The sequence below is a fragment of the Kitasatospora sp. NPDC127067 genome (assembly GCF_042724755.1).
In the GTDB taxonomy this organism is placed as follows: Bacteria; Actinomycetota; Actinomycetes; order Streptomycetales; family Streptomycetaceae; genus Kitasatospora; species Kitasatospora lactacystinica.
Genome location: NZ_JBHXEM010000018.1, coordinates 1 through 110,305 on the forward strand (window position 1 = coordinate 1; position 110,305 = coordinate 110,305).

A 110,305-nucleotide genomic window follows, 5' to 3' on the forward strand; every position below is an offset into this window, starting at 1 on the left:
GCGATGACGGCCCTTCAGAATGCTCGGGGGGGGGAATTCCCCGGCCGGGGCGACTACTTCGCGCCGAAGGCCTTCTCGATGTCCTCGACGACCTTCTCCGCCGCGATCGGGCCGGAGCTGCTGCTCCACACCTGGCCGTCGACGCCCATGAGCTGGTTGGTGCCGACGGCCTTGAGGCGGGTGAACGCCTCCTGCTTGCGGGCGGTCTCCAGGGCCTTCTCGCCCTCGGCGTTCAGGGTGGCGACGAACACCCGGTCGGCGTCGGCCTTGTTGAGGTTCTCCAGGGACAGCGGGTCCGAGTGGGGCTGGGCGCCCAGGCCGTCGGCGATCGGCATGGTGCCGGCGCCGGCCTTCTTCAGCAGGTCGCCGGGCATGTTGGTGGTGTTCATCACGATCGGCCCGTTGGGCATCCAGCGCATCACGACGGCGCTGCCGGCCTTGCCCTCGCCGGCCTTGGCGGCGCGCTTGTCCAGTGCGTCCAGCTTGGCGGTCAGGTCGTCCTTGTGGCCGAGGGCGTCGCCGTACACGGCGAGCACCGAGCGCCAGTCGCCGGCCTTGGGGACGATGGTCGGGGCCACCGCGGAGAGCTTCTCGTACTGGGACTTCTCGATGCCCGAGGAGGCCAGGATGAGGTCGGGGCCGGCCTTGAGGATGGCCTCGATGTTGGGCTCCTTGACCGTGGCGACCAGCGGGACGGCGTCGGCCTTCAGGTAGGCGGGGGCGGTGGTGCCGCCGCGGCTGGCGCTGGTGCCCACCGGGGTGACGCCGAGTGCGAGGGCGGTGTCCAGCGAGGTGTCGTTGAGGGCGACGACCTTCTTGGCCTCGGCCGGGACCTCCACGGCGCCGAAGGCGGTGTCGATGCTGCGCTTGCCGCCCTTGGCGGCGGTGGAGGAGGAGTCGGAGCCACCCGCGGAGCTGCCGGAACCCGAGGAGCCGCACGCGGTCAGGCCCAGGGCGAGGGCGCCGACGACGGCCGTTCCGAGCAGGGTCTTGGTAAAGCGGGTGCCAAGCATGGGTGTTCTCCGAGGAATGGTAGTTTACGGACGAACCGTTTTTCTGAGGTTAGCCTAACCATACGTAAGGCCCTGACGGGGAGGCCCGGTGTGACATTCCGATCACTCCTGCTGCGCGGACTGCTGCCCGCCGGCGCGATACTGCTGCTCGCCGTGCTGGCGAGCCTGCTGCTCGGCGCGGGAGACGTGGGGCCGTCACGGGCGTTCGCCACCCTGCTCGGTGACGGCGACTCCGACTCCCGGTTCACCGTCTTCCACCTGCGCGTCCCGCGGACCGCCGTGGCCCTCGCGGTCGGGCTCGCGCTCGGCGTGGCCGGCACCGTGCTGCAGGCCGCCGCCCGCAACCCGCTGGCCGAGCCCGGCCTGCTCGGCGTCAGCACCGGCGCCTCCTTCGCCGTGGTGATCGCGATCGTGCTCGGCGCCAGCGCCGCGAGCGTCGGCCCGTACGTCGCCGTGCTGGGCGCCGCCGCCGGCTGCCTGCTGGCGCTCGGCGCGGCCCGGCTGCGCGGCGCCGGCGACGACCCCGTCCGCCTGGTGCTCGCCGGCGCGGCGCTGAGCGGACTGATGAACGCCGGCTCCTCCGTCCTGCTGCTGTCCGACGCCCGGGCCGCCGACGAGATCCGGTTCTGGACCATCGGCTCGGTCGCCGGCCGCGGCACCGACCAACTGCTGGCCGTGCTGCCGGTGCTGCTGCTCGGTCTGGTCCTGGCCCTGCTCTCCGGCCCGGCACTGACCGCGCTCAGCCTCGGCGACGACGTCGCCACCGGCCTCGGCCACAAGCCCCGCCGGGCCCGCGCCCTCGCGGTGACCGCCGTCGCCCTGCTGGTCGGCGCCGCCACCGCGATCGCCGGACCGGTCTCCTTCGTCGGCCTGGTGGTGCCCTTCGCCGCCCGGGCCCTGGTCGGCCCGGACCTGCGCCGACTGCTCGTGGTCTCCGCCCTGCTGGGGCCCGCCGTCGTGCTGCTCGCCGACGTGGCCTCCCGGCTGGTGGCCCGCCCGTACGAGATGCCGCTCGGCGTGATGACCGCCCTGTGCGGCGCCCCCGTCCTGGTCGCCGTCGTCCGCTCGCACAGAATGCCCGCGCTGTGACCCCCACCGTGAAGACCGCGAAAGCCGCCGCCGCGAAGATCGCCGCGAGCCCCGACACGCCATCGGCCGCGACCCGGCTGCCGACCCCGCCCGGCACCCGGCTGCTCGCCCTCGGCGGCCGCTCGGTGCTCGTCCCGGTCCGGCCGCTGCTCGGCGGCGCCGCCCTGCTGCTCGTCGTGGTCGCGGTGACCGCCGTCTGCCTGGCCGTCGGTGAGACGAACCTCGACCCGGTGACCGCCCTGCGCGCCGCCTTCGGCGACGGCACCGCACGCGACGTGCTGCTGGTGGAGAAGCTGCGGCTGCCCCGCGCCGAGGCCGCACTGGCCGTCGGCGCCGCCCTCGGCGTCGCGGGCTGCCTGATGCAGACCCTCGCCCAGAACCGGCTGGCCACCCCGGACACCGTCGGCTTCAACGAGGGCGCCACCGCCTTCGCCGTCGCCTCCGTCACCGGCGTCGCCACCCAACTGCTGCCCTCCGCCGCCGCCCTGGTGGGCGCCGCCACCGCCGCCTCGCTCGCCTTCGCCCTCGGTGGCGGGGCCGGCCGCAACGGCTACCGCTTCCTGGTCGTCGGCCTCGGCATCGGCGCGGTCTTCGGCGCGGTGACCAACCTGATGCTCTCCCGCGCCGCCATCGACGCCGCCAACTCCGCGTACGCCTGGACGGTCGGCACCCTCAACAGCCGGGACGCCGAAGCCGTCGGCCTCCTCCAACTCGGCCTGCTGGTCTGCCTGCCCGCCGCGGTGCTGCTCGGCCGCCGGCTGTCGCTGCTGCGCTTCTCCGACGCCGTCGCCACCGGGCTGGGCGTCCGGGTGCGCGGCCTGCGGGTCGGCGTCCTGGTGGTCGCCGTGGTCTGCGCGGGCCTGGCGGTGGCCGTCGCCGGACCGCTCGGCATGATCGCGCTCGCCGCGCCCGAGGCCGCCCGCCGGATCGCCGGACCGCGCTGCGTGCCGGTGCTCACCTCGGCCGCCGCCGGAGCCGCCTTCACCCTGCTCGCCGACCTGCTCGGCCGCACCGTCCTGTCGCCGATCGAGGTCCCGGCCGGCCTGGTCACCGCCGTCGTGGGCGGCCCGTACCTGCTCTGGCTGCTGCTCACCACCCGCCCCCGGAGGACCGCATGACCGCCCGTACCGCGACCGCCGCGACCGCCGCGACCACCGTGCCCGACGGGACCACCGCACCCGACGGGACCGCCGCCGGAGCGCCCCGGCTGGCGACCAGCGCGCTCAGCCTCGGCCACGACCGCACCGTCGTGGTCCGCGAGCTCGACCTCGAACTGCCGCGGCAGCAGGTCACCGTCATCGTCGGCCCGAACGGCTGCGGCAAGTCCACCCTGCTCGGCGGCCTCGCCCGGACCATCGCCCCGCGCTCCGGCGCCGTGCTGCTCGACGGCAAGCCGCTGACCTCGCTGTCCACCCGCGCGATCGCCCGGATCATCGGCCTGCTGCCGCAGTCCGCCACCGCCCCGGACGGGCTGACCGTCCGTGACCTGGTCCGCTACGGCCGCCAGCCGCACCAGGGCCTGCTGCGGCAGTGGTCCGCCGCCGACGCCGAGGCGGTCGAGCACGCGCTCACCGCCGCCGACCTGCACGAGCTGGCCGACCGCCCGCTGGACACCCTCTCCGGCGGCCAGCGCCAGCGCGCCTGGATCGCCATGGCCGTCGCCCAGGACACCGACATCCTGATGCTCGACGAACCCACCTCGGCGCTGGACATGGGCCACGCCCTGGAGGTGCTGGAGATGGTGCGCGGCCTGACGACCGGGCGCGGCCGCACCGTCGTCCTCGTCCTGCACGACCTCAGCACCGCCTGCCGCTACGCCGACCACATGGTGGCCATGCGCGACGGCGAGGTGGCCGCCCAGGGCGCGCCGCGCGACATCGTCACCCCGGAGCTGGTGCGCGAGCTGTACGGGGTGGAGAGCGTGATCCTCACCGACCCGGTGCACGGCACCCCGGTGGTCTGCCCGGTCGGTCTCGCCCCCCGGGCCCGCTGACTCCGGCCCCGCCGGCTCCGGGCCCGGGCGCCGCCGGGCCGGTCAGCCGGCCAGACCCGGCAGCACCCGGGCGCCCGGCAGCTTCGCCAGCGCCCACCCGGGCAGGATGAGCTTGCCCCGCCGCCGCCCGCTGCCGACCAGGACGTACGGGGCCGCGGCCACCGCCTCGTCGATCAGCAGCGGCCAGTCGCCGGGCAGGCCGACGGGGGTGATCCCGCCGTACTCCATGCCGGTCAGCTCGACCGCGGTGTCCATCGGCGCGAAGGACGCCTTGCGCGCCCCCAGGTGGGTGCGCACCGCCCTGTTCACGTCCACCCGGGTGGTGGCCAGGGCCAGGCACGCGGCCAGGGTCACCTCCCCGGCGCGCTTGGCGGCCACCACCACACAGTTCGCCGAGAGCTCCGGCGGGGTGTCGTAGGCCGCGCAGAACACGGCGGTGTCCGCCATCCGCGGATCGCTGTCCACGTAGAGCACCGAGGCGGCCGCCTCCTGGTCGTCCCAGTTCTTCAGCGCGTCGGCGACGGGCGCGGCGAGCTCCGCGCCGGCGTCCAGCGCGGCCACGGCGGAGGCGAAGTTCCCGAAGGGCGGGCGTACGGACTCACTCATGGCACCGGACTGTAGCGCGCCCGGGCCGGCTCCCGGTCAGCCGTACGGGACGACCGCGACCGGGCAGTGCACGTGGTGGATCGCGGCGTGCGCCACCGGGCCGAGGTGGTGGTGGCGCAGCGGCATCCGCCGGACGCGGCGGCCGACGACCAGCAGCCGGGCCGTCGCGGCGGCGTCCACCAGGTCGACGGCGGGCTTGCCGCGGATCAGGTCGGTGGTCACCGTCACCTCGGGGTGCCGGGCCCGCCAGGGGTCCAGGGCCCCGTCGAGCCCGCTGCGCTCGACGGCGGAGACCTCGCCCTCCAGGCCGCCGATCGCCCCGTAGGACATGTACTCGCTGCCGGCCGGCGGGGACCAGACGTGGAGGACGCGCAGCGGCGCCGAGCGCAGGGCGGCGGCCTCGAAGGCGAAGGCCAGCACCTCGTCCGCCGGGTGCGCCAGGTCCAGGCCGACCGTCACCGCGCCGTCCGGTTCGTCCCCGCCCGCCCGGACCAGCACCACCGGGCAGTCCGCCCGGCGCAGCACCTCCTGGCTCACCGAGCCGACCAGGAAGCCGCGCAGGGTGCCCAGTCCGCGCGAGCCGAGCACCAGCAGGGCGGCCCCGTGCGCGGCCGCCTCCAGCGCCTCGACGGGATCGGCGGCCACGGAGGTGGCGGCGACCTCCACCGTCGGCGCGAGAGTGCGCAACTCGCTCTCCCGCTCGGCGAGTTGTGCCAGCGCGGGGTGGTCGCCGGGTCTGCTCCCGGGGGCGATCTGCTTCGGCCGGGGCCAGGCCTGGAGGACGTCCAGGCGCAGGCCGCGGCGCTGCGCCTCGCGGGCGGCCCAGGCGGCGGCGGCCAGGCTCTCGGGTGAGCCGTCGAATCCGACGACGACGGGTCCGGTCACGGCGTGCTCCTCGGTTCCGGTGCGGTCCCAGCCTCCGGAGGTTTCGGTGCGGCCAGTATCCGTGCCGACCCGGACCGGCGCCTCCCGGGAGCCCGGGGCCCGGTTCCGCCGTCCGGCTGGTCGCCCGGCCCGGCGGCCCGGCAGGCCGGGGCGGGCCGGGGGAGCCCGGCTAGGGTCGGCCGGACCGGTCCGTCCCAGCGCGGGAGAACGATGCCGAGGGTCCCCACGTTCCGCTCGCGGTGGGCGAGCGCCGCCGCCGGACTGGCCGTGCTCGCCTCCGCCCTGGTGGGCTGCGGGGGCGGCGGGAGCGGCGGCCCGGTCACCCTGAACTGGTACAACTTCCCGGACGACTCGGGCGCCCTCCAGCAGGCCGCCGACCGCTGCGGCCAGCAGTCCGGCGGCCGCTACACGATCCGCTACAACAAGCTGCCCCGCGGCGCCGACGGCCAGCGCCAGCAGCTGGTGCGCCGGATGGCGGCGCACGACACCGAGGTGGACGTCCTGGGCCTGGACGTCACCTGGCCCGCCGAGTTCGCCGAGGCCGGCTGGATCCGCGAGTGGACCGGGGAGATGCGCGCGCGGGCCACCGCCGACACCCTCGACGCGGCCGTGCGGACCGCGACCTGGCGGGACCGGCTGTACGCCGTGCCGTACAACTCCAACACCCAGCTGCTCTGGTACCGCGACGACCTGGTGCCGACCCCGCCCGGGACGTGGGCGGAGATGCTCTTCCGGGCGCAGCAGCTGGCAGCCGAGGGCAAGCCGCACTTCGTGGAGATCCAGGGCGCCCAGTACGAGGGGCTGACGGTCTGGTTCAACACGCTGGTCACCAGCGCGGGCGGCACGATCCTCACCCCCGACGCGCAGGCGCCCTCGCTCGGGGCGCCCGCCGTCACGGCCGCCGGGGTGATGCACGACCTGGCGACGTCGGTGGCCGCCGACCCCTCGCTGCCGAACCAGATGGAGGACCAGAACCGGCTCGCGATGGAGTCCGGGACGGCCGCCTTCGAACTCAACTACCCCTTCGTCTACCCCTCGATGAAGGCCAACCGGCCGGAGCTGTTCCCGCACTTCCGCTGGGCCCCGTACCCCGCGGTGAGCGCCGACCGTCCCGCCAGCGTGACCATCGGCGGGATCGACCTCGCGGTGGGCGCGTACAGCCGGCACCCCGACCTCGCCGCCGAGGCCACCCTCTGCCTGCGCGACCGGGACAACCAGCTCACCAACGCGCTGAAGGGCGGGCTGCCGCCCTCGCTGCGCAGCCTGTACGAGACGGCCGAGCTCACCGCCAGCTACCCGTTCGCCGCCGACGTGCTGGCCGCCCTCGACTCCGCCAGCGTGCGCCCGCAGACCCCGGCCTACCAGAACGTCTCCATCGCCATCTCGCACACCCTCTCCCCGCCCGCCGGCATCCACCCGGAGAAGGACGTGGCCGACCTCCGCGGGCAGATCCAGGACGCCCTCGGCTCGAAGGGGCTGATCCCGTGACACCGTCCACCGAGACCGCCGCCGCGGCCGCACCGCAACCGGCCGGGCCCTCGCGCGGGGCCCGCCAGGAACGCCGGCTGGGCCTGCTGCTGTGCGCCCCCGCGGTGATCGTGATGCTCGGCGTCACCGCCTACCCGATCGGCTACGCCGTCTACCTGTCCCTGCAGCGCTACGACCTGCGCTTCCCCGAGCAGGCGCACTGGATCGGGCTCGCCAACTACGGCGCGGTGCTGACCTCGCCGTTCTGGTGGCAGGCGCTCGGCGTCACGGTGCTGATCACCGTGGTGTCGGTGGCGGTCGAGCTGGTGCTCGGCCTGGCGCTCGCGCTGGTGATGCACCGGACGCTCTTCGGGCGCGGCACGGTGCGCACCGCGGTGCTGGTGCCGTACGGGATCGTCACCGTGGTGGCGGCCTACTCCTGGCAGTACGCCTGGACCCCGGGCACCGGCTACCTGGCCGCCCTGCTGCCGGAGGGCAGCGCCCCGCTGACGGAGCAGTGGCCGGCCGTGGGTCTGATCATCCTCGCGGAGGTGTGGAAGACCACCCCGTTCATGGCGCTGCTGCTGCTCGCCGGCCTGGCCCTCGTCCCGGACGAGACGGTCCGGGCGGCGATGGTCGACGGCGCGAGCTTCGGGCAGCGGCTGCGACTGGTGATCCTGCCGCTGATGAAGCCGGCGATCCTGGTCGCCCTGCTCTTCCGCACCCTGGACGCCTTCCGGATCTTCGACAACATCTACGTGCTGACCGGCGGCTCCAACGGCACCGGCTCGGTGTCGATCCTCGGCTACGACAACCTCTTCACCGCGCTCAACCTGGGCATCGGCTCGGCGATCTCGGTGCTGATCTTCGTCTGCGTGGCCCTCATCGCGCTGGTCTTCGTCAAACTGTTCGGCGCGGCCGCGCCCGGCGCGGAACCGGAGCACCGATGAGCGGCCGGCACGCCCGGACCCTGACCGGCTGGGGCATCGCCAACCTGGTGGTCGTGCTCTACGCGCTCTTCCCGGTGTGGTGGATCGTGGCGCTCTCCTTCAAGGAGCCGAGCACCCTCTCCGACGGCGCCTTCGTGCCCCGCCAGTGGACCCTGACCAACTACCGCGGCATCTTCCAGACCTCCGAGTTCACCCGCGCCCTGATCAACTCGATCGGCATCGCGGTGATCGCCACCACCATCGCCGTCGTGCTCGGCACCATGGCCGCGTACGCGGTGGCCCGGCTGCGCTTCCCCGGCAAGCGGCTGCTCATCGGGGTGTCGCTGCTGATCGCGATGTTCCCGCCGATCTCGCTGGTGTCGCCGCTGTTCGACATCGAGCGGGCGCTCGGGCTGTTCGACACCTGGGCCGGGCTGATCATCCCGTACATGACCTTCTCGCTGCCGCTGGCGATCTACACGCTCTCGGCGTTCTTCCGGGAGATCCCCTGGGACCTGGAGAAGGCGGCCAAGGTGGACGGCGCCACGCCGTGGCAGGCGTTCCGGCTGGTCATCGCGCCGCTGGCGGCACCCGGCGTGTTCACCACCGGCATCCTGGTCTTCATCTTCTGCTGGAACGACTTCCTGTTCGCGATCTCGCTGACCTCCACCACCTCGGCCCGGACGGTTCCGGCGGCGATCGCCTTCTTCACCGGGAGCTCCCAGTTCGAGCAGCCGACCGGCTCGATCGCGGCCGCCGCCGTGATCATCACGATCCCGATCGTGGTCTTCGTGCTGCTGTTCCAGCGCCGCATCGTCGCCGGGCTCACCGCCGGCGCGGTCAAGGGCTGAGACTCCCATCGAGTTCCCGCATCGAGTCCCTGCATCGAGTCCCTTTGTCGAGTTCCCGAGGTTGAGCCCGCCCCACCCGGCGGACCAGGAAGGCGGATCGTGGCCGAGATCGTCCTCGACGGCATCACCAAGCGCTACCCGGACGGCGCCCTCGCCGTCCGCGACGTCGACCTCACCATCGCCGACGGCGAGTTCGTGATCCTGGTCGGCCCTTCCGGCTGCGGCAAGTCCACCACGCTCAACATGATCGCCGGGCTGGAGGACATCACCGAGGGCACCCTGAGGATCGCCGGGGAGGTGGTCAACGACCGCGCGCCCAAGGACCGGGACATCGCGATGGTCTTCCAGAGCTACGCCCTCTACCCGCACATGAGCGTGCGCGACAACATGGGCTTCGCGCTGCGCCTGGCCAAGGTCGACAAGCCGACCATCGCCGCCAAGGTCGAGGAGGCCGCCCGCATCCTGGACCTCACCCGGCACCTCGACCGCAAGCCCGCCAACCTCTCCGGCGGGCAGCGCCAGCGGGTCGCGATGGGCCGGGCGATCGTCCGCGACCCCAAGGTCTTCCTGATGGACGAGCCGCTGTCCAACCTGGACGCCAAGCTCCGGGTACAGATGCGCACCCAGATCGCCGCCCTCCAGCGCCGGCTGGGCACCACCACCGTCTACGTCACCCACGACCAGGTCGAGGCGATGACGCTCGGCGACCGGGTGGTGGTGATGCGCTCCGGGGTCGTCCAGCAGGTCGGCTCGCCGCAGCAGCTGTACGACGAGCCGGTGAACCTCTTCGTCGCCGGGTTCATCGGCTCGCCCGGGATGAACTTCCTCGGCGCCGCGCTGGAGCAGGGCGTCCTGCGCACCTCGCTGGGCGACCTGCCGCTGGACGACCGCACCCGGCGGGCCCTGGAGCGTGCGGACGCGCCGCGTGAACTGATCGTCGGCATCCGCCCCGAGGACTTCGAGGACGCCGCCCTGGCCGAGGGGCACACCGGCGGGGTCACCGTCACCGTGACCGTCGAGGTCCGGGAGTCGGTCGGCTCGGACGTCTACGTCCACTTCGCGGAGGCGGGCGGACCGGCGGCGACCGAGGGCCTCGCCGGCCTCGGTGGACTGGCCGAACTCGCCGAACTCGCCGCCGACTCGGGCCGGGCCGACACCGGTATGCAGGAGCACCGCGTGGTGGCCCGGCTGAACCCGGCCACCCGCGCCGCCGAGGGCGGCCCGCTGGAGCTGTGGGTGGACACGTCGCGCATCCATGTCTTCGACCCCCGCAACGGGGCCAACCTGACCCATCCGGAACGTTCGTAGCGTGGCACGGAAGGCCCAACCCCCGGCAGGCACGCGGTGTGCCTGACCGGGGGCCCGCGGAAGTCGACCTAGATTGCCCGGCTATGAGAGAAATTGTCGGAATCAGTCGACGATCGGTACTCAAGGCCGTTCCCGCAGTCGCCGTCCTCGTGGCGGGCTCCGACGGGATCCTCGTCGGGCCCGCGACGGCCGCTACGGCCGCGACCCCCTTCCCGCAGCCGGCCGTCCGCAGCTCCCGGTCCGCCTCCGACGGGTCGAGGGCGGTGCTCGACCAGGCGCTCGACGTCCGGTTCACGGACACCCCCGTCCCGGGCTACGGGACGGTCACCACGCGCACCTACAACGGCACCATCCCGGGGCCCACCCTGCGGGTCCGCGCCGGGGACACGCTCTGGCTGACCCAGGTCAACGGCCTGCCGCCGAACCCGCCGAACCCGCCGAACCCGCAGCACCACGGCGGGCACAACCGGCCGCACCGCGCGAACAGCTTCAACCTGCACACCCACGGCCTGCACGTCTCGCCCTCCGGGAACGCCGACAACGTCCTGCGCGAATTCCCGCCGCGCAGCGCCGACGAGGCCGCGGCCGGCGCCCCCGAGCCGCGGTACCTGACCACCGTCGAGATCCCGCCCGGCCACCCGGCGGGGACCTACTGGTACCACCCCCACGCGCACGGCGCCACCGCCGAACAGATCGCCGGAGGGATGGCCGGGGTCATCATCGTCGAGGGCGACGTCGACGAGGTGCCGCAGATCAAGGCCGCCGCCGACCTGGTCGTCTGCGTCAACGAACTCCGGCTCAAGGACGGCAAGGTCCCCGAGTTCACCTCCGGCGACGCCCTGGCCGCCGTCCCGCCCACCTTCACCGTCAACGGCGCGGTCAACCCCACCCTCGCGCTGCGCCCCGGCGAGGTCCAGCGCTGGCGCCTGGTCGCGGCGACCGCCTTCACCACCCTCTCGCTCCAGGTCACCTCCGGGGAGCAGAAACTGACGATGCATCAGATCGCGATGGACGGTGTGACCTTCCCCGCGCCGGTCGCCGCCGAGACGGTGTCCCTGGCCGTGGGCAACCGCGCCGACGTGCTGGTCCGGGGCGGCGAGGCCGGGACGTACGAACTGCGGGCCAAGGGCGTGCCCGTGCCGCTGATGACGATCGAGGTGGCGGGCGAGGCCGTCCGGCCGCCGATGGAACTGCCGACCACGCTGCCGCAGGGCAAACCCTTCCTCGACGAGAAGGACCTCGCCGACCCGGGCAGCGGCCGCGAGGTGGTCTTCCACGTCGACGCGAAGGTCTTCGACCCGCCGTTCCCCAACGCCTACCGCGTCCTCGGCAGCCACCCCACCCCCGCGGCCGACCCCGGCGGCGACCTCACCCGCGACCCCGCCTACGGCCTGTTCGACCCCGAGTTCGTCAACCACACCCTGGAACTCGGCACCGTCGAACGCTGGACCCTGCACACCGACGACTCCATGCCGGCCTTCCACCACCCCTTCCACCTGCACACCAACCACGTCCTCGTCACCCACCGCAACGGCCGACGGCTCGACCCGCCGGTCTGGCAGGACACCGTCGACCTGGTCGGCGGCAAGCCGGGCGACACCGTCACCCTCCTGGTCAAGTACGAGGACTTCACCGGCCGCACCGTCCTGCACTGCCACCAGCTCCAGCACGAGGACCTCGGCATGATGCAGCTGGTCGACTACGTCCAGCCGCGGCGGCCCCGGGAGCCGGGCCGGCCCGCCTGGCCGGGACGGCCCCGCCCGCTCGACCACTGAGCGTGCCGCCTCCCGGCCGGGCGGACGGGTGCCGCCTCCCGGCCGGGCGGACGGCGGTCGGGAGGTGTGCCCGACCGCCCGCGCGGGCCGTGCCGTTGCGCGACCGCCCGGAAGACGGGCAGGAGAACACCCGGAACGTGAGTTCGGAAACGCCTCCCCGGGGTAGGAACACTCATGCAGCGGCCGTGACCGTTCCGGCCGCTCGGCACCGTGGACGGTGCCACCGGGACCGCGCTCGAAGAGACCGGGCACGGGTCCTGGGGGAAGAGGTCCGCGACGCACGAGGTGCGGATCCGCACGCGTCGTCGGGCGTTCACCCCGATGCCCAGGAGTGATCACGTGTCCATCCACCTGGAAACGACCGACCGGGAGGCCCCGCCCGAGGGCCTGCCCCCCGACCTGCCGCGAAGACCGACGGCGGCCGAACTGCGCCGGATGGGCAAGTCCGAGGCCCGCGAACTGAGCGACGCGCTGTTCGGACGGCTGGCCGGGCTGGCCCGCGAGACCCACGCCTACAGCTACGTGCGCGGCACGATCATCGAGCTCAACATGCCACTGGTGCGCTTCATCGCGGCCCGCTTCCGCCACCGCGCCGAGGACATGGACGACATCCTCCAGGTCGGCACGATCGGCCTGATCAAGGCCGTCGACGGCTACGACCCGCAGCGCGGCGTCGAATTCCTCACCTACGCGATCCCCACCATCACCGGCGAGATCAAACGGTTCTTCCGCGACACCTCCTGGCCGGTACGGGTCCCGCGCGGCACGCAGGAGCTCTACCTCTGCGTCGCCCGCGGCTCGGACCGCCTCGAACAGGAACTCGGCCGACTGCCCCGCCCCGAGGAGATCGCCGAGGACCTGGACCTCACCGTCGAACAGGCCACCGAGGGACTGATGGCGGGCCGCGTCTACCGCCCCAACTCCCTGGACGCCCTGCGCGACCAGGACACCGACGAGATCGGCAGCGCCCTGCTCGACCACCTCGGCGGCTGCGACCCCGGCATCGAACTCGCCGACTTCCGCATCGCGGTGCGCCCCCTGCTGGCCCGGCTGCCCGTACGCGAGCAGACCGTCCTCGAACTCCGCTTCTGGAACGGCTGGACCCAGTCCCGGATCGCGGAGCGGATCGGCGTCTCCCAGATGCACGTCTCCCGACTGCTCAGCGCCACCCTGGCCCGGCTGCGCGAGGAACTGGAGGACCGCGACGCCCCCGGCTGGGCCGACGGAACCGACGCAACCGGCGGAGCGGTCGAGAGCGCCGGCTGAGACGGCAGGTGGCCTCTGCGGGGCCGCCTCGGGTCTGTCGTCGGGCCGTGGGGCTGTGGCCGGAGTTGGGGCCGGGCGTCAGCGATCGCGCATCCGGGGTACCGGGTGCGGGACCACGGGGGACGGCGCGGCGAGGAGGCGGACACCATGGGCGGACACGAGCGGGCGCGAACGCGCGGAACCGGAAGGCCGCCGCGCCGCGGCCGCGCCCCGGAACCGTGGCTGCGCGCCGTCCGGCTCGGCCTGCGCGGCCGGGCCTGGGACCTGGTGCGAGGCCTGCGGCCGCGGACCGTCCTCGGACTCGCCCTGCTGTCGCTGGGACTCCTGGCCGCCGGACTGGGGGCGTCGAAGACCCCCTTCCTCTGGGGCCTCGCGGGCTGCTGGGCCCTGACACCGGCGACCGCCTTCGCGGTGCTCCGCGCCTGCGCCGACGGCCGGACGCCCTCGACGGCCCCCGACGTCCGCTGACGGCCTCCGGCGGGTGTCAGCGGCCGTCGGCGGGCCGACCGCCGGGGTGGGGCGACCGACGGCGCGGTTTCGCTGCGTGATCGGCGCATACTTTCCGTAAACACACGGAGGTGCTCATGCCCATGGTGGATGTCGCTGCGCTCGGCCGGCTGGTCGCGGAGTACGAGGCCCTGTCCCCGTCGAGCTCGCCGGAAGCCGGGCAGCGGCTGCGCGACGTCTGCTACACGATCGGCATCTACACCGGGGAGGCCGACGCGGTCCGCGCGGTCGCCAGGGCCCGCCTGCTGCTGGCACGCCAAGGCCCGGCCGACGTCGCCACGGCGGCGGCCGGGGCGCCGGCGAACGACCGGGCCCGCGCGGCGCTCCTGGCCGAACTCGGCGAACTCGCCGCCCACGAACGGGTCCGGTCCGGGCCCCTCCAGAGCCTGCAGGACGTGGTGCAGCTGACCCGGGTCACGGTCCCGGACTGCGTGGGCGCCGCCGTCAGCACCTGGCACGACGACGGCTCGGTCGAGACCTTCGCGGCGACCCCCTCGTACCTGCTCGCCCTCGAACGCGCGCAGGGCGGCTCGGAAGCGGGCCCGCTGCCCCGGCTCCGCCGCCAGGGCGAAGGACAGGTCGTGGTCCGGCTGGACCCCGGCCGGTCGGACCGGTTCGCCGACCGGGCCCGGCGCTGCGGCGTACGGGCCGTGGCCGGCGCCCACCTGCGCACCCACCCGCACGGCTGCACCGTGTTCAGCGCCTACCTGCGCACCCCGGTCGAGCCGGGCACCCCGGCCCTCGGCCTGGTGGAGGTGCTCGCCCTCCAGGCATCGGCCGCCCTCGACCGCTTCGCGCTGTCCAGGGCGGTCGCCGACCTGCTGGACCGCCGGCACGCCACCGGCCTCGCCATCGGCATCACCGCCGAACGGTTCGACGTGACCCCGCACACCGCGCTGAGCCTGCTCGTCGGCGCCGCCCAGCGGCTGGGCACGGACCTCGACACCGTGACCCGGCACCTGGCCGAGGGCGACGGGCCGCGCTCCGCGCACTGAGCCGGGTCGGGCCGGGCGGGTCCGGGTCCGGGTCGGGTCGGACCGGCTGGGCGGTGGCGGGATGCGGGATGGTTGCGCCGGTGCCGGACGGGCAGGTGCACAGACGGGCGGGAAGGCCCCGGTCGCAGCCTACGAGGAGGTCCTCATGAGCACGGTGAAGGAATCCGTGGACGTGGCCGTGCCCCTGCACACCGCCTACAACCAGTGGACGCAGTACGAGGAGTTCCCGCGCTTCATGGAGGGCGTCGACTCGGTGACCCGGCTGGACGACCGCCACATCCACTGGCGCACCAGCATCGACGGCGTCACCCGCGAATACGACACCGAGATCGTCGACCAGGAGCCCGAGGAACTGATCGCCTGGCGGGCCGTGGACGGCGAGGCGGACCGGAAGGAGAAGGTGACCTTCCGGCGGCTCGACCCGGGCCACACCCGGGTCACCTTCGCCGTCGACATCCGGCCCGAGCGGCCGGGGGAGAAGGCCGGCGAGGCCAGGGCCGCGGTCGACCACCGGGTGAAGGGGGACCTGAGGCGGTTCAAGGAGTACGCCGAAGCACGCGGACGGGGGCAGAGCGGCCCGGGCTGAGCCGACCGCGGCTCGCTGCGCGTGACCGTCCGGACGGTGCCGCCGGCCGTGCGGAAGCCCCGGGGCGGCCCCCGTCACCCCGCGGCGGCCCGGCGGGCACCGCTCCGGTACTCGGAGACGGCCACCGCCCCCAGCAACAGCAGCACCGGCGCCGCGAAGATCGCGAACAGGTAGTTGCCCGACAACGCCGCATACCCCAGCAGCAGCACCTGCACCCCGGCCATCGCCACGACGAGGACCCTGCCGTCACCGGGCCGCAGACGCCAGAGCTCGCGCACCGCCAACCCGTTGATCCCGGCCATCGTGTACCCCCCGAGCGCCAGCAGGTGCGGCACCACCCTCGACCTCGGCGCCACCTCGTCCTCGAACCCGATGCCGTTGTAGAGCAGCGGCACCGCGATGCCGAAGTACAGCACCACCGCCACCGACTCCAGGACGAGCAGCACGGTCGCCGCAGCCCGCGACAGCCAGGAGAGACGGGTCATGGTGTTGAGCCTTCCAGGGGGTTGACGCGGCGACATCCAGTGCGGCGGGCCGAAGCGGAGGTCCGCGGCTGCCCCTCGCCACCGGACGCGTGGCACGACGGGCACGACGGGAACGACGGGCATGACGGGAACGACGGGAACGACGGGTGCGATGGCCACGATGGGCACGCCTCATGGCACCGTCCGACCCGGCAGCCTCGGCACCGCAGCATAGTCAAGAAATGGCAAAGGCTGTACGGCGCCGCAGGTCGGAGAGCGCCCTTGCCCGCACGCGCGGGAGGTCGGGGCGGCGGGGGTTCGGCCGTCGTCTGCCGGGATTCGGTCAACTCGGCCGTCCGGCCACCGGAGTTCGCCCGGATCGCGGGCGTACCGGCACGGCTGCTTCTACGCTCGTCCGCATACCGTGGCGTGAGGGGGAGTGCCGTGGCCCGTAGTCCTGTTCGGCGACGTCGGTCGATGACCGCCCGCCGGGTGCGGTGGATGAAGCGGAACGCGCCGCTGCTGGGGGCGGTCGCGCTGGTCGCGGTCGTTCTGGCCTCGCTGGTGGTCCGCTGGCTTGCCCAGCACCTCGTGCTGGTCGCCGTGCTGCTGGCGGCCGGCGCGGGCGCGGGTGCCGCCGTGCTGCGCTCGCGGGTGCGGGCCCGGCGGCGGGAGTTGGATGCGCGGACCGCCCAACTGCGGCACATCGGGCCGTTCCTGGCGATGACCCCGAAGGCCTTCGAGCACGCGCTGGCGGACCTGTGCCGCCGGGACGGCTGCACGAAGGTGAAGGTGGTCGGCGGGGCCGGCGACCTCGCGGCGGACGTCCTGGCCACCACCCCGGCCGGGCAGCGGATCCTCATCCAGGCCAAGCGGTACGGGCCGCGGACCTCCGTCGGCTCCCAGGACGTCCAGAAGGTCAACGGTACCTACCGCGACGTCCACCACTGCGACCTGGCCGCCGTGGTGACGACCAGCTCGTTCACCAAGGCCGCCGCCGCGTTCTGCACCCAGGTCGGCATCCGCGCCGTCGACCAGCGGGCGCTCGCCCTGTGGGCGGACGGGCGGGGCAGGCCGCCGTGGGCCTGAGCCACGGCTTCCGTGGCCGGCGCATGTAGGCCCGGGCTCCCGGGCGGCGCCCGGTCGTCCACGACGGTGGCTGTCGGAGGGCCCGCCTAACCTGGCGCAGAGAACAGGAAAAGGGGCGGGGCATGAGCGTGGACTTCTTCTGGCGGCGGGTGGACGGAGCGGTTCTGGACGAACTGTCACCGAGGGAGCTCCATGCCCTGGTGCCCGGCTGGTTCGACGACGACTTCGGGCCGCTGGACGAGGCCGGTGCGGTGCTGGGCGTGGAGCGCAACGGGTACCTGATGGACGTCGCGCTGACGAAGGCGGCCGGCGGCTCGGGCCCGGACTCGCGGACAGCCCGACTGCCGGTGTTCGGTGGTGAGGAACGGGTGGTCGTCGAGGGGGATCCCGACTGTGACGACGAGTTCACCGAGACCAAGGTGTGGGTGCTCCGGCCCGATGAGGTCCGGACGGCATCGGGCTTCCTGGACGCGGTGGGCGTCGACGGGTTGGTGAGGACCGTGGACACCGCGGTGGCGGCCGAGGTCGTGTCCCTCGGGTTCGCCACCCCGTGGTCCGAGGCGTGGGCCGGTGCTCTGACCGCCGACCTCCGCAGGCTGAGGGACTTCTTCGCCGCGGCCGCCGCGGCCGGCGACGCGATGGTCAAGTTCGAGGCCGCGTAACACCTGGTGCGCGGCCCGGGCTACCGCGGCGGGTCGGCGGGCGGGGTCGGGGTCGGGCCGTCCGGGGGTGGCTCGCCGAGCCTGCCGGTTCCCTTGCCCGACGGCCGCTGCTCGGATTCCTCCGGCGCCGCGATCCCGTCCGGCAACGGCAACGGCAATGGCAACGGCAACGGCAACGGCGGGTGGGTGGGCACCCTGGTGGGCCCTCGGGAGCCGAGGCCTCGCTGCCTGCGCCACTGGCCCTGCCGGTCGCGCGGGATCCGGTCGCTCACGACGTCCTCCTGGTGGTGCTGGGGCTCACCATTGTGGCCCGGGGGGAAGGAGTGCGTGGTGGGAAACCCGTCACTGTGCCACCCTCCGTGCGTCCCGGGCGCGCCCCCGCCTGCGGAGAAGGCATCGGGGCGGGGTGGGTCCAGCCCCACCCCCGGCGGGGGTGCAGGTGGATTCTGCCGTCGTCCCGCCGTCCCTAGCGTTGATCGCGTGCCGCCCGATGCCGCGGGCGGCCGTGACGACGCGGGGAGGACGAGGTGCGCGAAGCGGTGGGTGCGGGGCAGGGAGCCCCGGCACTGCGGTTGTCGGGGCTGCGCAAGCGGTTCGGCTCGGTGGTGGCCGTCGACGGGGGCGAGCTGCCCCTGCCGCGCGGGTCGTTCCACCGGCTGACCCGCGGTCAGCAGCGGTCGGCACCAGAGCGGCTGCGGAGCCGGATGGGGGCCGGGTGCGGGCGCGGCTGCCCGGGCGGACGACTGCGATCATGAACGACCCGCACCACCGAACCCGACCGGAGGACTCGTGAGCAGCCCGCAGACCCCAGCCGCCCGCGAGCCGGGCAGCGACGCCCGTCGGCCCGGCGGCGAAGCCCGCGAACGGGCCGACGCCGTCCGCGCATGGGCCGACGCCGTCCGCGAGCCGGGCGCCGCGGCCCGCGAGCTGCGCGCCGCCGCCCGGGCACTCGGGCGGCTCGCCGTCCTGACGCTGCTGATACCCGTCGGCGTGGTGCTGATGACGGTCTTCCTGCTGTCCTTCCTGCTCTGGGGCTGCCTCGGGATCTTCCCGCTCTTCCCGGCCGCCACCCGGATGGTCCGCTCCGCCGCCGAGGCCGCCCGATGGGCGGCCGGCCACTGGTCAGGGGTGCCCGTGCCGCCGCCGTACCGGCCGCGCCCGGCCCTGGAACGCACGCTCCACGGCTGGTACTGGACCGGCCACGACTACCACAGGAACCGCTGGCTCGCGGGCCTGGCCCTGCGCGTCCGCTGGCTCTGGACCGACCCGGCGACCTGGCGCGACGCCCTGTGGCTGATCGCCGACCCGCTGGTCGGCGGCGCCGTCGCGGCCGCACCCGTGCTGCTGGTCGGCGCCGGCCTGTACGGGATCGTCCAGGCGCCACTGCCGTACGACCTGCCGTTCGGCGGCCTGCCCGCACTGCTCCTCGGCCTCCTCGGGCCCGTACCGATCGTCGCCGGGCTCGCCCTCGCCCGCCCCGCGCTGCGACTGCACGGCCGGTGGACCGGCACCCTGCTCGGGCCCACCGAACGCTCCCGGCTCGCCCGGCGGGTCGAGCAGCTCACCGAGATCCGGCTGGACGCCACCGAGGCCCAGGCCGCCGAACTGCGCCGGATCGAACGGGATCTGCACGACGGCGCGCAGGCCCGGCTGGTCGCGGTGAGCCTGCGCCTGGGCGCGGCGGCGGCACTGATCGACCGTGATCCGGAGCAGGCCAAACGGGTGGTGACCGACGCCCAGGAGAACGTCACCCAGGCGCTCCAGGAACTGCGCGACCTGGTGCGCGGCATCCACCCGCCGGTCCTCGCCGAACGCGGACTCGCCGAAGGCGTGCGGGCGTTGGCCCTGGACGTCCCGCTGAAGGTCGAGGTGCGGACCGAACTGCCCGGACGGGCCGAGGCGCCGGTGGAGTCGGCCGTCTACTTCGCGGTCAGCGAGGCGCTCACCAACGCCGTCAAGCACGGCGACGCCCGGCACGCCGCCGTGCACCTCACCCACGCCGCCGGACTGCTCCGCGCCGAGGTCACCGACGACGGCCGCGGCGGCGCCGACCCGGACGGCGGCAGCGGCCTGAAGGGCATCCGGCGCAGGCTCGCCCCGTTCGACGGTACGCTCACGCTGACCAGCCCCCCGGGGGGTCCGACCAGGCTGATCATGGAGCTACCGTGCGTGTTGTCCTCGCCGAGGACCTCGTCCTGCTGAGGGACGGCCTCTCCCTGCTGCTCGGTGCCCACGGGCACGAGATCGTCGCCGCGGTGGAGAGCGGACCCGAACTGGCCGCCGCGATCGCCGACCACCGCCCCGACATCGCGGTGGTCGACGTCCGCCTGCCCCCCACCTACACCGACGAGGGCCTCCAGGTCGCGCTCGCCGCCCGCCGCGAACGGCCCGGCCTGCCGGTCCTCGTCCTCTCCCAGCACGTCGAACAGCTCTACGCCCGGGAACTGATCGCCGACGGCACCGGCGGCGTCGGCTACCTCCTCAAGGACCGGGTCTCCAAGGCCGACCAGTTCGTCGACGCCGTCCACACCGTCGCCGCCGGCGGCACCGTCATGGACCCCCAGGTCATCTCCCGCCTCCTCGCCCGCAACGCCTACGACCAGCCCCTCGCCCTCCTCACCCCGCGCGAACGCGACGTCCTCGCGATGATGGCCGAGGGCCGCTCCAACGCCGCCATCGCCCAACGGCTGCACTTCAGCGAGGGCGCGGTCAGCAAGCACACCTCCAACATCTTCGCGAAGCTCGACCTCGGCGCCTCCGACGACGACAACCGCCGCGTCCTCGCCGTCCTCGCCTACCTCAACGGAACACGCACCCCCTGAGGCCACGCCGCTGCGCCGCGACGCCGACCGTGCAGGGGCGCACGGCGAGTGCGGAACACATCGCTGACTCCACGTCAGGTATAGGATGCGGGCGCGCGAGGCGCCGTACCGGGAGAAGTGCCAATGGGGGCAGTCGTGGACCGCGCGAGGTGGAGCGCTTCCTCCCACCCGCATAGGAACGGAGCGCAGTGGCAGAGCAGCACGGCGGGAGCATCGACGGTCCGGGAAGCACGCGTTCCACCGTGTCCGGGTCCTCGGCCCAGGATGTCGTCCAGGCCAGGGACGTCAGCGGAGGCATCCACTTCCACGGCCGGCCCGACCGGTCGAGTGCCGCCCCGACTCCCCGCCAACTGCCTGCGGACGTACGCGGTTTCGTGAACCGTACGGACGAGCTTCACCAGCTGGACGCCGCCCTGACCGGCGAGGACCGGAACCCGCCCGATGCCGCCGCGTCCGCCGCGGTCGTCGTGATCGCCGGAACCGCCGGTGCCGGGAAGACCGCACTCGCCCTGCACTGGGCCCACCAGGCCCGGCATCGGTTCCCCGACGGCCAGTTGTACGTCAACCTCCGCGGCTACGATCCGGGTCGGCCCGTCACCGCCCAGGAGGCGCTCCACCGTTTCCTGGCCTCCCTCGGTGTCGCTGCCCAGTCCGTTCCGCCCGACCCCGACGCGGCCGCCGCCCTCTACCGCTCGCTCCTCGCCGAGCGCCGTCTCCTGGTCGTCCTCGACAACGCGGCCAGCGCGCACCAGGTCCGGCCGCTCCTGCCCGGCAGCGCCGGAAGCCTCGTGCTGGTCACCAGCCGCAGCCGTCTGTCCGGCCTCGCCGTACGCGACGGTGCCCGTCGGCTCACCCTGGGGACCCTGCCCGAGACGGAGGCCGTCGCCCTGCTGCGTGCCGTCACCGCCGGGCACCGGCCCGAGGACGACCCCGCGAAGCTCGCCGAACTGGCCCGCCTCTGCGCCCAACTGCCGTTGGCCCTGCGGATCGCGGCCGAACGCGCGGCCAGCCTGCCCCACATGGGTCTGGACGACCTGATCGACGACCTCCGCGACGAATCCGCGCTCTGGGACGCCCTCAGCGTGGGCGACGACGAGGACGTCGACGCCGTCCGTACGGTCTTCGCCTGGTCCTACCGCGCGCTGCCCGACCAGGTCGCCCGGCTGTTCCGGCTCCTCGGGCTCCATCCGGGCCCCGACTTCGGGCTCCACGCCGCGGCCGCCCTCGCCCACCTCACCCCCAACCGCACCCGACAGCTCCTCGACTCCCTCGTCGGCGCCCACCTTGTGGAACAGGGCGCACCCGACCGCTACCAGTTCCACGACCTCCTGCGCGCCTACGCCACCGACCAGGCCCAGCAGGAGGAAGCCCCCGCACAGCGCCGGGCCGCACTGCGGCGGGTACTCGACTGGTACCTGCACACCGCCGACGCCGCCCAGCAGTGGCTGCGGCCGGCCGAAGCCCGGCTGCCGCTCGACCAGGCGGCCGACGGAGTCCGGCCGACGGTCTTCGCCGACTACAACGCCGCCGTGGACTGGGCCGAACGCGAACGCGCCAACCTCCTCCAGGCCGTCCACACCGCCTCCGCGGCAGGCGAGGACCGGCGGACCTGGCAGCTGGCCGCGGTCCTCTGGAACGCCCAGGCCCCCTCGGCCCCTGGCACGGACTGGCCGGTGGCGGGCCGGCTCGGGCTGGCAGCCGCCGAACGCCTATCCGACGACACGGCCCGCGCCCTGCTGCTCACCGACCTCGGCATGGCGTGCACCCGGGTCAACTCCCTCGCCGACAGCCTGGAGTGCCACCGCAGTGCCCTGGCGCTCTGGCGTGAACTCGGCGACCGGCTCAACGAGGCACACTCGCTCAACCTGCTGGGACTGGTCCACCTGCACGGCCGGCAACTGGACGACGCCGCCCGGCACTTCGAGCAGGCGCTCGCCGCCTTCCGGCAGTTGGGCGAGGCCCACTGGGAGGCCACCGCACTCTCCAACCTCGCCAGCACCCACTGTCGCGCCGGACGCCTCCCCGAGGCCGCAGCCGCCGTCGGCCAGGCACTGACCGCCCACCGCGCACTGAAGAACCAGCGCGGCGAGGGAAACGCCCTGCGCCTGCTGAGCGACATCCGACGCGAGGACGGCGACCCGGCCGGTGCACTCGCCTCGGCACACGCGGCACTGGACATCGCCCTGAACCTCCGTGACCACCGCCTGGAAGGCTTCTGGCTCCTCACCCTCGGCGACGCCCAACGGGCCGACGGCCGGCCCGCCGACGCCCTCGACTCCTACCAACGCGCCGCCGTCCTCCACCGCCGCCTCGGTGACCGCAGCCGCGAAGCCCTCGCCTGGCACGGCACGGGCGAGACCTACCGTCACCTCGACCGTCGCACCGAGGCCGCCGCCTTCCTCCGCCGGGCCGCCACCACCCACCACGAACTCGGCGATCCCTGGCACGAGGCACTGGCCCTCGACGCTCTGGCGGCGACCGTGCTCGCCGACGACGGGGAGGCGGCGCGGCGCCACCGGACGCAGGCGCTCGCGCTGCTGGACGGGTACGAGGACGCGCGGGCGGTCGCGGCGCGGGAGCGGATCGCGCGGTCGGTGGAAGCGGACTGACGGCGACTGCGGTGGGCGGCGGGGGATCGGCGGCAGTGGCCGCTGCCGTGGCTGCTGCATCGGCGGGTGATCCGGGAGCAGGAGCGCGGGCTGCCTGTGCCGGTGCTTGGTGGGGCGCGGCGGGGCGGGCTTGGCCGGGGTGGGTGTTGTGCCGCGGTCGCCCGGCGGCTGGGGGCGAGGGCGTGGCCCGGTCGCTCACGAACTGCGTGCGGGGTAGCGTCACTCCTGGTCACCAGGGCGCTGCGGTGCGTACCCGGCGGCGGATGCCGGTCGGGGCCTGGGGGCCGATCCGCCGTTCCGTCCGACGACCCGACAGGAGTGCCCCCCATGGCCGTACCCACCGACTTCGACCAGCAGGCCACCGGCTACAGCCTCCCGCACGCCTACTGGCTGGCGAAGGCCGCGGAACTCGCCTACAAGGACGAGGCCGTGATCGAGGAGCACGCCCATGCCTGGGGCTTCGATGCCGTGCGTCACCACCGGACGCGCTTCACCCCGCCGTTCCCGCTCCAGGACACCCAGGCCTGCACCATGGCCGGCGACGACATGATCGTCACCGCGTTCCGCGGTACCGAGCCCGCGCGGATCCGTGACTGGCTCACCGACGCCACCACCCCGCCCTGGCCCGGCCCCGCCGGGACGGGCTATGTCCACTACGGCTTCGCCGAGGCCCTCGAATCGATCTACCCGGACGTCGCCAAGGCCGTCTCCGATCTGCGGACCGACAATCAGACGGTCTGGTTCACCGGGCACAGCCTCGGCGGCGCCCTGGCCATGCTCGTCGCCGCCAGGCTCGACCTGGAGGACCCGAGCCTGGCGGCCGACGGCGTCTACACCTTCGGCCAGCCCCGGACCTGCGACCGGCTGCTCGCCGCCGCGTACGACAAGGGCCTGCGGGGCCGCACCTACCGTTTCGTGCACGGCAACGACATCGTCCCCGAGCTGCCCCCGGAGCCCGCCTTCACCCATGTCCAGGCGCTGCGCCACATCGACTCCTCGGGCCGCGTCACGGAGAAGGTCGGGCTGGTCCCCGGGCTGACCGACCGGGCCAAGGGCCTGGGCGCGGCGGCGTTCTCGCCGGACGGCGAGGGCATCCGCGACCACATGATGCGCAGCTACCTCGCCGCGCTGGAGAAGGCCCTGGCCTGATCCGCGGGGCGCCGGAGGGTCCGGCGGGGCGGAGCGGGTGGGGGCCGCCCGGCCGGATCGGGGGGAAGGAAGGGGAGGAGCGGGCCGGGGGCGAGGGGCGGGGTCGGTGATCTTGGACGGATAGGCTGCCGTGACGTCAGGTCCTCGCGGTGAGGGCCGAGCTGATGAGGATCGGTGGTGTACGGACATGATGGGACCGGCGCATTCGCTGTCGGGTGCGGCCGCATGGCTGGGGGTGGGCGCGGTGGCGGCCGGGATGGGGGAGCCGATGCCCTGGCCGGTCCTGCTCGCGGGGGCGCTGATCTGCGCGGGGGCGGCGCTGGCGCCGGACCTGGACCACAAGGCGGCGACGATATCCCGGGCGTTCGGGCCGGTGTCCCGGGCGCTGTGCGAGGTGATCGACAACCTCTCGTACGCGGTGTACAAGGCCACCCGGGGCAAGGGCGACCCGAGGCGCTCGGGCGGGCACCGGACGCTGACGCACACCTGGCTCTGGGCGGTGCTGTGCGGGGCGGGCGCCGCGGCGGTGGCCGTGTTCGGCGGCCGCTGGGGTGTGCTGGTGGTGCTGTTCGTGCACATGGTGCTGGCGATCGAGGGTCTGCTGTGGCGGCAGGCCCGGGTCTCCAGCGACGTCCTGGTGTGGCTGCTGGGGGCGGCCAGCGCGTGGATGCTCGCGGAGGTCCTCGACAAGCCCGGCAACGGCTCGCAGTGGCTGTTCGAGGAGCCTGGGCAGCAGTACCTGTGGATCGGGCTGCCGATCGCGCTCGGCGCGCTGGTGCACTGCCTGGGTGACGCGCTGACCGTCTCGGGCTGTCCGGTGCTGTGGCCGATCCCGATCGGGCGGCGGCGCTGGTACCCGATCGGGCCGCCGAAGGGCATGCGGTTCCGGGCCGGAAGCTGGGTGGAGCTGAAGGTGCTGACCCCGGTGTTCATGGGGGCCGGCGGGGTCTGCGCGGCGGGGGCGCTCGGCTTCTTCGGGAGTTGACGGGATCAACGGCCCCGGAAATGGGCGGAGTCGGGGTTCCGTCCGCAGGGTGGGCGCCGGTCGGTGGGGGATCCCCGCCGGCCGGCGCCCTTTGCGTGGCGCTCCGTCGGCCGGCGCGCCGCGCGGCTGTCTCCGGTGGGGGCGTCCGCCCGTTCAGCGGGCCGCGAGCAGGCCGTCCACCAGGGCGTCGAGGCCGTCCCGGTAGGTGTCCTGGGCGGTGAGCGGTGCCCAGCGGTCCGCGAGTCCGGCCAGGCGGGGGAGTCGCTCCGGGTCGAGGTCGGCGAAGACCTGCTGGCGGTGGGTGGGGCGGTCGTCGGCGGGCCGGCGGCGGGTGGCCGTGGCGCGGACCATGATCTCGCCGGCGGTGTAGTACCAGATCGCGCGGTAGCCCTGGACGGCCCGTTCCGGTGAGAGGCCGCAGGTGACCAGGCCGTCGACGATCTGCTCGACGAACCACAGGGAGTGGGCGGACATCAGGCTGTCCCCGGTCAGGACCTCGACGATCCACGGGCAGGCGGCGAGCGCCTCGTGGATGGCGGCCGCCGCGGTGACGACCCGTTCGCGCGGGTCGGCCGGCGGTTCGGTCGGTCGCAGTGTCCGCGCGGCGTAGTCGTCCAGCAGCAGGACGAGCAGCTCCTCCTTGTCGCGGACGTGGTGGTAGAGCGCCATCGGCGTGCTGCCGATGTCGGTGGCCAGGCGGCGCATGGTCAGCCGCTCGACGCCCTCCTCGTCCACGATCCGGCGCGCCGTGGTGACGACCTCCTCCCGGGTGATCCGGGGCGGCCGGCCGGTGGCCTTGCGCCGCGTGCCGGGCCGCGGGGCGGCGGGCGCCCCGGCGGGCTGCGGTCCGGTCGGCTGCGATCCGGCGGGCTGCGGGGCGGCGGGCGGCTGGGCGGAGGGCTGCTGCATGCCCCCATCATCACCCGGGGCTCGACAGTGGGGGTCGCCCGGGACTACTTTCTATACATGTACAAAAACTTACGAGGGCGCCCCGGCCGGGTGCTGGCGGCGGTGACGGTCGCCCAGTTCGTCTTCGCCCTGGACATGTCGGTGGTCAACGTCGCCCTGCCCGCGATCCGGGCCGACCTGGGATTCGCGCCGCTGGACCTCTCCTGGGTCGTGCACGTCTACGCGCTCACCTTCGGCGGGCTCCTGCTGCTCGGCGGCCGCGCCTGCGACCTGTACGGCCGGCGGCGACTGCTCCTGCTGGGCCTGGCCGTGTTCGGCCTCTGCTCGCTGGCGGGCGGACTGGCCCAGTCGCCCTGGCAGCTGGTCGCCGCCCGCGCCGGACAGGGCGCGGGCGCCGCGGCGGCGGCCCCGGCCGCGCTCGCGATGCTCACCACCACGTTCACCGAAGGCCCCCGCCGGGTGCGCGCGCTCGGCGTGTGGAGCGCGGCCAACGCCGCGGGCGGGGCACTGGGCGTGCTGGCGGGCGGACTGCTGACCGAGTACGCGAGCTGGCGCTGGGTCATGCTGGTCAACCTGCCGATCGTGGCGACGGCGCTCGCGCTGCTGCCGGCCGGTGGTCCCGCCGAGGAGGCGGGAGCGGCCCAGGCGCCGCCCGTACGGCGGGAGCGGCCGGACGTGCTCGGCGCCGTCCTCGCGACCGCCGGGGTCGGGCTGCTGGTGTTCGGTGTCGTCCGCACCGACGTCCGGGGGTGGGGCTCCCCGGCCACCCTGGGGACGCTCGCCGCCGCGCTCGCCCTGCTGACCGCCTTCGCCGTCACCGAGGCCAGGACCTCCGCACCGCTGCTCCGCCCGGGCCTGCTGCGCAGCCGCTGGGTGGCCGGTGCCAACGTCCTGGTGTTCCTGGCCGCCGCCGGGCAGTTCGCGGCCTTCTACTTCGTCTCGCTCTACCTCCAGCAGGTGCTGGGCCTGGGCGCCGCCGCCACCGGCCTCGCCTTCCTGCCCTTCTCGGCCGGACTGGTCGCGGGCACCGTGCTCGCCACGCGCGTCGTCGCGCGCCGCACTCCCCGGGCCGCCCTGGTGCCCGGGGCGGTGCTGGCCACCGCGGGCCTGGCCTGGTTCGCGCTGATCAGCCCGGACGGCGGCTTCCTCACCGACGTCCTCGGCCCGTCCCTGGTCACCAGCATCGGCACCGGGCTGGTCCTGGCCCCGGTCGCCGCCGCCGGGACCACCGGCGTGGCCGCCCACGAGGCCGGGACGGCCTCCGGCCTGCTCAACAGCTCCCGCCAGCTCGGCGGCTGCGTCGGCCTGGCCGCCCTGGCCACCGTCGCCGCCCACCGCTCCGGCGGCGCCACCGACCCGGCGGCCCTCAACTCCGGCTACGCCACCGGACTGGCCGTCACCGCCGGGCTCTTCGCCCTCGCCGCGCTGGTGGCGATCGGTGTGCTGCCCCGGCGGCGGCCGCAGGCGTCAGGGAGCCCCGCCCCGCTCACCCCCGCAGAGAACCGACTGGAAGGAACCCGCTCATGACGACCACCCCGCTCGCGGCCGTGGACCTGTTCGCCTCGGCCCTGCACATCCACCCCGACGGCGACGTCCGGGCGGCCGGGCGCCGGATGGCCGCCGGCGACGCCGGGGTCTGGCAGATCGCGACCTTCCACGTGGAGAGCGACGCCGACGTCCACGCCGATCACTGGGAGATGCACCCCGAGGCGGAGGAGGCGGTCTGCTGCCTGGCCGGCGCCGTGCGCCTCCACCTCCGCCCCGTCGAGCCCGGCGACGCCGAGTCCGTGGTGCGGCTGGCGGCGGGCACCGCCGCGATCGTGCCCCGGGGCCGCTGGCACCGGTTGGAGCTCGACGCCCCCAGCGACCTGATGTCGATCACCCTTCGCAGCGGCACCCGGCTGGAGCCGCGCACGGAAGCCGGCTGACCCGCGCCGAAGACCGTGGGGCGGGGCGGGCGGGGCGGGCAGGGCGGCCCGGAGCCGGTCGGGCCGCCCGCCCGCCGTCAACGCCCCTCGTCACTCCGGACGTCGGCACCCTGCGGAGCGGCCGATCCGGCGATCCGCCCCAGCAGGGTGGCGAGCTCCCCGGGCATGGACAGGAACGGGGCGTGGCTGCTGGGCAGCCGGTGGACGGTGTCGGCGCGGGCGGCGAGCTCGCGCTGCCGTGACGGTTCGAGGGCCCGGTCGTGCTCGCACACGATGTAGCTGGACGGCACGGTGCGCCAGCCCGCCGTGGTCACCGGCTGGGTGAAGGACCGGACGCTCTGCGGGGTCAGCCGGGCCAGGGCGCGGTCGGCCTCGGCGGCGGGCACGTCGGTGTAGTGCAGGCGGCGGGCGTCGGCGTTCGGCGGGGTGCGGCCCGTGTCGTCCTCCGGAACGGGAGCCCCGAGGAAGGAGAACACGCTTTCGCCGACGTCCAGTTGGAAGGCGGCGAGGTAGACCGCCCGCACCACGTTGGCGGCGCCCGCGATGGCTTCGGTGGTGGGGGCGCCGCCGTAGGAGTGGGCGACCGTCACCACCGGGCCGTCGATCCGCCGCAGGCGGTCGCGGATCGCGTCGGCGTCCTCCAGCAGGCCCGCCGGGCGGGCGGCGTCGGGGTGGGAGCCGTCGCGGTGGGCGGCATCGGGGTGGGCGGAGCTGGGCAGGTCCACGGTGTGGGTGCGCCACCCGTCGGCGGCGAGGGCGGTGCGCACCGCGTCCCAGCACCAGGCGCCGTGCCAGGCGCCGTGGACCAGGAGGAAGGCGGGGCGGTCGGGGCCGGCGGTCATCTGCGGTGGTCCTCCGTCGTACGGGGCGCGGGCAGTGGGCCTTCCGAGTATCCAGCGGGAACGTGACGGCCGTGTGACGCCGGGCGTGTCGCCCGCCGGCCCGGGGTCGTCGCGGACCGCGGCCGGCCGCCCGCCACCCGTCGTCGTCAATTCGGCTTCCGGAGTGTCACCTTGACGGGTGAGACGCTGCTGCCGGGTGACGGGGGCGGGGGACAGGGCCCGTCCCACCGCCGCCGTGCCGCCCCGGTCCGCCCGGGACGGCACTCGCGCACCGTCACCCGAGGGCGCCCCCGGCCGGATCCGGCGGATCCCGTCCGATCGGTCGCCTACCCTACGAACCGACCGGCCGTCCCGGCCGTGGCCGTTCCAGAAGGAGTCCTGTGTCGTCCTGCGACCCCCAACACGCTCCCGTCGGCGATGTGAGCGCAGCGCTCATGGTGATCGACTCCCGGCTCAGGTCCGTCTACGAAGGCAAGTCCGGGACGGGCCCCGAGCACCAGCGGATGGTCGAGCAGCTCACCGCGTCCTTCGGCCCCGACGAGGCCGAGGCGCTGGTGGAAGGCGCCTGCACGCTCGTCTACATGTACATGAACTGGCTGCGCTCGGCCTTCGAGAAGCACGAGGAGGACGTGCTCGAACACGCGATCCCCAGCCTGGTGGCCACCATGCGCATGATGCCGAGGACCTTCAGCCCGGAGGTGATCCCCACCATGGCCGGCCTGCTGATCGCCGCCGGCACCGGGCTGAGCCCCAACCTGTGGCGCGCCCAGTACGGACCGTGGACCAAGGAGGAGATGAACCCCCTGGAGGCGACGGCCGTCCTGCTCGCGGAGTACATCAACCGGATCTCCGGCAACGGCGACGACTTCGCCACCAAGCTGGTCACCGACGCGCTGTCCCAACTGGATTAGGGCCGCCGGGCCCGCTCCCGAACGCGCCAGTGGCGCCGCCCTCGACGGGGCGGCGCCACTGGCGTTCAGCGGGGTCCGGGTGGGCGTCAGCCGTGCCGGCCCGGTCGGCGGTAGGCGACGAAGCAGAGGGTGCCGCCGCCGAGGAGGGCGATGGCGCCGAGTGCTGCGACGAGGGTGTCGGGGGAGGAGCCGCCGGTGTGCGGCAGTTCGCCGCTCTCCGACGGGCTCGGGACGTGGGTGTGGGTGTGCGTGTGGGTGGCGGTGGCCGTCGGGCTCGGCGAGTGGGACGGCGAGTGGGACGGCGACGAACTCGGGCTCGGGCTCGGCGACGGCGTGGGCGAGGAGGTCGGCGAGGGCGAGGAGGTCGGCGAGGAGGTCGGCGAGGGCGAGGAGGTCGGCGAGGGCGACGGCGAGGGGGAGGTGGTCTGGAGGATCACGCCCATGTCGAGGTCGAGGTCGCGCTGTCCGCCGCTGAGGGTGACGGTCTGGGTGAGGCCGGTGGCCGGGTCGGCGTCCGAGTCCTTGGCCGGGTCGGTGCCGGCGTGCTGCTTGGTGACGGTGGCGCCCTTGGGCAGGGTGGCCAGGTCGAACCGGACCGCGTAGCTGCCGTCCGGCAGGTTGTCGAACAGGTAGTGGCCGGTGGCGTCGGTCACCGCGGTGACCGGCTTGCCGTCCTTGTCCCGCACCGGCTGGCCGTTGCCGTCCAGCAGGTGCACGGTGACCCCGGCGATCCCGGTGTCACCGGGCTTCTGGACGCCGGAGCCGTCCTTGTCCTGCCAGACGAAGTCGCCCAGCGCGTTGTTGGAGGGTGTGACCCGCTTGACCGCGACGCCGACCTTGGCGGGCTCGGCCGGCAGCAGCTGGCGGCCGGCCGCGTCGGTGGCGGTGTACGCGAAGCTGTTCCAGGCGTACTCGCCCTCCGGCGCGTCGTAGGAGGCGACCATCGGCCAGGTCAGGGTGAAGGACTCGCCGGAGGCCATGGTGCCGGGGCGGTGGATGCGGAACCAGGTGGCCGTCCCGGGGCCGGGGAAGGTGGTGCTCCAGACCGCCGCGCTGTTGCAGCCGGTGCGGTTGACGACGACGGGCTCCACGCAGGGGTTGGGGTCGGTGGTGTACTCGATCAGCACGGTCGGGTCGCTGCTGGTGATCGGCTGGCTGAGCGACGGGGTCCAGGCGCTGCCGCGCGGGGCGTCCTGGGTGAGCACGTAGTTGTCGCCCGGGGTGGGGAGCCTGTCGTAGGCGATGAAGTCGGTGACCGGGTCGGGGGAGTCGTTGCGCACGGTCATCCGGTAGGAGATCTGGCCGCCGGGGGTGGCGGTGCCGATGCTCACGTAGTCGGAGTCCAGGTCGCCCTTGACCTCCTTGTACGAGCGCAGCACCGACGGCGCGTCCACCCGGATCTGCGAGGAGGCGTGGCAGAGCAGTTCGGTGGTGTTGCCGTTGCCGTTGAGGTCGAGCACGTCCGGGGTGCTGCCGCTGTCGGAGCCGGAGAACATGCAGGCGACGGGGGCGGTGGGCTGGTCCACGGTGACGTAGACGTCGTTGGTGAGGTCACCGGAGCGGATGCTGTTGGCGACCTGGACGTCGAAGAGCATCCGGTAGGCCAGCTGGTCGTGCAGGTACGTCATGTCCGGCGCGCCGGCCGGCCACTCCATCCGCAGGATCTGCCGGCCGTCCGGGCCGGGGGTCACGGTGATCGACGAAGGGGCCTTGGCGTCCGGGTAGTTGGGGTCGGGCCGGGCCGAGCTGTCGATGTAGACGACGCCGGCCGGCAGCACGTCGTAGAGCACCAGCGGCCGGTCCAGGTCGCGGGCGCTGCGGTTGTACGGGATGACCTGGAAGGTCGCCCGGCCGCCGGGGGCGGACAGCTCGCCGGCGACGGTGGTCTTGGCCGCGCCGAGGTTGGTGGCCTGGGTGATGGTGGTCTGCGCGCAGGCGTTGGCCGAGGCGTTGTTGGTGCCGTCGGTGGCGGTGGTGTCCACGCAGTTGGTCAGCGGCTCGGGGGCCTGGCGTCCGTCGTGGCCGGGGGTGGCGACCTGGGTGACCAGCTGCACCGCGTTGCCCGGGCTCCAGCCGGTGGGGATCGGGCCGTTCCAGGTGAACCGGAGGCCGTCCAGCCAGCGCCCGGCCGGGATGCCGAGCACGTCGTTGGCCGGGTCGCCCGCGCCCGGTTCGAAGGTGATCCGGCGGGTGTCGGAGCCGTTGAACGGGGTGCCCGGGGTGAAGGTCTGCCAGGTGGGGTCGCCGTTGAGGCGGTACTGCAGGGTCAGCAGGATGCTGGTGGGGTTCCACGGCTCCAGCTGGAGGGACTGCGGGAAGATCCAGTTGTAGATGCCGTCGGTGCTGCCGGCCCCGGGGTCGGTGACGGTGAGGCTGGTGGCCGGTCCGGCGGTGTTGGTGGCCGACAGGCTGAAGGAGTTGAGGTCGCCGTTGACGGTGGTGTCGCGCCAGACCTTGCTGGCGGTCACCACCACGCCGGTGGCCGGCGGCTGGAACGGGCTGGTGGTGGCGTTCGCGGTGTCGAGCTGGCGCTCCGGGTCCGGCCCGATCGGGTCGCCGTGCAGGGCCACGAGGTTCTCGGAGGTCGTTCCGTCCGGGAAGGAGGCCTCCGGGTAGTTGACGACCAGGACGCCGGGGATGCGGCAGCCGCCGCGCCCGTTGCCGGAGACGAACGGGCCGATGTCGTAGCCCCAGGTGTTCGGGCCGGGTGACACCGGCGACCAGCCCGGCGAGCGGCCGGTGTCCACCACCGCGCCGGGCGGCAGGGTGTCCAGCAGCCGGCTGGTGTCCAGGTCGACGTTGGGCACGTTGTCGGTGGCGCAGGCGCTGAACTGGTAGGTGACGGTGCGTCCGTCACTGCTGGAGGTCTGGACGCCCTTGGTCACCGTGTACTGCGGCTGCACCTGGACGGCGGTGTCGGCGGTGGCGGTCTGCGAGGGCTCGCCGTTGGCCGACATGGTGGCCGAGTTGGTGGAGGTGGCGCCGTTCGGGGTGGTGAAGTTCGGGTACTTCATCGTCACCGTGACGGTGGCGGTGGTGCCCGGACTCAGGTCCTTCAGCCGGATGTCCATCGTGCCGCCCATCGCGCCCGCGGCGGGCACGGTGGAGGCGGCGACGTCCACCGAGGACGGGTCCGGCGTCCAGCCGAGGAACTGCATGTTCGAGGGCAGGGTGTCGAGGATGTTCCCGCCCGTGCACTCGGTGATGGAGCAGGTGTAGCGCAGGGTGTAGGTGACGTTCTCCCCCGGGGAGACGGTCGCCTTGTCGACGCTCTTGGTGAAGGAGATCGCGGCCTGGGCCGGTGGGGCCAGCACGCTGCTGCTCAGCAGTGAGCCCGCCACCAGCGCCAGGACCGAGACGATCCGTCCGGTCCGGTGTGGAATACGCATAGCGCGCAGTCCAGCCGATCGCCGTGCCGGGCCGGTCGGCGACACGAGGGGCGGTCGCGGCGATTCACCTGCTCGGCGGTCGCCCGCCCGGCCGCACCGCGGTCGCCGGAACGGGCGGCGGGGCCGATCATGGGGCGGGCCGCGGGCGGCCGGCCCGACGGGGAGCCGTCCGGGGAGTGCCCGGACCGGCCGGCCCGACGGAGCGCCCGCCCGACGGAGCGCGCGGCGGGCGGGGCCGGTCAGCCGAACATCACGCCGGTCTCCCGGGCCAGGGTGTCCAGGCCGTAGCGGGTCACGTGCTCGGCGTTGTCCGGGTCGATGGTGCGGACGCCCTCGGCGGCGAGCCGCTCGTTGATCTCGTCCAGGTGCTGCTGGACGACCTGCTTCTCCGCGTCGGTGGTGCGGCCCTTGTGCGGCCGCCCGGCGTGTTCCAGGCTGGCGTAGTTGACCCGCTCCTTGCTGCCGGTGAGGGCCGTCGCGGAGGCGGCGGCCCGGGCGGCCGGCCTGGCGCCGCGCAGCACCTCGGCCATCGGCGCGGCCGAGGCCAGCCGGTTGAAGGTCTCGGCCTCCATCACCACCGTCTGCGGCTCCGCCCGGTCCGGGTGGTGCAGCTCGATCGTGACCAGGTCGAGCGTCAGCTCCCGCACCTCGCCCAACTCCCCGGCGAGCGCGTCGATCTCTACCGGACCGTCCGTCAGGTCGGGGTGCTGGAGCACCACCACCCGCACCAGGTCGCGGTCGTTCTCCGCGTGCCGGCCGGTCAGGTCCGAGAACCGGATGATCTTCTGGCCCATTGTCTCCCTCTCTGCCCCTGTGATCAGCCGAGAGCCTACGCCGGGATGATCATCGATGTGCACAAGCGGCCGGGCCCGGGGGATCACCCCCGGGCCCGGCCTTACCTGTCCTGCATCAGTGGATCGTCGGAGAGTCCTCCTCCCGGTTCAGTACCGCGGGTTCACGCGGTAGATCGGACGGTCCGGCACCCCCCACCAGCTGGAGTCCCAGATCCCGAAGGTGAAGATCACGCCGTGGCTGCCGCGCTTGTTGGCGGCCTTGATGAACTTCTTGCCGATGCTCTTCATCAGGTAGGACAGCGCCCACAGGACGTAGCCGGCGGCCCGGGCGACGATGTGCGGGAGCCTGCGCAGGATCTTCGAGATGCCCTGGGCGATCTTGCCGGAGACGTAGAGCAGGGTGCCGATGGTGTTGCCCTCGGCCCGGCTGAAGTAGGCGGTCCACTTCTTGCGCCAGTTCAGACCGGTCAGGTCGTCCATGGTGATCGGGTCGACCGGGTAGCCGTAGGCGTTCGGCGAGCCCTCCAGGACCGGGTCGGTCTGCAGGAAGCGGCCGGTGGTCGAGTCGTACAGGCGCACGCCCATCAGGGTGAGGCCGGAGAGGCTGTCCGCCTCTCGCTGCGCCCCGCCGAGCCAGCCGTACGCGGTCGAGCCGGTGGCGTCGACGGTGTTGCCGTACTCGTCGTAGTGGTAGACCGCGAGGTCCTCCTGGCCGTCCGGGGACATCTGGACGGAGACGTCGCCGTGCAGGTTGGTCAGCAGCAGGACCGCGCCGCCGTCGGTGCCGGTGGCGGCCGTGAGCCGGCCGGTCAGGTCCAGGACGTTGCGGGTCAGCCTGCCGGCCGCGTCCTTGGACCAGGTCGGGCTGTCGTTGCCGCCGTCGAAGTGCTTGGTGTCCTGGGCGGTGACGGTCCAGGTGCCGTCGGTGCCCTTGGTTTCCGTGGTGCCGACCGCGAGGCGGCCGGAGGCGTCCAGGTCCCAGGTCCTGCGGGTGTCGCCGAGGGTCTCGGTGCGGACCAGGTCGTTGGTGTAGTAGCCGACCTGGGTGCCCTTCGGCAGGGCGGTGGTGCGGCCGAAGGCGTCGTACACGTAGCCGGTGTCGGTGAGGCGGTCGGCGGTGTCGTAGCCGTGGTTCTCGGCCTGGGTGACGGCGTCGGCGGTGGCCGGGTCGCAGTCGTCGGTGACGCTGGTGCGGTTGGTCCGGTTGCTGCTCCTGTCGAACGCGTAGGTCCGGGTGGAGCAGGCCAGGCCGGTGCTGTCGGCGGCCTTGGTGAGGCGGCCGGTGGCGTCGTAGGTGTAGCCGCTGGTGGTGCTGTTGCCGTCGGACTGGGTGCGGCCGGCCTGCTGTCCGTGGACGGTGTAGTCGGCGGTGTCGGCCAGCAGGACGGTGCCGGCCTGGTTGGTGTAGGTCTTGCCGGTCTGGATGCCCCGGCTGTCGTAGCTGCTGGTGAGGGTGTTGCCGCCGGGCATGGTCTGCGAGACCAGCCGGCCCTCGACGTCGTAGCCGGCGGTGAAGGTACCGGCCACCGAGTCGGTGAGCGAGGTGGGCAGGCCGCGCGGGTCCTTGGCGGTGTCGTAGCCGTAGGTCACGGTGGACGGCACCGAGTCGGACTTCTTCACCGGGCGGTCGAGCCTGTCGTACTCGGTGGTGGTGACGTTGCCGGCGCCGTCGTCGTAGGAGACCTGGCGGCCGAGCCTGTCGTAGCCCTGGGTGATGGTGGCCCTGCCGTTGTTGAGGGAGGTCAGCTCGCCGTTGGCGGGGTCGTAGCCGAGCACGGTGTCGGCGACCGCGGTGCCGGTGCCGCCGGTGACCGAGATCTTCACCCGGCGGCCGGCCGCGTCGTAGCTGCGGGTGGTGGTGCGGGTGACGCCGTTGGCGTCGACGGCCCGGGTGGGGCGTTGACCGGATCATGCCCTTGCGAGGGCGTTCCGGCCGAAGGAATGATCAGCCCCGGGCCGACCGGGCATACGGAACCGTCCACGGGGATCAGGGGTCGATAAGTGCTGGAACTGCTGGGGCTGGATGCCACTGCGGAAGCCGTCTACCGGGAAATGCTCGCCGACCCCGAGGGCGGGGTCGCGGAACTCTGCGAGCGGCTCGGCCTCCCCGAGGCCGCCGTGCGCGCGGCCCTCGACCGGCTCGCCGACCTCACCCTGCTGCGCGCCTCCCGGGAACGGCCCGGCACCCTGCGGCCGGTCAGCCCGGAGCGCGGACTGGAGATCCTGCTGCGCCGTCAGGAGGAGGAACTCGCGCGCCGGCAGCAGGAGGTCGCCGCCTCCAAGGCCGCCGTCGCGCGCGCCCTGGGGGAGTACGCGAAGGTACGGGCCGACAACCCGGTGGGCGACCGCGAGCGGCTGCTCGGCCTGGACGCCATCCAGGACAATCTGGAGGTGCTGACCTCCCGGCTGACCAGCGAGGTCCTGGCGGTGATGCCCGGCGGCGCCCAGTCCGCGGCCAGCCTGGCCGCGTCCCGGCCGCTGGACGAGGACGCCCTGCGGCGCGGGGTCAGCCTGCGCACCATCTACCAGGACAGCATCCACGACGCCCCGGAGACCCTCGACTACGTCCGCTGGATGGCCGGCCTCGGCGGCGAGGTGCGGACCGCGCCGGTGCTGCCGCCGCGGATGCTGGTCTTCGACCGGAGCACGGCCGTGGTGCCGATCGACCCGGAGAACACCCGGGCCGGCGCGCTGTGCACCAGCGAGCCGGGGATCGTCGCGTCCCTGGTCGCCCTGTTCGAACAGACCTGGGAGACCGCCGTCCCGATCGCCGACGACCGGGACGGGGTGGCCCCGCTGAGCCTGACCGCCGGGGAGCGCGAACTGCTGCGGCTGCTGTCCACCGGGCTCACGGACGACGCGGCGGCCAAGCGGCTCGGCGTCTCGGTGCGGACCGTCCGGCGGCAGATGGCCGCCCTGATGGAGCGCCTCGACGCGGCGAGCCGCTTCGAGGCCGGGCTGAAGACCGCCCGGCGCGGCTGGTTGTAGCCGCCGTCCGGTCGGGCGGGACCGCCGCGGGCCGGTCACGGGGGCGTCGGCGCCGTGGTGGCGCGCCGGTCCGGTACGGGCGCGGGCGTGGGCTCGGGCGCGGGCGGCTCCGGTGCCGGCCAACCCCTGGAACTGACCGGACGGACACCGCCGGTGCGCCCGCCCTCCCGGCGGGCGCGTCGCGGCGGCCGGTTCCGGGATTCGCCGACGGGCCGTCCGGGTACGCCGTACGCTCGGGGCGCCGGCGGTCGGCCGCCGCCCGGGGCCCGGAGGAGGACGGCGTGGACACGGCTGCGGAACGCACGTCCCCGGGCGGGCACCGGACCGACCCGGTGCTCGCCGACCGCGTCACCGAGGCGCTCCTGCTGGCCGGCCTGCCCGTCGGGTACGGCGGACACGGGCCCGGCGTCCACCTGCGTCCGGCCCGGCCGCACGACGACTCCGACGACTGCGCCGGACTGATCGCCCTGCACTGGGAGCCCGGCCCCCGGCTGGCGGCCGCCGCGGCCATGGAACAGCCCCAGCAGCCGGCGTTCGCCGCCCGACGGGTCGTCGGCAGCACCATGCGGAACGCGCTCGCCGAGTTCCTGCCGGCCTTCGGCATCGAGGTCGTGGCCGGCCGGCTCGACGGGGAGACCAGGGTCGGCCGGGCCGACGGACCCGCTCCGGCCACCGGCCAGGACGCCGCCGCCCCGGCCCCGGCCGGCTCCCGCCCGCAGGACCTCGGCATCGGCGCGGACGTCGTCGCCGCGGTGCGCCGCACCGCCGGGCTCGCCGGCCTGCCGGTCGCCGACCACCTCCACGCGCCCGGCATCACCCTCACGCCGTGCCCGGCCGTCGAGGACGGGGACGACACCACCGGCGTCGCCGACCTCCGCTGGAACCCCTCCCGCCGGCTGTCCGCCGCCGCCGACGGCGACACCCCCGCCGCGGAGCGGGCCGCCCGGGCCCGCACCGCCGTCCAGGACGCGATGCGGCACGCCTTCGGCGCCGTCCTCGGCGCCTGCGGCCTCGACCTCCAGTGGCGCCGCCCGGCCGCGTTCCCGTACCAGCTGCGCGCATACGGGCTCGTCGACGAACTGCCGGTACGGCGCTGACACCTGCCGGGCCCCGGAGGGTCGGCCTGCTGGTGCGGATCCCCGGGCGGTGTAGGGGAGTCGGCGTGCGGAGACACCGACCGATCGCTGCGGCAGGATGGTTGAAGGGGTGGGCGCCGCTCTACGGGACTTCGGCCCCCTCCCGCAGATCGCTTGCGGCGTGCGGGAGTTGCACCGCGGGGCGGCGCAGTGGGGTGCGGAGGCGGTGGGCCAGGGCGGCGGCGGCCACGCAGAGGGCCAGTGCGGTCCAGAGCAGCGGGGGATTCTGCAGGCCCAGGCCGATGACGGCCGGCCCGACCGCGTAGGACACCGTCCAGGTCAGCTGGAACAGGGACATGTACGGGCCTTCGTCGCCCTTGGGGGCCATGGCGACCGCCGCCGCGGCCGCGGTGGGCTTCGAGGCCAGTTCGGCCAGGGCCAGGACCGCCGCCACCAGGACGGCGAGCGGGCCCTGGAGGGCGTGCGGGGCGGTGGAGACGGCCGCGGTCAGGGCGATGGCGACGGCCACCGCGCCGATCGACAGGCGCAGGACCCGCGAGCGGCTCCAGCCGGAGAGCCGGCGGCTGATCCGCATCTGCAGGGTGGTGGCGGTGGCGTAGCGGACGGCGACCACGACGGTCGGCCACCAGGCGGCCTGGTGGAGGCTCTCCACCAGGTAGACGGGGAAGGCGACCGTCGGGATCAGCCAGGCCGCCGACAGCAGTGTCTGGGACGCGACCAGGGACATGAAGGGCCGGTCGCGCAGCGCCGCCCGGGTGTTCGACCTGGCTGCCCTGCGCGCGGGCCGCCCGGCGGCCGGCACGGCGACCCCGAGCAGGAGGACGGCCGCGAGCAGGGAGCTCGCGCTGTTCAGGGCGAGCGCGACCTGCAGGCCGTGTCCGCCGGCGAGCGCCATCAGGGCGGTCGCCCCCAGCGTGCCGACCCCCAGCGAGGTGGTCTTGAGCACGGTGACCGCGGAGAACCACTCGGTGAGCTCCGCCGGCTTCGCGAACCGCGCCACCAGCGTGGGCCAGGCGGCCCCGTAGAGGCGGTCGGCAGCCGTCACGAGGAAACTCACGGCGGCCACGGCGGGCAGGTTCCCGGCGGCGAAGAACAGGCCGTACCCGAGCGCGGTCAGGACGTTGCTGACGAGCAGACAGGACTTGGGCCCCGCCGCCTGGACGAGCCGCCCGCAGAGCGGCACGACGGCGAAGGACGCGATCGACCCGACCGTCACGGCGGTGCCCGCCGCGGCCGCCGGGAAGTGCTGGACGGTGACGAAGAACAGCAGCGACAGCGGCAGGAAGACGCCGGAGCCGAACGTGTCGATCGCCACCGAGAGGAACAGCCGCCGCTGCCGACGGAACCGCCCGGCCCCTGTCACGCCACCCCCACCCTCGAACCCCCGGTCACCCCTGCCCCGATCGGATCCCCCGATCGCGGTCGCGACTACCGCGTGTCGCGCAGCTTGAGAATGTACGTCGCGGTCAGCGCGACCGCACGGTCCTCGTCCCGGGTCAGCTCCGCGAGGGCGCGCGACGTCGTGCTCCCCGGGACGTCCGCGAGCGCCTGGGCCAGCCTCCGGCGGGCGTCCGGTCCGACGCCGTCGAGGGCGAGCCGGTCGACCAGCCCGGTGGCGATCCGGTCCGCCAGCGCGGGGTCGTCCGCCAGCGCGCCCAGGGTGTCGGCCGCGTCGGCGTCGTTCGCCGCCTCGACGATCATGTCGATGAGCGTCGGGACCGCGTCGGCGACGCCACGGGCGCCGAGCGCCAGCGCCGCGTACCTGCGGACCACGACGTCGGGGCCGCCGAGGGCGTCCCGCAGCAGCGCGGTCGCGGTGCCGTCCGGCAGCTCGGCGAGGGACCGCACGGCACGTTCGCGCACCTCGGCCGCGGGCGAGCCCAGACCCTGCGCGAGCAGGGCCGCCCCGGCGCCGCCGGCCTGCGCCAGCGCCCAGCGGAGGGCCCCGGCGACGTTCGGGTCCGACTCGCCGAGCACGGCCTCGACCAGCGCCTCCACCGGCACCGCGACGTCCTCGCCCGCGGACAGCGCGGCGCGCTGCCGCGCCCCCGGGCTCTTCGACTCCAGGGCCTGGAGCAGCGCGACGACCTGGAGCACCTCCTCCCAGCCGGCCGGTTCCGCGGCGTCGATCCGCCGCAGCCGGGTGAGCAACTCGGTCTCCGCCGCGATGCGTTCGCGCGTGCGGCGGATGAGGTCGTCGACGAGTTCGGCGGGCGCGAAACCGGGGTCGTCGAGGGCCCGCCCGACGTCGCGCAGCGACAGGCCCAGCGACCGCAGGCTCTCGATGTGGAAGATCCGCCGGATGTCCTCGTCGGCGTACCGGCGGTAGCCGGAGCCGGTACGGTCCGTCGGCCGCACCAGCCCGAGCGCCTCGTAGTGCCTGAGCATGCGGGCGCTGACCCCGGAGCGCCGTGCGACGTCGCCGATCAACACTGCCTACCGTCCCTCCCGGCGGCCCTCGCCGAGGACCGCCGTGCGCTTCGCCTCCTCGATCGCGAACTCGAATCCGGCGTCCGGGTCGCGCCACAGCCGCTCCGTGGCGAGCGCGTGGGCCCGCACCCGGGGGTCGGGGTCCGCCGTCGCGGCGTCCAGTGCCGGCAGCATCGCCTCCCCGAGCGCGATCAGCGCCCGGCTGAGGCTCAACCGCGTCTCGCGTCCGCCGCGTCCGAGCTGAGCGGCCAAGACTACGGCCAACTCGCGTTCCCCACCCTCGGGCACGAGCACGACCGCGGCCCGCCAGGCGCTGCGGGCCACCTCCTCGTCGGTGTCGGCCAGCAGCGCCGGCGTGATCGCCGGCCAGGCCCGCCGGTCCCCGATCTTGGAGAGGGTGTGCAGGGCCTGGCTCCGCGCCTGGGCACCGTCCGCGCGCACCTCGTCGAGCAGCAGCGGGACCGTCACCGCGGCCTCGTGCCGGGTGAGCGCCCAGGTGAGCATCTCGCGCACGGTGAACTCGGGCTCGACCGCGCACCGTTCGACGAGCCCGCCGACGAACCGCGGGTGCGGGTCGCTGCCGACGGCCATCGCCGCCCGCAGCCGGACCGACGAGTCGTCGTGCGCCAGACCCCGCAGGGCCCGCAGGGTGTTCGTGTCCTCTTCCGCCCCGACCATCAGGACCACCTCCTCGGCAGCAGTGAAGACCTTGTCACCGTGTCAAGGTCAAACGGCCGGGAGGCGGGACGCGCCGCGGGTTCGTCCCCGATCACCCGGGCCGGGTGATCCGGCCCCGGGGCAGCCGCCCACCGGCGGGGTTATTCTGCGGCTGATGGGCGGATCGGAGAGTGCGCGGCGACGACGGCCCGGCGTGGTGGGACGACTGCTGAGGACGGTCAGGGCGGATCCCTCCCACATGCCCGAGCGGCTGGCGGCCTTCGTGGTCGACTACCTGGGCCCCCAGGCGGCCGAGACGGCCGCGGCGCTGCGCGGACCCGGGCAGGAGGGGACGGCCCGGCAGGATCCCACCGAGCAGATCATCGATCGGGGCGTGCGCCGGACCGTGGTGGAGGGCTCGTTCCTCGGGGGCCCGTTCCTGCTCCTGCTCCCGGTCGCGTTCGTCGCCGCGCTGCTCGCCCAGCTGCGCATGGTGCTGGAGCTCGCGGCCCTGGCCGGCCACGACCCCTGCGGTGACGATGCGGCGGCACAGATCCTGGTGGTGCAGGGGGTCCATCCGACGGTGGAGCAGGCGCAGGAGGCCCTGCGGAAGGCGGCGCGGGCCGGAACCGGGGGGCGGGACAAGGCCTCCTGGCCGTCCGTCGTCCGCCGCCAGGCCTATCTGATCGGCCTGTTGACCCCCGAGGACCCGGCGCGCTCGGCCGTGCGCAAGTGGCTCGGCTGGGCCGGCCTGGGCGTGCTGCTCCTGGTCGGAACCGTGGTGCCGTTCGTGTGGGTGCCCGCCTGCGGACAGATGTACTGCCGCGCCACCGGCGAGCTCGCCGACCGGGCCCTCCTCCGGTTCGGGCTGACGGCGTCCACGGCGGCCCAGGCGAGGAGGACCTCGTCGATCCTGCGCCCGGGCATGCTCCTGGTGGCGCTGCGGACCGTGCTGGCGTGCCTGGCGACCGCGGGCGCGGTGCTGTTCGTGCTGCTCACCGGGGCCCGGGTCGCCGGCCACGCGTGGCTCGCGGTGTTCCTTCTGCTGCTCGGGGCGAGTGCGGTGGCCGTCGGCTGGCGCTGGTTCCGTGCCCGGAGGCACCGGCGCACCAGGGCGGGGTAGGCGCGGTCCGGCCGCCGCGGGTGCGGCACGAGGTCAGAGCAGGTCCAGTTCGCGCGCCCGGCGTACGGCCCGGTTGCGCCCGGTGACGGAGAGCTTCCGGTTGATGCTCTTGAGGTGCGTCTTGACGGTGTTCACCGAGAGGAACAGCCCGGCGGCGATCTCCTCCGTGGACAGCATCTGTGCCGCCAGTCTCAGGACGTCCAGTTCGCGGTCGCTCAGCGGTTCGACCAGGGCGTCGGTCGCGGCGGCGTCCCCGGACGCCCCGGCCGGGAGGCCGGGCAGGAGGTCGGCGGGCAGCCAGCCGTGGGAGTCCGCCAGCTCGGGCCGGGTGTGCAGCAGGTGCCGCAGCCACGGCCCGGCGTCCCGGAACGGCCGGCGCAGCCGCTCCGGCCGGGCGACCGCGAGGGCGCGGGCGAGCAGGCGCTGGGCCGCGGCCTCGTCGCCGAGGGCGAAGGCCGCCTGGGACCGGGCCAGCAGGACCCGTACGGTGATCGCGGGCCCGTGGCCGTCGCGCTCCGGGACCGCCTCCAGGATCCGCAGGGCGCCTCGGTTCTCCCCGGCGGCGAGGTGCGCCCGGGCGGTGGCGACGGCGTGTTCCGGGCCGTCCGCGCCACTGCGCTCCAGCGCCTCCAGCGCGGCGGCCGGGTCCCCTTCGGCGAGGTGCCCGGCCGAGACGGCCACGGCCACGGCCTCCCGCACCCAGGGCGGCGGGGGGTCGGTGGCGGGACCGCTGTCCGCGAGCCCGCCGAGGAGGTCGAGGGCCGCGCGGGGGCGGCCCTCGGCCAGCAGCGTCCTCGCCCGGACGATGGCGATTCCCGCGGTGACGGCCGGGTCGTGGTCGGCCGCGGCCGACCGGGCGGCCCGGTCGATCGCCGCCCGCGCGGTGGGCAGGTCGTCGCGGTCGACGGCGAGCGCGGCCAGCACGAGCTGGCCGGCCCCCGTGCGGGATTCCGGGGACAGCCCGGAGCGTTCGGCCTCGGCCCCCGCCTTCCGCAGGTGGGCCTCCGCCGGCCCCGGCCTGCCCCGCAGCACGTCGATCAGGGCGAGTCGGGTGAGCGATTCGTGGCGCGGACAGGCCGTGGTGGGGTCGTCGGCCGCCGCGGCGGCGGCGGACAGGGCCGCGACGGCGGCGTCGAGGCTGCCCTTCCAGAGCAGCGCGGATCCGAGGTCGGTCAGCCGGAGCGCGGGAAGTTCCGGGTGCTCGCCGAGCAGCCCCGGCGGGACGTCCTCCTCCAGGCGCGCGGCCTGGACGGCGGCGGCCCGGGCCATGTCGGCCGAGCCGAGCAGTCGGCCCGCCAGCACCCGGAGGTGGGCCGCGCTGAGCAGGGCCGTCGGAACGTCCTCGGCGCCGCGTTCGGACAGCAGCGTCTCGGCGCGCCGGAGGTGGTCGAGTCCGCGGTCCACGTCGTGGCGGGCGAGGTCGCGGGCCGCCCGGACCAGTTCCGGGGCGGGCCCCCGGGCGTCGGGCGCCATGTCGGCGAACAGGCGGTCGAGCCGGTCCGCGTCGCGGCCGGTGAACAGCCGTCCGATGGCCAGCCGGTCGACGACCTGCGTCGCGGCGAACTCCCAGTCACCGGCCGCGGCGGCGTGCACCAGCCCGTCGGTCAGGTGCCCGGCCGCGGTGAGCCAGCGGGCCGCCCTGCGGTGGAGCGCCCGGTCCAGCCCCGGGCTGCGTGCCGCCAGCTGGACGCGCAGGATCTCGGCGAACAACGGGTGGCAGCGGTACCAGGAGTGGCCGACGGGTTCGACGAAGGTGTCGGCGCGCGCGAGGTCGGCGAGGATCCGCGCGCCGTCCGGCCGGCCGGTCAGGGCGTCGGCCAGCTCGGGGTGGATCTGCTCCAGGACGCTCGTGCGCAGGAGGAGGTCCTGGGTCTCGGCGGGCTGGGTGTCGAGGACCTCGGCGAGCAGGAAGTCCGCGACCGTGCTGCGGCAGGCCTCGAACTCCCTCAGGTACGCCTCGGGGTCGGCGGCGCCCTGGGCGGCGAGGGCGGACAGTCGCAGACCGGCGGCCCAGCCACCGGTCCGCTCGGTCAGCGTCCGGACGGTTCCGGCGGAGAGGGCGAGGCCGTGCCGCCGCATCAGCGCGGCGGTCTCCCGCGGGCGGAAGGCCAGGTCGGCGGCCCGGATCTCGGTGGCGCAGCCGGAGGCGCGGTAGCGGTGGAGCGGCAGGCGCGGCTCCGTGCGGCCGATCAGGACCAGCCGCAGCCCCTGGCCCGCGTGGCCGAGCAGGAAGTGGAGTCCGGACGCCACCTCGGCGGACGACACGTGTTCGAACTCGTCGAGGACGAGGACCACGGGAGCCTCGCGGCGGCTCAGGTGGGCGGCCAGCCGGGCCAGCAGCGCGTGATCGACCTCGTCGGCCCGGGCGGGAGAGCCGATGTCGTCCGGCAGGGCGACGCCGTGGTGCCGGAAGGCTTCCAGCAGGTAGGCCCAGAAGACGCCCGGCGCGTTGTCCTCCCGCTCCGCGGTGAGCCAGACCGCGGAACCGCGCAGCCGCGTCGTGGCCAGCCAGTCGGCGACGAGCAGGGTCTTTCCGGCCCCCGCCGGGGCGTTCACCAGCAGGAGGGACGTCCGGAGACCGTCGCCGAGGCGCTCGGCCAGCCGCGGCCGGTGCACGAAGGTCCCCGGAACCGGGGGGACGGCGAAGCGGGCCGCGAGCACGGGGTTGCCGCCGGGTATCCGGGTCGGCCGGGCGGAGCGGTGTCGACGTGCGTCCGCCGGACGGACGGGGGAGTCGACGGCTGGGCTGAGGGGCATGGTGCTCACCTCAGGGTGGGGTACGGCGCATGGTGAGCGCGGATCACTGACAGATCCCATCCTGGCCGACGCCGTCCGACCTGGCAAAGGGGCCTCCCGGCCCGCGGGCGGGGGCCTGCCGCCGCTTCGGGTCCCGTCCGGCGGCCGCTCATTCCTCGTCCGCCGGGGCCGGCTCCGGAGTCCCCAGGAGCCGGGCCAGCCGTCCCTGGCTCGCCACCACGTACCCGATGCCGATGCCGAGGGTGATGGCCGTGAACACCACGATGAGCCAGCTGAGCAGGGTGAAGACCAGGCCGAGCGGGCCGAACTGGGTCACGCTGCGATTCAGCGAGCGGGGGACGTAGAGCCGCGACGCCCACGCGAGCGTGGTCAGCGCGGCCCCGGTCAGCACCGCCCCGGGCAGCAGCGGGAGCCAGGGGATCCGGCCGCCGAGCAGCAGGTGCTGGGTCCACCACCAGAGCAGCGTGGCGGTGACCAGGTAGAGCAGGACCCCGAGGCCGGTGCCCGCCCCGAACCCGGAGCGCACCTGGCCCTGGAGGATCAGGGCGGTCATCCAGACCAGGAGCCAGGCGAGCCACCGCCAGGCCGCCAGGCGCCCGGCGAGGTGGGGCAGGTACCAGCTCCGCTCGCACAGGCGTTGCAGGATGCGGCTGCAGCTGGTGGCCGAGAGCAGGGTCACCACGATCCCGATGACGCCGAAGGTGTCGGTGGTGGCCTCCTGGCCGCTGGGGTGGAGCGCGCCCTTGATCTCGTCGAGCGATGCCCCCTGGAGCCCCAGCACGGTGCGCAGGGACTCGGAGACGGTGTTGCGCACGTCCTGGGGCATGAAGGCGGCCAGCACGAACAGCACCGGGATGGCGGTGAGGAAGGTCTGGGCCGCGAGGCGGGTGGCCATGTCCAGGACCCGGAGGTGGAGCAGCTGGGCCGCGAGCCGGCGCAGGAACGGGACGTCGCGCAGGGTGGCCGTGTGCCCCCTCAGCCAGGCGGTCCTGGCGCGGAACCATGCGGCGCGGCCGGGCTCACCACGCTGTGCCGCCACCCCGGGCTCCCTCCGGTCGATGCCTGCCCCCGGTCCGTCGCGGCCCGTCGTCGGCCGAGCGCCGAGGACTCCAAGACTGGGCGACGGGACGGCGGGCGGCACCTCGGGCGGTCCGCCGTTCGGCGCAACCCGCGGGCACCGGCGCCCACCTGCCCCGCCGTACCCGGCGATCCGGTGGGACAGGGCCGCACGTCGGCGCGCCGCGGGGGATCACCGGCCGCGGCGGCCGCCCTCGACGGGCGACCCGGTCACGAGGGGGCGAGGGTACGAGGCAGGCGCGTACGGACCGCGTGGGCCGGTGAGCGGGAGGAGTCACGGTGAAACGCTGGAGGGCGCTGATCGTCCTGGGCCTGGCGCAGTTCCTGATGGTGCTCGACGCGTCGGTGATGAACGTGTCCATCAGCCAGCTGGTCGAGGACTTCGACACCGAGGTCACGGCGATCCAGGCGGTGATCACGCTCTACACGCTGGTGATGGCGGCGTTCATGATCACCGGCGGCAAGCTCGGCGACATGTTCGGGCGCCGCCGGATGTTCATGGTGGGGCTGGTGGTCTACGCCGTGGGATCGGCGATCACGGCGGTGGCGCCCACCCTGTGGCTGCTGGCACTCGGCTGGTCGGTGATCGAGGGGCTGGGCGCGGCGCTGGTCCTTCCGGCACTCGCGGCGCTGGTGGCCGGCGCCTACCGGGGACGGGACCGCGCGACCGCCTACGGTGTCATCGGCGGCCTGGCCGGGGCGGGCATCGCCGTGGGGCCGCTGCTCGGCGGATATCTGACCACCTACCTGACGTGGCGGCTGGTCTTCGCCGGCGAGGTCGTCCTGGTGGTGGTCATCCTCTTCCTGATGCGCTGGATCGAGCGGCAACCGGTACCGGAGCACCACGAGCGGATCGACCTGGTCGGTGTGCTGCTGTCGGTGTCCGGGCTGGGGCTGGTGGTGCTGGCCGTGCTGCAGAGCAGCACCTGGGGCTGGCTCCAGCCGCGCAATCCGCCGTTCACCGTCCTCGGGTTCTCGCCGACGCTCTTCGCCGTCGCGCTCGGCGGGGTGCTCCTGGTGCTGTTCCGGTCGTGGGAGCTGCGCCGGGAGCATCCGCTGGTCAGGTTCGCGCTGTTCCGCATCCCACCGCTGAGGTCCGGCCTGCTGATGCTCTTCAGCCAGAACCTGATCCTCCTCGGGCTGTTCTTCGTCATCCCGCTCTACCTCCAGGCCGTCCAGGGCCAGAACGCCTTCCAGACCGGTCTGCGGCTGCTGCCGGTGTCGATCACGATGCTCGCCGCCTCCATGTCCGGCCCGCTGCTCACCCGCTTCGCCTCGCCGAGGACGGTGGTGCGGATCGGGCTGCTGGTGCTGTTCGCCTCGTCACTGTGGCTGGTGGGCACCGTGCAGCCGGAGCTCGACGACCTGTCGTTCGCGCTGGCGATGGCCGCCCTGGGGACCGGCATGGGGCTGCTCGCCTCGCAACTGGGCAACGTGGTGCAGTCGAGCGTCGGGGAGGAGGACCGCAGCGAGGTCGGCGGGCTGCAGTACACCGCGCAGAACCTCGGCTCGTCCCTGGGCACCGCGCTGATCGGCGCCATCCTGATCGGCGCCCTGACGGTGGCGTTCGGCAACGCCGTGGCCGGGCACCCGGAGATCTCCGACGCCGTGAAGCAGCAGGCGGGCATCAGGATCGAGGCGGGCGTCACCTTCGTGCCCGCGGACCAGCTCGCCACCGCGCTCGCGCAGACCGCCGTCCCGCCGCAGGAGGCGGCCGCCATCGTCGACTCCTACAGTGCGGCCCAGCTCGACGGCCTCAAGGTGTCGCTGCTGGCGGCCGCCGCGATCACGCTCGCCGCCTTCGCCTTCACCGGTCACCTGCCCGCCCGGCGGGCGTCGCGCGGGAGCGGGCCGGAGCGCGGGGGGACGGCCGGGGCCTAGGGGGCGCACCGGTTCCCGCTCGGGGGCTCGCCGGGGACGCCGGCACCGGCCGGCCGCCCCGCCCTCCGGGGCGGATCACACCCCGGACCGGGCGGTGATCCGGCCGCTGTCGATCGCGGCGGTGAGCGCGGCGTGGTCGGCGCCGGTCAGGTCGGCGTAGGTGAGGGCGAAGTCGGCGATGGCACGGTCGAAGACGTCGCCGGAACCGAGGTACGCCGCGATGGCGACGCGGTCCCCGGTGCGGGCGTGTCCGCGGGCGAGGGTGCGGCCGCACAGCTCGGCGTACCCGTCCAGCAGGTCCTTGGGCATGCCCTCGATGACGGCGGAGCCCTTCATGTCGCGCAGCTGGCGCCAGTAGAAGTGGCGGCCGGCGGGGCCGGTGGCCCAGCCGAGGAAGATGTCGCTGACGGCCTGGAGACGGCGTTGGCCGGCGACCACCCGCCGGCCCTGATGCCGGTGGGCGCTGGGCGCGAGGTGCGGTTCCAGCACGGACCGTTCGGCCTCCTTCACCTGGAGGAACAGCGGTTCGCCGGTGGCGCGGGCGCGGAACAGGCCGATGTGGCAGCGGGTGCCCACGCTGCCCACGCCGACCACCTTGCGGGCCGCGTCGATCAGCTCGAAGCGGTCGAGCAGCGCCGCCCGCTCCTCCGGCAGGGTGTCCCGGTAGTCCAGGAGGATCTGCTGCAGGCGGGGCAGGTCGTCGCGGTCTATCGGCTCCAGCAGCGGCGGGTCGTGGATGATCCGGGGTTCGCCGTCCGGGCCGGGCTCGGTGAGTTTGGCCAGGGCCTGCAGGCTGGTGCGCGAGCGTGCCTTGGCGATCGTGGTCCGCACCCGCTTGCGGTACTTCGACGCCTGGATCAGCGGCAGGAGTTCGGCGGTGTCCACCCGTTCGTACCAGACGTCGAGTTCACCGAGGCCGGCGAGCCGTCGCATGGCGAGCCGGTACGCCCGGGCGGACGAGAGCGCCACGGCGCGGGCGGACCCGTCGGACTCCCCGTTCTCGCGCGCGGCCACGGCGATGCTGGCGGCCAGGCGTTTGACGTCCCACTCGAAGGGGCCGGGCAGGGTCTCGTCGAAGTCGTTGAGGTCGAAGAGCAGGGCGCGCTCCGGCGAGGCGAAGAGCCCGAAGTTGCACAGGTGGGCGTCCCCGCAGAGCTGGACGGTGAGGCCGGTGTTCGGGGCGGCGGCGAGGTCCGCGGCCATGATGGCGGGCGCGCCGCGCAGGAAGGCGAAACGGGAGGCCGCCATCCGGCCGTAGCGGATCGGTACGAGCTCCGGGACGCGGGTGGCGGCCTGGGCCTCCAGGACGTCGACGGGGTCCGCGCGGTCCGGCCCGGGGGTCCAGGTCCCGTGGGCCGAGCGCGGCACGGTCCGGCGGGCCCGCCGTCCCGCCGAGACCGGGTCGGAGGCCGGCGGGTCCACCCGCTCGCCGTCGTCGGCTCCCGGGGGCCGGCCGGGTGCCCCGGTCGGTGCCGACGTCATGCCCGCACCTGCCCGTGTGTCGCGTGGGTGGCCTGTCTGATGGTCTCGACGACGTGCGCGACGGCGTGGGCCATCGTGCCGGTCAGGAGGAACAGGAGGGTGATGAGGATCCAGCCGTTCTTCTCCTTGACGTCGAGGTCGGCGGGGTGCACGGGGCGGGCGGGCGTGGGCGCGCGTTGCGGCGCGGGGCGCAGGAGTTCCCTGGAGATCGCGACGATGCCGCACAGCGCGTGGCCGATCGCGCCGGCCATGAGCATCGAGGCGCCGAGCACGATCCATCCGACGCGTCCGATCTCGTCGGGTGAGGTCGTGGTGGTGGGACGTGACGCCTGCTGGTGGGTACCGAGCACCGGGCTCGCCTCCTTGCGGGGGGAGGGAAACATCCTGCCCCCACGCTACGGGCGGTGGCCGGAGCCCGGGTCACCCGGCGTGGGTGACCGCGGCCGTGCCGGAACCCGCGGTGCGGGTGATGATGGCCGCGACGGACCCCATCGGCCGTCTCCGCGGCGATGACGGGAGCAGGCTTCGTGACAACGTCCCGCGGTCGTACCCCCGCCCCGCGCGACCCGGCCCGGGGCGGAATCCGGAAGCGGACCGACTATGCCGGAGCGGTGTACGGCTCGATGCTCGCCGCCTCCGTGATCGCGGCCTCCAGCCTCACCGAACCGCACCCCCGGCTGTCGCTCATCCTGCTGCTGGTGATCACCGGGATCGTGTTCTGGATCGCGCACGTCTACGCGCTGGTGGCCGGGGAGCGCGAGGCCGGCCGCCAGGTCGCCTGGAGCCAGGTGCGCGAGGTCGGCCGGCACGAGTGGCCGCTGGTGGAGGCGTCGGCGCTGCCCGCCCTGGCGGTGCTGGTCAGCCCGTGGCTGGGGGCGGGGGAGAACGCCTGGCTCGCCCTCGGTGTCGCCGTGGCGCAGCAGGTGGCCTGGGCGACGCTGGGCGCCCGCCGGGCGGGCGCCTCGCCGGGCCAGATCGCCGCCGAGGGGGTGGTCAACCTGCTCCTGGGCCTGGTCATCGTGGCGGCCAAGGTCGCCGTCGGGCACTGAGCCACCCGCGGCGGGTGAGGCCGCCGGCGTGCCGACCGTGCTCAGCGCCGTGCCGGCGGTGCTCAGTGCCGTGCCGGCGGTGTCAGCCGGCCAGGAGCCGCTGCTTCTGCGTGGCGAACTCCTCCTCGGTGAGGACTCCCTGGTCCTTCAGCTGCGCCAGCTGCTGCAGCTGGGAGATCTTCGCGTCCATCCCCGTCGGGGCGGGCGCGGCGGGTGCGGCGGGAGCCGGCGGCGGGGGCGGCGGCGCGGGCTCGGCCACCTCCTCCTGGTGCGCCCAACGGCCCGCCTGGCGGCGGGACACCCGGTTGGACACGGCGGTCGCCGTTCCGGCGACGACGGCGGTGCGCGCGACACCGCGCAGCAGTCCAGGCATGACGCGTACTCCTCTCGGTGGCTTCAGGTCACAGTGGCTTCGTGTCTCGGCGACTTCACGTCCCGGAGGCGGGGCCGCCCGGCGCGTCCGTCAGGTCGTTCCCGCCGGCACCGTCCAGCTCGTCCAGGGAGTGCAGCAGCTCCGGCATCGGTACCCGGCCACTGGCGACCACCCGGGCACCGCCCCGGCGCAGGGCCGTGGCGAACGGGGCGGCCCAGGTGTTCTCGTAGATGAGCACACCGGCCGAGTTGCCGGGCTCGATGACCCCGGCGGCCTCGCTCAGGTCGCCGGCGTCGAGCAGTCCCGACCCGGCGCCCTCGAAGACGGCCAGGTCCAGTCGGCCGTCGCCGTCGAAATCGGCGATCTCCATGCCCGTGACGGTGCCGTCGGCGTCCTTGCGCACGAACGCGAAGTCCAGGATGCGGATCACATTCCGGTCCACCAGGTCGACCAGCAGCGGGAGCGCTTCCCCGGTCATCCGGTTGCCGGGGAACTCGACCACCACGTAGTCGATGGGCCCGGTCTCGGCGAGGACGTCCTCGGCCATGGCGGTGCTCCTTTCGGGGGAGTCCCTCGCCCGTCCCGGCGGGCCGGGCGCTGGTACCGACCGTACGGGCCGCCGACGCGCCGGCGGATCACCTGCCCGGGGTGAGGCGGCGACCCGGTGCCGGGCACGCCCCGGACCGGGCGGCGGGTGGGCGGCCGCGTCGCGCTCCTCGTCCGGGTGGCCCAGCCCGGGGTGCCGGGCGGGGGCCCCTGCGGCGTGAATGGTGTCCAGCGGCGCCGTGGCCGCGCAGCGAATGCCGGGAGGGCCGTTGAACGGGCCGAGTGAACCCCAGCCGTCCGAGCCCCCGACGGGCGGGACGGTGAACGGAGGCGCCACCGCGGGGCCCCGGCACCCCTCCCGGGCGGGCCGGATCGTCAGGAGCACCGTCTCGGCCGTGCTGATCACGCTGACCTGCATCCTGGTGCCGGTCTCGCTGCTCACCGTCTGGGTGCACGACATCGCGCTGGACACCGACCGGTACGTCAGCACGGTCGCGCCGCTGGCCACGAACCCCGCGATCCAGGACGCCGCGGTCAACCGGATCACCCAGGCGGTGGACGTGAAGGTGGACGGCCCGCAGGTCGCGTCCGACCTGGCCTCCTGGCTGCAGTCGCAGGGCCTGCCGCCCCGGGCCGCGTCCGCCGTCAAGTCGCTGGGGCCCAAGATCGACGACGCGGTGGACCAGGTGGTCTCCAAGGCGGCGACCAAGGTCGTGCGGAGCGACGCCTTCGACACCGTCTGGACGCAGGCGAACCGCGCCGCCCACACGGCCGTGGTCCAGGCCCTGACCGGACACGGCCGCGGCGCGGTCGGAGTCAGCGACGGCACGGTCACCCTCGACGTCGGGAAGGCCGTGGACCAGCTGAAGGACCAGCTGGTGGCCGCGGGTCTGACACCGGCCGAGAAGATCCCGGACGTGAACAAGCAGCTGGTGCTGTTCCAGTCCGACAAGCTGGCCAAGGTCCGTGGCGCCGCGCACGCGCTGGACGTGATGGGCAACTGGCTGCCGGTGATCACCGTGGTGATCGGTCTGGTCGGCGTCCTGCTGGCCCGGCGCCGGCGCCGGGCCCTGGTGTCCACGGCGCTCGGCGCGGCGGGGGCCGGCCTGGTGGTGGCGATCGCCCTGGTGATCGCCCGGCACTACTACCTCGACCACCTGCCGCCCGCCGTGCAGTCCCGGGATGCCGCGGCCGCGGTCTTCGACACGCTGCTGAGGTTCCTGAAGGTCAGCCTGCGCACCCTCATCGTCCTGGGCGTGGTGGTCGCGCTCGGCGCCTACCTCTCCGGGGCGGGACGGCTGCCGCGGGCCGTGCGCGGCGGGGCCGACCACGCCGCGGACTCGGTCGCCGGCTGGAGCGGCGCGCACGGCGTGCACACCGGACGGGCCGGAACCTGGACCGACGCCCACCGCCGCTGGCTCGCCCTCGCGGCGCTGCTGATCGTGGCCCTGGTGTTCGCCCTCTGGAACCACCCGACGGTGCTGACCGTGCTGCTGCTCGTCCTGGTGCTCCTGGTGGTCCTCGCCGTCCTGGCACTGCTCGCCGCCTCCGGACGGGTCGCCGGCCCAGGACGGGGCGGTGCGCCCGGAGGCGGCGGGGCGCCCGGAGGGGGTGGCGCTTCCGGCGGCGGCGGCGCCGAGAACCCCCGGGAGGAGGGCTGACGGGGCTCCACCAGGGACGTCCGGGCCACGGCCGCGGCCGGTCCGCGCCACGACAGGACGGGGATCCGGTTCTACCGTGAACGTAGGACTTCTGTTCCACCCTCCCGCCTACCGCGGTCCGCGAGGCGGTTGCCATCGAAGGAGTCACCGTCATGACGAGCAGCGTCAGTGGAGTCGGCAGCAGCCAGATCCCCCAGCCCCAGCACCACCCATACGCGTCCGGGTGGACCATCTTCGCGGGGGTCATGCTGATCACCGGCGGTCTCATGGCGGTCTTCGAGGGGATCTCCGCCATCGCCAAGGACGACCTGGTCGTCGTCACCCGCAACTACGCGTACTCGCTGAACAGCGCGGGCTGGGGGTGGATCCACCTCATCATCGGCGTCCTGATCGTCGTGGCGGGCGTGGCGGTCTTCAGCGGCGCCCTCTGGGCCCGGATCTTCGGTGTCGCCCTCGCCGGCCTGGGAATGATCGCCAACTTCCTGTGGCTGCCCTACTACCCGGCGTGGGCGATCGTCCTGATCGCGATCGACGCCCTCGTCATCTGGGGGCTGTGCCACGGCGGCCTCAAGGCGGCGGCCGAGTGACCTCCGGGGAGGCCCGTCCCTGACCGCGCCACCGGCCCGGATCCCGGCATCCGCCGAGGTCCGGGCCTTTGCGTGTCCACCGGGAAGGCCGGCGCCGCCCCGCCGCGGCCGTCCCGGCGACGGGTCCCCGTCCGGCCCGGACGGGCGGCGGGACGGCCTGTGAGGCCCGGGTGAAGGTCGTGGGTGGGGCCGGTGATCGGCCGTTGATCGGGCGTAGACGGCGAGCCAGGAGCATCGGGAACCGGAGGGAGCCGGTCGGAGGCCACAGCCTGATCGCCGGGTCCCGTACGGCCGGACCACGGGCCGTGCGGGCGCCCGGAGCTGAGGCCGCCACCGGTCCCGACGCCAGGAGGAGTCCGGACCACGAAGGGCAGACGAGGCATGGACGGCGGGCAGTCGGTGCAAGCGGTGAGAACGGCGGCGGGCTTCGGCGAGCTGCTGCGGCTACGGCGCGAGCGGGTCGGGCTGACCCAGCAGTGCCTGGCCGATCACGCGACCCTGAGCGTGCGGGCGATCCGGGACATGGAGAGCGGCCGGGTGCGCCGGCCCCGCAACGAGACCGTCCGGCTGCTGGCGGACGCGCTGCGGCTGGAGGGCCGCAGCCGGACGGACTTCGAGGAGACCGCCCGCCGGCACCCGCTCGCGGACGAGCCGGTGGCCGAGCCGGCCGCCCCGCCGGTGGCCCGCGGGGCGATCGTCGGCCGGGACATGGAGGCCGAGGTGCTGGCCGACGCCTTCGCCGTGCACGGGGACCGGCTGGTCTCGCTGGTGGGCCTGGGCGGGGTCGGCAAGACCCGGCTCGCCCTGGAGGTGGCCCGCCGGCTGCACCTGGCCGTCCGCTGGTCGGTGCGCTGGGTGGACTGCGGCGGCGGCCCGCACCCCTGGCGCGCGCCGCTGGACGACCTCGCCCGGGACATCGGCGAGCGGCCCGCCCTGCTGGTGCTGGACGGCGCCGACGGCGGGGTGGACGCCGGGCAGCTGGACGGGCTGTTCCACCGCTGCCCCGGGCTGCGGGTGCTGATCACCGCCCGGGAGGCCCGGCCGCTGCCCGGGGGACAGGTCATCCCGCTCGCGCCGCTGCCCGTCCCGGCCCCCGAACTCGACGCCGAACCGGAGGCGCTGGCGCAGGTCGGGGCCGTCCGGCTGCTGCTCTCGCACCTGTGCCGGCTGCGCCCCGGCTACACCCTGGAGCGCTCCGAGGCGCCCGCCGTCGCGGAGCTCTGCCGCCGCCTGGACGGCCTGCCGGGCGCGCTGGAGCGCGCGGCGGGGTGGGCGCTGGTGCAGTCCACCTCCCAGCTGGTGGCCGGGCTGGCGGTCGTCCCGTTCACGCTGGCGGCGCCGCCCGTGGTGTTCGGTGCGCGCGGTGACCTGCGGGACGAGGTGGAGCCGGCGATCCGGCGCCTCACGGAGCGCCAGCGCGCCCTGCTGGAGGTGCTCGTGGACGAGCCGGGGGACTGGTCGGGGGAGGACGCGGTGGTCCGCAGCGGCTGGACGCTGCAGGCCTGCCTGGCCACGGTGCACGAACTGCTGTCGCGCGGGCTGATCCGCAGCGTGCCCGCCCGGGACGGCGTGCGCTTCACGGTGCTCAACCTGTGCCGGCGCCTCGTCCGGGAGGAGCCCGGGATCCGGCTGGGGCCGGCGGGGGACGGCCCGCTGCTGGCCGTCGCGGGCTGACCGTGAGGCCTCGAACGGCTGCCGATTCTGCCGATTCTGCCGCTTAATGCCGCAGGAGCTGCCGCTTGCCGGGCCCGATCGTTCCTAGCGTTCTCCGTGGGGCCGGACCGCCGCGGGAACGCGCCGGAACGCCATCGAGGATCTCTACCGATGAGGGCTGAGTCGTGGAGCACGGAAACGCCGAACAGAACGGTCTGGACGTCGTCGTGACGACGACGGCCTCGGATTCGCACACCTGGAACCTGGTCTTCCTCCAGTTCCTGCTGGAGGAGACGGGCCACCGGGTGACGAATCTGGGCGCGTGCGTCCCGGACGCGCTGCTGATCTCCGAATGCCGCCGGATCGAACCGGACCTGATCGTGATCAGCAGCGTCAACGGGCACGGCTTCCAGGAGGGCCTGCGGGTGATCGAGGCCCTCCGCGCCTGCCCGGAACTGCGGCGCACCCCGACCGTCATCGGCGGCAAGCTCGGCATCGCCGGGGCCGACGACCCCGACCGCGAGCGGACGCTGCTGGCGGCCGGCTTCGACGCGGTCTTCGAGGAGGGCGCCGCGGTGGCCGGGTTCCGCGAGTTCGTCGGCGGACTGCGTTCCGGGGTCCTGCTGTGACGGATCCTGTGGTGACGGGCTCCGCAGTGACGGGCCCCGCAGTGACGGGTCCCGCCCGGGCGGGCTTCGGCGCGTTCGTGGCACAGGCCGCCGAGGCCGGCGCCCTGGTGGTCCAGCCCCGGATGGGCATGGCGCGGGCGGCCGTGATGCGGGAGGGCCTGCTCGCCACCCGGGGGGCGGCCGCCGTCACCGTCGGCACCATCACCCTGGACAGCTACACCCGCACCGGCGACCTCGACGCCGCGCGGCGCGCCCTGGCCGCCGGGGCGGGCCTCAACGGCTACCCGATCGTCACCCACCCGGTCGAGGTCACCCGGGAGGTGCTGCGCGGGGTGGCGGACGCGGGCTTCCCGGTACAGGTCCGGCACGGCTCGGCCGCGCCGGAGCGGATCGTCGAGGCGCTGCTGGCGGCCGGCCTGGACGCCACCGAGGGCGGACCGGTCTCCTACTGCCTGCCGTACGGCCGTACCCCGCTGCACGAGGCGGTGGCGCGCTGGCGGCGCAGCTGTGAAATCCTCGCCTCCGCCCGGGAGTCCGGCGCCGAGCCGCACCTGGAGACGTTCGGCGGCTGCATGATGGGACAGCTCTGCCCGCCCTCGCTGCTGATCGCCATCAGTGTGCTGGAGGCGCTGTTCTTCCGTCAGAACGGGCTGCGCAGCATCTCGCTCAGCTACGCCCAGCAGGCCAACGCCCGCCAGGACGAGGAGGCGCTGGCCGCGCTCGGCCGGATCGCGGGGGAGCTGCTCGCGGACGTCGACCGGCACCTCGTGGTGTACGCGTACATGGGCGTGTACCCGCTCTCGCCCGGCGGCGCGCGGCTGCTGCTGGAGGACGCGGCGCGGCTCGCGGTGCGCGGCGGCGCGGCCCGGCTGATCGTCAAGACCACGGCCGAGGCGCACCGCATCCCCACCGTCGCCGAGAACGTCCGGGCGCTGGAGACCGCGGCCGCGGCCGCCGCGGCGGAGCGGGGCCGGCCACGACCCGCCGCCGCGCCGGACACCGGGATCGAGGCCGAGGCCAGGGCGCTGATCGGCGCGGTGCTCGACCTGGACGCCGACGTCGGGCGGGCCCTGGTGCGGGCGTTCGCGGCCGGCTACCTGGACGTGCCGTACTGCCTGCACCCCGACAACGCCGGGCGGACCGGCAGTTCGCTGGGCCCGGACGGCCGGCTGCACTGGTCCGGCGTCGGCTCGATGCCGATCGCGGGGCTCGTCGAGCGCGGCCGGGCGCCGATCCTCGGCTCGGCCGGGCTGCTGGCCGCCCTCTCCCACGTCCGGCGCGGCTACGACGGCCGGGCCGAGTACGCGGCCGCCTCCGTGGCGGCGTCCGCCGCCCGGGGCCTGCCCGTGGCGCGCTGAGCCGCCCGCCGGGCCGCGAAGCCCTGCCCGCCCGCCGCTCCAGCACCCCCGCCCGCCCGTCGTTCAAGCACCTCCGCCCGCCCGCCGCTCCAGCACCCCCGCCCGCCCGCCGCTCCACCACCGACGACCGCCCGCGCCTCCGACGGCGGGCCACGGACCACCCGAGAGAACAGGACCCCGACCATGCCCGACACCACGCCCCGGCCCCCGGTCGATCCGGGCCGGCACCTGACCGCCCCGACCACCCGCAGCGCCCTGCGGATCCAGCAGCAGCTGCTCGCCGCCGCCCGCGAGTTCCTGCGCGGCCGGGGCTTCACCGAGCTGCTGCCGCCGATCATCGGCCCGGTCACCGACCCCGGTGCGCGCGGCTCCAAGCAGGTGGACATCGACTTCTACGGCCACCGCTACAAGCTGATGACCAGCGCCATCCTGTACAAGCAGGCCTCGCTGCTCGCCTTCGACAAGATCTTCTGCATCGCCCCGAACGTCCGGCTGGAGCCGCTGGAGACCGCCGGGACGAGTCGGCACCTGGCCGAGTTCCACCAGCTGGACGTGGAGGTCGCCGGCGCGAGCCGGGACGACGCCGTCCAGTTGGCCGAGGAACTGGTGGTGCACATGGTCGACAGCACGGTGCGCGAGCTGCCCAAGGAGTTCGCCGAACTCGGCCGGGACCCGCAGGCCTTCGCCGAGCTCCTGAAGGGCTCGTTCGGCCGCGTCCGGCACGCCGAGGCGGTGGCCGAACTGCGAGGCATCGGCCACCCGCAGAGCCTGGACGCCGAACTCGACTGGGAGGGCGAGGCATTGCTGTCGGCCCGGCGCGACCGGCCGTTCTTCGTCACCGACTACCCGAAGGGCTCGCGCGGCTTCTACGACCGCGAGCACCCGGAGGACCCGGGCCTGCTGCGGAACTTCGACCTGCTCGCGCCCGAGGGCTACGGCGAGCTGTGCAGCGGCAGCCAGCGCACCAACGACTACGCGGAGATCGTCACCCGGATGCGGGAGACCGGCGAGAACCCGCAGAAGTACCGCTGGTACCTGGACCTGGTGCGCGAGGGCGTGCCGGCCAGCGCGGGCTTCGGCATCGGCGTCGAGCGGCTCACCCGGTACGTCGCCGGGCTGGACGCCGTCTGGCAGGCCAGCGCGTTCCCCAAGGTCGCCGGGGTGGTGTCACCGTGAGGGAGCACAGCGAGCTCGCCGTCGAGCGGAGCGGGGCGGACGCCGACGCCGTGAAGGACCTGACCGCGCCCGGCTTTCCGGAGGAGGAGGTCCGGCGGCGGGCCCGCGTCGGGGCGGCCGCGGCGTTCCCGCCCGCCGAGGAGTACGGGCGGGTGCTGTTCGGCGCCGGCCGGCCCGGGGAGGCCGCGCCGAACGACGCGCTCGACGCCCTGCGGATCGTCCCGCCGCTGTTCCTGCCGCAGCGGCTCGCCAAGCTGATCGACCTCGGCCGCGAACCCGACTACCGGGACGTCGAACTCGCCACCGCCATCGGCGGGTTCGCCTCGGCGCTGCCGGTCTACGTGTCGGCGACCGGCTCCACCCGGGCGGCCGGCGGCGACCTCGGGCTGGCCCTGAGCCGGCAGGCCGGGGCGCTCGGGATCCCGATGGTGATCGGCGAGAACGTGGTGCCGGTCAACGGCTACGGCCGGCTCGGCGAGGCGGCCGACCGCACCCTGCTCGGCCGGCTGCGCGCCTACGGCGAGCAACTCCCGGACGGGCTCGGCGGCGTGGCCGTGCAGCAGAGCACCGAGGACGCCGACGCCGAGGTGTGGAACCTCGTCCACAGCGATCCGGCCGCCCTGCCGCTGCTCGAATCCGGGCGGCTGGCCTTCGAGTTGAAGGTCGGGCAGGGGGCCAAGCCGGGCCTGGGCGGGATGACCGTGCTGGACGCGGAAGCCGCCGCCGCGCTCGGCGACCGCTTCGGGCTGGACCCGCTGTTCGGCGACGGCCGGGTGCTGCGCGCCGCCACCCCGGGCACCTTCACCGCGGAGATCCTGCGCCAGCAGATCCGGCTGATGCGCAACAACTACCCGCGGGTGCGGATCTGGGTGAAGCTCTACCCCGGCCGGGACGTGGCCGAGGCCGCCCGGGTGGCGCACGAGGCCGGAGCGGACGCCGTCGTGGTGGACGGCGCCGAGGGCGGCACCGGCTGGGCGCCGGGGGTGTTCCTGCCGCACGTCGGCCTGCCGCTCGCGGAGTGCCTGCGCCGGCTGGCGGCCGCGCCGCCGCCCTCCCTGCTGGTCTCCGGGCGGATCTGGGAAGGCGCCCGGGCGGTCAAGAGCCTGGCGCTGGGGGCCCGTGCGGTGGGCCTCGGACGGGCGGCGCTGCTCGCCGTCGCGGAGGACCGGGAATCCGGTCTGCGCCGTTTCGCGGAATGCCTTGCGCTGGAACTCCGACTGCTGATCAGTTCGCTCGGGAAATACGCCCCCGAGGCCCTGGACGGGGCGGACGTCTGGTCCCCCGAGAATTCCTGAAGCACCCTCGGCCGGTAGCCCTGGCCTGCCTGGAAAGCGGCATGATGAAACTGCCGATTTCCTTCCGCTCATTCTGCCGATAGGGCCGTCGAATTCCCCCTATCGTCGCTTTCGTCGCCGATTTCTCTCACGATCTGGGGTTGGATGATGTCCTCGCGCGGTTTCCCCACCGAATTCACGGCGCCCGGTTTCGCGCCGTTCGCCTCCGCCGTCGCCCGCTTCCCGGAGCGGCCGGCCGTCCGGGCCGGCGGCCGGACGGTCGACTACCGGGAGCTGGACGGCCTGACCGCCGCCCTCGCCGCCCGGCTCGCCCCCGGCCGGACGGTCGCCGTGACCGGCCGCGACCGGCTGGACCACGTGGTCGCACTGCTCGCGGCGCTGCGGGCCGGCGCCACCTACCTGCCGCTGGACGGGGAGGCCCCCGAGGAGCGCAACCGCTGGATCGCCGAGGACGCCGGGGCCCACCTCGCCCTGAACGGCGAGGAGCTCACCGAAATCGGCGGAGGGGCGGGCGGGAACGCCGGCGCCGGCTACGTCATCTACACCTCCGGCACCACCGGCCGCCCCAAGGGCGTGCACGTTCCGCTCGCCGCCCTGGCCGGCCACCTGGCCGGTGTCGTCGAGACCTTCGGCCTGACCGAGCGGGACGTGGTGCTGCAGTTCGCCCGTCCGACCGTGGACGTGGCCGTCGAGCAGGTGCTCGGCGCGCTGTCCGCCGGGGCCTGCCTGGTCCTGCCGGAGCAGCGGCTGCTGGCCCCGGCCGCGCTGCTGGACCTGCTGGACGCCGAGGGCGTCACCGTCGCCAACCTGGCCGCGGGCTACTTCCAGGACGTGGTGGCGGCCCTGGGCGGCCGGGTGCCGCGCACCCTGCGGCTGATGATCTCCGGCAGCGACAAGCTGGAGCCCGCCACCGCCGCCGCCTGGTGGTCGGCGACCGGGGTGCCGCTGCTGAACGCCTACGGCCCGACCGAGACCGTGGTCACCGCCACCACCCACCGGCTCGACGGCACGCCGGAGCAGCCCGCCGCCCGGGTGCCGATCGGCACCGGGGTCGGCGCGCGCCGCCTCCACGTGCTGGACGGGCGGCTGCGGCCGGTGCCGCCCGGCGAGGCGGGCGAACTGTACGTCGGCGGGCCGCTGTTGGCCTCCGGCTACCTCGGCCGTCCCGGCCTCACCGCCGGCCGCTTCGTCGCCGACCCGTTCGCGGAGGCCGACGGGGCCCGGGGGGCCCGGATGTACCGCACCGGCGACCTGGTGCGCCGCGCCGCCGAGGACGGCCCGCTGGAGTTCCTCGGCCGCGGCGACCACCAGGTGAAGATCCGCGGCTTCCGGGTCGAGCCGGGCGAGATCGAGCAGGTGCTGGCCGGTCACCCCGGCGTCACCGGCTGCGTCGTGGTGGCGCACGAGGGCCGGCTGGCCGCGTACGTCACCGGCGCCGCGCCGGGGTACGCCGAGGCCCGGGCCTGGCTGGCCGAGCGGCTGCCCGAGCACATGGTCCCGGCGACGCTCACCGCGCTGGAAGCCTTCCCGCTGACGGCCGGCGGCAAGGTGGACCGCGGGGCGCTGCCCGAGCCGCGGACCGTGCCGCAGGGCAGGCCGGCCGGCCGCCCGCCGCGCACCCCCGCCGAGCAGCTGATCGCGGCGGTCTGGGCGGACGTGCTCGGGGTGCCGGAGGTCGGCGCCGACGACAACTTCTTCCACCTGGGCGGCGATTCGCTGACGGCCGTGCGGGTGGTGGGCCGGGTCTTCGACGTCTTCGGCATGGTGTCGCCGTACACCATCTTCGACGCGCCGACGCTGGCCGAGTTCGCCGCCGCGGTGACCTCCGCGTCCGGCGGCGCGCGCCCGGCCCCGGTCCGCTCCGGCGCCGCCGAGGCCCCGCTGTCCAAGTTCCAGCGCGGGCTGTGGTTCCTCGACCAGTGGAACCCGGACGCGCCGACCTACGTGGTGCCCTGGGTGTTCCGCTTCTCCGGGCCGGTCGACCCCGAGCTGCTGCGGCGGGCGCTGGCCGGGGTGGTCGAGCGGCACGAGAGCCTGCGGACGACCTTCGAGCTCGCCGAGGACGGTCCGCGGCAGGTCGTCCACCCCTGGGTGGAACTGCCGTTCACGCTCACCGAGACCACCGCCGAGCAGGTGGACGCCCTGGTCGCCGAGGCCGCGCTGGTCCCCTTCGACCTGGAGCGGGGGCCGCTGGTCCGGGCCCGGGTCTTCCGGGCCGACGGGGCGACCACGCTGCTGCTGCTCCTGCACCACATCGTCTGGGACGAGGGCTCGCTGGCCGTGCTGGAGGCCGAACTCCAGGAGCTGTACGCCGCCTCGGCCGAGGGCCGGCCCGCCGAGCTGCCGGAGCTCGCCGTCCAGTACGGCGACTACGCCGCCTGGCAGTACCAGGACGACACCGCCGAGCGACAACTGGACTACTGGCGCGAGCAGTTGCGCGACGCGCCGACCGCCGACGCGCTGGTGCCGGACCGGCCCCGGCCCGAGGAGCAGGCCTTCCGCGGCGCCTTCCGCCGCTTCGCCATGCCCGACCCGGTGGCCGAGGCCGTCCGGGCGCTCGCCCGCAGCGAGGACGCCACCCCGTTCATGGTGCTGCTGGCCGGGCTGGCCCTCACCCTGCACCGCCGGTCCGGGCAGCGCGACCTGGTGCTCGGCTCGCCGGTGAACGCCCGCGGCCGGGCCGAACTCGACGGCCTGATCGGCTACTTCGTCAACCTGCTGCCGCTGCGGCTGAAGCTGGAGGAGGGCGCCTCCTTCCGCGAACTGGTCCGGCACGTGCGCGAGGTGTCGATCGGCGGCTACCGCCACCAGGAGGTGCCCTTCGACGACATCGCGGGCGCCGTGCTCGACGAGCGCCCCGAGGACCGCAACCCGCTCTGCCAGGTGCTGCTGGAGCTGCACCCGCTGGACCCCCGGCCGTTCACGGTCGGCGGGCACGAGGTCACCCGGGCCCTGCACTCCAACCCGGTCTCCCGCTTCGACCTGTCCGTCTCGGTGGACGACCTGGGCACCGGCTTCACCGGCCGCTTCGAGTACGACAGCGACCTCTTCGCCCCGGACACCATGGCCGGCCTGTGCGAGGAGTGGCTGGGCACCCTGGCCGCCGCCGTCGAGGTGCCGGTGCACGCCCTGTTCGAGGCGCGGGCCGCCCGCGACCCGCGGGCCGTCGCCCTGATCTCCGGCGAACGGACCGTCGGCTACGGCGAGTTGAACACCGCCGCGAACCGGCTCGCCCGCCACCTGACGGGCCTCGGCATCGGTCGCGGCGACACCGTCGCCGTACTGGCCGAGCGCGGGCCGGAACTGGTCGTCGCCCTGCTGGCGGCTCTCAAGGCCGGCGCCGCCTACACCCTGCTCGACCCGGACTTCCCGGCCGAGCGGCTGGCCGGCGCGGTCGCCGACGCCGGCGCCGCCACGGTGGTCACCCACCGGCACGCCGTCGTGCCCTTCCCGGTCGGGCGGCAGGTGGACCTGGACGCCTCGGCCGCCGAACTCGCCCGGTACGCGGGGCACGACCTCGGCCTGCCGGTCGGGGGCGCCGACCTCGCCTGCGTGATGTTCACCTCCGGCTCCACCGGCCGCCCCAAGGGCGTCGCCGTCCCGCACCGCGCGCTCACCACCACCTACCTCGGCCAGGACTACGCCCGCTTCGGCCCCGAGGAGGTCTGGCTGCAGTGCTCGCCGGTCTCCTGGGACGCCTTCGCCCTGGAGCTGTACGGCGCGCTCTGCTTCGGCGGTGCCTGCGTCCTCCAGCCCGGCCGGCGCCCGGACCCGCAGACCATCGCCGAGCTGACCCGCCGCCACGGCGTCACCCAGCTCCAGCTCTCCGCCAGCCTGTTCAACTTCCTGCTGGAGGAGTTCCCGGAGACCTACGACGGCCTCAAGCTCGCCTTCACCGCCGGCGAGCGGGCCTCCGTCACCCATGTGGCCAAGGCCCTGGAGGCCTACCCGGGCCTGGCGGTGGCCAACGGCTACGGCCCGGTGGAGAGCCTCGGCCTGACCACCTGCCACCGGGTCGGCCCCGCCGACACCGCCGGTGCCTCCGTCCCGATCGGCGTCCCGCTGAACGGCAAGGGCGTCCTCGTCCTGGACGAGCGGCTGCGCCCCGTCGAGCCCGGCACGACCGGCGAGCTGTACGCCACCGGCGGCGGTCTCGCCCACGGCTACCTCGGCCGGCCCGGCCTCACCGCCGAACGCTTCGTCGCCTCCCCGTACGGCGCCCCCGGCGAGCGCCTCTACCGCACCGGGGACCTCGGCCACCTCAACGCCGAGGGCCTGCTGGAGGTCACCGGCCGGATCGACGACCAGGTGAAGATCCGCGGCTTCCGGGTCGAGCCCGGCGAGATCGAGGACGCGCTCACCCGCCACCCGGCCGTCCGGGAGGCCGCCGTCGCCGTCCACGAGCCCGCCCCGGGCGACCGCCGGCTCGCCGCCTACGTGACCGTCGCCGCCGGCGCCCCCGCCCCGGACGCGCTGCTCGACCACCTGGCCGCCCTGCTGCCCGAGCACATGGTGCCCGCGACCCTCGACGTCCTGGACGCCCTGCCGCTCAACCACAACGGCAAGGTGGACCGCAAGGCGCTGCCCGCCCCGGCCGGCCGCCGGGCCGCCGACGCGGCCGGGGCCGCCGACGGCTCCGGGGCCGCCGACCCGCTGACCGAGGCCGAACGCCTGGTCGCCGAGGCGATGCGCGAGGTGCTCGACCTCGCCGAGGTCGGCCGCGAGGACAACTTCTTCCGGATCGGCGGCAACTCGCTGGCCGCCGTCCGGGTCGCGATGCGGCTGTCCCGGGAGACCGGCAGCCGCGTCCCCCCGCAACTGGTGTTCCGGGCCCGGACCGTGAGCGCCATCGCCGAACGGCTGGCCGCCCGATGACGGGCCGCACCGCACACGAAGGGAACGAGGCCGTGAGCCCGTCCGAACGCCCGGCGCGCACCGCGCCCGTCTCGGGGCTGCAGCGCGGCCTCTGGTTCCTCGACCGCCTCGACCCGCGGGCCGTCACCTACTGCACCCCCTGGACCCTCGACGTCACCGGCCCGCTCGACCTCGCCCTGCTCCAGCGCGCGCTGGACGCCGTCACGGCCCGGCACGAGACGCTGCGCACCACCTTCGCGCTGCACCCCGACGGCCCCCGCCAGCAGGTGCACCACCGCCTCGCCGTGCCGCTCGCGGTGACCGACCTGCGCCCGCTGAGCGGCCCCGGGCAGGAGGAGCGCCTGGAGGACCTGCTCACCGCCCGCTGCGCCGAGCCCTTCGACCTGGCCGCCGGCCCGCTGCTGCGCGCCGAGGCCTTCCGGCTCGCCGACGAGCGCACCACGGTGCTGTTCACCGTCCACCACATCGTCTGGGACGGCTGGTCCGCCGAGGTCTTCGAGCGCGAGCTCGCCGAGCTGTACGGCGCGGCGGTGCGGGGCGGGCAGGCCCGGCTGCCGGAGCTGACCGTGCAGTACGCCGACTGCGCCGAGGAGGAGCTCGGCACCTCCTACGAGGAGCCCCTGACCTACTGGAAGCAGCAGTTGGACGGCGCCCCCGCCCTGCTGGAGCTGCCCACCGACCGGCCCCGGCCCGCCGAGCGCGGAGCGGCCGGCCGGACCGAGGAGTTCGGCCTCGCCCCCGGGACGGCTGCGCGGGTCCGCGCGCTGGCCGAGGCGGAGGGCGTCACCCCGTTCACCGTCCAGCTGGCCGCCTTCGCCCTGCTGCTGAACCGCTGGACCGGCGCCGACGACCTGGTGGTCGGAACCCCCGTCACCACCCGCGACCGCCCCGAACTGGAGCACCTGCTCGGCTACTTCGTGAACCTGCTGCCGCTGCGCCTGCGGCTCGCGCCGGCGCTGGGCTTCCGGGACCTGCTGGAGCACGTCCAGGACGTCGCCTTCGAGGCGTACGGCTACCTCGACCTGCCCTTCGACCAGATCGTCGACCGGCTCGGCGCCGCCCGCAGCGCCCAGCACCCGCCGCTGGTCCAGGTGGTGTTCGGCGCCCACGGCGAGGACCGCAGCCCGCTGGCGCTCGGCCCGGCGGCCACCGCCCGCAGCCGGGTGCGCTCCAACGGCACCAGCAAGTTCGACCTCACCTGGTCCGTGTTCGACGGCGGGGACGCCGGGGGCGAGCTGCGCGGCGAGGCCGAGTACCGCAGCGAGCTGTTCGACCCGCAGACCGTCCGCCGGCTGGCCGCCGAGTACGACGCCCTGCTCACTGCGGCCCTGGACGACCCCGACGCCACCGTGCTGCGGCTGACCACCCGCCCCGTGGACGCGGGCACGGCCACCGACACCCCCGGCCACTGCCTGCACCAGCTGTTCGAGCGGGCCGCCGACGCCCACCCCGAGCGGCCCGCCGTCAGCGACCCCGACCGCACCCTGAGCTACGCCGAACTGGACCGCCGGGCCAACCGCCTCGCGCACGCCCTGCGCGCCCGCGGCGCCGGCCCCGGCGACCGGATCGGCATGCTGCTGGAGCGCACCGCCGACGTCCTGGTCACCGTCCTCGGCGTGCTCAAGACCGGCGCCGCCTACGTGCCCGTCGACCTGGCCGCCCCCGCCGACCGGGCCGCCCTGGTCTTCGGCGACACCGGCGTCGCCCTGGTCGTCACCGACCGCCCGGACCTGGTGCCCGACGGCCCCTGGCAGGCCTACGACCTGAGCGCCGAGGCCGCCGACCTGGCCGCCCGGCCGGACACCCGCCCGCCGGCCGCCGGCCGCCCCGGCGACGTCGCCTACGTCATCTTCACCTCCGGCTCCACCGGCCGCCCCAAGGGCGTCGCCGTCGCCCACGAGCACGTCAGCCGGCTGATGGCGGACGGCGAGCGGCACTTCGGCTTCGGCCCGCAGGAGACCTGGACGCTCTTCCACAGCTACGCCTTCGACTGGACGGTGTGGGAGATGTGGGGCGCCCTGCTGCACGGCGCCCGCCTGGTCGTCGTCCCGTACGTGACCAGCCGCTCGCCCGAGGAGTTCGCCCAGCTGCTGGAGGAGGAGGGCGTCACCCGTCTCTGCCTCACCCCCTCGGCGCTGCGCCAGCTGGAGCCGGTGCTGCGCCGCAGCCCGCGCGCCCTGCCCGCGCTGAAGTGGATCATGCTCGGTGGGGAGGCGCTGGACCCGGCCGTCGTTCAGCGCTGGTTCGAACTCGACCCGCCGCCCCCGGCCCGGCTCTGCAACCTGTACGGCATCACCGAGACCACCGTCCACGTCACCACCCACGACCTGGCCGGCAGCGCGGGCTTCGAACGCAGCCTGATCGGCACGCCCATGCCGCACCTGAGCGCCCAGGTCCTGGACGACTGGCTGCGGCCGGTGCCGCCCGGCGCGGCCGGCGAGCTGTACATCGGCGGCGGCAGCCTCGCCCACGGCTACTGGGGCCGCCCCGGCCTCACCGCCGGGCGCTTCGTCGCCGACCCGTACGGCCCGCCCGGGGCCCGGCTCTACCGCACCGGCGACGTCGCCCGGCGGCTGCCCGGCGGCGGACTGGAGTACATCGGGCGCGCCGACTTCCAGGTCAAGCTGCGCGGCTTCCGGATCGAGCTCGGCGAGATCGAGAACGCCCTCGCCGCCCACCCGGACGTCGACGCCTGCGTCGTCACCGTGCACGAGGACCGCCTCGCCGCGTACGTCACCGGACGCGAGCCCGCCGACGTCCGCGCCTTCCTCGGCCGCTCGCTGCCCCCGTACATGGTCCCGGCGACCTTCACCGTGCTGGAGTCGCTGCCGCTCACCGTCAACGGCAAGGTGGACCGCGCCGCCCTGCCCGCCCCCGGACAGCGCAGCGCCGCCGCCGCGGGCCGCCACGTCGAGCCGCGCACCCCGGAGGAGGAGGCCTTCGCCGCCGTCTGGACGGAGGTCCTCGGGGTGGACGGCATCGGCGTCCACGACGACTTCTTCCACCTCGGCGGCGACTCCATCCGGGCCGTCCAGCTGGCCGGCGCGCTGCACGAGCGCGGCTGGGGGCTGAGCCTGCGCGACGTCTTCAACGCCCCCACCGTCGCCGCCCTGCTGCCGCTGGCGAAGCCCGTCACCGAGGACCCGGACGCCCACGAGCCGTTCGCCCTGATCACCCCGGAGGACCGCGCCGACCTGCCGCCCGGCGTCGTCGACGCCTACCCGATGGTGTCCATGCAGCTCTCCATGGTCTTCCACATGGAGATCGCCGGCGGCACCGACAGCTACCACAACGTCAACTCCTACCGGATCTCCGGCGACCTCGACGAACAGGCCTTCCGCCGCTCCGTCGCCGAGGCCCTGGACCGCCACGCCGTGCTGCGCACCGGCCTGGACCTGTCCGGCTACGGCGAACCGCTGCAGCTCGTCCACGGCCGGCTGCCCGCCCCCGTCGAGTTCGCCGACCTGCGCGGCGCGGCCGAAGCGGACCAGGACGCCGCGATCCGCGAGGTGTTCGACACCCACCGGTGGACGCCCTTCGACCTCACCGCCCCGCCGCTGTTCCGGATCACCGTGCAGCGCCTGGCCGAGGACGCCTTCCAGCTCACCGTCTCCGAGCACCACGCGATCCTCGACGGCTGGAGCTTCACCTCGCTGCTCACCGAGATCCTGGAGCGCCACGGCGCCCTCGCCGCCGATCCGCTCGGCGCGCCCACCCCGCCGCCGCGCACCGCCTTCCGCGACTTCGTGGCCGTCGAACGGCAGGCCGCCCGGGACGAGCGCTCGCTCGGCTACTGGCGCGAGCGGCTGTCCGGCGTCAGCGGCCAGCTGTTCCCCGGCAGCGAGTCCGTGCACGAGGCGCCGCGCACCGTCGAACGGGTGCTGCCCGAGGCGCCCGACCAGCTGCGGACGGTCGCCGACGCGCTCGGCGTGCCGGTCAAGTCGGTCGCGCTCGCCGCCCACCTGCACGCCCTCGCCGCAGTCACCGGGAAGCCGCGCGTCACCACCGGCCTGGCCGTCAACGGCCGGCTGGAACGGCTCGGCGGCACCGAGGTGTACGGGCTGTTCCTCAACACCGTCCCGCTGAGCTGCGAGCCCACCGGCGACCTGCTCGCCCTGGTCCGCGAGGTCCACCGGGAGGAGCTGGACATGATGCCGCACCGCCGGGTGCCCTTCGCCCGGCTCGCCCGGCTGATGACCGACACCGCGCTGGACAGCCAGTTCGGCTACCTGCGCTTCCACGCCCTCGGCCGGCTCAGCTCGGCCCGCATCGTGGACGGCCGGATCGGCACCGAGCCGACCCTGCGCCACGAACCCAACAGCTTCGCCTTCGGCGCCTCGGTGATCCAGGACCCGGTCACCCAGCGGGTGCTGCTCGCGGTGGACCACCAGCGCTCGCTGGTCACCGACAGCACCGCCGAGCAGTTCATCGACACCTACGCCACCGCCCTGCACACCATGGCCGCCGCCGCCCGAGACCTCTGAGGACCCGTCATGACCGATCTGCTGGACCGCCTGCGCGCCACCGTCGCCGCCCACCCCGAGCGCACCGCCGTGCTGGCCGGCGCCGACCGCCTGGACTTCGCCGAACTCGACCGCCGCACCGCCGCCCTGGCCCGCGCCCTGCGCGCCCTCGGCGTCGGCCGCGGCGACCGGGTCGGCGTCCACCTCGGCCGCACCGCCGACCTGCCGGTCGCCCTGCTCGCCGTCTGGCGGGCCGGCGCCGCCTACGTCCCGCTCGACCCGGCCTACCCCGCCGAGCGGCTCGCCTTCATGGCCACCGACGCCGGGCTCGCCGCCCTGATCAGCGCCGACGGCCTCCCGGCCGCCGAGGGCGTGCCGGTGCTGCGCCCGGACGCCGCCGCCGACGGGCCCGACCTGCCGACCGGGGCGCACCCGCTCGACCCGGCCTACGTCATCCACACCTCCGGCTCCACCGGCCGCCCCAAGGGCGTCGAGGTGCCGCGCGGCGCCGTCGCCGCCCTGGTCGAGGCCCTGGAGGCCACCGGCGCCTACCGCGCCGGGCCCGGCGTGGTCGGCTGGAACGCCAGCGTCTCCTTCGACGCCTCCGTCCAGCAGTGGGCCCGGATCTGCCGCGGCGACACCGTCCTGGTCATCGGCGAGGAGCACCGCGCCGACCCGGCCCGGGTCGCCGCCCTGCTGGCCCAGCACGCCGTCACCGACCTCGACCTGACCCCCTCGCACTGGGAGCTGCTGCGCGAGCCGCTCGCCGGCGCCCGGGTGCCGCGGCTGTTCATGGGCGGCGAGCCCGTCCCCGAGCGCACCTGGCGGGAGCTGGCCGACGGCGGCATCGACGCGCTCAACCTGTACGGGCCCACCGAGTGCACCGTCGACGCCGTCACCGCGCCGATCAGCGGCCCCGGGCCGCACCTGGGCGAACCGCTGCCCGGGGTGCGCCTGCACCTGCTGGACGAGAAGCTCGCCGCCGTCCCCGACGGCGTCGTCGGCGAGCTGTACCTGGCCGGGCCCGGACTCGCCCACGGCTACGTCGGCCGGCCCGCACTGACCGCCGAGCGCTTCGTCGCCGACCCGTCCGGCGGGCCGGGAGCCCGGATGTACCGCACCGGCGACCAGGCCCGGCGCGGCGAGGGCGGCCGGCTGGAGTACGTCGGCCGGGTGGACCGCCAGGTCAAGCTGCGCGGCTACCGGATCGAGCTCGGCGAGGTCGAGCACGCCCTGGCCCGGCTGACGGGCGTCCAGGCCGCCGCCGTCACCGTCCACGAACCCGCCCCCGGCGACCGGCGCCTGGCCGGCTACGTCACCGGCGCCGTCACCGCCGCCGAGCTGACCGAGCGGCTGCGGGCCACCGTGCCCGCCCACCTGGTGCCCTCGGTGATCACCGTGCTGGACGCCCTGCCGCTCACCCCCAACGGCAAGGTCGACCTGGCGGCGCTGCCCGTCCCCGCCGCCCCCGCCGCCCCCGCGCAGGAGGCGGCGGCCGGCACCGGCGGACTGGCGGAGCGGGTCGCCGAGGTCTGGAGCACCGTGCTCGGCGTCACCGGCGTCCGGCCCACCGACGACTTCTTCTCGCTCGGCGGCCACTCGATCGCCGCGCTGCGGGTCGTCCACCTGCTGCGCCGCCGGCTCGGCATCGAACTCCAGCTGCGCCACCTGCTCGACTCGGCCGACCTGGCCGCCTTCACCGCCACCGTCGGGCAGGCCGCCGCGGCCGGCACCGCCGCCCCCCGGCCCGCCCTGACCGCCCGCGCCCGGGCGGCCGGCGCATGACCACCGCGCTGCGGGTGCGGCCCCGCGTCGAGGGGGACTGGCTGTTCGTCCCCGCGCCCCAACCCCACCGCCCCTACCGGCTGTTCTGCTTCCCGCACGCCGGGGGCGACGCCACCGCCTACACCCCGCTCGCCCGCGCCCTCGCCCCGGCCGCCGAGGTCTGGGCGCTGCGACCGCCGGCCCGCGGCGGCCGGCTCGGCCACCCGATGCCCGCGAGCTTCGACCTGCTGGTCGACGCCGTCCTGGAGGCCCTCACCCCGCACCTGACCGGCCGGTTCGGCTTCTACGGGCAGAGCTTCGGCGCCCTCCTCGGCTACGAGGTCGCCCGGGCGCTGCCCGCCGAGCGGCGCCCCGAGCTGGTCGTCGTCGCCGCCGCCTCGCCGCCCGCCGCCTGGGCCGGGGCGGACCGCCCCCGGTACACCGCCGACGAACTGCTGCGGCTGGCCGGGATGGGCGAACTCGTCGAGGGCGACGCCGACCTGAAGGAGAACGCGCTGCGCGGCATCCGCACCGACCTGGCCGTGGTCGACACCTACCGGCCCCGGCCCCACCCGCCGATCGGCTCCGCCCTGCACACCGTCGTCGGCGTCGAGGACCCCCTCCTCGCCGTGGGCGGCCTCGAAGGCTGGGCCGCCCACACCCGCGGCGGCTCCGGCCACCACGTCGTCCCCGGCGGCCACCTGCTCGCCACCGTCGACGGGCCCGGCCCGGTCGACCTGCTCTCCTCCCTCATCGCGCGGCCCGGCGCCGCCCACCAGTCCACGACGGAGCACTGATGCCAACCACCACCGCGGTCGACCTCACCGACCCCGACCTGTGGGCCCGCCCCGACACCCCCGCGCTGGTCGCGGAGCTGCGCCGGGAGTCCGCCGTCCACCGCACCGACACCGTCGACGACGGGCAGGTCTGGTCGGTGCTCTCCTACCGGCACTCCGCCGAGGTGCTGCGCAACGCCGCCCTCTACAGCTCCGAACAGGGCTCGCTGCTCGGCGCCGGCGAGGGCAACGTCCCGGTCGGCTCCGGCCGGATGATGGCCCTCACCGACCCGCCCCGGCACCGCGAACTGCGCGCCCCCGCCAACCCGTTCTTCGCCCCCGGCCCGGTGCGCGGCGCCGCCCGCGGCATCACCGACCTCGCCGCCTCGATCGTCGAGAAGGCCGTCGAACTGGGCGAGGTCGACCTCGTCGACGCCGTCTCCGCCCTCCCGCTGTCCGTCATGTGCGACCTCCTGGACGTCCCCGAGCAGGACCGCGAGATGGTCGAACGGGTCTGCGACGTCGCGTTCCTCGGCAACACCCCCGAGGAGCGCCGGGCCGGCCACCAGCAGCTCATCCCGTACCTGCTGCACCAGGTGATGCTGCGCCGGACGAACCCGAAGGACGACCTGATCAGCAAGATGGCGACCTACCGGGTCGGCGGCAAGCTGCTGCCGGTCGAGGACGTCGTGCTCAACCTGGACAACATCGTGGTCGGCGGCGTCCAGACGGTCCGTCACACCGCCGCCATGGGCCTCCACACCCTCACCCGGAACCCGGAACTGTGGCGGAAGCTGCAGCGCGGCGAGGTCGGCATGGACTCGGCCCTGGACGAACTCCTGCGCTGGACCTCGGTCGGGCTGCACACCCTGCGCACCGCGAGCCGGGACACCGAACTCGACGGCCACGCCATCCGGCGCGGCGACCGGGTCGCCGTCTGGGTGTGGTCCGCCAACCGGGACCCGGAGGCCTTCGACCGGCCCGAGGAGATCCTGCTCGACCGCAGCCCCAACAAGCACCTCGCCCTCGGCCTCGGCGCCCACTACTGCATCGGCGCACCGCTGGCCAAGGCCGAACTCGGCGCCCTGTTCACGGCGATGCTGGAACGCGTCGCCGTCATCGAGCCGACCGGGCCGGTCACCCACAACCGCTCGATCATCAACTTCGGCCTGGACCGCTTCCCGGTCCGCCTCCTCCCGCGCTGACGCCCGACGGCGGCAGCCACCCGCACCGAACTGCCGCGTACCTGCCTCGCCTCCTGCCGTTGCGGGCCCCGGGCCGCCCGTACCTTCGAATCAACCCAAGGAGGACACCATGAGCAACCCGTTCGAGGACGACAACGCCGGCTACCTGGTCCTGGCCAACGACGAGAACCAGCACTCCCTCTGGCCGGTCTGGATCGACGTGCCCGCCGGCTGGACCACCGTCCACGGCGAGGACACCCGCCAGGGCTGCCTGGACTACATCGAGGCCAACTGGACCGACATCAGGCCCGCCAGCCTGGTCGCCTCCCTCGCCCACCAGTGAGCGCCACCATGCCGACCTGGGAACTGAACCCCGGCCGCCCGGCCCTCGCCCACGCCCCGCGCACCGCCGACCTCGGAGAGGCCTGCGACTGGCTGCGGGAGAACGAGACCGAGCTCACCGACGCCCTGCACCGCCACGGCACGATCTTCCTGCGCGGCCTGCCGGTCGCGAGCACCGAGGACGTCGCGGCCGTGCGCGACGTGCTCATCCCCGAGCGCACCCCCTACCGCGAGAAGGCCACCCCGCGCAGCGACTACGGCAACGGGGTCTTCTCCTCGACCGACCTGCCGCCGGCCCAGCCGATCCGGATGCACAACGAGAACAGCTACACCCTCACGTTCCCCGGCCGGCTGCTCTTCGCCTGCCTGATCGCCCCCGAGGAGGGCGGGGCCACCCCGACCGCCGACTGCCGCAAGGTGCTCGACCACCTGCCGGCACACCTGGTCGAGCGGGGGCGGACCTCCGGCTGGACGCTCACCCGCGCCTACTCGGACTACGTCTCCCTCGGCTGGCGCACCGCCTTCGCCACCGAGGACCCCGCCGAGGTCGAGGCCTACTGCCGGGAGAACGGCATCACCTGCGAGTGGCGCCCGGACGGCAACCTGCGCACCAGCCAGCTGCGCCCCGCCACCATCCACCACCCGCGCACGGGTGAGGAGGTCTGGTTCAACCACCTCGCGTTCTGGAACGAGTGGTCGCTCGACCCGGACATCCACGAGGCGATGACCGAGGAGTTCGGCCCGGACGGCCTGCCGTTCAACACCGGATTCGGTGACGCCGAACCGCTCGGAAGCGCCGACGTCGACGCCCTCAACGAGGCGTACCACGCCGCGACCGTTCGCGAGCGGTGGCAGGTCGGCGACGTGATGCTGGTCGACAACGTGCTCTGCGCACACGGCCGGGACCCGTACCGCGGCGACCGCAGGATCGCCGTCTCGATGGGACAGCCGGTCGACGTCCTGGACTGCCGGCCCAGCGTCCGCCCGGACCTGGCCGCCGTCTGACCGCCGACCGACCGTCCCCATCCCGAACACCCCGTGCCGTGCCGTGACGTGAGTAGAGGAAGCACCGTGATCCCGGTTTCGTACGCCCAACAGCGTCTCTGGCTGATCGACCAGATCGAGGGGCCGACCGCGCTGTACAACCTGCCGTTCGCCCTGCGCCTGTGCGGCGAGCTCGACACCGCCGCGCTGCGCGCCGCGACGGCGGACGTGGTCGCCCGGCACGAGGCCCTCCGCACGGTGTTCCCGGTGGTCGGGGGAGTCCCGGTGCAGCGGATCCTGCCCGCCGAGGAGGCGCGGCCGCGCTTCCTGGTGCTGGACCGCGCACCGGCCGACTACCCCGCCCACCGGGACGCGGCCGCCGCCGAGACCTTCGACCTGAGCCGCGAACTGCCCATCCGGGTCACGGTGTTCACCCTCTCCCCGACCGAGCACGTGCTGCTCGTCGTGCTCCACCACATCGCCGGCGACGGCTGGTCGCTCGGCCCCCTGCTGCGCGACCTCGCCGAGGCCTACCGGGCCCGCCTCGCCGGCGACGCCCCGTCGTGGGAGCCGCTGCCGATCCAGTACGCCGACTACGCGCTCTGGCAGCGCGACCTGCTCGGCGACGAGCGCGACCCCGAGAGCCTGCTCGCCCGTCAACTCAACTACTGGCGAACCGCGTTGGCGGGCCTGCCGGAGGAACTGGAGCTGCCGACCGACCGCCCCCGACCGCCCGCCCCCACCGGCGCCGCCGACTCCGTCGACCTCGCCTGGGACGCCGGTCTGCACACCGCCCTGCTCACCCTCGCCCGCACCCACCGCACCACCCTGTTCACCGTCCTCCAGGCCGGCCTGGCCGCCCTGTTCACCCGGCTCGGCGCCGGCACCGACATCCCGCTCGGCACCGGCGTCGCCGGGCGCGCCGACGAGGCCCTGGACGACCTGGTCGGCTTCTTCGTCAACTCCCTGGTGCTGAGGGCCGACACGTCCGGCGACCCGAGCTTCGCCGAGCTGCTCGGCCGGGTCCGGGAGGCCCAGCTCGACGCCTTCGCCCACCAGGATCTCCCCTTCGAGCGCCTCGTCGAGGAGCTCAACCCGCCCCGCGCGCTCGGCCGCCACCCGCTGTTCCAGACCCTGCTGGTGCTGCAGAACCACGGGCAGGACACCGCACCCGACCTGCCCGGGCTGGAGAGCGCACCGGAACCGATCGGCCTGCGCGTCGCCAAGTTCGACCTCAACATCGGCATCGCCGAACAGCACGGCCCGGACGGCGCCCCCGCCGGACTCACCGGCTCGATCGAGTACGCCGCCGACCTCTACGACCGCGCCACCGTCACCGCCCTCGCCGACCGGCTCGGCCGGCTGCTGGCCGGCGCCGCCGCCGACCCGCGGGCGCCCATCGCCACCCTGGACGTGCTCGCCCCCGAGGAGCGCACCCGCATCCTCGTCGAATGGAACGCCACCGACGCCCCCCGGTGGAGCGGCACCCTCGTCGAGTCCTTCGAGCGCCGGGCCGACCGCACCCCGCACGCCACCGCCCTCGTCCACGACAGCGGCACCCTGACCTACGCCGAACTCGACACCCGCGCCAACCGCCTCGCCCACCACCTCACCGCCCTCGGCGTCGGCCCCGAGACCCCCGTCGCGATGCTGATGGAGCGCTCCGCCGACGTCGTCGTCGCCACCCTGGCCGTCCTCAAGGCCGGCGGCTGCTACGTCCCCATGCACCCCGGCCTGCCGCCCGAGCGGATGGCCGGCGTGCTCGCCGACACCGGCGCCCCCGTGCTGCTCACCGACCGCGCCGACCCGGGCTTCCCGCACGCCGCCGCCGTGGTCCGCCCCGGCGACGAGGCCGGCGCCCCGGCCCACCGCCCCGGCGTGCCCGTCCACCCGGACCAGCTCGCCTACGCGATGTACACCTCCGGCTCCACCGGCCGCCCCAAGGGCGTCGCCGTGCGCCACCGCGACGTGCTCGACCTCGCCGCCGACCGGCGCTGGCAGGACGGCCGCCACCAGCGCGTCCTGCTGCACTCCCCGCACGCCTTCGACGCCGCCACCTACGAGATCTGGACGCCGCTGCTGGCCGGCGGCACCGTCGTGGTCGCCCCGCCCGGCGCCCTCGACGCCACCGCCCTGCACGCCGTCACCACCCGCCACGACGTCACCGCCGTCTTCCTCACCAAGGCCCTGTTCGACCTCGTCGCCGAGCAGGCCCCGGAGACCTTCGCCGCCCTGCGCGTCGTCTGCACCGGCGGCGAGGCCGCCTCCGGGGTGCTGCTGCGCCGGGTCCTGGAGGCCTGCCCCGAGCTGCTGCTCGCCCACGTCTACGGCCCCACCGAGACCACCACCTTCGCCACCCACCACCCGCTCGCCCCCGCCGACCTCGACGGCCCCCGGGTGCCGATCGGCGGCCCGCTCGACAACATGCGCAGCTACGTCCTCGACGCCCGGCTGCGCCCCGTCCCGCCCGGCGTCCCCGGCGAGCTGTACCTCGCGGGCGCCGGCCTGGCCCGCGGCTACCTGGGCCGTCCCGGCCTGACCGCCGAACGCTTCGTCGCCTGCCCGTACCTGCCCGGCGGGAGGATGTACCGCACCGGGGACCTGGTGCGGCTGCGCGCCGACGGCGCCGTGGAGTTCCTCGGCCGGATCGACGGGCAGGTCAAGCTGCGCGGCTTCCGGATCGAACTCGGCGAGATCGAGGCGGCGCTGTCCCGCCACCCCGCCGTCCGCCAGGTCATCGTGATCGCCCGCGAGGACCGCCCCGGCGACACCCGGCTGGTCGCCTACTGCACCGCCGAGGCCTCGCTCACCCCGGCCGACCTGCGCGCCTTCGCCGGCACCGTGCTGCCCGGCTACATGGTCCCCGCCGTGGTCGTCCTGCTGGACGCGCTGCCGCTCAACGCCAACGGCAAGGTCGACCGCCGCGCCCTGCCCGCCCCCGACCTCGCCGCCGACGACACCGGGCGCGCCCCCCGCGACGAGCGCGAACGGGTGCTCTGCGAGCTCTACGGCGAACTCCTCGGCATCGACGACATCACCATCGACGACGACTTCTTCGCCCTCGGCGGCCACTCCCTGGTCGCCACCCGCCTGGTCGGCCGGGCCCGCACCGAGCTCGGCGTCGAACTCGCCATCGGCGACCTCTTCCAGGCCCCGACCGTCGCCGGGCTCGCCGACCGGCTCGCCGACCGCGCGACCGGCACCCCCGCCCCGGCCCGCCCGGCGCTGCGGCCCGTCGCCCGGCCCGAGCGGGTGCCGCTCTCCTTCGCCCAGCGCCGGCTCTGGTTCCTGGCCCGGGCCGACGGCCCCTCGGCCACCTACAACGTCACCCTCGCCCTGCGGCTGCGCGGCCCGCTCGACCCCGCCGCCCTGGAGGCCGCCCTCGGCGACGTCGTGCACCGGCACGAGGCCCTGCGCACCGTCTTCGGCGAGCACGACGGCACCCCGTACCAGCGCGTCCTCGACGCCCCCGCGACCGGCCTGCTCACCGTCACCGACCGCCCGAGCGACGAACTCGCCGGCCACACCTTCGACCTCGCCACCGACCTCCCGGTCCACGCCTACCTGCGGCCCGAGGGGGCCGAGGAGCACGTGCTGGTCCTGGTCGTCCACCACATCGCCGGGGACGGCGCCTCGCTGGGCCCGCTCTACCGCGACCTCACCGACGCCTACCGGGCCCGCCTCGCCGGCGACGCCCCGCCGTGGGAGCCGCTGCCCGTCCAGTACGCCGACTACGCGCTCTGGCAGCACGAGCTGCTCGGCGACCAGGACGACCCCGAGAGCCCGCTCTCCCGCCAGCTCGCCCACTGGCGCGAGGCGCTGGCCGGCGCGCCCGAGGAACTCCCGCTGCCGCTGGACCGCCCCCGCCCGCCGGTCGCCAGCCACCGCGGCGCGGTCGTCCCGCTGGAGTTCGACGCCGACCTGCACGCCCGGCTCACCGCGCTCGCCGCCGAGCACGGCGTGACCCTCTTCATGGTCCTGCGGGCCGCGTACGCCACCCTGCTGCACCGCTTCGGCGCGGGCACCGACCTGCCCATCGGCACCCCGCTGGCCGGCCGCCTCGACGAGGCCGTGCAGGAGCTGGTCGGCTTCTTCGCCAACACCCTGGTGCTGCGCACCGACCTGTCCGGCCGCCCGAGCTTCGCCGAGCTGCTGGCGAGGGTCCGGGAGAGCGACCTGGCCGCCCACGCCCACCAGGACGTGCCCTTCGAGCGCCTGGTGGAGGAGCTGAACCCGACCCGGTCGACCGCCTGCCACCCGCTGTTCCAGGTGATGCTGGCCTTCGCGGGCGCCGCCGAGGACGGCCCGGACCTGCCCGGCGTGACGGTGACGGAGGAGCCGGTCGACTTCGGGACGGCCACCTTCGACCTCACCCTGCGCCTGGTCGAGCGGCAGGGCGCCGAGGGCGCCGCCGCGGGGCTGGCCGGCGTGCTGGAGTACGCCACCGACCTGTTCGACCGCGGGAGCGCCGAACAGCTGGCCGCCGCCCTGGAGTCGGTCCTCCGCCAGGTCGCCGCCGACCCCCGGCGGTCCGTCGCCGGGCTGGACGTCCTGCCCGCCGGGCGGCGGGCCGCGGAGGCGGGCGACCACACCCCGCTGCCCGCGACGGTGCCCCTGGTGCCGGCCGTCTTCGAGGCGCAGGCCGCGGCCACGCCGGACGCGGTGGCCCTGGTCTGCGGCGAGCTCTCGCTGACCTTCGCCGAGCTGAACGCCCGGGCCAACCGGCTCGCCCACACGCTGATCGCCCGGGGCATCGGCCCCGAGCGCGTGGTGGCGCTGGCCCTGCCGCGCTCGGCCGAGACGGTGGTGGCCGTCCTCGCGGTGCTCAAGGCCGGCGGCGCCCACCTGCCGCTGGACGCCGAGTACCCGGCCGAGCGGACGGCGCACATGCTGGCCGAGGCCCGCCCGGCGCTGGTACTCACCGACGACCGCTGGCCGCTGCCCGAGGTGCTCGACGGGCACCCCGCGCTCGACCTCGCCGAGGGCGCGGAAGGCCCGCAGACCGACCCGGCGCCGCGGGCCACGGCGGCCGACGCCGCCTACGTCATCTTCACCTCCGGCTCCACCGGCCGCCCCAAGGGCGTCGTGGTGCCGCACGGCGGCATCGCCGCGCTGCTGGCCGCCCACCGCGCGGGCGTGATGGCCGGGGTCGCCCGGCAGCGGGTCGCGCTCACCGCCTCGCTCTGCTTCGACGCCTCCTGGGACGGCCTGCTGTGGCTGGTCGCCGGCCACGAGCTGCACCTGATCGGCGGCGACGTACGGCGCGACGCCCGGGCCCTGGTCCGCCACGCGCGCGAGCAGGGCATCGGCGTCCTGGAGGTGACGCCCTCCTACGCCGAGCAGCTGATCGAGGAGGGCCTGCTGGAGGAGCCCGCGCCGGCCCTGGTGCTGCTCGGCGGCGAGGCCGTCGGCCAGGCGCTCTGGACGCGGCTGCGCGAGGCCCCGGGCACCGCCGCCCACAACCTCTACGGCCCGACCGAGTGCACCGTCGACGCCCTGACCCACCCGCTGGAGGCCACCGGGCGGCCCGTCCTCGGACGCACCGTCGCCGGCACCCGCTGCCACGTCCTCGACGAGTACCTCAATCCCGTCCCGGCGGGGGTGCCGGGGGAGCTGTACCTCGCGGGCGCCGGCCTGGCCCGCGGCTACCTGGCGCGGCCGGGCCTGACGGCGGAGCGCTTCGTAGCCTGCCCGTTCGAGCCGGGCGCGCGCATGTACCGCACCGGGGACCTGGTGCGCCGCACCCGCGACGGGGAGCTGGAGTACCTCGGCCGCACCGACCACCAGGTGAAGATCCGCGGCTTCCGGATCGAACCCGGCGAGATCGAGCGCGCCCTGACCGCCCACCCGCGGGTGCTCCAGGCGGCCGTCCTGCCCGACGGGGACGGGCTGCGCCTGGTCGCGTACGTGGTCGCCGACGGCCCGCTCGACCCGGCCGAGCTGCGCGCCACCGCCGCCCGGACGCTGCCCGGCTACATGCTGCCGGCCGCGATCGTGCCGCTGGACGCGCTGCCGCTGAACGCCAACGGCAAGCTGGACCGGTCCGCCCTCCCGGCACCGGACTTCGGGGCGCTGTCGGCCGGCCGGGCGGCGCGCACCCCGCAGGAGGAGATCCTGTGCGGGCTGTTCGCGGAGGTGCTCGGCCTGGAGGGCGTCGGCATCGACGACGACTTCTTCGACCTCGGCGGCCACTCGCTGCTGGCCACCAAGCTGCTCAGCCGGGTGCGGGCGGCGCTGGGTGCCGAGCTGGGGATCCGGGACGTCTTCGAGGCGCCGAGCGTGGCCGGGCTGGCCGCCCGCCTGGGCGCCGGCTCCGAGCGGGCGGCGCTCGGTACGGACCGTGAGCGCCCCGACCGCGTCCCGCTGTCCTTCGCCCAGCAGCGCCTGTGGCTGATCGACCGGATGGAAGGCCCCAGCGCCCTCTACAACGCGCCGCTGGCGCTGCGCCTGACGGGGGAGCTGGACGCCGCCGCGCTGGAGCTCGCCCTCGGCGACGTGGTCGCCCGGCACGAGAGCTTGCGCACCCTGATCGAGGAGTTCGACGGCACCCCCTACCAGCGCGTCCTTCCGGCCGGGGAGGCCGTGGTCCCGCTCGACACCCGGGACTGCCCCGCCGACGAGGTGGCCGCCACGGTGGCCGGACTGTGCCGCCACGCCTTCGACCTGCGCACCGAACTCCCCGTCCGCGCCGCCCTGCTGAGGGTCGCGGCCGAGGAGCACGTGCTGGTCCTGGCGCTGCACCACATCGCCAGCGACGGCTGGTCCCTCGGCCCGCTGGTCCGCGACCTCACCGGCGCCTACGCGGCCCGCGCCGAGGGCGCCGCCCCCGGCCGGGCGCCGCTGCCCGTCCAGTACGCCGACTACGCGCTCTGGCAGCGCGAGCTGCTCGGCGAGGAGAGCGACCCCGAGAGCCTGGCGGCCCGCCAGCTCGCCCACTGGCGCGAGACCCTGGCGGACCTCCCGGACGAGGCGACGCTGCCGCTGGACCGCCCCCGCCCGCCCGTCGCCTCCCACCGCGGCGACCGGGTGGCGCTCACCCTGGACGCCGAGTGCCACCGCGAACTGGTCGCGCTCTCCCGGGCCCACCGGGTCACCCTGTTCATGACCGTGCAGGCGGCCCTCGCCGCGCTGCTCACCCGCCTCGGCGCGGGCACCGACGTCCCGATCGGCTCGGTGGTGGCCGGGCGCTCCGACGAGGCGCTGGACGAGCTGGTCGGCTTCTTCGTCAACACCCTGGTGCTGCGCACCGACACGTCCGGGAACCCGAGCTTCGCCGAACTGCTCGGCCGCGCCCGGGAGACCGCCCTCGGCGCCTACGCCCACCAGGACGTGCCCTTCGAGCGCCTGGTGGAGGAGCTCAGGCCGGCCCGCTCGCTGGCCCGCCACCCGCTGTTCCAGATCATGCTGGTGCTCCAGAGCAACGAGCGGGCCGAGCCGGCCACGGCGGGCCTGCACGTCGAGCCGCTCGCGGCGGGCAACGGCTCCGCCAAGTTCGACCTCAGCCTGATCGCCGAGGAGTCCTTCGGCCCCGACGGCGAGCCCGCCGGGATCGACTGCGCCCTCGACTTCGCCACCGACCTCTTCGACCGGGAGACGGTCGAGGCCGTCGCCGTGCGCCTCGGCCGGCTGCTGGCGGCGGTGGCCGCCCGGCCCGAGCTGCCGATCGGCCGGATCGAGCTGCTGTCGGCCGAGGAGCGCGCCGCGCTCCCGGCGGCCGGCGCCGCCCTGCCGGCCGAACTCCCGCTGCTGCCCGCCGCCTTCGCGGCCCAGGCCGCCCGCACCCCGGAGGCCGTCGCGCTGGTCTGCGGCGAGGTCCGGCTGACCTTCGCCGAACTGGACACCCGGGCCGAGCGGCTCGCCCACCGCCTGCGGGCCGCGGGCGCCGGGCGGGAGTCGGTGGTCGCCCTCGCCCTGCCGCGTTCGGCGGAGACGGTGGTCGCCATGCTCGCCGTGCACAAGGCCGGCGGCGCCTACCTGCCGCTGGACGCCGAGTACCCGGCCGAGCGCACCGCCCACATGCTCGCCGACGCCCGCCCGGCGCTCGTCCTCACCGACGACCGCTGGCCACTGCCCGAGGTGCTGGCCGGCCTGCCCGTCCTGGACGTCGCCCCGCCGTCCGAGGACGCCCCGCCGGCCGACGACGCCGAGGACGCCGCGCCCGACCCGGGGTGGTGCGCCCTCGACCCGGGCGACGCCGCCTACGTCATCTACACCTCCGGCTCCACCGGCCGCCCCAAGGGCGTCGTGGTGCCGCACGGCGCCGTCGCCGCCCTGCTCGCCGCCCACCGCGCCGCCCTGATCCGGGGCACCGAGGAGGCCCACGGCCGGCAGCGGATCGCGCTCACCGCCTCGCTCTGCTTCGACGCCTCCCTGGAGCCCCTGCTCTGGATGTTCGCCGGGCACGAGCTGCACCTGATCGGCGACGAGCTGCGCCGCGACCCGGCGGCGCTGGTCCGCCACACGGCCGCCGCCGGGATCGACGCCCTGCACCTCACCCCGTCCTACACCGAGCAGCTGATCGAGGAGGGGCTGCTGGACGCACCCGCGCCGCGCCTCCTGCTGCTCGGCGGCGAGGCCGTCGGCCAGGCGCTGTGGCAGCGGCTGCGGGAGCACCCCGACACCGCGGGCCACAACTTCTACGGTCCGACCGAGGCCACCGTCTACGCGCTGACCCAGCCGTTCGACGCGGCGCGGCGCCCCGGTCTCGGCGGCCCGATCGCCGGGGTGCGGGCGTACCTCCTGGACGAGTACCTCAACCCCGTCCCGACGGGTGTGCCGGGGGAGCTGTACCTCGCGGGCGCCGGCCTGGCCCGCGGCTACCTGGCGCGGCCGGGCCTGACGGCGGAGCGCTTCGTCGCCTGCCCGTTCGAGCCGGGCGCGCGCGTGTACCGCACCGGGGACCTGGCCCGCCGCACCCGCGACGGCGGCGTCGAGTACCTCGGCCGCACCGACCACCAGGTGAAGATCCGCGGCTTCCGGATCGAACCCGGCGAGATCGAGCAGGTGCTGGCCCGCCACCCCGCCGTCCGCCAGGCCGTGGTCACCGTCCGGGAGAGCGACACCGGCGACCGCCGCCTGGTCGGCTACTGCACGGTGGATCGGGAGGCGCCCGAACTCGCCGCCGAGCTGCGGCGCTTCGCCGCCGAGTCGCTGCCCGGCTACATGGTGCCGGCCGCCGTCGTCCTGCTCGACACCCTGCCCCTGACGGGCAGCGGCAAGGTGGACCACCGGGCGCTGCCCGCGCCGGACTTCGGGGCGCTGTCGGCGGGCCGGGCGGCGCGCACCCCGCAGGAGGAGATCCTGTGCGGGCTGTTCGCGGAGGTGCTCGGTCTGGAGGGCGTCGGCATCGACGACGACTTCTTCGACCTGGGCGGCCACTCGCTGCTGGCCACCAGGCTGCTCAGCCGGGTGCGGGCGGTGCTGGGTGCCGAGCTGGGGATCCGGGACGTCTTCGAGGCGCCGAGCGTGGCCGGGCTGGCCGCCCGCCTGGGCGCCGGCTCGCGGCGACCGGCGCTGAGCGCGGCGGGCGAACGCCCGGAGCGCGTCCCGCTGTCCTTCGCCCAGCAGCGCCTGTGGCTGATCGACCGGATGGAAGGCCCCAGCGCCCTCTACAACCTGCCGCTCGTCCTGCGCGTGGCGGGCGAGCTGGACGCCGCCGCGCTGGAGCTCGCCCTCGGCGACGTGGTCGCCCGGCACGAGAGCCTGCGCACCCTGATCGAGGAGTTCGACGGCACCCCCTACCAGCGGATCCTGCCCGCCGGGCAGGCCCGCGTCCGGGTCGAGCTGCTGCCGCCCGGCACCGAACCGGCGAGCTGCACGGCCCGCCCCTTCGACCTGGCCGCCGACCTGCCCGTCCGCGCCCACGTCATCCCGGCCGGGCCCGGGGAGTACCTGCTCGCCCTCGTCCTGCACCACATCGCCGGGGACGGCTGGTCGATGGGCCCGCTGCTGCGCGACCTCGCCACGGCCTACGCGGCCCGCACCGGCGGCGCGGCCCCGCAGTGGGCGCCGCTGCCCGTCCAGTACGCCGACTACGCGCTCTGGCAGCGCGAGCTGCTCGGCCGGGAGGAGGGCGGGGAGAGCCTGCTCGCCCGCCAGCTCGCCCACTGGCGCGAGGCGCTGGCCGGTCTGCCCGAGGAGCTGTCGCTGCCCGTCGACCGGCCGCGCCGCGCGGCCGCCTCGCACCGCGGCGAGCGGGTCGTCGTCCCGTACGGCGCGGAACTCCACCGCGCTCTCGGCGAGTTGTCGCGCCGGCACCGGGTGACGATGTTCATGACCGTGCAGGCGGCCCTCGCCGCGCTGCTCACCCGACTCGGCGCGGGCACCGACGTCCCGATCGGCTCGGTGGTGGCCGGGCGCGGCGACGAGGCGCTGGACGAGCTGGTCGGCTTCTTCGTCAACACCCTCGTCCTGCGCACCGACACGTCCGACGATCCGAGCTTCACCGAGCTGCTGGCCCGCGTCCGGGAGACCCAGCTCGACGCCCACGCCCACCAGGACGTGCCCTTCGAACGCCTGGTGGAGGAGCTGAACCCGGCCCGCTCGCTGGCCCGCCACCCGCTCTTCCAGGTGATGCTGCTGCTGGAGGGCCGGGGCGACTCGGCGCCGCTCGCCGCGGCCGGCCTGGACGCCTCGGCGGTGTCCTCCGCCGGGACGGTCGCCAAGTTCGACCTGAGCGTGGGCCTCGGCGAGTCCTTCGACGCGGACGGCGCACCCGCCGGCCTGGAGTGCGCGATCGACTTCGCCACCGACCTCTTCGACCGGGAGACGGTCGAGGCGATCGCCGTGCGCCTCGGCCGGCTGCTGGCGGCGGTGGCCGCCCGGCCCGAGCTGCCGATCGGCCGCATCGAGCTGCTGTCGGCCGAGGAGCGCGCCGCGCTCCCGACCGCCGGCGCCGCCCTGCCGGCCGAACTCCCGCTGGTCCCGGCCGCCTTCGCGGCCCAGGCCGCCCGCACCCCGGAGGCGGTCGCGCTGGTCTGCGGTGAGGTCCGGCTGACCTTCGCCGAGCTGAACGCCCGCGCCAACCGGCTCGCCCACCACCTGATCGGGCGAGGCATCGGACCCGAGTCCGTGGTCGCCCTCGCCCTGCCGCGGTCGGCCGGGAGCGTGATCGCGACCCTGGCCGTGCTCAAGGCCGGCGCGGCCTACCTGCCGCTGGACGCCGACCACCCGGCCGACCGCACCGCCCGCACCCTCGCCGACGCGGCCCCCGCCCTCGTCCTCACCGACGACGGCTGGCCCCGGCCCGAGGCGCTGGCCGGCGCCCCCGTGCTGGCCCTCGCCGAGGCCACCGGGCCGGACACCGACCCGGCCCCGCGCGCCTCGGCCGGCCACGCCGCCTACCTGATCTACACCTCCGGCTCCACCGGCCGCCCCAAGGGCGTCGTCGTCCAGCACGGCAGCCTCGCCGCCCTGCTGGCCGTCCACCGGGCCGGGCCGATCGCCGCCGCCGAGGCCTTGCACGGCCGACTGCGCGTCGCGCTCACCGCCTCGCTCTGCTTCGACGGGTCGCTGGAGAGCCTGCTCTGGATGTTCGCCGGGCACGAGCTGCACCTGATCGGCGACGAGCTGCGCCGCGACCCGGCCGCGCTGGTGCGGTACGTGCGCGCGGAGGGCATCGGCGCCATGGACGTCACCCCGTCCTACGCCGAGCAGCTCCTCGCCGAGGGCCTGCTGGAGGGCGCCGCCCCGGCCGTCCTGGTGCTGGGCGGCGAGGCCGTCGGCCAGCAGCTCTGGACGAGCCTGCGCGCGGCGCCGGGCACCACCGCCTACAACCTGTACGGCCCGACCGAGGCCACCGTCTACGCCCTCGGCCGGCCGCTCGGCGGGGCGGAGCGCCCCGGTCTCGGCGGCCCCGTCGCCGGGGTGCGGGCGTACCTCCTGGACGAGTACCTCAACCCCGTCCCGCCGGGCGTGCCCGGGGAGCTGTACCTGGCCGGCCCGGGCCTGGCCCGCGGCTACCTGGGCCGCCCCGGCCTGACGGCGGAACGCTTCGTCGCCTGCCCGTTCGAGCCGGGCGTGCGCATGTACCGCACCGGGGACCTGGCCCGCCGCACCCGCGACGGGGAGCTGGAGTACCTCGGCCGCACCGACCACCAGGTGAAGATCCGCGGCTTCCGGATCGAACTCGGCGAGATCGAGCACGTGCTGACGCTCCACCCGCGGGTCGGCGCCGCCGCCGTGCTGCCCGCCGCGGACGGGCTGCGCCTGGTCGCCTACGTGGTGGCCGACGGCCCGCTCGACCCCGCCGAACTGCGCGCCTTCGCCGCCGGCCACCTGCCCGGCTACATGCTGCCCGCCGCCGTCGTCCCGCTGGCCGCGCTGCCGCTCACCGGCAGCGGCAAGCTCGACCGGACGGCGCTGCCCGCACCGGACTTCGGGCAGCTCGCCGGCGGCCGCGCCGCCCGGACGCCGCAGGAGTCGATCCTGTGCGGGCTGTTCGCGGAGGTGCTCGGCCTGGAGGCCGTCGGCATCGACGACGACTTCTTCGACCTCGGCGGCCATTCCCTGCTCGCCATGAAGCTGCTCGCCGAGGTCCGCGGCGCCCTCGGCACGGACCCCGGCATGCGGGCGCTGTTCGAGACACCCACCGTGGCCGGGCTCGCCCGACGGCTCGACCACGGCCCGGCGCCCGACGCGCTGGACGTCCTGCTGCCGCTGCGCGCCGGCGGCGACCGGCCCCCGCTGTTCTGCGTCCACCCGGCGGCCGGCATCAGCTGGGTCTACTCCGGGCTGCTGCGCCACCTCGGCCCCGAGCAGCCGGTGTACGGCCTCCAGGCCCGGGGCCTGCGCGGCGACGCACCGGCGAGCGTCGCCGAGATCGCCGAGGACTACGTGCGGCAGATCCGCGCGGTGCGCCCCGACGGCCCGTACCACCTGCTGGGCTGGTCCTTCGGCGCGGTGGTCGCGCAGGAGATGGCCGTGCGGCTGCGGGCCGAGGGCGCCGAGGTCGGCCTGCTGGCCCTGCTCGACGGCGCCCCGGCGGTCCGCACCGCCGACGCCCCGCCCGTCGAAACCGCCGACACCCTCGCGGAGTTGCTGCACTCGCTCGGCCACGACCCGGCGGACGGCCGGGGCCTCGCCGATCTGCGGGCCGTGCTCGGGGAGGCCGTGGCCGTGCTGCCGGAGGTCTTCGACCGGCACCGCAAGCTGATGGCCGAGCACGTGCCGGCCCGCTACCGGGGGGACGCCGTCTTCTTCGGGGCGACCACCGGCAAGCCAGCCGACTGGCCGTACGAGCAGAGCTGGCGGCCGTACCTGGACGGCCGGATCGAGAGCCACCGCCTGGCCTGCGCCCACGGCGAGCTGACCCGGCCGGAACCCCTCGCACGGATCGCCGCCGTGCTGACCGAGAAGCTGCACACCGAGAAGCCGCACACCCAGAAGCCGGGAGCGTGACCCGCGATGACCACCACCGTCCCGATCGAATCACCGGCGCCGCCGGAGCGGCCGCGCGGCCGGTGGGGCCTGTGGGCCCAGGGGGACTTCCGCCGGCTCTGGATCGGTGAGACCACCAGCACCCTCGGCACGGCCGTCGGAAGCGTGGCGCTGTCCCTGGTGGCCGTGGTCACCCTGGGCGCCGGCCCCTTCGCGGTGGGCGTGATCAACGCCGCCGCCTGGCTGCCCTGGCTGTTCCTCGGCCTGCCGGCCGGAGCCTGGGTGGACCGCTGGCCCCGGCTGCGGGTGATGCTGGTCTGCGACCTGCTGCTGCTCGTCCTCTTCGCCAGTGTCCCGGTGTCCGCGTGGCTGGGGGCGCTCTCCCTCGCCCAGCTGGTGGTGGTGGCCCTGCTGACCGGGGCGGTGAAGGTGTTCTTCTCCACCGCCTACGGGGCGGTGCTGCCCACCCTGGTGGCGAAGGCCGACCTGCTGGAGGCCAACGTCAAGCTGCGCTCCGGGGCCTCGGCGGCGGAGATCGCCGGCCCGGGCGCGGCCGGTCTGCTCGCGCAGGCCTTCGGCGCCGCCAGCGGGATGCTCGCCGACTCGCTCACCTACCTGGTGTCGGCGTTCTGCCTGCGGCGGATCAGGACGGAGGAGCGCCCCCCGCCGGTATCAGAACGGCGCGGCATCCCGCGCGAGATCGGCGAGGGCGTCCGGTTCCTGCTGCGCGATCCCTACCTGCGCACGTTCGCCTGCTTCGCGGCGGTCGGCAACCTGGGACTGAACGGCATCCAGGCGGTGCAGACGGTCTTCCTGGTGCGCAGCGTGGGGATCGAACCGGGCGCGGTGGGCGCGGTGTTCGCGCTGGTGAGCGTCGGCGGGCTGGCCGGTGCGATGCTGGCCGGGCGGATCGCCCGCAGGCTGGGCACCGCGCGCGGGCTGCTGGTCTGCGAGCTGGTGGTCGCGCCCTTCATCCTGCTGCTGCCGCTGGCGGGCGAGCGGCTGCCGCTCGTGGTCAGCGCGCTCGCCTGGGCCGTCGCGGTCTGCGGCGTGGTGGCGGGCAACGTCCTGGCCGGCAGCTTCTCCCAGGCCTACTGCCCGCCCGAGATGATCGGCCGGATCAGGGCCAGCTCCGCGACCCTCAACTACAGCGCGATCCCGGTGGGAGCCCTGCTCGGCGGCTGGCTCGGCGAGGTGATCGGCGCCCGCGGCACCATCTGGCTGATGGCGGGCGTGCTGCTCTCGGCCGGCGGGGTGCTGCTGGCCAGCCCGCTGCGCGGCCTGCGCGACTTCCCGACCCGGCCGTCGGACCCCGCCGCCTGACCGCGCCGCCCCGCCCCGCCCCAGCCCGCGCCACCTCGCGCCACCTCCCGACCCGCCCTCACCCGGAGGCCCCGATGACCCGCACCGCCCGCCCGCGCCACTACCTGATGTGCCGTCCGACCCACTTCGAGGTCAGCTACGCGATCAACCCGTGGATGGACCCCGCCAAGCCGGTGGACACCGACCTCGCCGTCGCCCAGTGGGAGCGGCTGTACGCCCTCTACGGCGAGCTCGGCCACCGGGTCGACCTGATCGACCCGCTGCCCGGCCTGCCCGACATGGTCTACGCGGCCAACGGCGCCACCGTGGTGGACGGCAAGGTGCTCGGCGCGCGCTTCCGCAACGCCGAGCGGGCCGCCGAGGGCCCGGCCTACCTGGAGTGGTTCCGCGCCCGGGGCTTCGAGACGCGCGATCCGGAGCACGTCAACGAGGGCGAGGGGGACCTGCTGCTGACCGCGGGCTCCGTGCTGGCCGGGCGGGGCTTTCGCAGCGTGACCGACGGGCACGCGGAGGCCCAGGAGTTCTTCGGCCGGCCGGTGATCGGGCTGGAGCTGGTCGACCCGCGCTACTACCACCTGGACACCGCGCTCGCCGTGCTCGACGGCGACGAGATCATGTACAACCCGGAGGCCTTCTCGGCCGGCAGCCGTGCCGTCCTGCGGCGGCTGTTCCCGGACGCGCTGCTGGTGGGCGGCGAGGACGCGGCGGTGTTCGGCCTCAACGCGGTGAGCGACGGCCTGCACGTGGTGCTGCCGGAGGCGGCCGTCGGCCTGGCCGCGCGGCTGCGCGAGCGCGGCTTCCGGCCGATCGGGATGGACCTCAGCGAGCTGCTCAAGGGCGGCGGCAGCGTGAAGTGCTGCACCCTGGAGATCCGTTCGGAGGTCTGAGAAGCGGCTCGGCCGGGCACCGGTGATCAGTGGTGACCACCGGTGCTCGGCTGTAGATCGGCCGTTGACCGCCCCCGGCCAGACTGGTGCCACACCACGACGGAACCCCTTCCCCCCGGGGAAGCGACCCAAGGGAGCACCAGAGATGACGCAGCGTCCGGCCACCGCCCGTACCCGCCTGCGGCTGTTCACGGTCGGCCTCGGGGTGGTCGTCGCCCTGGGCGCGGGCCTCTCCGCCACGGTCGCCGTGGCGGAGTCGGCCGGCACCGGGACGGCGACGGTGGTGAGCGGCGACGCGACGCCGACGGCCGTCCCCACCCCGACCCCGACCAGCACCGGGCACGGCAGCACCGGCGACTGGAACAGCACCGGTTCCTGAGCGTGCCGGGCCCCGTGCACGCCGGTTCCTGAGCGCGCCGAAGCCGGGCGCAGGATCGATTCTTCAGCAGCCCGACGACAGCCGGTCGGCGGCCCGCCGCCCCTTCGGGACCGAGGGAGCCGACGGGACCGACGGAGCCGATCCGGCCGATGCGGCAGAACCCTCCCGCGGGGACAGCAGCCCCGCCACCTCCGCCGCCTCCGGCAGCCCCAGCCGGACGAAGATCCGGTGCGCCTCCCGCAGCCGGCCGCCCGCCTCGGCCTCCCGCCCGAGGTCGGCCAGGGTCCGGCCCAGCACCACCAGCGCGTGGCCCTGGTCCCGTTCGGCACCCAGCTCCTCGCACAGCTCCAGCGACTGCCCGGCGTGCTCCAGCGCCTCGTCCGTCCGGCCCAGCGACCGCAGACTGTCCGCCATCCGGTAGCGGGCGTGCGCCGCCCGGGCCCGCAGACCGGCCGCCGAGGCCACCACCAGGCACTCGCCGAACCAGGTGACCGCCTCCTCGTGCCGCCCCAGCCCGTGCAGCGCCAGCCCCAGCACGTACAGGGTGTACGCCCGGCCCGGATCGTCGTGCCGGGTCCGCAGTTCGGCCAGCGCCTCGTGGCAGATCGGCACCGCCTCGGCGGCCCGCCCGCTGCGCACCCGGGCCAGCGCCGCGTTCACCGTCGTCACCAGCGCCCCGGAGCGGTGGCCGAGTTCGCGGGCCAGCAGCAGCGCCTCGTCGTAGTGCCCGACGGCCTCGTCGTAGCGGCTGAGGAACTGGCAGACCAGGCCGAGGTCGTTCAGCGCCTGGCGCAGGATCACCGTGTCGCCCGCCGAGCGGGAGGCGGCCACCGCCAGCCGGGAGGCCGCCTCCGCCTCCTCCAGCCGGGTGGCGGCCAGGGCGACGTTGCCGCGGAGGAAGTGCGCCCGGCCAGCTGCCCGGTGGTCGGCGCGGTGGACCGCGGCGGCGGCCAGGGCCTGTGCGGTGGTGGCCAGCTGACGGCTGGGCGGGGCGAGGACGAACGGCGTGAGCGCGATCAGCATATCGATCGCGGCGCGCAGCGGCTCGGGCCCCGGCCCCGGCCCCTGCCCCGGCCCGTGCGCACGGGCGTCGGCAGCGGCGGGCGGGGCGGCCGCGGCGTCGTCCGCGACGGTCCAGCCCGCCACCTGGGCGGCCAGCGCGATCGCCCCGGAACCCTCCGCCTCGGCCCAGGCCCGCGCCCCGTCCGGGCCGTCCAGCGGAACGCCCGCGCTGCGGGCGGGCCCCAGCGCGCCGGCCGCCGGATCCCCGGGAACGGCGTGCTGGAAGGCCGTGCACGCGGTGGCCAGCAGGTGGTCGAGCATCCGGTCGCGGGCCGCCACCGCCGCGCCGGGATCGTCCGGACGGCGCCGGGCGAACGCGCGCAGCAGGTCGTGGAAGCGGTAGCGGCCGGGGAAGGGCGACTCCATCATCGCCACGTCCACCAGGGCCTCCAGCAGGTCCTCGGCGTCGTACTCGTCGAGGTCCAGCAGGGCGGCCGCGGCCTGCAGCCCGAGATCCGGGCCGTCCACCGAGGCGGCCAGCCGGAACGCCCGGGCCTGGGCGGGCGTCAACTGGCGGTAGCTCAGTTCGAAGGCGGCCGCCACCTCCAGGTCGCCGATGCGCAGCTCGTCGATCCGGCGGCGCTCGACCGCCAGCCGGCGGCCCAGCGTCTGCACCGTCCAGCTCGGCCGGGCGGCCAGCCGGGCCGCCACGATCCGCACCGCGAGCGGGAGGTGGCCGCAGACGAGCAGCAGCTCCCGGGCGGCCTCGGCCTCGGCGGCCAGCCGTTCGGCGCCGATGGTGCGGCCCAGCAGTTCGAGCGCCTCCTCGGGTTCGAAGACGCCCAGGTCGGCCTGGACGGTCGCGGGCAGTCCGGACAGCCGGGTGCGGCTGGTGGTGAGCACGGCGCAGCCGACCGCGCCCGGCAGCAGCGGTCTGATCTGCGCGGTGTCGTGGACGTTGTCGAGCACCAGCAGCAGTCGCCGGCCGTCCACCACCGAGCGGAACAGCGCCGAGCGGGCGTCCAGTCCGTCCGGCACCGCGTCGGCCGGCACGCCGAGCGCCACCAGGAAGCCGCTGAGCACCGCCTCCGGATCGGCCGGGGTGGCGTCGGCGCCCCGCAGGTCGACGTAGAGCTGCCCGTCCGGGTAGGCCTCGCGCACCCTGTGGGCGACGTGCAGGGCCAGCGCGGTCTTGCCGACCCCGCCCATGCCGACCACGGTCGCGATCGCCAGCGCCTGCTGGCCGGGCGCGCCGAGGGCCCCGACCAGCCGCTCCACCAGCACCGTACGGCCGGTGAAGTCGGCCGCGTCGGGCGGGAGCTGGGCCGGTCTGGGGGCCGGCACGCCGTTCCCGGCCGGGGCGGCGGCGGGTGCGTCCGGCACCGCGGGTCCGCCGGCCGGCTCCGGCGATCCGGCCCCGGGCACGGTCTGCTCCGCCGGGCCGGGGAGGGGTGCGGCCGGCCCGGGCACGGCGGACACCGGCCGGAGGGCCGGCGCCGGGGCGGCCAGCGTCGGGTCGCCCTCCAGGATCCGCTGGTGCAGCAGGTCCAGCTCCGCCCCGGGCGCCACGCCCAGCTCGGCCAGGAACAGCTGACGCGCGCCGCGGAACACCGCCAGTGCGTCCGCCTGCCGCCCGGCCTGGTACAGCGCGCGCATCAGCAGCCCGTACGCCCGCTCGTGCAGCGGGTGTTCGGTGGTCAGCGAGGTCAGCTCCGGGATGCACCGGGAGTAGCGGCCGAGCGCCAGGTCCAGGGCGATCCGCTCCTCCAGCAGGGTCAGCCGCAGCTCCTGGAGCCGCTGGCGCTGGCGCTGCGCGAACGGGCCGGGGATGCCGGCCAGCGGCTCGCCCTGCCACAACTCCAGTGCCTGGTTCAGCAGATCACGCGCCTGCTGCGGCTCCCCGGCGGCCGCCGTGCGCTCGGCCTGCGCCGCCAGCTCCTCCGCCTGCGCCGCGTCCACCGCGTGCTTGGGCAGCACCAGCCGGTAGCCGTCCCCGACCGAGGTCAGTACGGTCGGCGCGTCCGGTTCCTCGCCGTGCAGCACCTTGCGCCACCGCCAGGCGTACGTGCGCACCGTCGTCATCGCGGTGCCCGGCGGCTCCTCGCCCCACAGGGCGTCGATCAGGTCGGTGGCGCTCGCGCCGTGGCCGGGCCGCAACAGCAGCACCGCCAGCATCGCCTGCTGCTGGGGGCTGCCCACCTTCAGCGCGGTCGCGCCGCGCTGCGCTCTCATCAGTCCCAGCACCGAGAACCGGAAATCATCCATCCCTGCACCTGCCCGCCTCATGTGCTCGCCCCCGCCCGCGCACGTGCCGCCCCCCGATTCGATGAGCCCCTATCAACCCACGGCACCCCGCGGATGTCGAGGGATCATCGACCCGGTGGTGATCCGGCGTTGATCGGCCGTGACGACAATCGACGGTGTGGCGCCCGCAGTCGGCCCGGCCCCGACCGCCGAACCCGCCACGTCCCCGGTCGCCCGGCCGCCGTCCGGCCGACCACCACGGCTCTCGGAGGCGGACCCCATGAACACCGACCTGCTCCACCGGCTGCTCGACGTCGACCCGGCCGCCGGACCGGTCGACCTGCTCCACCGCGCCCGGGGCGAGCGCCACCTCCCGTACCTGGTGCTCGCCGCGCTCGCCCGGGACGGCGTCCGGATGGGCCGGCACGCCCGCGCCGAACTGCAGCGCGCCCGCGACCGGGCCGAGTGTTACGCGGCCGTCGCGCGCGACCTCGCCGACGCCACCGGGGTCCGTCCGATCCGTGACCTGCCACTGGCCGGCTACTACCCGCCCGACCTGCCCCGGCCGCTGGCCGAGCTCGGCCTCGTCAGCCCCACCGAGGCCACGCTCTGGCAGGCCGTCAACCGGCTGGTCACCGATCACCCGGTGGAGTCCGTGGAGGTCACCCTGTTCGGCGAGCGGCCCCGGCACACCGCCGTCACCCTGCGCTGGCCGGGCGAGGACCCGCTGCTGGACCCGTGGTACCAGGTACGGGTCGCCACCGCCGCGCTCACCGGCGACCTCGCCACCGTCCCGGTCCGCCCCTACCTGGCCGCCGACGACCACGTGGAATGCCTGATCGCCCTCGCCGAGGAGGGACTCGGGCGCGCCTTCCTCGCGGGCGACGTGATCGACGTGGCCCAGCTCGCCGGGCAGCCCTTCGACCCCGTCGAGACCGCCGCGGTGGTCGCCGCCTACCGGCTCGCCCCGGAGGCCGCGGCCCTCCTCGACCTCGCCGCCGAACACGTGCCGCTCGGCTCCCTGCGGGACGTGCGCACCGTCCTGGAGACCGAGGTCGCCCCCGAACGGCGCCGCCGCCGCGGCCGCCACCGCCCGCTCCGGCCGCGCCACGGAACCCTGCTGCGCCGCACCGTCATCCGGCACCGGTGGGACGAGGCCCTGCTGCTCCCGGCCGGCGACGCGACCCTGCTGCTCACCCCGGTCGCCGACTACCTGCTCGGCCCCGAGGGCACCCGGCCGACGGCCTCCGAACGCGCCGCCGCCCTCGCCGCCCTGAGCACCTGGGACGCCACCGCCCCCGGCGGCCCGGACCGGGCCCCGTGCACCGGCCTGTCGGAGCCGCGCCACCGCTGAGCGGGCCCGCGGGCGGCGGCCGGGGGTGGGGGTCGGGGGTGGGGGGGGCTTGCCGAGCGGCCCGGGAAGTCTTGTATCGTTCCTGGCGAATCATCCAGAGGGGTGGAGGGACCGGCCCTACGAAGCCCCGGCAACTCCCCGTTCGACCCGGCGTCCGAAGTACGCGCCGTGCCGTCCGGGGGCAGTGCCAACTCCGGCCTGTCGCCACTGTGGCGCGGGAAAGATGAGGAGACACGGTGCTCTCTGTGCTGTCCTTCGCCCGGGCGCTTCCCGCCCCGGCGCTTTCGCGTACCCGTCTCGTGCCCGGCGCAGGCAATCGGCCGTTTCCCCCGGCCCGTCCTCGCTGACCACACCCCCCGGCTCCCCGCCAGGAGCCGCCGTGAGCAGCGACCGTCCGCTGCTCCGGGCCCCGAGACTGGAGTACCCCCACATGGAGAACACGAGCGGCGTCGGCGTGCTCGACAAGGTCACCTCGATCCTCGGCACCCTGGAGGCCGGCCCCGTCACGCTGGGCGGCCTGGTCGCCGCCACCGGCATGGCGCGGCCCACCGCCCACCGGCTGGCCGTCGCACTCGAACACCACCGCCTGGTCAGCCGGGACACCCAGGGCCGGTTCATGCTCGGCCCGCGGGTCGGCGAGCTCGCGACGGCGGCCGGCGAGGACCGGCTGCTGGCCGCGGCCGGCTCGGTCCTCACCCAGCTGCGCGACATCACCGGCGAGAGCGCCCAGCTCTACCGCCGGCAGGGCGAGGTGCGGATCTGCGTGGCCGCCGCCGAGCGCCTCACCGGCCTGCGCGACACCGTTCCGGTGGGCGTCACCCTCCCCATGAAGGTCGGCGCCGCCGCCCAGATCCTGCTCGCCTGGGAGGAGCCCGAACGGCTCCACCGCGGACTGCAGGGCGCCCGGTTCACCGCCACCGCGCTGAGCGGCGTACGGCGCCGGGGCTGGGCCCAGTCGGTCGGCGAGCGCGAACTCGGGGTCGCCTCCGTCTCCGCGCCGGTCCGGGGCCAGTCCAACCGGGTGGTCGCCGCCGTCACGGTGTCCGGGCCGATCGAACGCCTCACCCGGCACCCCGGCGCCCACCTCTCCCAGGCCGTCGTCGAGGCCGCCCACCGGCTCACCGAGGCCCTGCGCCACCCCTGAGCGGGGCCCCGGCCTGCCCCGGGCTCAGGCCCGGGGCAGCAGCACTGCGCGGGAGGGACGCGGGATCCGGCTGATCACCGAGCCGATCAGGGTGCCGATCGACACCCCGAAGACCGCCGACACGGCCGTCAGTACCGACTGCGCGCCGTTCCCGACCTCGATCTGCGCGGTGTGCAGCAGGCCGAAGGAGCCCGGTACCACGATCCAGAACGCCGGGAGGTAGAGCACCTGCCAGAGCGGACCGCCCGGCAGCCAGTGCACCAGGGTGGCCGCGGCCGCGGCGGTGACCGCGCCGGCCAGGCCGCCGACCGCCGCGCCGTGCGCCGACCCCACCACCACCTGGACCGTGACGCTGACCGCGATCACCACGACGATCCACGGGACGGCCGAGGGCGGGGTGTTCACGCTGACCACCACGCCCGCCACCGCGAGCGCCAGCCCCAGCGCGATCACCCACCAGCTCGGCCTGGCGACCTGCACGTCGGCCAGCGCGGCGGCCGGCACGCCGGCCGCCGTCGCGGCGGCGGCCACCCCGGCGAGGAACAGCGCCAGCTGCACCGCACCGGACACCAGCCGGGCCGTACCCGCGCTGGCCGCACCCGCGGCGATCTCCGACAGCCCAGTGACGAGCAGTCCGCCCGGCAGCAGGATCGCCAGCGTGGCCACGATGGTCCGCAGCGGGCCCTCCAGCAGCCCGGCCCGGGCGAGCGAGAGGACCAGCAGCGCGACCAGGAACCCGGCGGTGACGGGCAGCAGCGGCCGCAGGTACGGCAGCCGCCGGGCGAGCACGGTCAGCCCCACGACGATCAGCGAGCCGAGCCCGGCCGCCAGCACGTTCGCCGCCACCGGCTGCAGGAAGAGACAGACCCCCACCCCGACCGGCAGCGCCCCGAGGTCCGACACCCACGCGGGCCGGCGGGCCGGCGCCCGCCGGATCCCGTCCAGCTCGGTGAGCGCCCGGGGCCCGTCGAGCTCGCCCGCCCGCAGCCGGTGCACCAGGTGGAGGACGTCGGCCGTCTGCTCGAACCGCAGCGCGGTGCCGACCGGCTGGAACCGGGTGGCGTCGTCCGGCCCCAGCGCGACGAAGAGCCCGTTGGTCAGGGCGGCGACCCGTACGTCCGGCGCCCCCAGCGCCCGCCCCAGCCAGTGGAGTTCCTCTTCGACGTCATGGACGGGCAGGCCGCCGCCCAGCAGGGCTTCGCCCAGTTCGAGCAGCAGACGGCGGAGCGGGTCGGGCGGGGCGTCGATGCCCCGGACCGGGGGAGACTTGCTTGGCATGGCAGGTATCGTCCCATCCCGCCCGAATCGGTCCGACTCTGCCCCGGTCTGATCGGTTCTGCTCACCGTCCGCCCGTGACACCGCCGGGCGCTGTCACGGGCGGACGGTGAGCACCAGCTTCCCCGTGACCCGGCCCGTCTCGCCCTCGGCGTGGGCCTTGGCGGCCTCGGCGAGCGGGTAGGTGCCGGAGACGTGCACGCGCAGCTGTCCGGACTCGGCGAGGGCGGCGATCGCGGCCATCCCGGCCCGGTCGTGCTCGACCAGCAGGGTCTTCGCCGTCACGCCCAACTCGGCGGCGCGCTCGGCCAGCCCGTCGAGGTCGTGGGGCAGGATCGACACCAGGACGCCGCCCGGCCGCAGCGTCTCCAGGGAGCGCAGCCGGTCCTCCCCGCCGAGCGGGTCGAGGACCACGTCGACGTCCCGGGCCTCCTGCGCGAAGTCGGCGGTGCGGTAGTCGATCACCTCGTCCGCGCCCAGGCCCCGGACGAAGTCGTGCTTGGCGGCGGACGCGGTGCCGATGACGTACGCGCCGCGCGCCTTGGCGATCTGCACGGCGACGTGCCCCACGCCGCCGGCCGCCGCGTGCACCAGGACCCGCTGCCCGGGCCGGACCCGCGCCGTGTCGACGAGGGCCTGCCAGGCGGTGAGCGCCACCAGCGGGAGCGCGCCCGCCTCGACGTGGGTCAGTGCGGCGGGCTTGGGTGCGAAGGCCCGGGCGGGGCCGGTGACGTACTCGGCGTGCGAGCCGGCGCCGTACGGGTAGGGCAGCATGCCGAAGACCTCGTCGCCCGGGGCGAAGAGCGAGACGCCGAGGCCGACCGCCTCGACGGTGCCGGAGACGTCCCAGCCGAGCGTGAACGGGGGCTGCCCGAGGAAGATGCCGCGCTCGCGGTGCTTCCAGTCGGTGGGGTTGACCCCGGCGGCGTGGACGGCGACGAGGATCTGGCCGACGCCGGGCGTGGGCCGTTCGACCTCGGCCTCGTGGAGGACGTCCGGGGCGCCGAGGGTGGTCTGGGTGACGGCTCGCATCGTGTTCGTGGTCATGGACCAAGCCTGCGGCCGGGGCCCTGACCTGCGAAATGGCAAGATGGTCAAAGACCGATAGGATCGTGCCATGCCTGCGATCGCACCCCGCGGCCACCGCGGATCCGGCGCCCCTGGTCTCCGCGGCGCCCTCGGTCTCCCCGGCGACCGGCCGCCGCACCGCGTGGTCGTCCTCGCCCTCGACGGCGTGTACCCCTTCGAGCTGGGCATCCCCAACCGGGTCTTCCCCGGGGTGCCGGGAGCGTACGAGGTGGTGACGTGCGCCGCGACCGACGACCGGACGGTCGCCACCGACGCCGACTTCACGATCACCGTCGGGCACGGGCCCGAGGCGCTGGAGAGCGCCGACACGGTCGTCATCCCGCCCTACGCCCTGCACCGCGTCACCGCCGACCTGCCGGACGCCGAGCGCGCGGCCCTCGCCCGGATCCGCCCCGGCACCCGCATCGTCTCCATCTGCACCGGCGCGTTCGCCCTGGCCGCCGCCGGCCTGCTCGACGGACGCCCCGCCACCACCCACTGGGCGCTGGCGCCGACCTTCCGCCGAATGTTCCCCCACGTCGCCCTGGACGCCGACGTGCTGTTCGTCGACGACGGCGACATCCTCACCTCGGCGGGCGCCGCCTCCGGACTCGACGTGTGCCTGCACGTGGTGCGCTCCGACCACGGCAGCGCCGTCGCCAACCAGGTCGCCCGGCACTGCGTGGTGCCGCCCTGGCGCGAGGGCGGCCAGGCCCAGTACATCGAACAGCCGGTGCCGCCGGAGGGCGCCAACGGCACCGCCGCGACCCAGGCCTGGGCCCTGGAACACCTCGACCGCCCGCTCGCCCTGCGGGAGTTGGCCGCGCACGCGCGGATGAGCCCGCGCACCTTCGCCCGCCGCTTCCAGGAGGAGACCGGCACCAGCCCCGGCCGCTGGCTGATCCAGCAACGGCTGCACCGCGCCCGCCACCTGCTGGAGACCAGCGACCTCCCGGTCGACCGGATCGCCACCGAGATCGGCTTCGCCACCGGCGCCTCGCTGCGCCAGCACCTGCACGCGGCGATCGGGGTGTCGCCCCAGGCCTACCGGGCCACCTTCCGCGGCCGGGCCGCCGCCCCGAGTCGGACCTGACCGGCCGTCGACCCGGTTCCCCGTTCCGGCTCCGTCTCCGGTTCTGTCGCTGGTCAGGGCCCCGACGGAGCGGAAAACCAGGTGCGGACGGGCCGGTTCGCACTCGTATACTCGTGCGAGCTCAGAGAGGGGGAGGTGCAGAAATGAAGCTTGCCGAGGCACTGGCAGAACGCGCGGAGGCGACGCGCCGTACGGAACAGCTGCGGGCGCGCATCGTCAGCAGCGCGCGGCACCAGGAGGGGGAGACGCCCGCCGAGGACGCGGCCCAGCTGCTGGCCGAGGTCGGCGAGGTGCTGGACGCCCTGGAAACGTTGATCCGGCGGATCAACCGGACCAACGCCACCGTGGAGATGGGTCCGGACGGCACGCTCACCGATGCCCTCGCGCGCCGGGACGTTCTGCGGTTGCGTCACTCCGTGGTCACCGCGGCGGCGGACGCGGCAGCGGGGACGGGTGACCGGGGATACGGCCGACAGCTCCGGTCCGAGCTGATGATGCTCTCCGCGCTCCCGGTCGCCGAACTGCGCGGCCAGGCGGACGCGCTCGCGCGGGAGATCCGCGAGGTCGATGTGCGGATCCAGCGCACGAACTGGGAGGTCGATCTGCTGGACTGACAGTCCGGCATGTTCGGACGATGTGGAGCAGGTAGCAGCTTCGGAGGCGTGCACACACCGAGGGCCGGCGGTATTCCGGCCCACTCCTGGCGCGTGAAGAGCAACGCGGGGTTCGACTCCCCATCAACAGTGCAGCTCAGCACCGCGTACAGGTAACCGTGCACAGCACACAGCACATCACCACGTGCAGGTCCGAGGCGGCGAGGGCGGGTTCGGGGCATTCCACATCGCAGCTCCGCGCAGGAAGTCGGCGGGCCCGACTTCCTGCGCGGAGCGCCGGCCCGGCTCAGGCGTGGAGTGTGACGTTGGGCAGCGGGCGGCCTGCGGTGTCGAACAACGCGGCGCCGCAGTCGCAGTGCTCGTCGGCGAGGGTCTCGGTCGGCGGCAGCTCCCACACCAGCATCTGCGAGCAGTCCGGGCAGTTCAGGCTGACCAGGGTCTCCTCGGGCTCCGAGCCCCAGGCCCGCACCGGGAGGCCCTCGTGCAGCAACCCGGCCGGCTCGCGCCCACCGGTCAGCGCGACCAGCAGTTCGTAGGTGTCGGTGCCGTTCTCCCGCACCAGGAGCGTGCGGCCGAGGTCCGCCAGCACGCCGGCGAGGTGATCGAGCTGACGGACCGGGACGTCACCGCGGCGCAGTGCCGGGTCGGCCTCGGCCGCCCGGTGGACGACCTCGGTGTCGATGCCCGCCGGTTCTGCCCCGAAGGCCCGTAGCCGACCGGCCACGAATGCCGCCAGCTGCCCCGGGTGGTCCTCGCCGGTCCAGTCCATGGTGAACATCACCCGGTCGACCCGGACTCCCCGTGCCCGCTCGTCGGGGGTCAGGACCAGCGCTTCCAGTTCTTCCGACTCTTCCAGCTCCGTCATGGCGATCACGCTATCAACGGGCCGGACGGGCCTTGGCGATCCCGGTATGCCGTTCCCGGTTCCGCACAGGGGAGTTGACCGTAGGATCGAAGCGGTCGTGAACCGGGGGGAAGCGATGAAGCTTGTCCCGCGGCGCCGTCATGCCGTCACTCCAGGGGTCGTCGGGCTCGCGCCGGCCTCCTGCACCGCGGCCGATCAGGTGGGCTTCGGGAGTGTTGTCGGCAGGAGGCTCGTCTCCTACGAGCACGTCTGCGCCTGAACCGCCGTCCCGGTCGGGGACGTCCGGACGTCCCCGGCCGGGGTCGTGGTCGACCGGACTCAGCGCACCACCCAGAGCTGCGTGGTGGTGCCGTCGCACGGCTGCTGACGCACCTCGCGCCGGCTGCCCGACGGCGCGCCCGCGTCCGCGAGGCACAGGCCGGTCGCCCGGTTCTTGATGGCGATCACCCCGCTGGCCTGGGCGACGTGCTCCCAGCGCTGGCCCTCGCTGTAGTTGCAGCGGCGCTGGATGATGGTGGCGCCGGCGTTCATGCCGGTCGGTTCGAGACAGAGACCGGAGTTCGCGGCCTTCATGTCGGTGGACGGGTCGCCGAGGTAGGTGTCCGTCCAGAACGACTGGTTCGAGGCGAGCTTGCAGTCGAACTGCTGGAGCAGCGCGCCCTCGGAGGTGGAGCCGCCGCGGATGTCGAGGCACTTGTTGTAGGCGGAGACGTTGGCGTAGCGGTGCTGCACCGGGTCGGCCTGGGCGGGGGTGGCCAGCGTGGTGGCGGCGGCGAGCACCGTGCCGGTGACGACGAGGGAGCGGACGACGAGGGAGCGGGCGACGGACTGACGGGTGAATCGCATGACGGTTTCACTCCTCACCAGAGTCGGGGCGCCACCTCGGGGCGCCCTCGGCGGCCAGTCTCACGAACCGCTGCGCTCGCTCCCAAGACCCTTCGGGTTCCATCGAATCCGGGCGCCCGTCGTCCGCCGAAACGCCACGATCCGGTCAGAGCCGGGCAACGCCACCGCGAGCCGGAGCCGTCCGTCTACGGTGGGCGGAAGGCCGTAGGGGGCGGAGGCCCGGCGGGGGACCGGTGCCGGGACGCGGCCGCACCCCTCGGGAGCCCCCGTGACGCGAGGAGCAGGATTGCTGCGCATCCACTTCACCCACGACGACCTGACCAGGGTTCGGATCACGCGGGCACCCGACCCGCTCACCGAGACGGTCCTGAGCCTGTCCCTGGTGCAGGCCCGCGGTGTGGGCGGGGTGGCGTTGGAGGGCTGGCGCAGCCGGACCCGCACGCTCCTGGGCCCCGAGTCGCGGCTCCTGTTCGAGCTGGCGACCGCCGCCGGGGCGGCGCAGGCCCCGGAGGCCTTCCTGCACGCCGACGCCACCACGCTGGCGGACAGCCTGGACCACACCTGGTCGCTGCCCGGCCGGCTGTGGGCGGCGGACCTGCGGATCCTGGAACGCATCCGGCCGAGGGTGCCCCGCTGGATCCGCGAGCTGCACCGGGGCGACCGCGAATGGCGCGCCTTCGTCGGCCGCGGCCTGCGCAGGTACCACTCCGTCGCGATCGCCCCGTACTGGTCCCAACTGCTCGCCGCCGCTCATACCGAGCGCACCGCGCGGGCGCTGCTCGCGGCGGACTCCGGGCTGGACGGCCTGTTCGGCTCGCTGCACCCCGACATCCGGTGGGAGTCGCCGGTGCTGGAACTGCCCTGCCCCGTCGACGCGGACCTGCGGCTGCGGGGCACCGGCATCGTGCTCGCGCCCACCTTCTTCTGGCCCGAGCCGATGGCGATGACCGACAACCGCGGCCCCGAGCACCCTCCCGTGCTCCACTACCCGCTGGCCCGCGACCTCGCCACCTACCGGTCGGTCTGGGCCCCGGTCGCCGCGGCGGAACCGGGCGGCGCGCTCGTCGCCCTGCTCGGCGCCACCCGCGCCCGCACCCTGCGGGCGGCGGCCGACCCGGCGGGCACGGCCGAACTGGCCCGCCGCACCGGCACTTCGCCCGCCACCGCGAGCCACCACGCCACCGTCCTGCGGGCCGCGGGCCTGCTCACCACCGAACGCACCGGCCCCGGGGTCCGCCACGCCCTGACCCCGCTCGGCGAGGCCCTCCTCCAGGACCGCCCCTGAACCCCGCCCGGACGGGGCCGCGACCGTCCGCATCCTCCCGCGGTGAGCTGTGACGACCCGCGAGGACGTACCGGCGATCATGCCGCTACGGTTCCTCCGTGACTTCTCCCGCCTGGACCGATGACGAGATCGTCGCCGGCCTCCACGAGTTCGCCGAGGCCCGCGGTCTTCCCCTGCCCGCGCCGACGAAGGCCGCCGACGAGTTCGAGGCCCTCACCGGGTTTCCGATGGCGCCGCTGCTGCGGAGGATCTACTGCGAGGTCGCCGACGGCGGCTTCGGGCCGTACGGCGGCGTCGTCTCGCTCACCGAGTCGAAGCGGCGGTTCAGCCACGAGGCATCTCTGGCGCGCGTCCACCGGAAATGGGCCTCCGAGCCGGGCTTTCCGCCCGGCGTGGTGCCGTTGGTGACCCTTGGCGGTGTCATCTGGTGGTGCCTCGACCTCAGCACCCCGCAGGGCGCCATGTGGGGCATGGACGAGAACGCCTGCGACCACCACTACGCCTCCCCGCAGGACGTCACCCTGGCGGAATGGCTCACGGACTGGCTCCTCGGGAACGACACCTTCCCGACGATTCCCCCTGTTCCCGACTGCCCTCACTGCTGACGGGCGGCCGGCTCGGCTCCTCGGGCCGCAGCCGCTCCGGTGGGTCGGGGCCGGAGCCGGGTACCGGCCGGTGACGCCGCTGAAGTCGCTGACGGCGTACGGCCCCGTCGCCGACGAGCTCGCCACCGCCGCCGTAGCGTGCGGGTGCGGGACGACGCCGGACGATGGGGGGAGACGACATGGCAGGGCAGGACGCGCGGTTCGCCGCCTACGCTCCGGACCCGGCCGAGCGGCCTGCTCCGGTGACCGCGGTGGTGGTGGAGGCGACCGGGGACGATGTGCCGAGGTTGGCCGCGATCCAGGCCCGGGCGCGCGGTGGTTCGGCGGGCGCATGGGCGGACCGCATCCGGCGGGCGCTGCGTGCTGAGCGCAGCCTGGTGATCACCGCGAAGGTGTCCGGTGAAGCCGTCGGGTACGCGAGCGCGGCGTTCCTGCCCGAGCACGCCGGGGACGGTGCCCCGGCCGGCCACTACCTGACCGGTGTCACGGTGGATCCCGACTGGCGGCGTCGTGGAATCGCGAGGCTGCTGACCCGGCGCCGGATGGAATGGGCGTGGGGAGGAGGGTCGGCCGTCTGGTGCTTCATCTCCGCCAGGAACCGCGCCTCGCTCGACCTGCACCGGGAACTCGGCTTCGAGCAGGTGGAGTTCGGCGCCTCCTTCCAAGGCATCGGGTTCGCCGGTGGCGAGGGCCGGCTCCTGCGAGCGGACCCGCCGCGACCGTGACGGGGTGCCACCTCGTGAGAGCCGCGCTCACTCGTGTCGGCAGGGGCCGCCGCCTGACGCGGCACCAGGCATGGATCGAAAGTGTCCGATGAGGATGGCGGAGAGCCACTTGCTGATCCAGAATGACGGAATGGTCACGCTTCAGACTCCCCGGTTGATCCTGCGTCGCTGGCGCGAGGCGGACGTCGCGCCCATGGCTGCCGTCAATGCCGATCCCGAGGTGATGCGGTGGATCCGGGACGGCAGCGTCCGTGACGAGCAGCAGACCCGCGCCGGGATCCGGGCGTGGGAGGGCGAGTGGGAGTCGCGGGGCTTCGGCCTGTTCGCCGTGGAGATCCGTTCCACCGGCGAGTTGGCCGGGTTCACCGGGCTTTCGGTGCCCGCATTCCTGCCGGAGGTCCTGCCGGCGGTCGAGGTCGGCTGGCGGCTGGGACGTTCCCACTGGGGGCGGGGCCTGGCCACGGAGGCCGCTGTGGCCGCTGTCCGGTTCGGGTTCGAGGAGCGGGGGCTGGAGCGGATCGTCAGCATCGCCCAGGTGGGCAACGACGCCTCCGAACGGATCATGACCAAACTGGGGATGCACCCGGCCCGCGAGACCGTCAACCCCACCAGCGGTCGGCGGGTCCGGGTGTTCGAGCTGTCGTCGGACCAGTACGCCGCAGCCACGCGCTGACGGTCCGGGCTCCCGTCCAGACGCTCTTCCGGGCGCTCTTTCACGCCCAGCGTCGCCGGTTCTTGACATTGCGTGCTCCCTCGGGAGCCGTCGGCCAACCACGGTGGACGACGAGGCAGACTCCTCCTGGAGTGACCGGCGGCGACGGATTCCACCGGTGCACCGGCATCGACAACGGCGGCACGCCGACCAATCGGTACCTGTGCCGACCAGTCGCCCGGGGTCCGCCCCGGGCCGAGCCCATCGCGATTTCGATGGTGCGCGATACAACTGGCACCCCCGCGACTGCGGGGGGTGACGACTTGTGGGGGAACCGATGGAACGACGTACGCTGCTGCGCGGACTCGTGGGAGTGCCGCTCGGCGCGATGACGCTGATCTCCGGAACCGGGCGTTCCTGGGCGGGCCAGCCGATCGGAACGATCGAGGTCAAGCCGCCGGCGCCGAACGTGGAGTGGACCCGCCGCTGGGAGGGTTGGGGCACCACGCTGGGCTGGTGGGCGAACCGGATCGGGCCCCGGGACGACCTGGCCGACCTGCTGTTCACCCGCAACACCGTCCCGTTCCTCGGGCACCAGCTGCCGGGCCTGGGCATGAACATCGTCCGGTACTGCGCCGGCGGGTCCGGGAGCAACACCATCGGCTCCCGGAAGATGGCGTCCCCGCTGGACGGGTTCAAGAAGATCGAGGGCTTCCAGCTCGACTGGAACTCCGACGACCCGTCCTCGTCGAGCTTCGACTGGACCCTGGACGCCAAGCAGCGGGGCGTGCTCCAGCAGGCGAAGGCCCGGGGCGTGGACACCTTCGAGCTCTTCGCCAACTCGCCGATGTGGTGGATGCTCAAGAACGACAACCCGGAGGGCGCCGCCGACGGCCTCTGCAACCTCCAGGACGGCAACTTCGACCGCCACGCGGCCTACCTGGCGACGGTGGCACGGTATGCGCACGACCACTGGGGCATCGACTTCGCCTCGGTCCAGCCGTTCAACGAGCCGGGCCTGAACTGGGGCAACAAGGCGGTGATGGACACCACCCAGGAAGGCTGCTACTACACCCACGCCCAGCAGGCCGACCTCATCCGGCGGACCCGCGCCCAGCTGGACGTCCGGGGCCTGACGGGGACGCTGGTGGCGGGCCTCGACGAGAACGGCACCGCGCTGGCCCGCAACACCTGGACCAGCCCGGAGTTCGACGCCGTGACCAAGGCGGCCGTCGGCCGGGTCAACGTGCACGGCTACGACGAACTCGGCGGCGACCGGGTCGGGTTGTACGACGCGGTGTCCGCCGACGGCAAGCGGATCTGGAACTCCGAGTACGGCGACGGGTGGGCACACGGCCTGGCTCTCGCCGAGAACCTGCATGCCGACCTGCACCTGCTCCACCCTTCGGCCTGGGTGGCCTGGCAGATCCTCGACTGGCACGGCTTCGGCGCGATCGACTTCACCGACGGGGCGCTGGTCGAGGTCAACCCCAAGTACTGGGTGCTCGCCCAGTACATGCGGCACATCCGCCCGGGGATGACGATCATGGACACCGGCCACAACAACGCGGTCGCGGCCTACGACGCCGTCAACCACAAGCTGGTCGTGGTCGCCTACCTCCTGGAGGACGCGCAGTGGCTCACGTTCGACCTGTCGGCGTTCTCGCAGCCGGGCGTACACGGTGCCGCGGTCAAGCGCTGGGTCACCGGCGTCGGCGCCGGTGACGGCCAGCGCTACCAGTACTACGCGGACACCGTGATGAACGGCGGGCGGTTCTGGTCCAACTGCGGTGCCTACAGCGTCCAGACCTTCGAGGTCTCCGACGTCCACCTGTAGCCGTTCGCGTCCCCGGCCGGGCCCGCCCCGGCCGGGGACCTCCTTCGGCCCGGTCGAACTTCCGGACCGGATCGAGGAAGTGCCCCGCATGCGGGCTTCCGGAACACCCCGGGCTGCTCGGGGTCCAGCTGTTTCGGAGCGTTGACGTGCGCGGGAAGTCGACGGGCTCGACTTCCCGCGCGGGGTGGGTGGGGTCGGGCCGGTCGGTCGTGAGCGATGGCCCGGTGACGGTCAGTCATGACAGGATCGGTACGGGTCGACGCCGTGTCGACCGGAAGGAGGAGACATGGCCGAGGACAGCAAGGTGACGGAGTCCGCCAAGGACAAGGCTCTGTCCGGCAAGTACGCGGGCACGGAAGTCACCATCGACGGCGAGGAGCACATCATCATCCGGGAGGACGAAGTCCCGGTGAGCGCCGACGGCGAGTGATCCGGCCGCGCCCACGCTTCGGTGCGGGCTGATCTTCGCCCGTGCCGCGTCGGAGCGGAGCGTCGTCCGGCAAGGACAAGGGCCCCGTCGGCCGCTGCCGACCGGGCCCTTTCTGTTGCGTTTCCGCGGGTCGCAGGCTCGCCCTCCACCGTCGCCGGAGCAGATGAACCGGGACAGGACCACCCTGCGTCCCAGCTTCCGGGACTGAAACATCGGAGACTTTCGGCACTTCCCGCGCGGGGCGGGAGGGGGGCTATGCCGGGTGCTCGTGGGCGATGGCCCGGAGGACGTCGGCGAGCCACGTCAGGTGGTGGCTCAGTGCGCGGTCCGGGTCGGCGACTACGTCCCGCAGGTGCTGCCAGGATTCCGAGAGCTGTCCGATGGTGAGTTCGTCCGGCTCCCGGGTGACGTCGTAGAGGTCGTTCGGGGGGATGGACCAGAAGTAGTCGTTGTCCAGGGCGACGGCATCGCCCGCCGCAGCGGCTTCCATGTGACGGAGTACGACGTCGAACGAGCTGCGCAGCTCGGCGAAGGACACGGACAGGGGCTCACCAGTCATGATCACCATCATGGGGGACCAGTGGGGGTGAGCAGGAAGTCGGCGGGGCCGACTTCCTGTGCGAGATGGTCGGATGTCAGGCCTTGGGCACGGGGTGGGCGGTGGCGCGATCACCGGCAGGTGATCGACGCGACCGCGTGGAAGTTCCGGACCGGCTCGCCAACTGGAACGAACACCCCAGACCCTTCGTCCGGACCGAGAGCGCCGACCAGATCCTCGACAAAGTCGCCGCCTGCTGCCAGAGAATCTCCGACTCACGTCACTGGTACTGGAAGAGCACTTCCGGGTTGTTCGGCGAGGGGCCGTCCAGCAGCGGACTGTGGATCCCCTTCAGCGTCCGGTCGAAGAACGCTGTCACGTATTCGCGGGTGATCGCCACCCCGCGTTCCGGGGAGAGGGGCCCCGGCGTCGGGAACCCGGCCTCCTCCAGGAGCAGGTCCAGGTCGGTGAAGCTGGTGTGGTCGGCGCCGGCGACCGTCAGCCACTTCTTGTAGCCGCCGAGGGCGGCCCAGGCCTGGCCCCACGTGGTGTCGTGGCCGCCGACCGGGTGGTTGTCGGCCGCACCCAGCATGAGGAACGGCCGGTTGATCCGGCCGGGCATCGGGGCCGGGTGGAAGGAGCCGTCCATGTTCACTCCGGCCCGCACTCGCGGGTCGGCGGTCATCGTGGTGGCGGCCGCCGCTCCGCCGATGGAGTGTCCGGCCGTGCCGATCTCGTGCTTGTCGATGAGGCGTGCCAGGGGCCACGCGGTATTGCCGTGCGTCAGCCGGTCGATGACGAAGGACATGTCCAGCGCGCGGCTGGCGGCGACGGAGTCGAAGTCGAGCGCCGGGTTGTGGCAGATCGCGCACGTCGGCGTCTCGCCGTTCGCCAGCGTCTCGCCGCTGTCCTCGTAGGTGTGGCCGACGAGCGCGACGACGTAGCCGTGACTGGCCAGGTCGGTCGCGAGCGAGGTGAGCGTCATGCGCTGGTCCTCGAACCCGGGTGAGAGGACCACCAGCGGATACTTGCCGCGCTGCGGCCGCGCGCCGTCGAAGGCGTGAGTGGTGACGCCGGAAAGGTTCTGTGGGGTGACGCCGGAGCTGGCCGGCATCCCCCGGAACCGGATGGCTCCGGCTGCCTCGGCGAGGGTCATGTAAGGGGCCGGGGTCCCGGTTCCGGGGACGGCTGGGTAGACCATCGTGACGGTCAGTTGGCGGGGGCCGGACGAGGGCACCCACGGGTCGGGACGGCTCGCGTCGGTGAGGTGGATGATGTCCTCGCCGGCGGCGTAGGGGCCGGTCGGCGCGGGGAGCGTGCCTTGGAAGGACCGTGTGGGCGCGGTGGCCGTGGCCGGTGCGGTGTCGAACGCGTGCGTGGCCACCGGTGTGGCCGACGGTGTGGTCGTGGCGGCGAACCCGGCGCCGGTTCCGGTGACGAGGGCGGCGAGCGTCAGCACGGCGACAGCGCTGATACGGCGATTGCGTTTCATGGGGTCGACGCTAGGTTCCGCGGCTCCGTGCCGAATCGGCTCATGGATGTAAACATTCTGGTGTCGTTCGTAGCCCCCGCGAGGTACCGGAGTAATCCGCCGGGAGTATGTCGTGCGGTGCGGGTTCCCTTCGCCGGCATCGTCGAGCGCCACCTTCGTCCTGGCCTGCGACGGACACGACGCCAAGCCCTACCGCTGCACTGGCCCGTGGTGCGCGCAGGAAGTCGGCGGGGCCGACTTCTGGCGCGAGGCGGTGCGGTGTCGTGCGCGAGGCCGCCGGGCGGCGGGCAGCGGTCGGCCGCGTTGTCGCACGTGACAAACCCGGCGACGGCGGCGGCCGTCCCCGGGATACTGGTCGCCCATGGATGAGGTCACGGTGGTCGTCGCCCATTCCGAGCGCGCGACCCTGCGCGTCGGAGACGTGTTCCTGAAGGTGGACGCCGATCAGGCGCGCATCGACGTCGAGGTCGAGGCGATGTCCCTCGCGCCGGTCCCGACCCCGAAGGTCCTGTGGCGTAAGCCGCCCGTGCTCGCGATCGCCGCGCTGCCGGGGAGGACCCTCGGGCGCCTCGGCGGGCCGTCGACCGGGTCACCGGCGGAGTGGGCCGCGGCGGGCGCCGCCATCCGGAAGCTGCACGACGCGCCGCTGCCGCCCAGGCCCGGCCGGGCCGGCCGGAGCGTCGTCGCGCTGACGGCGGAACTCGACGACGAGTGCGAGGCGCTCGTGTCGAACGGTGTCCTGCCCGCCGACCTGGTCACCCGCAACCGCGAGGTCGCCGAGGCCGCGTTCCGGCCGTGGACTCCGGCGTTCACGCACGGCGACCTGCAGGTCGCGCACGTGTTCGTCGACGGTGGCGAGGTCACCGGCATCATCGACTGGTCCGAGGCGGGCCGGGGTGACGCCCTGTACGACCTCGCCACCTTCACGCTCGGACACGAGGAGCACCTCGACGACGTCATCGCCGGGTACGGCACCGACGTCGACCTCGACGTGATCCGCGCGTGGTGGTCGTTGCGAAGCCTGCTGGCGGTTCGCTGGCTGATCGAGCACGGCTTCGACCCCTTCGCGCCGGGCTGCGAGGTCGACGTGCTGAGATCCGGGATGTGAGGCCGCGCCGGCCCGCTTTGTGCACAGGAAGTCGGCCCAGCCGACTTCCTGTGTGGGAGAGCTGAAACCGCCACGCTCCACGTCAGGCCCGGCCAAGCTTGGCCGGGGCCGCCGAAACCACAGCTGAGCAG

The 110,305-nt window shown here is 74.8% G+C and carries 81 protein-coding genes and 1 riboswitch; of the genes, 56 read left to right on the forward strand and 25 right to left on the reverse strand.

The annotated features are described in order from the left end of the window. Positions 1 to 53: 53 nt before the first annotated feature. Positions 54 to 1,013, reverse strand: coding sequence for an ABC transporter substrate-binding protein (locus ACFWJ4_RS10460; RefSeq protein ID WP_380541622.1), 960 nt, complete (start codon positions 1,011 to 1,013; stop codon positions 54 to 56). A gap of 90 nt (positions 1,014 to 1,103) precedes the next feature. Between ACFWJ4_RS10460 and ACFWJ4_RS10465 the strand changes: the two genes are divergently transcribed. From ACFWJ4_RS10465 to ACFWJ4_RS10475, 3 genes are read left to right on the forward strand one after another with little or no spacing between them, the layout of a single operon-like run. Beyond that, positions 1,104 to 2,102, forward strand: a complete 999-nt coding sequence (locus ACFWJ4_RS10465) for an iron ABC transporter permease (RefSeq protein ID WP_359898319.1) — start codon at positions 1,104 to 1,106, stop codon at positions 2,100 to 2,102. After that, positions 2,099 to 3,220 (forward strand): FecCD family ABC transporter permease, encoded by a 1,122-nt coding sequence (locus ACFWJ4_RS10470; protein ID WP_380541625.1) that lies wholly within the window; start codon positions 2,099 to 2,101, stop codon positions 3,218 to 3,220. Before ACFWJ4_RS10465 ends, ACFWJ4_RS10470 begins: the two co-directional genes overlap by 4 nt. Next, complete coding sequence (locus tag ACFWJ4_RS10475) at positions 3,217 to 4,095, forward strand: ABC transporter ATP-binding protein (protein WP_380541628.1); 879 nt, start codon at positions 3,217 to 3,219, stop codon at positions 4,093 to 4,095. The genes ACFWJ4_RS10470 and ACFWJ4_RS10475 overlap by 4 nt, the downstream gene beginning before the upstream one ends. Positions 4,096 to 4,137: 42 nt before the next feature. Here the strand turns inward: ACFWJ4_RS10475 and ACFWJ4_RS10480 are convergent, their stop codons facing one another. Together ACFWJ4_RS10480 and ACFWJ4_RS10485 are read right to left on the reverse strand one after the other, a co-directional pair. Further along, positions 4,138 to 4,701 carry a YbaK/EbsC family protein gene (locus ACFWJ4_RS10480; RefSeq protein WP_380541631.1) on the reverse strand — a complete coding sequence of 188 codons (564 nt, stop codon included), beginning with the start codon at positions 4,699 to 4,701 and terminating at the stop codon, positions 4,138 to 4,140. A gap of 36 nt (positions 4,702 to 4,737) precedes the next feature. Then, positions 4,738 to 5,586: a universal stress protein gene (locus ACFWJ4_RS10485; protein WP_380541634.1), complete on the reverse strand. Its 849-nt coding sequence runs from the start codon at positions 5,584 to 5,586 to the stop codon at positions 4,738 to 4,740. Positions 5,587 to 5,796: 210 nt separating this feature from the next. Here ACFWJ4_RS10485 and ACFWJ4_RS10490 point away from each other — a divergent pair, with 210 nt between their 5' ends. From ACFWJ4_RS10490 to ACFWJ4_RS10530, 9 genes are all read left to right on the forward strand, one after another. Then, positions 5,797 to 7,074 (forward strand): ABC transporter substrate-binding protein, encoded by a 1,278-nt coding sequence (locus ACFWJ4_RS10490; RefSeq protein ID WP_380541637.1) that lies wholly within the window; start codon positions 5,797 to 5,799, stop codon positions 7,072 to 7,074. After that, positions 7,071 to 8,003: a sugar ABC transporter permease gene (locus tag ACFWJ4_RS10495; protein WP_359898313.1), complete on the forward strand. Its 933-nt coding sequence runs from the start codon at positions 7,071 to 7,073 to the stop codon at positions 8,001 to 8,003. The genes ACFWJ4_RS10490 and ACFWJ4_RS10495 overlap by 4 nt, the downstream gene beginning before the upstream one ends. Next, positions 8,000 to 8,833, forward strand: a complete 834-nt coding sequence (locus ACFWJ4_RS10500; RefSeq protein ID WP_380541640.1) for a carbohydrate ABC transporter permease — start codon at positions 8,000 to 8,002, stop codon at positions 8,831 to 8,833. Before ACFWJ4_RS10495 ends, ACFWJ4_RS10500 begins: the two co-directional genes overlap by 4 nt. Positions 8,834 to 8,932: 99 nt before the next feature. After that, entirely contained in the window at positions 8,933 to 10,141 is a 1,209-nt protein-coding gene (locus ACFWJ4_RS10505) for an ABC transporter ATP-binding protein (RefSeq protein WP_380541643.1), read from the forward strand. Between the two features lie 83 nt (positions 10,142 to 10,224). Beyond that, on the forward strand, positions 10,225 to 11,916 hold the full coding sequence (locus ACFWJ4_RS10510) for a multicopper oxidase family protein (protein WP_380541646.1): 1,692 nt from the start codon (positions 10,225 to 10,227) through the stop codon (positions 11,914 to 11,916). A gap of 321 nt (positions 11,917 to 12,237) precedes the next feature. Next, complete coding sequence (locus ACFWJ4_RS10515) at positions 12,238 to 13,182, forward strand: SigB/SigF/SigG family RNA polymerase sigma factor (RefSeq protein WP_380541648.1); 945 nt, start codon at positions 12,238 to 12,240, stop codon at positions 13,180 to 13,182. Positions 13,183 to 13,329: 147 nt separating this feature from the next. Further along, entirely contained in the window at positions 13,330 to 13,650 is a 321-nt protein-coding gene (locus ACFWJ4_RS10520; protein WP_380541651.1) for a hypothetical protein, read from the forward strand. Between the two features lie 122 nt (positions 13,651 to 13,772). After that, positions 13,773 to 14,684, forward strand: a complete 912-nt coding sequence (locus tag ACFWJ4_RS10525) for a DUF5133 domain-containing protein (RefSeq protein ID WP_380541653.1) — start codon at positions 13,773 to 13,775, stop codon at positions 14,682 to 14,684. Between the two features lie 145 nt (positions 14,685 to 14,829). Then, entirely contained in the window at positions 14,830 to 15,270 is a 441-nt protein-coding gene (locus ACFWJ4_RS10530) for an SRPBCC family protein (protein WP_380541656.1), read from the forward strand. A 74-nt stretch (positions 15,271 to 15,344) separates the two neighbouring features. Here the strand turns inward: ACFWJ4_RS10530 and ACFWJ4_RS10535 are convergent, their stop codons facing one another. Then, the gene (locus tag ACFWJ4_RS10535) at positions 15,345 to 15,755 is read right to left on the reverse strand and encodes a hypothetical protein (RefSeq protein WP_380541659.1); all 411 of its coding nucleotides are present in this window, start codon (positions 15,753 to 15,755) and stop codon (positions 15,345 to 15,347) included. Between the two features lie 480 nt (positions 15,756 to 16,235). On the opposite strand from ACFWJ4_RS10535, the gene ACFWJ4_RS10540 reads away from it, so the two are divergent. From ACFWJ4_RS10540 to ACFWJ4_RS10570, 7 genes are all read left to right on the forward strand, one after another. Beyond that, positions 16,236 to 16,823, forward strand: a complete 588-nt coding sequence (locus ACFWJ4_RS10540) for a restriction endonuclease (protein ID WP_380541662.1) — start codon at positions 16,236 to 16,238, stop codon at positions 16,821 to 16,823. A 122-nt stretch (positions 16,824 to 16,945) separates the two neighbouring features. Continuing rightward, entirely contained in the window at positions 16,946 to 17,485 is a 540-nt protein-coding gene (locus ACFWJ4_RS10545) for a hypothetical protein (protein WP_380541664.1), read from the forward strand. A gap of 789 nt (positions 17,486 to 18,274) precedes the next feature. Beyond that, entirely contained in the window at positions 18,275 to 19,687 is a 1,413-nt protein-coding gene (locus ACFWJ4_RS10550) for a sensor histidine kinase (RefSeq protein WP_380541667.1), read from the forward strand. Continuing rightward, entirely contained in the window at positions 19,651 to 20,307 is a 657-nt protein-coding gene (locus ACFWJ4_RS10555; protein WP_359898300.1) for a response regulator transcription factor, read from the forward strand. The genes ACFWJ4_RS10550 and ACFWJ4_RS10555 overlap by 37 nt, the downstream gene beginning before the upstream one ends. A 188-nt stretch (positions 20,308 to 20,495) precedes the next feature. Continuing rightward, positions 20,496 to 22,916 (forward strand): ATP-binding protein, encoded by a 2,421-nt coding sequence (locus tag ACFWJ4_RS10560; RefSeq protein WP_380541669.1) that lies wholly within the window; start codon positions 20,496 to 20,498, stop codon positions 22,914 to 22,916. 327 nt (positions 22,917 to 23,243) lie between these two features. After that, positions 23,244 to 24,065 carry a lipase family protein gene (locus tag ACFWJ4_RS10565; protein WP_380541672.1) on the forward strand — a complete coding sequence of 274 codons (822 nt, stop codon included), beginning with the start codon at positions 23,244 to 23,246 and terminating at the stop codon, positions 24,063 to 24,065. A gap of 187 nt (positions 24,066 to 24,252) precedes the next feature. Next, entirely contained in the window at positions 24,253 to 25,050 is a 798-nt protein-coding gene (locus tag ACFWJ4_RS10570) for a metal-dependent hydrolase (protein WP_380541675.1), read from the forward strand. 153 nt (positions 25,051 to 25,203) lie between these two features. On the opposite strand, the gene ACFWJ4_RS10575 is transcribed toward ACFWJ4_RS10570, so the two are convergent. Further along, a complete protein-coding gene (locus tag ACFWJ4_RS10575) occupies positions 25,204 to 25,824 on the reverse strand; it encodes a TetR/AcrR family transcriptional regulator (RefSeq protein WP_380541808.1) in 621 nt (206 codons plus the stop codon). A gap of 192 nt (positions 25,825 to 26,016) precedes the next feature. Here ACFWJ4_RS10575 and ACFWJ4_RS10580 point away from each other — a divergent pair, with 192 nt between their 5' ends. Further along, positions 26,017 to 27,486 (forward strand): MFS transporter, encoded by a 1,470-nt coding sequence (locus ACFWJ4_RS10580; RefSeq protein WP_380541678.1) that lies wholly within the window; start codon positions 26,017 to 26,019, stop codon positions 27,484 to 27,486. Then, complete coding sequence (locus ACFWJ4_RS10585; protein ID WP_359898292.1) at positions 27,483 to 27,887, forward strand: cupin; 405 nt, start codon at positions 27,483 to 27,485, stop codon at positions 27,885 to 27,887. Before ACFWJ4_RS10580 ends, ACFWJ4_RS10585 begins: the two co-directional genes overlap by 4 nt. 77 nt (positions 27,888 to 27,964) lie before the next feature. Here ACFWJ4_RS10585 and ACFWJ4_RS10590 read toward each other — a convergent pair whose 3' ends face one another. Further along, positions 27,965 to 28,729: an alpha/beta fold hydrolase gene (locus ACFWJ4_RS10590; RefSeq protein ID WP_380541681.1), complete on the reverse strand. Its 765-nt coding sequence runs from the start codon at positions 28,727 to 28,729 to the stop codon at positions 27,965 to 27,967. Positions 28,730 to 29,163: 434 nt separating this feature from the next. On the opposite strand from ACFWJ4_RS10590, the gene ACFWJ4_RS10595 reads away from it, so the two are divergent. Then, positions 29,164 to 29,640 carry a hypothetical protein gene (locus tag ACFWJ4_RS10595; protein WP_380541811.1) on the forward strand — a complete coding sequence of 159 codons (477 nt, stop codon included), beginning with the start codon at positions 29,164 to 29,166 and terminating at the stop codon, positions 29,638 to 29,640. 86 nt (positions 29,641 to 29,726) lie between these two features. Here ACFWJ4_RS10595 and ACFWJ4_RS10600 read toward each other — a convergent pair whose 3' ends face one another. The 3 genes from ACFWJ4_RS10600 to ACFWJ4_RS10610 all read right to left on the reverse strand — a co-directional run bounded on the left by ACFWJ4_RS10600 (position 29,727) and on the right by ACFWJ4_RS10610 (position 35,647). Continuing rightward, complete coding sequence (locus tag ACFWJ4_RS10600; RefSeq protein WP_380541683.1) at positions 29,727 to 33,029, reverse strand: SdrD B-like domain-containing protein; 3,303 nt, start codon at positions 33,027 to 33,029, stop codon at positions 29,727 to 29,729. Between the two features lie 239 nt (positions 33,030 to 33,268). Further along, the gene (locus ACFWJ4_RS10605) at positions 33,269 to 33,823 is read right to left on the reverse strand and encodes a hypothetical protein (protein WP_380541686.1); all 555 of its coding nucleotides are present in this window, start codon (positions 33,821 to 33,823) and stop codon (positions 33,269 to 33,271) included. Positions 33,824 to 33,970: 147 nt separating this feature from the next. Next, positions 33,971 to 35,647, reverse strand: coding sequence for an RHS repeat-associated core domain-containing protein (locus ACFWJ4_RS10610; RefSeq protein ID WP_380541689.1), 1,677 nt, complete (start codon positions 35,645 to 35,647; stop codon positions 33,971 to 33,973). A gap of 177 nt (positions 35,648 to 35,824) precedes the next feature. On the opposite strand from ACFWJ4_RS10610, the gene ACFWJ4_RS10615 reads away from it, so the two are divergent. Together ACFWJ4_RS10615 and ACFWJ4_RS10620 are read left to right on the forward strand one after the other, a co-directional pair. Then, positions 35,825 to 36,811: a LuxR C-terminal-related transcriptional regulator gene (locus ACFWJ4_RS10615; RefSeq protein WP_380541692.1), complete on the forward strand. Its 987-nt coding sequence runs from the start codon at positions 35,825 to 35,827 to the stop codon at positions 36,809 to 36,811. 281 nt (positions 36,812 to 37,092) lie between these two features. After that, positions 37,093 to 37,908 carry a hypothetical protein gene (locus ACFWJ4_RS10620; protein WP_380541694.1) on the forward strand — a complete coding sequence of 272 codons (816 nt, stop codon included), beginning with the start codon at positions 37,093 to 37,095 and terminating at the stop codon, positions 37,906 to 37,908. A gap of 121 nt (positions 37,909 to 38,029) precedes the next feature. Here ACFWJ4_RS10620 and ACFWJ4_RS10625 read toward each other — a convergent pair whose 3' ends face one another. The 3 genes from ACFWJ4_RS10625 to ACFWJ4_RS10635 form a co-directional block, all read right to left on the reverse strand. Next, positions 38,030 to 39,271, reverse strand: a complete 1,242-nt coding sequence (locus ACFWJ4_RS10625) for an MFS transporter (protein WP_380541697.1) — start codon at positions 39,269 to 39,271, stop codon at positions 38,030 to 38,032. A gap of 65 nt (positions 39,272 to 39,336) precedes the next feature. Beyond that, complete coding sequence (locus ACFWJ4_RS10630; protein ID WP_380541700.1) at positions 39,337 to 40,341, reverse strand: HEAT repeat domain-containing protein; 1,005 nt, start codon at positions 40,339 to 40,341, stop codon at positions 39,337 to 39,339. 3 nt (positions 40,342 to 40,344) lie between these two features. Next, positions 40,345 to 41,016, reverse strand: a complete 672-nt coding sequence (locus tag ACFWJ4_RS10635) for a HEAT repeat domain-containing protein (protein ID WP_380541703.1) — start codon at positions 41,014 to 41,016, stop codon at positions 40,345 to 40,347. A 238-nt stretch (positions 41,017 to 41,254) separates the two neighbouring features. Here ACFWJ4_RS10635 and ACFWJ4_RS10640 point away from each other — a divergent pair, with 238 nt between their 5' ends. Continuing rightward, the gene (locus tag ACFWJ4_RS10640; RefSeq protein ID WP_380541706.1) at positions 41,255 to 42,118 is read left to right on the forward strand and encodes a hypothetical protein; all 864 of its coding nucleotides are present in this window, start codon (positions 41,255 to 41,257) and stop codon (positions 42,116 to 42,118) included. Between the two features lie 33 nt (positions 42,119 to 42,151). Here the strand turns inward: ACFWJ4_RS10640 and ACFWJ4_RS10645 are convergent, their stop codons facing one another. Together ACFWJ4_RS10645 and ACFWJ4_RS10650 are read right to left on the reverse strand one after the other, a co-directional pair. Continuing rightward, positions 42,152 to 44,875: a LuxR C-terminal-related transcriptional regulator gene (locus ACFWJ4_RS10645; RefSeq protein WP_380541709.1), complete on the reverse strand. Its 2,724-nt coding sequence runs from the start codon at positions 44,873 to 44,875 to the stop codon at positions 42,152 to 42,154. Between the two features lie 148 nt (positions 44,876 to 45,023). Then, on the reverse strand, positions 45,024 to 45,914 hold the full coding sequence (locus ACFWJ4_RS10650) for a ribonuclease BN (protein ID WP_380541712.1): 891 nt from the start codon (positions 45,912 to 45,914) through the stop codon (positions 45,024 to 45,026). A 317-nt stretch (positions 45,915 to 46,231) separates the two neighbouring features. Between ACFWJ4_RS10650 and ACFWJ4_RS10655 the strand changes: the two genes are divergently transcribed. Next, positions 46,232 to 47,833 (forward strand): MFS transporter, encoded by a 1,602-nt coding sequence (locus tag ACFWJ4_RS10655; protein WP_380541715.1) that lies wholly within the window; start codon positions 46,232 to 46,234, stop codon positions 47,831 to 47,833. A 75-nt stretch (positions 47,834 to 47,908) separates the two neighbouring features. Here ACFWJ4_RS10655 and ACFWJ4_RS10660 read toward each other — a convergent pair whose 3' ends face one another. Both ACFWJ4_RS10660 and ACFWJ4_RS10665 read right to left on the reverse strand, forming a co-directional pair. Then, positions 47,909 to 49,315, reverse strand: coding sequence for a DUF2252 domain-containing protein (locus tag ACFWJ4_RS10660; protein WP_380541718.1), 1,407 nt, complete (start codon positions 49,313 to 49,315; stop codon positions 47,909 to 47,911). Beyond that, positions 49,312 to 49,698, reverse strand: a complete 387-nt coding sequence (locus tag ACFWJ4_RS10665; protein WP_380541721.1) for a hypothetical protein — start codon at positions 49,696 to 49,698, stop codon at positions 49,312 to 49,314. Before ACFWJ4_RS10665 ends, ACFWJ4_RS10660 begins: the two co-directional genes overlap by 4 nt. Positions 49,699 to 49,842: 144 nt before the next feature. On the opposite strand from ACFWJ4_RS10665, the gene ACFWJ4_RS10670 reads away from it, so the two are divergent. Next, positions 49,843 to 50,364: a hypothetical protein gene (locus ACFWJ4_RS10670; protein WP_380541724.1), complete on the forward strand. Its 522-nt coding sequence runs from the start codon at positions 49,843 to 49,845 to the stop codon at positions 50,362 to 50,364. An 82-nt stretch (positions 50,365 to 50,446) separates the two neighbouring features. Here ACFWJ4_RS10670 and ACFWJ4_RS10675 read toward each other — a convergent pair whose 3' ends face one another. Both ACFWJ4_RS10675 and ACFWJ4_RS10680 read right to left on the reverse strand, forming a co-directional pair. Then, on the reverse strand, positions 50,447 to 50,737 hold the full coding sequence (locus tag ACFWJ4_RS10675) for an SHOCT domain-containing protein (protein ID WP_380541727.1): 291 nt from the start codon (positions 50,735 to 50,737) through the stop codon (positions 50,447 to 50,449). 55 nt (positions 50,738 to 50,792) lie between these two features. Next, on the reverse strand, positions 50,793 to 51,284 hold the full coding sequence (locus tag ACFWJ4_RS10680; protein WP_380541730.1) for a DUF6325 family protein: 492 nt from the start codon (positions 51,282 to 51,284) through the stop codon (positions 50,793 to 50,795). A 394-nt stretch (positions 51,285 to 51,678) separates the two neighbouring features. Here ACFWJ4_RS10680 and ACFWJ4_RS10685 point away from each other — a divergent pair, with 394 nt between their 5' ends. From ACFWJ4_RS10685 to ACFWJ4_RS10770, 18 genes are all read left to right on the forward strand, one after another. Then, positions 51,679 to 52,944, forward strand: a complete 1,266-nt coding sequence (locus tag ACFWJ4_RS10685; protein ID WP_380541733.1) for a hypothetical protein — start codon at positions 51,679 to 51,681, stop codon at positions 52,942 to 52,944. Positions 52,945 to 53,096: 152 nt separating this feature from the next. Next, positions 53,097 to 53,531, forward strand: a complete 435-nt coding sequence (locus ACFWJ4_RS10690) for a hypothetical protein (protein ID WP_359898269.1) — start codon at positions 53,097 to 53,099, stop codon at positions 53,529 to 53,531. Between the two features lie 399 nt (positions 53,532 to 53,930). After that, a complete protein-coding gene (locus ACFWJ4_RS10695; protein ID WP_380541736.1) occupies positions 53,931 to 55,205 on the forward strand; it encodes a helix-turn-helix domain-containing protein in 1,275 nt (424 codons plus the stop codon). Positions 55,206 to 55,369: 164 nt separating this feature from the next. Beyond that, positions 55,370 to 55,813, forward strand: a complete 444-nt coding sequence (locus tag ACFWJ4_RS10700; protein WP_359898267.1) for a cobalamin-dependent protein — start codon at positions 55,370 to 55,372, stop codon at positions 55,811 to 55,813. Between the two features lie 11 nt (positions 55,814 to 55,824). Further along, positions 55,825 to 57,171, forward strand: a complete 1,347-nt coding sequence (locus ACFWJ4_RS10705) for a methylaspartate mutase (RefSeq protein WP_380541739.1) — start codon at positions 55,825 to 55,827, stop codon at positions 57,169 to 57,171. Between the two features lie 183 nt (positions 57,172 to 57,354). After that, positions 57,355 to 58,347, forward strand: a complete 993-nt coding sequence (locus ACFWJ4_RS10710; protein ID WP_380541742.1) for an asparagine synthetase A — start codon at positions 57,355 to 57,357, stop codon at positions 58,345 to 58,347. A 50-nt stretch (positions 58,348 to 58,397) separates the two neighbouring features. After that, the gene (locus ACFWJ4_RS10715) at positions 58,398 to 59,642 is read left to right on the forward strand and encodes a glutamate synthase-related protein (RefSeq protein ID WP_380541814.1); all 1,245 of its coding nucleotides are present in this window, start codon (positions 58,398 to 58,400) and stop codon (positions 59,640 to 59,642) included. A gap of 144 nt (positions 59,643 to 59,786) precedes the next feature. Next, positions 59,787 to 64,517, forward strand: coding sequence for an amino acid adenylation domain-containing protein (locus ACFWJ4_RS10720; RefSeq protein ID WP_380541745.1), 4,731 nt, complete (start codon positions 59,787 to 59,789; stop codon positions 64,515 to 64,517). 32 nt (positions 64,518 to 64,549) lie between these two features. Beyond that, positions 64,550 to 69,001 carry an amino acid adenylation domain-containing protein gene (locus tag ACFWJ4_RS10725; RefSeq protein WP_380541748.1) on the forward strand — a complete coding sequence of 1,484 codons (4,452 nt, stop codon included), beginning with the start codon at positions 64,550 to 64,552 and terminating at the stop codon, positions 68,999 to 69,001. 9 nt (positions 69,002 to 69,010) lie between these two features. Further along, entirely contained in the window at positions 69,011 to 70,765 is a 1,755-nt protein-coding gene (locus ACFWJ4_RS10730) for a non-ribosomal peptide synthetase (RefSeq protein WP_380541750.1), read from the forward strand. Then, positions 70,762 to 71,541: a thioesterase II family protein gene (locus tag ACFWJ4_RS10735; protein WP_380541753.1), complete on the forward strand. Its 780-nt coding sequence runs from the start codon at positions 70,762 to 70,764 to the stop codon at positions 71,539 to 71,541. The genes ACFWJ4_RS10730 and ACFWJ4_RS10735 overlap by 4 nt, the downstream gene beginning before the upstream one ends. Beyond that, entirely contained in the window at positions 71,541 to 72,725 is a 1,185-nt protein-coding gene (locus ACFWJ4_RS10740) for a cytochrome P450 (RefSeq protein ID WP_380541756.1), read from the forward strand. Before ACFWJ4_RS10735 ends, ACFWJ4_RS10740 begins: the two co-directional genes overlap by 1 nt. Before the next feature lie 109 nt (positions 72,726 to 72,834). After that, a complete protein-coding gene (locus ACFWJ4_RS10745) occupies positions 72,835 to 73,047 on the forward strand; it encodes an MbtH family protein (protein WP_189922088.1) in 213 nt (70 codons plus the stop codon). A gap of 8 nt (positions 73,048 to 73,055) precedes the next feature. After that, complete coding sequence (locus ACFWJ4_RS10750) at positions 73,056 to 74,051, forward strand: TauD/TfdA family dioxygenase (RefSeq protein ID WP_359898259.1); 996 nt, start codon at positions 73,056 to 73,058, stop codon at positions 74,049 to 74,051. Positions 74,052 to 74,117: 66 nt separating this feature from the next. Continuing rightward, positions 74,118 to 87,428 carry an amino acid adenylation domain-containing protein gene (locus ACFWJ4_RS10755; protein ID WP_380541759.1) on the forward strand — a complete coding sequence of 4,437 codons (13,311 nt, stop codon included), beginning with the start codon at positions 74,118 to 74,120 and terminating at the stop codon, positions 87,426 to 87,428. 6 nt (positions 87,429 to 87,434) lie between these two features. Continuing rightward, a complete protein-coding gene (locus ACFWJ4_RS10760) occupies positions 87,435 to 88,730 on the forward strand; it encodes an MFS transporter (RefSeq protein WP_380541762.1) in 1,296 nt (431 codons plus the stop codon). 74 nt (positions 88,731 to 88,804) lie between these two features. Next, positions 88,805 to 89,617, forward strand: a complete 813-nt coding sequence (gene ddaH / locus ACFWJ4_RS10765) for a dimethylargininase (RefSeq protein ID WP_380541765.1) — start codon at positions 88,805 to 88,807, stop codon at positions 89,615 to 89,617. Positions 89,618 to 89,762: 145 nt separating this feature from the next. Continuing rightward, complete coding sequence (locus ACFWJ4_RS10770; protein WP_359911374.1) at positions 89,763 to 89,996, forward strand: hypothetical protein; 234 nt, start codon at positions 89,763 to 89,765, stop codon at positions 89,994 to 89,996. A 63-nt stretch (positions 89,997 to 90,059) separates the two neighbouring features. Here the strand turns inward: ACFWJ4_RS10770 and ACFWJ4_RS10775 are convergent, their stop codons facing one another. Beyond that, positions 90,060 to 93,263: a BTAD domain-containing putative transcriptional regulator gene (locus ACFWJ4_RS10775; protein WP_380541768.1), complete on the reverse strand. Its 3,204-nt coding sequence runs from the start codon at positions 93,261 to 93,263 to the stop codon at positions 90,060 to 90,062. 259 nt (positions 93,264 to 93,522) lie between these two features. Between ACFWJ4_RS10775 and ACFWJ4_RS10780 the strand changes: the two genes are divergently transcribed. Together ACFWJ4_RS10780 and ACFWJ4_RS10785 are read left to right on the forward strand one after the other, a co-directional pair. Continuing rightward, a complete protein-coding gene (locus ACFWJ4_RS10780) occupies positions 93,523 to 94,596 on the forward strand; it encodes a hypothetical protein (protein WP_380541771.1) in 1,074 nt (357 codons plus the stop codon). A gap of 87 nt (positions 94,597 to 94,683) precedes the next feature. Further along, a riboswitch (SAM riboswitch) is annotated at positions 94,684 to 94,826 on the forward strand. Between the two features lie 200 nt (positions 94,827 to 95,026). Continuing rightward, complete coding sequence (locus ACFWJ4_RS10785) at positions 95,027 to 95,740, forward strand: IclR family transcriptional regulator (protein WP_380541817.1); 714 nt, start codon at positions 95,027 to 95,029, stop codon at positions 95,738 to 95,740. A 24-nt stretch (positions 95,741 to 95,764) separates the two neighbouring features. On the opposite strand, the gene ACFWJ4_RS10790 is transcribed toward ACFWJ4_RS10785, so the two are convergent. Next, positions 95,765 to 97,018, reverse strand: coding sequence for a threonine/serine exporter family protein (locus ACFWJ4_RS10790; RefSeq protein WP_380541774.1), 1,254 nt, complete (start codon positions 97,016 to 97,018; stop codon positions 95,765 to 95,767). Positions 97,019 to 97,112: 94 nt separating this feature from the next. Continuing rightward, positions 97,113 to 98,063, reverse strand: coding sequence for an NADP-dependent oxidoreductase (locus tag ACFWJ4_RS10795; protein ID WP_380541777.1), 951 nt, complete (start codon positions 98,061 to 98,063; stop codon positions 97,113 to 97,115). Between the two features lie 163 nt (positions 98,064 to 98,226). On the opposite strand from ACFWJ4_RS10795, the gene ACFWJ4_RS10800 reads away from it, so the two are divergent. Then, positions 98,227 to 99,177: a GlxA family transcriptional regulator gene (locus tag ACFWJ4_RS10800; protein ID WP_380541820.1), complete on the forward strand. Its 951-nt coding sequence runs from the start codon at positions 98,227 to 98,229 to the stop codon at positions 99,175 to 99,177. 143 nt (positions 99,178 to 99,320) lie between these two features. Beyond that, positions 99,321 to 99,791 (forward strand): DIP1984 family protein, encoded by a 471-nt coding sequence (locus ACFWJ4_RS10805; protein ID WP_359911388.1) that lies wholly within the window; start codon positions 99,321 to 99,323, stop codon positions 99,789 to 99,791. A gap of 286 nt (positions 99,792 to 100,077) precedes the next feature. Here the strand turns inward: ACFWJ4_RS10805 and ACFWJ4_RS10810 are convergent, their stop codons facing one another. Next, positions 100,078 to 100,656: a hypothetical protein gene (locus ACFWJ4_RS10810; protein WP_380541780.1), complete on the reverse strand. Its 579-nt coding sequence runs from the start codon at positions 100,654 to 100,656 to the stop codon at positions 100,078 to 100,080. A 318-nt stretch (positions 100,657 to 100,974) separates the two neighbouring features. Then, on the reverse strand, positions 100,975 to 101,502 hold the full coding sequence (locus ACFWJ4_RS10815; RefSeq protein WP_380541783.1) for an RICIN domain-containing protein: 528 nt from the start codon (positions 101,500 to 101,502) through the stop codon (positions 100,975 to 100,977). A gap of 286 nt (positions 101,503 to 101,788) precedes the next feature. On the opposite strand from ACFWJ4_RS10815, the gene ACFWJ4_RS10820 reads away from it, so the two are divergent. The 6 genes from ACFWJ4_RS10820 (at position 101,789) to ACFWJ4_RS10845 (ending at position 107,036) form a co-directional block, all read left to right on the forward strand. Then, a complete protein-coding gene (locus ACFWJ4_RS10820; RefSeq protein ID WP_380541786.1) occupies positions 101,789 to 102,787 on the forward strand; it encodes a winged helix-turn-helix domain-containing protein in 999 nt (332 codons plus the stop codon). A 98-nt stretch (positions 102,788 to 102,885) separates the two neighbouring features. Next, positions 102,886 to 103,392: a hypothetical protein gene (locus ACFWJ4_RS10825; RefSeq protein ID WP_380541789.1), complete on the forward strand. Its 507-nt coding sequence runs from the start codon at positions 102,886 to 102,888 to the stop codon at positions 103,390 to 103,392. A 179-nt stretch (positions 103,393 to 103,571) separates the two neighbouring features. Beyond that, positions 103,572 to 104,117 carry a GNAT family N-acetyltransferase gene (locus tag ACFWJ4_RS10830; protein WP_380541792.1) on the forward strand — a complete coding sequence of 182 codons (546 nt, stop codon included), beginning with the start codon at positions 103,572 to 103,574 and terminating at the stop codon, positions 104,115 to 104,117. 130 nt (positions 104,118 to 104,247) lie between these two features. Beyond that, positions 104,248 to 104,790, forward strand: coding sequence for a GNAT family N-acetyltransferase (locus ACFWJ4_RS10835; protein ID WP_380541823.1), 543 nt, complete (start codon positions 104,248 to 104,250; stop codon positions 104,788 to 104,790). Between the two features lie 316 nt (positions 104,791 to 105,106). After that, positions 105,107 to 106,606, forward strand: coding sequence for a glycoside hydrolase (locus tag ACFWJ4_RS10840; protein WP_380541795.1), 1,500 nt, complete (start codon positions 105,107 to 105,109; stop codon positions 106,604 to 106,606). A gap of 286 nt (positions 106,607 to 106,892) precedes the next feature. Further along, a complete protein-coding gene (locus tag ACFWJ4_RS10845; RefSeq protein ID WP_380541798.1) occupies positions 106,893 to 107,036 on the forward strand; it encodes a hypothetical protein in 144 nt (47 codons plus the stop codon). 253 nt (positions 107,037 to 107,289) lie between these two features. Here the strand turns inward: ACFWJ4_RS10845 and ACFWJ4_RS10850 are convergent, their stop codons facing one another. Further along, positions 107,290 to 107,595, reverse strand: a complete 306-nt coding sequence (locus tag ACFWJ4_RS10850) for a hypothetical protein (protein WP_380541801.1) — start codon at positions 107,593 to 107,595, stop codon at positions 107,290 to 107,292. A 259-nt stretch (positions 107,596 to 107,854) separates the two neighbouring features. After that, on the reverse strand, positions 107,855 to 109,066 hold the full coding sequence (locus ACFWJ4_RS10855; RefSeq protein WP_380541804.1) for an alpha/beta hydrolase family protein: 1,212 nt from the start codon (positions 109,064 to 109,066) through the stop codon (positions 107,855 to 107,857). Between the two features lie 361 nt (positions 109,067 to 109,427). On the opposite strand from ACFWJ4_RS10855, the gene ACFWJ4_RS10860 reads away from it, so the two are divergent. Then, positions 109,428 to 110,174, forward strand: coding sequence for a phosphotransferase family protein (locus tag ACFWJ4_RS10860; protein WP_380541806.1), 747 nt, complete (start codon positions 109,428 to 109,430; stop codon positions 110,172 to 110,174). Positions 110,175 to 110,305: the final 131 nt, after the last annotated feature.

What these genes read in the sequence shown, in the direction of transcription:
- ACFWJ4_RS10540 (WP_380541662.1), top strand. Translation starts at nt 16,236, where the DNA reads ATGAAGCGGAACGCGCCGCTGCTGGGGGCGGTCGCGCTGGTCGCGGTC.
- ACFWJ4_RS10710 (WP_380541742.1), top strand. Translation starts at nt 57,355, where the DNA reads ATGCCCGACACCACGCCCCGGCCCCCGGTCGATCCGGGCCGGCACCTG.
- ACFWJ4_RS10590 (WP_380541681.1), bottom strand. Translation starts at nt 28,729, where the DNA reads ATGACCGCCGGCCCCGACCGCCCCGCCTTCCTCCTGGTCCACGGCGCC.
- ACFWJ4_RS10585 (WP_359898292.1), top strand. Translation starts at nt 27,483, where the DNA reads ATGACGACCACCCCGCTCGCGGCCGTGGACCTGTTCGCCTCGGCCCTG.
- ACFWJ4_RS10805 (WP_359911388.1), top strand. Translation starts at nt 99,321, where the DNA reads ATGAAGCTTGCCGAGGCACTGGCAGAACGCGCGGAGGCGACGCGCCGT.
- ACFWJ4_RS10530 (WP_380541656.1), top strand. Translation starts at nt 14,830, where the DNA reads ATGAGCACGGTGAAGGAATCCGTGGACGTGGCCGTGCCCCTGCACACC.
- ACFWJ4_RS10595 (WP_380541811.1), top strand. Translation starts at nt 29,164, where the DNA reads ATGGTGATCGACTCCCGGCTCAGGTCCGTCTACGAAGGCAAGTCCGGG.
- ACFWJ4_RS10600 (WP_380541683.1), bottom strand. Translation starts at nt 33,029, where the DNA reads ATGCGTATTCCACACCGGACCGGACGGATCGTCTCGGTCCTGGCGCTG.
- ddaH (WP_380541765.1), top strand. Translation starts at nt 88,805, where the DNA reads ATGACCCGCACCGCCCGCCCGCGCCACTACCTGATGTGCCGTCCGACC.
- ACFWJ4_RS10520 (WP_380541651.1), top strand. Translation starts at nt 13,330, where the DNA reads ATGGGCGGACACGAGCGGGCGCGAACGCGCGGAACCGGAAGGCCGCCG.
- ACFWJ4_RS10815 (WP_380541783.1), bottom strand. Translation starts at nt 101,502, where the DNA reads ATGCGATTCACCCGTCAGTCCGTCGCCCGCTCCCTCGTCGTCCGCTCC.
- ACFWJ4_RS10605 (WP_380541686.1), bottom strand. Translation starts at nt 33,823, where the DNA reads ATGGGCCAGAAGATCATCCGGTTCTCGGACCTGACCGGCCGGCACGCG.
- ACFWJ4_RS10680 (WP_380541730.1), bottom strand. Translation starts at nt 51,284, where the DNA reads ATGGCCGAGGACGTCCTCGCCGAGACCGGGCCCATCGACTACGTGGTG.
- ACFWJ4_RS10745 (WP_189922088.1), top strand. Translation starts at nt 72,835, where the DNA reads ATGAGCAACCCGTTCGAGGACGACAACGCCGGCTACCTGGTCCTGGCC.
- ACFWJ4_RS10780 (WP_380541771.1), top strand. Translation starts at nt 93,523, where the DNA reads ATGAACACCGACCTGCTCCACCGGCTGCTCGACGTCGACCCGGCCGCC.
- ACFWJ4_RS10635 (WP_380541703.1), bottom strand. Translation starts at nt 41,016, where the DNA reads ATGGTCGGGGCGGAAGAGGACACGAACACCCTGCGGGCCCTGCGGGGT.
- ACFWJ4_RS10515 (WP_380541648.1), top strand. Translation starts at nt 12,238, where the DNA reads ATGCCCAGGAGTGATCACGTGTCCATCCACCTGGAAACGACCGACCGG.
- ACFWJ4_RS10810 (WP_380541780.1), bottom strand. Translation starts at nt 100,656, where the DNA reads ATGACGGAGCTGGAAGAGTCGGAAGAACTGGAAGCGCTGGTCCTGACC.
- ACFWJ4_RS10785 (WP_380541817.1), top strand. Translation starts at nt 95,027, where the DNA reads ATGGAGAACACGAGCGGCGTCGGCGTGCTCGACAAGGTCACCTCGATC.
- ACFWJ4_RS10535 (WP_380541659.1), bottom strand. Translation starts at nt 15,755, where the DNA reads ATGACCCGTCTCTCCTGGCTGTCGCGGGCTGCGGCGACCGTGCTGCTC.
- ACFWJ4_RS10510 (WP_380541646.1), top strand. Translation starts at nt 10,225, where the DNA reads ATGAGAGAAATTGTCGGAATCAGTCGACGATCGGTACTCAAGGCCGTT.
- ACFWJ4_RS10775 (WP_380541768.1), bottom strand. Translation starts at nt 93,263, where the DNA reads ATGGATGATTTCCGGTTCTCGGTGCTGGGACTGATGAGAGCGCAGCGC.
- ACFWJ4_RS10790 (WP_380541774.1), bottom strand. Translation starts at nt 97,018, where the DNA reads ATGCCAAGCAAGTCTCCCCCGGTCCGGGGCATCGACGCCCCGCCCGAC.
- ACFWJ4_RS10830 (WP_380541792.1), top strand. Translation starts at nt 103,572, where the DNA reads ATGGCAGGGCAGGACGCGCGGTTCGCCGCCTACGCTCCGGACCCGGCC.
- ACFWJ4_RS10480 (WP_380541631.1), bottom strand. Translation starts at nt 4,701, where the DNA reads ATGAGTGAGTCCGTACGCCCGCCCTTCGGGAACTTCGCCTCCGCCGTG.
- ACFWJ4_RS10735 (WP_380541753.1), top strand. Translation starts at nt 70,762, where the DNA reads ATGACCACCGCGCTGCGGGTGCGGCCCCGCGTCGAGGGGGACTGGCTG.
- ACFWJ4_RS10845 (WP_380541798.1), top strand. Translation starts at nt 106,893, where the DNA reads ATGGCCGAGGACAGCAAGGTGACGGAGTCCGCCAAGGACAAGGCTCTG.
- ACFWJ4_RS10855 (WP_380541804.1), bottom strand. Translation starts at nt 109,066, where the DNA reads ATGAAACGCAATCGCCGTATCAGCGCTGTCGCCGTGCTGACGCTCGCC.
- ACFWJ4_RS10795 (WP_380541777.1), bottom strand. Translation starts at nt 98,063, where the DNA reads ATGACCACGAACACGATGCGAGCCGTCACCCAGACCACCCTCGGCGCC.
- ACFWJ4_RS10770 (WP_359911374.1), top strand. Translation starts at nt 89,763, where the DNA reads ATGACGCAGCGTCCGGCCACCGCCCGTACCCGCCTGCGGCTGTTCACG.
- ACFWJ4_RS10645 (WP_380541709.1), bottom strand. Translation starts at nt 44,875, where the DNA reads ATGCCCCTCAGCCCAGCCGTCGACTCCCCCGTCCGTCCGGCGGACGCA.
- ACFWJ4_RS10570 (WP_380541675.1), top strand. Translation starts at nt 24,253, where the DNA reads ATGATGGGACCGGCGCATTCGCTGTCGGGTGCGGCCGCATGGCTGGGG.
- ACFWJ4_RS10690 (WP_359898269.1), top strand. Translation starts at nt 53,097, where the DNA reads ATGACGAGCAGCGTCAGTGGAGTCGGCAGCAGCCAGATCCCCCAGCCC.
- ACFWJ4_RS10750 (WP_359898259.1), top strand. Translation starts at nt 73,056, where the DNA reads ATGCCGACCTGGGAACTGAACCCCGGCCGCCCGGCCCTCGCCCACGCC.
- ACFWJ4_RS10665 (WP_380541721.1), bottom strand. Translation starts at nt 49,698, where the DNA reads ATGTTTCCCTCCCCCCGCAAGGAGGCGAGCCCGGTGCTCGGTACCCAC.
- ACFWJ4_RS10460 (WP_380541622.1), bottom strand. Translation starts at nt 1,013, where the DNA reads ATGCTTGGCACCCGCTTTACCAAGACCCTGCTCGGAACGGCCGTCGTC.
- ACFWJ4_RS10850 (WP_380541801.1), bottom strand. Translation starts at nt 107,595, where the DNA reads ATGACTGGTGAGCCCCTGTCCGTGTCCTTCGCCGAGCTGCGCAGCTCG.
- ACFWJ4_RS10840 (WP_380541795.1), top strand. Translation starts at nt 105,107, where the DNA reads ATGGAACGACGTACGCTGCTGCGCGGACTCGTGGGAGTGCCGCTCGGC.
- ACFWJ4_RS10730 (WP_380541750.1), top strand. Translation starts at nt 69,011, where the DNA reads ATGACCGATCTGCTGGACCGCCTGCGCGCCACCGTCGCCGCCCACCCC.
- ACFWJ4_RS10475 (WP_380541628.1), top strand. Translation starts at nt 3,217, where the DNA reads ATGACCGCCCGTACCGCGACCGCCGCGACCGCCGCGACCACCGTGCCC.
- ACFWJ4_RS10545 (WP_380541664.1), top strand. Translation starts at nt 16,946, where the DNA reads ATGAGCGTGGACTTCTTCTGGCGGCGGGTGGACGGAGCGGTTCTGGAC.
- ACFWJ4_RS10835 (WP_380541823.1), top strand. Translation starts at nt 104,248, where the DNA reads ATGGTCACGCTTCAGACTCCCCGGTTGATCCTGCGTCGCTGGCGCGAG.
- ACFWJ4_RS10760 (WP_380541762.1), top strand. Translation starts at nt 87,435, where the DNA reads ATGACCACCACCGTCCCGATCGAATCACCGGCGCCGCCGGAGCGGCCG.
- ACFWJ4_RS10660 (WP_380541718.1), bottom strand. Translation starts at nt 49,315, where the DNA reads ATGACGTCGGCACCGACCGGGGCACCCGGCCGGCCCCCGGGAGCCGAC.
- ACFWJ4_RS10740 (WP_380541756.1), top strand. Translation starts at nt 71,541, where the DNA reads ATGCCAACCACCACCGCGGTCGACCTCACCGACCCCGACCTGTGGGCC.
- ACFWJ4_RS10675 (WP_380541727.1), bottom strand. Translation starts at nt 50,737, where the DNA reads ATGCCTGGACTGCTGCGCGGTGTCGCGCGCACCGCCGTCGTCGCCGGA.
- ACFWJ4_RS10525 (WP_380541653.1), top strand. Translation starts at nt 13,773, where the DNA reads ATGGTGGATGTCGCTGCGCTCGGCCGGCTGGTCGCGGAGTACGAGGCC.
- ACFWJ4_RS10490 (WP_380541637.1), top strand. Translation starts at nt 5,797, where the DNA reads ATGCCGAGGGTCCCCACGTTCCGCTCGCGGTGGGCGAGCGCCGCCGCC.
- ACFWJ4_RS10640 (WP_380541706.1), top strand. Translation starts at nt 41,255, where the DNA reads ATGCCCGAGCGGCTGGCGGCCTTCGTGGTCGACTACCTGGGCCCCCAG.
- ACFWJ4_RS10565 (WP_380541672.1), top strand. Translation starts at nt 23,244, where the DNA reads ATGGCCGTACCCACCGACTTCGACCAGCAGGCCACCGGCTACAGCCTC.
- ACFWJ4_RS10860 (WP_380541806.1), top strand. Translation starts at nt 109,428, where the DNA reads ATGGATGAGGTCACGGTGGTCGTCGCCCATTCCGAGCGCGCGACCCTG.
- ACFWJ4_RS10580 (WP_380541678.1), top strand. Translation starts at nt 26,017, where the DNA reads ATGTACAAAAACTTACGAGGGCGCCCCGGCCGGGTGCTGGCGGCGGTG.
- ACFWJ4_RS10500 (WP_380541640.1), top strand. Translation starts at nt 8,000, where the DNA reads ATGAGCGGCCGGCACGCCCGGACCCTGACCGGCTGGGGCATCGCCAAC.
- ACFWJ4_RS10720 (WP_380541745.1), top strand. Translation starts at nt 59,787, where the DNA reads ATGATGTCCTCGCGCGGTTTCCCCACCGAATTCACGGCGCCCGGTTTC.